The sequence below is a fragment of the Streptomyces sp. NPDC088157 genome (assembly GCF_044741545.1).
In the GTDB taxonomy this organism is placed as follows: Bacteria; Actinomycetota; Actinomycetes; order Streptomycetales; family Streptomycetaceae; genus Streptomyces.
In genome coordinates this window covers 521,280-609,315 of the sequence record NZ_JBIUSU010000007.1, presented here as the reverse complement: position 1 = coordinate 609,315, position 88,036 = coordinate 521,280, and the positions used below count along the sequence as shown (strand labels likewise).

The window sequence follows — 88,036 nt, the reverse complement described above, 5'->3', positions numbered from 1 at the left end:
GGTACTGCAGGGGGGACCCTGTGGGAGAGTAGGACACCGCCGAACAAATATTACGGGAAACCCCCGCACCTCACGGTGCGGGGGTTTTCTGCGTTTACGGACATTGTTCACAGACATTTCCGCGGCAGAGCTCAGGTACTACTGTGCTTTGCATGTACACGTATGTGGTTCGGGTTGTACGGGCAGAGGAGTGGGCCTCGGTCAAGGCGCTGCGGTTGCTTGCGCTCGAGGATCCGGCGGCGCCGCTCGCCTTCCTGGAGACCTATGAGACGGCTGCGGAGCGGTCCGACTCCTTCTGGCAGGAGCGGGCCGCCGGAGCGGCCGAGGGGGCCGGCGGGGCGCGGCAGTACATCGCCGAGGCGGACGACGGGCAGTGGGCGGGGACGGTCACCGTGCTCGTGGAGGAGGCGGGGAGCGTCGACTGGGCCGGTTTCCCCGTGGAGCGGCGGCAGGGGCATGTCGTCGGGGTCTTCGTACGGAAGGAGTGGCGGGGAAGCGGGATGACGCAGGCACTTCTCGACGCCGCCGTGGGCTGGGCCTGGAGGGAGGGGCTCGAGCGGGTGCGGCTCATCGTGCACGAGAGGAATCTGCGGGCGCAGGGGGCCTACCGCAAGGCGGGCTTCGTGCCGACTGGGCGGACCGTGCCGTTGGGGAAGGGGGCGGAGGAGAACGAGTACGAGTTCGTCCTCGAGCGTCCCGGGGCGTCAGACGGGTAGTTCGTGGTGCGGCCAGCGGGCCTTGGCCTGTTCGCGGGAGCGGAGCAGGGCCAGGGTGGGCAGGCCGCGGTCCGTTCCGGTGGCCAGGAGGTCCGGGAGCTGGGTGATCGGGGCCACGGCCGCCACGTCGTCGAGGACCAGGGACAGTGGTGGGTCGAGGCGACCGGAGGATGACCGTTCGGCCATGCGCCGGCCGCGCTCGACCACGCTGGAGACGAGGGCCGTCAGGAGCGGCATCGCGCCGGGACTGGTCCTGGGGTCCTCGATGGATTCACCGAGCACATAGAGAGTTCCCCCTTCGTCCACGAAGGAATCCAAGGCGAGGGCGTCAGTTCGGTTCGGAGTGCAGGCCTCGCGGATGTTCACGGTGGAGAGGGCGGAGAGGGCGCGGGAGGTCAGCTCCTGGGCGATGTCCCGGCGTTCGGGGTGGGCGGTGAGAGCGGCTTCCAGTTCGCCGGCCGCGCCCGGGGCCGCCTTGGGGTTGGTGCGGAGGGTGCGGACCGCTTCCTGGATCCCGGTGCCCTGGGACCAGCGGTGGACGTGGCGGATGGTGCGTCCGTCGATGGCCGCGGCGTGCAGGTAGCTGCGCAGGAGGGTCTCGGCGGTGTCGCTGACCGCCTGGTCGAGCCGGGAGGTGGGGCGGACGGGTGTGAGGAGCGCCGCCGCGCGTGCGGTCGCGGTCTGTTTGTCCTCGCAGCCCGTGGTGGGGGACCAGTGGAGGCGGGCCGGGGTGTCGCAGAGGTGGCCGGGGTCGTAGAGATGGACCGGGCCCAGTTTGGCTCTGGCGTCCTTGGTCTCCTGCCAGAGGGCCGGGCCGGAGGTGACGACGAGGGCGGGGCCCTCGGCGTCCCGGATGGCCTGGGTCGCGGTCGCGTGGCGGGCATCGGGCGCGGCGTAGTGCACGGCGCCTTCGAAGCGGGTCGCCTCCCAGCCGGCCGCCCGTTCACCTGGGGCATCCGGGAACAGGGCAGCGGATGGTGAGGGCTGTGGCTGGGGCGGGAGTGAGGAGTGCTGCGTGGCTGTCGTCGGCCGGAGGTACTCCGTCGGCGCCGGGCCGAGCGGCTCTGTCTCCGGTGGCGGCCCGGTCCCGCCCCGCTGGATCGGCAGCTCGTGGTGTACAGGCGGCGCCGGGGTCTCCTGCAGGGGGGCCGGCGTCAGGCCCGCGCGTCTGCCCGCTCGTATCGCCCGCCAGCGGGCGAGTGTTCCCATCACGAACACCGTGAGGACCAGCAGGATCATCAGCTGGCCGATCAGCAGGCCCCAGAAGAGGCCGTAGCCCGAGAGGTCCGCCGCGTCCGCCTCCGGCCAGGCGCCGGGGATGTCGTGGGGCCGGGCGATGAGTTGGCGCATGGCCAGCGGGGTGCGGGTGAAGGTGACGCCCGCGGGCCAGGAGCCGTGGGCGAAGAGGGCCGCCAGGCCTGTCGCCGTCCAGACCAGGAGAGTCATCCCGAGCAGGAACCCGAGTATGCCGACCAGCAGCCCGTCGGGAATGCCTCCCTGACTGTGGCCGGGGTTCTCGCGCCGCTGCTCGTCTCCCGTTCTCATGACGACCCCCCTGTCCCGCGCTACGCCACCGTCGACTCGGACGAGCCGTCCAAGTCGGCCAGGTGCTGTTCCATGAAGGCCGCCGCTCGCCGTTCCTGTTCCAGTTCGGCGGCGAGCAGTGCGTCGTCGTCGGACATGGTGCGGTCGGTGGAGGATTCCGTCATCGCCCGGTCGGTGAAGACGAGTGGCCGTTCCGTCTCGGTGATCAGGTGTTTCACCACCTGTACGTTGCCGTTGACGTCCCAGACCGCGATGCCCGGGGTGAGGGTGGGGATGATTTCCACCGCCCACCTCGGCAGGCCGATGACCCGGCCCGTCGCTCTTGCCTCGTCCGCCTTCTGGGCGTAGATCGTCCGGGTCGACGCCATCTTCAGGATGGCCGCGGCCTCTTTCGCCGCCGCTCCGTCCACCACGTCGGACAGGTGGTGCACGACCGCCACGAACGACAGGCCGAGGCGGCGGCCGAACTTCAGCAGCCGCTGGAACAGTTGGGCCACGAACGGACTGTTGATGATGTGCCAGGCCTCCTCGACCAGGAAGATGCGCTTCTTCCGGTCGGGGCGGATCCAGGTGTGTTCCAGCCAGACCCCGACGATCGCCATCAGGATCGGCATGGCGATCGAGTTGCGGTCGATGTGGGACAGATCGAACACGATCAGCGGGGCGTCCAGGTCGATGCCGACCGTCGTGGGGCCGTCGAACATGCCCCTGAGGTCACCGTCGACCAGGCGGTCCAGGACCAGTGCCACGTCCAGGCCCCAGGCCCGTACGTCGTCTATGGCGACGTTCATCGCCTCCGCCGACTCCGGTTCGGGGTGGCGCAGCTGTTCGACGATGTCGGTCAGGACCGGCTGGCGTTCCACGATCGTCTCGTTGACGTAGGCGTGGGCGACCTTGAGCGCGAAGCCGGCGCGCTCGTCGAGGCCGTGGCCCATCGCCACCTCGATGATGGTGCGCAGCAGCGCGAGCTGGCCGGTCGTCGTGATCGACGGGTCCAGGGGGTTGAGGCGGATGCCGTGGTCCAGGGCGGCCGTCGGGTCCAGGCGGATGGGGGTTATTCCCAGCGCCTGCGCGATGAGGTTCCATTCGCCTACGCCGTCCTCGCCCTGCGCGTCCAGGACGACGACCTGGCGGTCGCGGAAGCGCAGCTGGCGCAGGACGTAGGTCTTCTCGAGCGCCGACTTGCCGTTTCCCGACTCGCCGAGGACCAGCCAGTGGGGGGCCGGGAGCTGCTGGCCGTACAGCTGGAAGGGGTCGTAGATGTAGCCCTTTCCGGAGTAGACCTCGCGGCCGATGATGACGCCGGAGTCGCCGAGGCCGGGGGCGGCCGTGGGCAGGTACACGGCCTGGGCCTGGCCCGTGGAGGTGCGCACCGGCAGCCGGGTCGTCTCGACCTTGCCGAAGAGGAACGAGGTGAAGGCGTCCGTGAGGACGGACAGCGGATCCCGCATCAGCTCATCAGCCCCTACCGTCGGATTCCGGTGGCGAACGGGAGCGTGTTCACGAACGCCCGGTGGTGCTCTCGGTCGCACCATTCGAGCTTGAGGTACGACTTGCCGGCCGACGCCCTTATCGTGCGCTTGTCGCGGGCGAGGGCCTCGGGATTGCGGGAGGAGACGGTGATGTAGCCGACGAGGTTCACGCCGGCCGCGCCGGACGCGAGGTCCTCGCCGCGCTGGTCCAGGCGGGAGTGGGCGGCCACGTCACGTGGGTCGACGGTGCGGTTCATCTTGGCGGCCCGGCTCGCCTCGGCGTCGTCGTTCGTCTTCTCCGTCAGCATGCGTTCGATGGCGACCTCGGTGGGTTCGAGGTCCATGGTCACGGCGACGGTGCGGATGACGTCCGGGGTGTGGACGAGGAGCGGCGCCAGGAAGTTGACGCCCACCGGGGTCATCGGCCACTCCTTCACCCAGGCCGTGGCGTGGCACCAGGGGGCCCGGGTGGACGACTCGCGGGTCTTGGCCTGGAGGTAGGTCGGCTCCATGGCGTCCAGCTCGGCCGGCCAGGCGTTGCGCTTCGTCATGGCCTGGATGTGGTCGATGGGATGGTCCGGGTCGTACATGGAGTGGACGAGGGAGGACAGCCGGCCCTGGCCCAGGGGCTGGCGGACGCGGATGTCCGCCTCCTGGAGGCGGGAGCAGATGTCCGTCAGCTCGCGGGCCATGACGACCGCCAGGCCGGCGTCGCGGTCCAGTTTGCGGCCCGACTGGGGGCGGGCGGCGCGGGCCATGGCGTGTGCCTCGGCGGACAGTTCACGGGTGTAGTGCATACAGGCGACGAGGTAGGCGCGGTGCTGCTCGCTGCTCGTGGACACCATGGACTGGAGCTGGTCGTAGGAGCGGGCCAGCCAGTCGGGGGAGCGCTCGTCCCCGCGTACGGCGACGTCCTTGGCGTGGGCGTCGGGGTCGGCGGGGAGGGTGCGGGCCAGCATCTGAAGGCGGGTGACGAAGCCGTCGCCGTTCGCCACGTGCTTGAGGAGGGTGCCGAAGCGGTCGACCAGTGCCTCCTGGTCCTCGCTGTCGCGCAGGCCGACGCCCGGGCCCTCGATCTCGATGGCGGCCGTCACCGTACGGCGGTCGGCGTGCAGGAGTACGGCGATCTCGTCGGGGCCGAAGGGGGCTGCCAGCCAGTTGATGCGGCCGATGCCCGGAGGCGGCCCGATCTCGATCTCCTGGCCGTCGATCCTGGTGCCCGCCTCCATGACGGTCGAGCGGTAGGTCGTGCCCTGACGGAGGGTGCGCTTGTAGCTGCGGTTGATCTCGAACCACTTGTAGAACGTGCGGTGCTTGTACGGCACGTAGACGGCAGCCAGCGCGATCATCGGGAAGCCGCTCAGCAGCACGATCCGCAGGGCGAGGACGGGGACGAGAAGGCCGCACATCATGCCCAGGAACGCGCCGATGACGATGAGCGCGATCTCGCCGGTCTCGCGGTTGCGGCCGACGATCGCGTTCGGCCGGGCGCGGCCGATCAGATATGTACGGCGGGGCGTGATCGCGTGGGACACATGGGACTCGGTCGTCAACGCCCTTCACCTCCCGTGCGGTTGTTGCTGCTGTTGCGGGTGTTGCTCGCGTGCGGGGTGTTGACCGGGCTGCTCGCGCGGGGGGCGGGTGCGGCGGAGGGGACAGATCCGCCGCCCCCGTTCGAGGTGCGCGAACTGTGCGCGGCGACTCCGCCGGAGGCGGGGTTGGAGGGGCGGGCGCCGGAGGACCCGGACTGGCCGCCGCCGTTGTTGTCCGTACGGGTGCTGTGCGTCTTGATGCCCTGGGCGACGAGGGTCGCCGGAGAGCTGATGACGGCCGCCGCCTTGCCCTCGGCGCCCTGCATGATGCGGTTGTTGCGGGAGCCCGCGATCTCGTCGCCGAAGCCGGGGACGAAGCGGTAGATCATCGCGCTGGCGAAGATGGCGAGCAGGATGATGGAGAGGCCGGAGACGACGGCGGAGAAGGCGTTCGGGCCGTCGGCGGAGGACAGCGCGCCGGCCAGGCCGAGCACTATCACGATGACCGGTTTGACCAGGATGACGGCGATCATGATGCCGGCCCAGCGGCGGACGTGGCTCCACAGGTTCTTGTCGACCAGGCCCGCGTAGACGACGGTGCCGAGCAGGGCGCCCACGTAGAGGAGGGCGGCCCTGATGACGAGCTCCAGCCACAGCACTCCGGCCGCGAGGATCGACACCAGGGACACGACGATCAGCATGATCGGGCCGCCGCCGATGTTCTCGCCCTTGGCGAGGGCTTCGGAGAAGGTGCCGAAGAACGTGTCGGTCTGGTTGCCGGTGGTCTTCGCGAGGACGTCGGTGATGCCGTCCGTGGCGGATACGACCGTGTAGAGGATCAGGGGGGTGAAGGCGGAGGCCAGGACGGTCAGCCAGAGGAAGCCGACGGCTTCGCCGATGGCGGTGGTGAGGGGGACTCCGCGCACCGCCCTCTTGGCGACGGCCAGCAGCCACAGCAGGAGCGTCAGGACGGTCGAGGCCGCGAAGACGACGGCGTACTGCTTGAGGAACCGCTCGTTGGTGAAGTCGACGTTCGCCGTGTCCTTCACGGCCTCACTGAGCTTGTCGACGGTCCAGGCGGCGGCGTCGGCACAGCCCTTGGCGAGGGAGGAGAGGGGGTCGAGGGTGTCGGAGACGCCGGGGTTGGTGGTGGAGGCCGGGTTTTCGCCCTTTTCGCAGTAGTCCCTGGCGGGGCCTCGGATGAGTTCGCTGCACGCGCTGTTGCTGGAGGACGTGGAGGGGGACGGCGACGGGCTGGGCGTCGGCGCGGCGAGGGCACGGGTGGCCGTCAGTACCGCGACCGTCTGAACGGCGGCCAGGGCGGCCGTCACCTTGAGGGAGAGGTGCTTAGCGCGCATACGTGAACCCTCCGTACTCCTCGACGGCCTTCGTCATGTCGTCGGCGGTGGAGGCCTGCTGATCGCGCCCGACCGGGACGGGCCCGTCCTTCTGCTGGAAGTCGGTGATCTTCCAGTCGCTGTTGACCCAGTCGAGCTGGTAGGTGGTGGTGAACCAGCTCTCGGACACCGGATTGGTCGAGGCTTCGCCCGAGAGACCGAAGAGCGACGTGTACCAGAGCTCGACGGTGGCCTTGCTGCCCGTGGAGGCGGTGACCTTTGTGCCTACAGGAATGACACGGGAGACGAAGGCCTGGCCGTCCGGTGCGGAGCCGTCCGTGTCGAGCCCGATGTTGCTCAGGAACGTCTCGCTCGAGTAAGCGGTGTCCAGCGCTGACAGTTTGTTCGCGGCGACGTCCGGTGCGTACACGGTGTTGACGATCTCGTGTCGCAGATCCGTGTTGAACATGTCCGCCGAACCCAGCGCGATGCCGTAGTTGGCAGCAGCGCTCTGCGCACCCTGCGCGTCGTGTGCGTATCCGATGGGAATCGTGCCGCTCTTCGACCGCACCGGCTTCGTGCCGGTTGCCGCCGTGCTCTTCGCGTCCGGCTTGGTGCCGGTCGAGCCGGTGGCCGAGGTCGAAGAGGAATCGTCTCCTCCACGGTTCGCGAAGGCGATCGCCGCGATGAGGACGACGACGACGCCGACCACCGGGACCAGGCTGCGCGAGGACGAGCGGCCGCTTCTGCGGGCGCCGCCGTAGGGGTCGTTCTCGGGCAGTCGGAGGCGTGTCCGGCCGTACCCCTGACCCTCGTCGGAGCGCGTGGATTCGCCGTAGTCGTGTTCGTCGCCGGGAGTCATGCCGCGTAGGCCCCCTCGCTGCTGTACCGGGACGTGTACAAGTACGACGGTAGCCGTGCTGGTTCCCGCGCGGGCGCGGTGTGGTGACTCGACATCAGGGACATCAGGGAAACGCAACCTCAGCCGGTGGGCACGACAGGTGGGTGGGGGTTGTGGGCCGGGCGTGCCCGGACGGGACTGGGGGTGGTGCGGAGGCCGCGGCTACACGGCCATGCCGTACACGATCGTGAACAGCGTCCCGAGGGAGCCGATGATGAAGACGCCCGTGAGCCCGGCGATGATGAGGCCCTTGCCCTGTTCCGCACTGAAGGTGTCCCGTAGGGCGGTCGCGCCGATGCGTTGCTTGGCCGCGCCCCAGATGGCGATGCCGAGGCAGAGGAGGATGGCGACCGCCATCACGACCTCGATCATCACCTTGGCCTCGTTGCCCAGGCTGCCGAAGGGCCCCCAGTCCGGAGCGATCCCGCCGATGATGGTGTTGATGTCGCCCTTGTCGGCCGCAAACAGCATGTAAGTCACCGCCCCTGGTGGGTAGTTCCGCAGTACCCCTGCGGGTGTGCAGAGGTCACGCCTCATTGTCGCCGACAAAAGCGCCGTCGTATGTCGACTTGGCGCCATTGTCGGGCGGGAGTCGTACGAATAGCTCGTATGGTCACTCTGTGTATCACGGCAGGTCACGCCGGGCAATGAGGCCGGAGCGGAACCTGTGGTGTGGTTCCGTCGTTAGCCCACTTCACGCCCCGCACCGTTTCTGACGGCTGGTCGGGTGAGCGTACGTTTCGATGTTCTCATGACGTGGCGCACACCGGGCATGGCGAACGGGCCGCGGCTGGATGCCGAGGCCCGTTCGCCCATTCACCACGTGTGGCCCCCACGGCCCACTGTGGCTGTTCTGTTGTGGATCGGTGTGACGGTGTGGCCGGGCAGCGGCCCTTTGTGACGGTGGATCAGCCGGTGAAGGCGTCCGTGCCCTGCGGGGTGCCGAGGCCGGTGGGGCCGTCGTAGCCCGACTTGGCGGTGCAGAGGTAGGCGGCGCTGGAGGAGCAGGTGCCGTTGCTGCCGCTGGTGACGTCGTTCAGGGCGGAGGTGTCCGCGTAGGGGTACGCGGCCGGGTAGTCGCTGCTGCCCGGGGTGCCGGCGAGGGCGTAGACCGCGGCGATGATGGGCGCGGAGGCGCTGGTGCCGCCGAAGGTGTACCAGCCGGCGGTGACCCCGTAGGAGTCGTAGACGGAGACGCCGGTCGCCGGGTCGGCCACGGCCGAGACGTCGGAGATGGTGCGCTTGGAGCAGCCGGTGTCGGTCTGCCAGGTCGGCTTGGCGTCGTAGGCGGAGCAGCCGGAGCCGGTGCCCTCGGTGGAACTGGTGTTCCAGACCTTCTCGGTCCAGCCGCGGGTCGTGGAGGACGTGGACAGGGCGGTGCCGCCGACGGAGGTCACGTACTTGGAGGCGGCCGGGTATTCGGCGCCGTAGCCCTCGTCGCCCGCGCTGACGGTGATGGCGACGCCGGCGTGCTTGAAGTACGAGGTGTCGTACGACGTGTCCGAGGAGGACTCGGAGCCGCCATAGCTGTTGGAGACGAACTTCGCGCCCAGCGTGACGGCCTCGTTCACGGCCTTGCCGAGGTTGGCCATGGACGAGGAGGTGGCCTCGACGAGCAGGATCTTGCAGTTCGGGCAGACCGCGCTGGCCATGTCGAGGTCGAGGGACTCCTCCTCGGCCCAGCCGCTGTCGGCGCTGGGCAGGGAGGTGGTGGAGCCGCTCTGGCTCACCTTCTTGAAGCAGCCGTTGGCCACCGTGCAGGCGGGGAGGCCGTAGTAGGTGCGGTACTTGGCGAGGTCGGCGGCGGCGTTCGGGTCGTCGTAGGCGTCGACGATGGCGAGGGTCTCGCCGGATCCGTTGCTCGAGGCCGCGCCGGTCAGGCCGTAGGCGTCCTGGAGGTCGGAGGGGCCGTAGCCGGTGGGGCCGGCGGCCGCGGCCTTCGGGGTGACCTTGGCGGCCTTTCCGGTCTCGGCGGCGCGTTCCTTCTGGAAGGCCGTGGTGCCGCCGGTCACGCGGAAGGAGTTACAGGTCAGGTCGCCCTTGTGCTTGGGGGTGGCGCAGGGGGTGGCCGCCCAGGTGACCTTGGCGGAGGTGGTCGGGGCGGTGGTCGCGGGTGCCGCGCTCGCGTGGGCCGCGGTGCCGAGTCCGGCGAGCACGAGGGCGGCGGTGCCGAGGGCCGAGGCGGCCGTGCGGCGCCATCTGCCCGATATGGCGGCGGAGTCGGGGGAAGTCGTCGTACGCAACGGACAGCTCCTGAAGATGGGTGACAGGGGCGGTGCGGGTGGGGGGTGATGCGTGCCACCGGTACGTGGTCCCCGGTGGCGGGCGGCGGCCCGCGGCCGACTGTTCCCTTGTTGAGTACGCGACAACAAGAGGGGTGGTGGAATCCTGACTTCCGCCTTACTGAAGGCGGTTGGGGGATTGCTGATCAATGGCGGGCGGATGGTGTGGCGATGGCCGGAACTTGACTCCGGGGGGTTCGCCGCACGGTCGGTGCCGCTCGCTCCGGGCCCGCTGTGGGGCGGAGGTAAGGTCTGCTCGCCGTGTCCCGCGCCGGACCGGGTCACGCGGCTCTGTTGTCCCCTGTGAGTGCCGGCCGGGTGACGCAATGACCAGTACGCAGGACCGGATCACCGAGCCGACCGATCCCGGCGACGACGCGCCGGTGCCGGGACCGGTCCAGGAGCGCGCCGTGCGGATACGCCGTCGACTGGAGCGGCTGATCGGCATCGCGGCGACCGAGGGCAACGCGCTCACCCCGCTGCGCAACGGTGACGAGATCTTCCCGGCGATGCTGGGGCGTATCCGGTCCGCCGAGCACACCGTGGACATGATGACGTTCGTGTACTGGAGGGGTGAGATCGCCCGCGAGTTCGCGCGGGCGCTGGCCGCCCGGGCGCAGGCGGGTGTGCGGGTGCGGCTGCTGCTGGACGGGTTCGGCAGCCGGCTGATCGAGAAGGAGCTGCTGGAGGAGATGGAGCGGGCCGGTGTGCAGGTGGCCTGGTTCCGCAGACCCCTGACCCTCTCGCCGTTCAAGCAGAACCACCGCTGCCACCGCAAGGTCCTCGTCGTGGACGAGCAGACGGCCTTCACCGGCGGGGTCGGCATCGCCGAGGAGTGGTGCGGCAACGCCCGTGACGAGCACGAGTGGCGCGACACCCATGTCGAGGTGCGCGGGCCTGCCGTGGACGGCATCGCCGCCGCCTTCGCGCAGAACTGGGCCGAGTGCCACGACGCACTCTTCGACGAGCGCGACCGGTTCGTCCCGCACCGCCCGCAGGGCGACGCGGTGGTGCAGGTGGTGCGCGGATCGGCCAGCTTCGGGTGGCAGGACATGCAGACCCTGATCCGGGTGATGCTGGAGTCGGCCGAGGAGCGCTTCCGGCTGGCCACCGCCTACTTCTCGCCGGACGCCTTCTTCATCGAACTCCTGTGCGCCACCGCCCGGCGGGGCGTGGAGGTGGAGATCCTGCTGCCCGGTCCGCACACCGACAAGCGGGTCTGCCAGCTGGCCGGTCAGCACTACTACGAGGACCTCACCGCCTGCGGGGTGAAGATCTACCAGTACCAGCCGACGATGATGCACGCCAAGGTCATCACCGTCGACGGCGTCGCCGCGCTGGTGGGCTCGACCAACTTCAACCGCCGGTCCCTCGACCACGACGAGGAGATCATGCTCGCCGTGCTGGATCAGGAGTTCACGGCCGCGCTCGACGGCCACTTCGACGACGACGTGAAGGCCGCCACGCTGATCCGCGGGGGACGCTGGAAGCGGCGCTCGGTGCTCCAGCGGGCGCGCGAGGTCGCCGTCCTGCCCATCCGCCGTTTCCTGTGACGCCGGTGTCCCGCAGGCGCGGGCACGCCGTATTCCCTGGCATTTCGAGAACATGCGTCGAAGATTTGTGGGCGTGAAGGGGATTTCGCGGGGCACTTGAATCAGCGGAGGTTGATAATCATGGTTCCCCTGCTTCTTGTTCTGCTTCTCGCCCTGATTCTTTTCGGTGCCGGCTTCGCCCTCAAGGCCCTGTGGTGGCTTGCCGTCATCGTCCTGGTGGTATGGCTGGTGGGCTTCGTGGCCCGGCCCGCCGGACACGGTGGCCGCAAGGGCCGCTGGTACCGCTGGTAAGTCGCCGGTCAGTAAAACGCGGCATGGCGAAGGGCCCCGTCGACAATGGCCGACGGGGCCCTTCGCCATACCGCCGCGTCATTCGTTCCGTTCGCTTTCCAGTGCGCCCTCGACGAAATGGTCGAATTCGCCCGCCTGCACGCCGAGTACGAACGCGTCCCACTTCCGTCGGTTCGTCGTGACGACGTTCTCCGGGTCGCTGGTCTCGCGCAGATAGACGGGAGCCTCGCCGTCGTCGCCCTCGCCGAAGGCGATCTCGATCCACGGGCCGGGGCCGGTCGCGTCCGGCGGGGCGGCTCGGGTCCAGAGGAGGTCGGAAGGGATGTCAGCCACGGGAAGTGTCCTTCGTGAAGACGGTGAGCAGGATGCGGAAGGTGGTGAGTCGCGCGGGACGACGCCGGGCACGGGCGGGGCTGAGGTCGGCGCGGGCGTGTGCGGCGGTTCGGGTGGGGTATCCGAGCTCGGTGGGAAGAGTGGAAAGGTGCCGTGGACGGAGTGCGGGTAGCGTCGTACGGGAAAGCACACGTCTGACGTTTCTCTCACCTTCGTGGGACACAGTGAACCCGATGAAGCGAAACGCCCTGCTCGGTGCGGTCGTCCTGCTGGCCGTCACCTCCGCCTCCGAAGCGGCCGCAGACGGTGGGCCCGGACCCCTGGGGGTGACGACCGTCGCGGCGGCGACGGCGCAGACCGCGCGGGTCGGCGCGCTGTTCACCGCGGACGACGCCGGCGCCGGCGGACTCGCCGGTGAGCACTTCTGCACCGCCTCCGTGGTGCACAGCCCGCACCGCGACCTCATCGCCACCGCGGCGCACTGTCTCGGCCGGGCGGACGAGCTGGTCTTCGTCCCCGGATACCGGGACGGCAAGGCCCCCTACGGGAGCTGGCGGGTCGCGCGGGTCTTCCTGCCCGACGGGTGGGCGCAGGGGCAGGACGAGGACAGCGATGTGGCGTTCGCCGTCCTCGACGAACGGGACGGGAAGGGCGTCGAGGACGTGGTCGGCGGCAACCGCTTCGTGACGCGTACCACCACGGGCGCGACCGCCGTGACAGTCACCGGCTACCCCAACGCCCTCGAAGTGCCCGTCCGCTGCACGAACCGGCCCACCGCCCACAACTCCACCCAGCAGCGCATCGACTGCCCCGACCTCACCGGGGGGACCAGCGGCAGCCCGTGGGTGAACGGCGACGGGGAGGTGGTCGGCGTCCTCGGCGGGCATGAGCAGGGCGGGGCGACGGCCGACACCTCGTACAGCGTGGTCCTCGGGTCGGAGGCCGCGGAGCTGTACCGGGACGCGGCCTCCGACCCGTAGAGCCTTCCGGCGGACGGATCAATGCCGGGCAGGCCCCAAGGGGGTTACGCGATGCGGTGGACGAGCTGCGTGGTCAGCCCGTAGCGCGCTCCGGACGGTCATCGGATCGCCCGGGCCTGGTCGAAGACCGGCTCGGGGTGCGGGCCCTTCTCGGCCTGCGCCGTCGCGGCACCCGGGAGTCCATGCGGCCGAGGACGACCGCGAACGGGTGCTGAGCTGCCGTCAGGCTCTGCCGGACGGCAAGGGTTTCGTCCGGGCGCCGCCCGCGGAAGGCGCGCCGGCGTCGGTTGTCCGCGGCCGGTTCCCGCAGCGCTTCTTCGGTCGTGCCGTGCGGTGCCGTGCTGTGCCGGGGCGGGTGGCGGTGCCGAGTGGGGACGGCTCGGGACCCGGAGTGCTCGCCGCCCACGCCGCCGTATGCCGGGACTTCGGCCACGTGCGGTTTCTCCTTGTTCGTGGTCACCCCGGAGGGCGGAGGCCGCCTCTACACTGTCGGGGGCGGACTCCTGGGCGGCGAGGGGCGGTTGACGGTGCGTAAGGCATGGATCGTGGCGACCGCTGCCGTCAGTGCCGGTGCCGCCTTCATGATGGCGCTCGTCATCGGCGTGTACCTCGTCGGCGGGAACGTCGCGGGCGGGGTGGGCGGAGCCGGCAAGGCACTGGCCAAGGGCGCCGTGCCCGCCGCCTATCAGACGCTCGTGCAGAAGTGGGGCAATCTGTGTCCCGCCATCAACCCCGCGCTGCTCGCCGCCCAGCTCTACCAGGAGAGCGGGTTCAACCCGAGGGCGCAGAGCGCCGCCGCCGCGCAGGGGATAGCGCAGTTCATCCCGGGCACCTGGGCCACGCACGGAATCGACGGCGACGGTGACGGCGATCGCGACGTCTGGGACCCGAATGACGCGATTCCGTCGGCCGCGTCGTACGACTGCCAGCTCGCCTCGTACGTGAAGGACGTCCCCGGGGACATCACGAAGAACATGCTCGCCTCGTACAACGCGGGGGCCTACGCGGTCATCAAGTACGGGGGCGTGCCGCCGTACAAGGAGACCCAGAACTACGTGAAGATCATCACGACTCTGGAGGAATCCTTCGCCGCGCCCGTCAGCCGGGTGGATCCGTCGAAGCAGGCCGCGGGAGCCATCTACTACGCCCAGAAGAAGCTCGGCACGCCCTATCTCTGGGGTGGCAACGGTACGGCTGACCAGGGCGGACGGTTCGACTGCTCCGGGTTGACCAAGGCCGCCTACGAGAGCGTCGGGATCACCCTGCCCCGGGTCGCCAACGACCAGTACAACGCGGGCCCGCATCCCCGGCGGAGCGAGTTGCTTCCCGGGGACCTGGTGTTCTTCTCCACCGACCCGAACAACTCGCGGGCCATCCACCACGTGGGTATCTACGTGGGGGGCGGATACATGATCGACGCGCCCTACACGGGGGCCGTCATCCGCTTCGACCCCATCGACACCGCTGAGTACTTCGGGGCGACCCGCGTCACCGAAGATGGCGCGAAAGCGCTCCCCACTACCGTCTGAAGGCTGCCCGCACCCGGCCCCTGAGCTGCGGGGATCTGTCTCTCTTCGATAACGTCTGGGTGATCATTCAGTGGAGAGTGGAACGTATCAACCGGGGCCGTGCGTTCCTGTTGGAGCGGGCGCATGCGAGGCGCGCCGGGCAGAACACGACGAAGGGGCCGCAGCACCATGGCTGGACTCGCCGAATCCGGGTCGAACCCCGACGTCGACCTGCTCTACGACATCAACGGGCTGGCCAAGGACGCCCCGCACTGGCTCGACCGGATCGTCGAGTTCGTGGGCGAGTACGGGCTGTTGCTCGCCATGGCGCTGCTCATCGTGTGGTGCTGGTGGGGGGTCCGGCGGCGGCCAGGCGGGTCCGAGGAGGCCGCGTCCTCCGTCGCCGCTCTGGTCTGGGCGCCGCTCGCCGCCGGAGTCGCCGTCCTGGTGAACGTCCCCATAAGGGGGTTCGTGGAACGGCCCCGGCCCTTCCTCGACCACAAGGGGCTGGAGGTGCTCGTCTCCGGCAAGACGGACTACTCCTTCGTGAGCGACCACGCCACCCTCACGATGGCCATGGCCGTCGGGCTGTTCGTCGCCAACCGCAGGTTCGGGCTCGTCGGGATAGGGATCGCCCTGCTCGAAGGGTTCTGCCGGATCTACATGGGCGTGCACTATCCGACGGACGTCGTCGGCGGGTTCGCGCTCGGGACCGCCGTCGCGCTGCTGCTGTCGCCCATCGCCTCGATGCTGCTCACCCCCGTGCTGAAGGCCGTCGACCGGTCGCCGCGGGTCGGGTGGGTCGTGCGGGGCCGGGCGGCCCGGATCGGGCAGCGGGACGGGATCATCACCGGCGAGCGGACCGACGTCGCCGCCGAGGAGCGGGACCTCGCGGCTTAGAACTCCTGACGGACTGCGCTCGGAATTCGGTGCGCGGCACGTGTCCGGAACCTCGTGAGCATGGCAGAGCCACTCGATGAACTGACCGTGGCCGCGCTCGCGTTGGCGTGCCGGTCCGCGACCTTGGGCTCAGCTCACGGTCGAGTCCTTGGTCAGCGCGTCCATGAAGAGGTCGACGAGCGGGCGGGCTTGCTCTTCGGTGCCGTGCTGCACGGAATAGGCGATGCCACCCATGAGGAGTAGGACGTTGTCGGGGACGACGTCGGTTCGCAGGCTTCCGTCCCGGGCGCCGGCCGCGAGGAGGGTGGCGACGGCGTCGGTAAGGAGTGCCCGGCTGTCGGAGTACGGATCGATGCCGGAGGCGATGACCGCGTTGAGGGCTTCGGACATTCCGCTCTTCGCCGTGGCGTAGTGGATGAAGTCTTCCATCCACATCCGGGTGGCCTCGGCGGCCGGGTGCTGGGCGAGGAGGTCGTTCACCCTCTCGCACACCTGGGTGAGCTGGCGCCGGTAGGCGGCGTCGATGAGGACTTCCCGAGTCGGGAAGTGCCGGTAGAGCGTGCCGACACCGACGCCCGCCTGTTTGGCGATGGCGGCGGGCGCGGTGTCCAGCCCCTGCTCGGCGAAGGCCTGCGCGGCGACCTCCAGCAGGCGTTCCCGGTTCTGCAGCGCGTCACTCCGGGTGCGGCGGGGCGTGGCGGGCATGCGGGTTCCTTCGGTGTCGGTCTCCAGTTGCTTTCCGGAATCCGTTCCGCTTAACTTCTAAACGGAATGAGTTCCGGTATCACTCTACTCCAGGAGACTCCCATGCCCGCTCCCTCCGACAAGGCCTCACGGCACTGGTTCGTCACCGGAGCCTCCGGTGGGCTGGGTCGCCATCTCACCGAGCACGCCCTCCGGAACGGCGACCGCGTCACGGCGACGGTCCGCCGCCCCGCAGCTCTGGAAGACCTGCGTGAGGCGCACGGCGACCGGCTGACTGTCGAGATCCTCGACCTCACACGGCCGGCCGACGTGGACGAGGTGGTCAGCAGGACTCTCCGGTCCGGGCCGGTGGACATTGTCGTCAACAACGCCGGATACGCGGTTGTGGGCGCCGCCGAGGAAATGACCGTCGAGCAGATCCGTGACCAGATCGAGGTCCTCCTGCTCGCGCCGATGGTGATCACCCGTGCCTTCCTGCAGCCGATGCGTGAGCAGGGCGGAGGCCGGGTCATCCAGATCTCCAGCGTGGGCGGACAGGTCGGTATCCCCACGCACAGCTCATATCACGCGGGCAAGTGGGGGCTGGAGGGCTTCACCGAGAGCGTCAGCCGCGAGGTCTCCGACTTCGACATTCACCTCACTCTGGTCGAGCCCGGCGCCACCCGCACCGGCTTCGCCTCAGCTCTGCGATACACCACCGAAACGACCGTCTACCGCGACAATGCCGTCGGCCAGACCCGGCGCTACCTGGAAACCGCGGACGAGAGCGTCTTCACCGGCGACCCTGCCAAGCTCGCCGCCGCCATCTACGACACCACCCGCCACCCGAGCCCGCCCCTGCGCCTGACTCTCGGCTCCGACACCTACAGCGCAATCCACTCGGCACTCACCGAACGCCTCACCGCGCTCGAAACCCAGAAGGATCTCGCCGCGTCTGTCGCCTTCGCCCACTGATCCGGCCCACCGGCACGACACGTCAGAAATCTCGCCGCCATTACGGCCGTACACATCTCCGTGACTGCGACGTCCGGGAAGTCCGGCACGTCGTCTCACCCAGCACCTCCACGCGATCCGGTCGGAGGAAGGCAGTGGTGTCTCACCAGCGGGTGAGCGTGCCAGGCCGCGCGTCGCCGGCATGATCCGCCGGACGCCCCGGGGCTCAGGTCCCGCCGGGGTTCCGGTGGTGTCTCAGAGGGCCTGGGGGTAGGTGAAGAAGCCGTTCGGGTCGTACTGCTTCTTCAGCTGGGTCAGGCGGGGGAGCGCGGCGCCGTAGTACGCCTTGCGCCAGTTGGTGAGGGTCGGGTCCGCGTAGTTCTGGTAGGCGGCGCCCGAGGCGTACGGGGCCATCGCCTTGTGGGCCGTGTTCAGCCAGGACTGGGCCGCCGTCCCCGTCGTACCCGCCCGCCACGACGCGATGTACTGCGCCAGCATGCGTGAGCGGCGGTGGACGAACGCCGTGGCCGTGGGGGACACGCGGTTCACCGCGCCGCCCAACGCCGTCAGCGCGATGCTGCCCGCGCCGCCCTGGACCGACTTCATCTGCTTCAGCAGGGTCTGGATGCCCGCAGCCGAGAGCGAGACGTCGAAGAAGTCCGAGCGGGCCGCGTAGGTCTCCCGGCCCAGCGCGCCCTGTGGGGAGCGGCCCGGCGTCGAGCCCGGCAGATGGCACTGGGCGTCGGAGGTGAAGGACGAGCAGCCGGCGTAGATCTCCATCGCCGCCTCGTACGTACGGCGGCGCAGGGAGACGTTCGTCGCGGGGGCGCCCACGCGGTCCGCCAGCCGGTCCACCGCGTTCTGGAGCTGACCGTACGTACCGATGCAGAACGCGGCGACCGAGATGGTGGGTGTGCCGCCCGTCGCGTTCGCCACATGCAGGGAGGACCAGATCTCGTCGGGCTGGGACGGGCCCCACTCCTGCCAGGCCTTCATCACCGCCGCCGCCCTCGACCAGGGCCAGGTGAGATAGCCCGTCACCGCCTGGGGCGCGGGGTGGGTCCTGAACTCCAGCTCCGTGACGACGCCGAAGTTGCCGTTGCCCGCGCCGCGCAGAGCCCAGAACAGGTCCTTGTTCGTCGTCGCGTCGGCGGTGAGCTGCTTGCCGTCCGCGGTGATGACCGTGGCCCGGGTGAGGCTGTCGCAGGTCAGGCCGTAGGCGCGGGAGACGACGCCGTGGCCGCCGCCCAGCACCAGACCGGAGACGCCGACCGTCGGGCAGGAACCCGCCGGGATCGTCACGCCCTTCGCGGCGAGCGCCCGGTAGACGTCGATCAGCTTCGCGCCCGCGCCGACCACCGCCGAGCCGCCGCTCGCCCGGACCCGGTTCAGCTTGGACACGTCGACGATCAGCCGGCCGTCGCCCGAGGACCAACCGCCGTAGGAGTGGCCGCCGTTGCGGATCGCGGCCTTGATCCTGTGGGCGCGGGCGTACGCCAGCACCGTGCGGATGTCGTCGGCGTGGGCGACATAGGCCACCGCCGCCGGCTTGAGGCTGTCGAAACGGGTGTTGTACAGCTGGCGGGCCGCGGCCCAGGAGGCCTCGCCGGGGCGGACGAGGGTGCCGTCCAGGTCGCGGGCGAGCGCGGTCCAGTTGGCGGGGGCGGCGACGCTGGTCGTGGTCAGGGGGGCCGTCGTGGCTGTCGTGGTGGCCCCGTCGGCCGAGGCGGAGGCGCCCGCACCGCCGCCGTTCGCCTTGCACGCGGTCGCCGCCGCAGCGACCGCGGCCGTGCCGCCTGCGATGAACGTACGACGTTCCATGTTCTCGCGCCTTCCCTCGACCGCCCTCGACCGCCTGTCGGCTTCATGGAGCGAGACGGGGTCATGGGACCACAGGTTCCGGCGGGTGCCAGCGGTGACGGAACGGTGACGTCAGCCGGTCAGTCGCCGACGTGGCGCTGTCCGTCCGTTCTCGCCATGCTTCTCGCTCTGCGGGCCGGGCCGCGCCAGCCGCAGGTGCAACGGGCCAGGCAGAACCTGCCCTGTTCGACGGTCGTGGTGCTGTGTTCCCCGTCGGTGCGGGGGTGGGCCGAGCCGTCCTGCTGCGTCACAAAGACAACGTTACCCAGGTTCGGCGGAAGGACCCGTACGGCGGTCGCAAGCCTTCGGCGCCAGCGTGACGGGGGCACTTACCCGTCGTTAACCGGAACGACAGGGGTCCCGTGACGGACATACCGGTTGGGGGTGCACAGGCCATGGCGGAACGGCAGCGCGGGCTGGTGGGTGCGGTGGTTCTTTCGGGGCTCGTGGCGGGGGTCTGCGCGGGTGCCGCCGGGTGTACCGCAGGCGGGGCCGCGGCGGACGACGGCCGGGCCGCCGACCCCGTCGGGATGTTGCACCGGGCGGCCGACACCCTCGTCGAGGCGGGCACCTCGAAGGCGCGTACGTCGATGGAGATGGCCACGGGCGGGACCCGGGTGACCATCCGCGGCCAGGGCGGGTACGACTACCGCAAGCAGCTCGGGGAGCTGAAGGTGCTGCTGCCGCAGGACCCGGCCGGAACCAGTGAGCACCGCCCCATCACCGAACTCCTCGCGCCCGGGGCCCTGTTCATGAAGAACCGGGACGGGGTGCCGGACGACAAGTGGGTGCGGGTGGACACGGCGGCCCTGTCCGACGGGAACCTGGTGACCGGCGGGGCCACCGATCCGTTCGCCGCCGCCGAGGTGCTGCGGGGGACGCGTACGGCGACGTACGTGGGGCGGACCGAGGTGGCCGGGACGGCGGTGCGGCACTACCGCGGGACCGCCGATCTGGCGATGGCCGCCCGGGACGCGTCGGCGGGCGGGCGGGACGCGCTGCGGGCGGCGGCGAAAGGGTTCGCCACGGCGCGGGTGCCGTTCGACGTCTACCTCGACGACGAAGGACGCATCCGTAAGGTCCGGCACCGGTTCAGCTTCGTGAACGGGCAGCGGAAGGAGGCCGTGGCGGTGGCCTCCACGACCTTGTTGTACGACTTCGGGGCGCCCGTCGAGGTGCGGCTTCCGGCCGTCGGAGACATCTACGCGGGGCGGATCGCGGAGGAGTGAGTCCGTGCCGGGCCGGTCGGAGCGCGGGGCGGGCGGGTCGGGACGAGTGTTTTCGGCCACAGGGTGGACACAAGGACTAGCCCGTCCGTGCCATGCGCTCGGTGTATAGCGCTCCCTACTCTAGGAAGCCGGTGACGGCAGAGACGAGGTGACGCGCGTGGCTCCGGGCGGCGGTACGGCAGTTCAGGACCACGTGGCCCTCGCCGAGATCGAGCTGTGCGGGGAGCTGATCATCGCCGCGTCGGCGGCCGGGGAGGAACGGCTCAGTCTCGAGAGCATCGACCTGGTACTGCGGGTGCGGGAGGAACGGGCGGCGGAGGCGGAATGAACGGGTGACCCGGGGCGCGCGGCCTGGTGCCGTCGGCGTGGGGACGCGCGTCCGGTGCGGGCCGCGGATCAGGTGCGGAGGAGGCGGCCGATGGCCTTCGTCGCCTCTTCCACCTTCGCGTCGATCTCGTCGCCGCCCCTCAGGGCCGCGTCGGCGACGCAGTGGCGCAGGTGTTCCTCCAGGAGTTGCAGCGCGAAGGACTGCAGGGCCTTGGTGGAGGCGGACACCTGGGTGAGTATGTCGATGCAGTAGGTGTCCTCGTCGACCATGCGCTGGAGGCCGCGGATCTGGCCCTCGATCCGGCGCAGGCGTTTGAGGTGCTCGTCCTTCTGCTTGTGGTAGCCGTGGACCGCCCCGGGCACGTGCTCCACGCCCGCCGTGGATTCGGCTGCGTCTTCGCCGGCCTCTGTGGTCGTCATCATGTCCTCCAGCGCTCCGGCTCCACATACATACCCCTACTGGGTATATCGTACCGAACTTCGGCGGGTATACGGCCCGAGCAGGGGTTTCGCCGGTCTTTCCGTTGCCGGTCGCCCCCCTCCCGGTCGCTCTACCCGATGGGCGACACTGGGGGACGGCCCATTAGCCGTGGCCGGATGATGCGCCTAGCATCAGCCTGACCGAAACCGATGCATCCTGAGGACCCCACGTGCGCTTTCGTCTGACCCCCAGGGAGACGAGCTTCTACGACATGTTCGCCGCATCCGCGGACAACATCGTCACGGGCTCGAAACTCCTGATGGAACTGCTCGGGGCGGACCCCGCCGGCCGGGCCGAGATCGCAGAGCGTATGCGGGCCGCGGAACACGCAGGTGACGACGCCACCCATGCGATCTTCCACCAGCTGAACTCCTCGTTCATCACGCCCTTCGACCGCGAGGACATCTACAACCTCGCGTCCTCCCTCGACGACATCATGGACTTCATGGAGGAGGCCGTCGACCTGGTCGTCCTCTACAACGTGGAGGAACTGCCCAAGGGCGTCGAGCAGCAGATCGAGGTGCTGGCACGGGCGGCGGAGCTGACGGCCGAGGCCATGCCGAACCTGCGGACCATGGAGAACCTCACCGAGTACTGGATCGAGGTCAACCGGCTCGAGAACCAGGCCGACCAGATCCACCGCAAGCTGCTCGCGCATCTCTTCAACGGCAAGTACGAGGCCATCGAGGTGCTCAAGCTGAAGCAGATCGTGGATGTGCTGGAGGAGGCCGCCGACGCCTTCGAGCACGTGGCCAACACGGTGGAGACCATCGCGGTCAAGGAGTCCTGAGCCCTTCATGGACACCTTCGCTCTGATCGTGACCATTGGCGTCGCGCTCGGATTCACTTACACGAACGGCTTTCACGACTCCGCGAACGCCATTGCCACGTCCGTTTCCACCCGCGCGCTGACGCCTCGGGCGGCGCTGGCCATGGCCGCGGTGATGAACCTCGCCGGCGCGTTCCTCGGGAGCGGGGTCGCGCACACCGTCAGCAAGGGGCTGATCGAGACGCCCGAGGGGTCGAAGGGGATGGGGATCCTCTTCGCCGCGCTGATCGGGGCGATCGTCTGGAATCTCGTCACCTGGTACTTCGGCCTGCCTTCGTCGTCCTCGCACGCGCTGTTCGGCGGCATGGTGGGCGCGGCGCTCGCCGGCGGCACGGAGGTCATCTGGTCCGGCGTCCTCGACAAGGTCGTCATTCCGATGTTCATCTCGCCGGTGGTGGGGCTCATCGTCGGTTACCTGGTGATGACGGCGATCCTGTGGATGTTCCGCCGGTCCAACCCGCACAAGGCGAAGCGGGGCTTCCGGATCGCCCAGACGGTTTCGGCCGCGGGTATGGCGCTGGGGCACGGTCTCCAGGACGCGCAGAAGACGATGGGCATCGTGGTGATGGCGCTCGTCATCGGCGATGTGCAGGGGGCCGACGATCCGATCCCGGTGTGGGTGAAGATCGCTTGCGCGGTGATGCTCTCGCTGGGCACGTATGCCGGTGGGTGGCGCATCATGCGGACTCTGGGGCGGAAGATCATCGAGCTTGATCCGCCGCAGGGGTTCGCCGCGGAGACGACCGGGGCGTCGATCATGTTCACCACGGCGTTCCTGTTCAAGGCGCCGATCTCCACGACACATGTGATCACCTCGGCGATCATGGGTGTCGGGGCGACGAAGCGGATCAATGCCGTGCGGTGGGGGGTCGCCAAGAACATCGTGCTCGGCTGGTTCATCACGATGCCGGCGGCCGGGCTTGTCGCGGCGTGCGCGTTCTGGCTCGTGGACCTGGCGTTTCTGTAGGGGCTCTGCCCACCCGCCCGTCCGGCTCGGTGGGGGGAGAGGTCCCGTCACGGGGCTCCGCCCCGGACCCTGGCGCCGGGCTTCGCTCGGACGTCGGCGGGGACTCGCCCCCGCGTCTCCGGGCTTCGCCCCAGTACCCCGGTTTCGTCCGCGTCCAACCGCCGGAGGCAACGCGTGGGCCCGCCCTCCGAGTCGGAGGGCGGGCCCTTTGCGTCCTCGCGGTGGCACCGCCATGCAGCACCGCGAGGGGTCTGGGGGAGGGGACGCGGCTCAGCCGAAGCGGCCCGAGATGTAGTCCTCCGTTGCCTGGACCGACGGGTTGGAGAAGATCCGCTCCGTGTCGTCGATCTCGATCAGCTTGCCGGGCTGGCCGACGGCGGACAGGTTGAAGAAGGCCGTGCGGTCCGAGACGCGCGCCGCCTGCTGCATGTTGTGCGTCACGATGACGATCGTGAAGAGCTCCTTGAGCTCGCCGATCAGGTCCTCGATCGCCAGGGTGGAGATGGGGTCCAGGGCCGAGCACGGCTCGTCCATCAGCAGGACCTTCGGTTCCACCGCGATGGCGCGGGCGATGCACAGCCGCTGCTGCTGGCCGCCCGAGAGGCCCGAGCCGGGCTTGTTGAGGCGGTCCTTGACCTCGTTCCAGAGGTTCGCGCCCTGGAGGGACTTCTCGACGACGTCCGCCAGCTCGCTCTTCTTGTACGAGCCGTTGAGGCGCAGGCCCGCCGCCACGTTGTCGAAGATCGACATGGTGGGGAACGGGTTCGGGCGCTGGAAGACCATGCCGACCTCGCGGCGGACCGAGACGGGGTCCACGCCCGCCGCGTACAGGTCCTCGTCGTCCAGGAGCACCTTGCCCTCGACCCGGCCGCCCGACGTCACCTCGTGCATACGGTTCAGAGTGCGCAGGAACGTCGACTTGCCGCAGCCGGAGGGGCCGATGAAGGCCGTCACCGAGCGCGGTTCCACCGTCATCGAGATGTCGTCGATCGCCTTGTGGGATCCGTAGTAGGCGGTCAGTCCGCTTACGTCGATTCGCTTCGCCATTTTTGTCTACTTCACTTCCAGTCGGTCGCTGAGGGGGGCCCGTGCGGCTTCGGCCGCGGATCGCTGCTTCAGCGACCGGTCTTCGGGGCCTTCCAGCGGGCGATGCCACGGGCCACCAGGTTCAGGATCATCACGAAGGCGATCAGCGTGAGCGACGCCGCCCAGGCGCGGTCGTAGGCCGCCGTCGAGCCCGCGCTCTGCGAGTACTGCTGGTAGATGTACAGCGGGAGCGAGGCCTGCGCGCCCTCGAAGGGGTTCGCGTTGATGAAGGGGTTACCGAAGACGAGGAGCAGGACCGGCGCCGTCTCGCCCGCGATACGGGCGATCGCCAGCATCACGCCTGTGATGATGCCTCCGATCGAGGTCGGGACTACCACCTTCAGGATCGTGCGCCACTTCGGGACGCCGAGAGCGAGCGACGCCTCGCGCAGCTCGTTCGGGACCAGCTTCAGCATTTCCTCTGTCGAGCGTACGACCACCGGCATCATCAGGATCGCCAGGGCGAGGGAGCCCGCGAAGCCGAAGGGCTGCATGTCGAACATCAGCATCAGGCTGAGGATGAACAGGCCCGCGACGATCGACGGGATGCCGGTCATGACGTCCACGAAGAACGTGACCGACTTCGCCAGGGCGCCCCGGCCGTACTCCACCAGGTAGATCGCCGTCAGGATGCCGATGGGGGCGCCGATCGCGGTCGCCAGGCCCACCTGCTCCAGGCTGCCGAGGATCGCGTGGTAGATGCCGCCGCCCGGCTCGCTGTCCGCGACCACGCCCATGGAGTGGGTGAGGAAGTAGACGTCCAGGACCTTCACACCGCGCTGGATCGTCGTCCAGAGGAGGGAGACCAGCGGGACCACGGCCAGCAGGAACGCCACCCAGACCAGACTGGTCGCCACCCGGTCCTTCGCCTGGCGGCGGCCCTCCACCTTGGCGGCGATGCCGAAGGTGCCGAGGACGAAGAGGAGACCGGCGATCACGCCCCACTGGACCTTGCTGTCCAGGCCGCCGGCCAGACCGATGACGATCGCGAGGACGAGCGAACCGCCCGCGATGGCCCAGGGGGACCACCTCGGCAGGCTGGCGGCGCGGAGCGTGCTCGGGGACTTGTCGGCTACTGCTGCTGCGTGGCTCATGCGTTGGCCCCCGAGTACTCACTGCGGCGGGCGATGATCATGCGTGCCGCGCCGTTGACCAGCAGGGTGATGACGAACAGGACCAGACCGGAGGCGATGAGCGCGTCACGGCCGAACTCCGTCGCCTCGTTGAACTTGCTGGCGATGTTCTGGGCGAAGGTGCCGCCACCGGGGTTGAGGAGGCTGGCGTGGATGTCGAAGTCGGGGGAGAGGACCGTGGCCACCGCCATCGTCTCGCCGAGTGCGCGGCCGAGGCCCAGCATCGAGGCCGAGATGACTCCGGAGCGGCCGAAGGGGAGCACCGACATGCGGATGACCTCCCAGCGGGTGGCGCCCAGCGCCAGGGCCGCCTCCTCGTGCATCTGCGGGACCTGGCGGAAGACCTCGCGGCTGACGTTGGTGATGACCGGAAGGATCATCACGGCCAGCAGGATGCCCACCGTGAGCATCGAGCGCGGGGCGCCGTCGTCCCAGGAGAAGACGCCGGTCCAGCCGAGGTAGTCGTTCAGCCAGCCGAACAGGCCGGCCATGTGCGGTACGAGGACCAGGGCGCCCCAGAGGCCGTACACGATGGACGGGACGGCGGCGAGCAGGTCGATCACGTACGCGACGGGGCCGCTCATGCGGCGCGGGGCGTAGTGGGTGATGAAGAGGGCGATGGCGACGGCGATCGGGACCGCGATGACCATCGCGATGATCGAGGAGACCACCGTGCCGAAGGCCAGGACCGCGATACCGAACTTCGGCGGGACGAGGCTGGTGTTCCACTCGAACGCGGTCAGGAAGTTGGCGTCGTCCTTGCTGATGGCAAGCGTCGCCCGGTAGGTGAGGAAGACCGCGATCGCGGCCATGATCACCAACAGGAAGATGCCCGAGCCGCGGGAGAGACCGAGGAAGATCCGGTCACCGGGTCGGGTGGCGCCGCGGGCCGCGCGCTTCTGCTCGGCGGAGACGGGCGGCGGGGTCGCGGGGCTCGCGGGGGGTGGGGTGTCGTCCGTGTCTGTGTTCTGTGTCGATATGTCCATGGAGGTCTCCGGTCTGCGGAGCCGCCTGCGGTGTGGGGGCGGCTCGGGTGGGGCCGGATTGCGGGCGGCCCCTGGCGGCGGTGCACCGGACGGGTGCGGTCCGGACCGGGTGGACCCCGGCGCCGGACCGCACCGCTCAGATCAGCTCAGGCCCTCGATGGTGGTGCGGACCTTGGAGATGATGGCGTCGGGGATCGGCGCGTAGTCGATGCCCGAGAGGATGCCCTGACCGTCCTCGCCGGCGATGTAGCGCAGGAACGCCTTGGTGGCCGGCAGGGTGGCGGCCTTGTTGCCCTTGTCGCAGGCGATCTCGTACGTGACCAGGGTGAGCGGGTAGGCGCCCTCGGCCTTGGTGTTGTAGTCCAGCTTCAGCGACAGGTCGCTGCCGGTGCCGACGACCTGCGCGGCGGCGACGGCCTTGGTGGCGCCGTCGGAGGAGGCCTTGACCGGGGCCGAGGCGCCCGTGTCGACGGCGACGGTGCCGAGACCGTCCTTGGCGTACGACAGCTCCATGTAGCCGATCGCGCCGTTGGTCTGCTTGACGCCCTGGGCGACACCGGAGGAGCCGGCCGCGGCCTGGCCGCCCTTGGCCTGCCAGGCCTTTCCGCCGGAGTACTTCCAGTTGTCCGGGGTGGCGGCGATCAGGTACTTGGTGAAGTTGTCCGTGGTGCCGGACTCGTCCGAGCGGTGGTACGGCTGGATCTTGAGGTCGGGCAGCTGCGCGCCGGGGTTGAGCTTGGCGATCGCGGCGTCGTTCCAGTTGGTGATCTTGCCGTCGAAGATCTTGGCGATCGTCGCGGCGTCGAGTACGAGGTTGTCCACGCCCGAGACGTTGAAGGCGACGGCGATCGGGCCGGCCACCATCGGCAGGTCGATGCCCTGGCCGCCGGTGCAGACCGACTTGGAGGCGGTGACGTCCTCGGGCTTCAGCGCGGAGTCCGAGCCGGCGAAGGCGACCTGGCCCTGCGTGAACGCGGTGACACCGGCGCCCGAGCCGGAGCCCTTGTAGTTGACCTGGACGCCCGAGCAGGCCTGCGTGAAGTTCTTGACCCACGCGTCGATCGCGTTCTTCTGCGCGGAGGAGCCGTCGGCCAGGAGCTGGCCCTTGGCGTCGTCACACTTGATGGATCCGGCGGCCGCGGTGGCGGAGGAGCTGCTGCCGCCGCTGGTGCCGGTGTCGTCGGAGCCGCACGCCGTGAGGGCCAGGGCGCCGGAGACGGCGAGAGCACCGAGGGAGAGAGCCCGCCGGTTCATGCGCTGAAGCTTCACTTGGGGAAGTTCCTTCCAGGAGCCGCCGTCCTGAAATCCGGCGGCGTGCGGGGTATGCAGAAGTCTGCTCGGCACGGACGCGACCCCCCGGGTCGCGCATCGCACCGCGTAAGGCCGAAATTAGGCAGATGAGGTGAAGGCGCCTACGGGCGGGAGTGAACGGGGGGTGAACCCCTGGGGACGGTGCGGTTAGGTCACGGAACGCTTACGTCGAGGACACGGAGCGATTCCGGCGACCACCGGGTTCGTCCGACCGTCATGCCAGGTGCAGGACGTGCAGCAGAGCGTCCACGAGGGTGCGGTCCCTCGGCTGGGTGAGCCGGTCGCGGGCGGCCGGCGGAGGGAGCCACAGGAGGCGGTCGACCTCGTCGTTCGGGGTGAACGCGCCGGACACGGCCTCGGCCGCCCAGTAGCGGACCTCCTTGGGCCGGCCGTTCGCCTCGTAGTCCACGGTCGGCAGCCGGGCGCCGGGCGCGGCCCGGTAGCCCGTCTCCTCCTCGACCTCGCGCAGGGCGCCCGTGAGCGGGTGCTCGCCACGTTTCAGCTTGCCCTTGGGGTGGGACCAGTCGTCGTACTTGGGACGGTGGACGAGACAGAGCTCCAGCCCGCCGTCCCCCGGGGAGCGGCGCCACAGCACACAGCCGGCCGCTTGGACGGGAGCGTCGTCGAGGGTGTCGTCAGGGGAGCCGGCGGGGGTGCCGTCGGGGTTGTCCGCGATGCTCATCCTGGTTCTCACCACCTGTTCGGTCAGGGTGCGGCGATGGTCTGCTTCTGCCACGAGCGCTGGAACGCGTACCGCGCCGCCTCCACCTCGTGCCGCTGGTCCGCGTGCAGCACGCCGAGCGCGTACGCCGTCGCGGGCGCGATACGGGGGGTGCGGGCCGCCTGGGCCGCGGCCGAGGACGCCTCCGAGGCGTCGCGGTGCCGGTCGAGGGCCTCGCCCGCCGTGAGCAGGCGGACGTCCAGGGGGGTCCCCCGGCCGTGCACGACCTCGCAGGAGTACCGGTGCAGCCGCAGCAGCAGGCGGACCTGGTGCCAGGGCGCGTCCTGCGGGTGCGGGGCGGGGTCCGGGGAGAGGCCGTGGACCAGGGCCTCCGCGTTGTACGGGCTGCCCGCGGTGACCAGCGGCAGCGCGGTGACCGCGTCGGCGAGACGTTCCGCGGCCGCCGTGGCGAGGGGCCGCAGGTCGGTGGCGGAGGCGGCGGAGGCGAGAGGGACCTCGCTGGCGAGGACGGCGACCTTGTCCGCGACGGCGTGGAAGCGGGAGGAGCCCAGCGCCTGGAGGGCGGTGGAGTGGGCCCGGGTGCGGGCGAGGGTGAGCTGCCGGTCCAGGAGGGCGCCGGCCTTCGCCGCGCCCACGGTGAGGTTGCCGCGGTCCGGGACCACCGGGTGGGCGACGGCCCGGTCGCCCGCGTTCGAGCCCGCCGGGCCGGCCAGCTGGGTGGGCACCGGCGCCGGTGTCGCGCCCGACAGCCGGTTCAGCGCCAGCAGCAGCCGTTCCAGGCGGGCCCCGTACGCGTGCTCCAGGGCCAACGTGCCGGACAACCAAGCCAGTTCGGGACGGATGCTCTCCGACCACTCGGGCTCGAGGAGCGGACGGAAGGTGTGCAGGCTGCCGCTGATGCGACGGGCCGAGCGGCGCAGGGCACGGGCGGCGTCGACACGCGCCTGCGCACTGCTCGCCGCGGCGCCTGCCGCGCCGGCCGCCGAGGCGCCCGCCGGGCCGTTCGACGTGGCGCCCCCCGTCTCCCGGTGCAGGCGCAGCGCGCGGAGGAACTCCGTGGCCTGGCCCCGGAGGTAGCCCGCGAGGGCGTTTCCGGTGGTCACGGGCCCGGCCGCGGGGTCCGTCAGGTCATGGTGTCGCTGTGCCACGCCGGCGCCTCCGGGCGTCTATGTGCATCTCCTGGACGTTGCGCAGGGGCGCGCCGTCCGCGTCGGTCGAGTGCCGGATCCACTCACCGTCCGGGCCGAGGTGCCAGGAGGCGGTCGAGTCGGACATGCCCGTCTCCAGGACCCGGTTCAAAGACGCCCGGTGGCCCGGGTCGGTGACCCTGACCAGGGCCTCGATACGGCGGTCGAGGTTGCGGTGCATCATGTCGGCGCTGCCGATCCACACCTCGGGTTCCCCGCCGTTGCCGAACCCGAAGACCCGGGAGTGCTCCAGGAAACGGCCGAGGATGGAGCGGACCCTGATGTTGTCCGACAGGCCCGGCACGCCCGGGCGCACCGCGCAGATGCCGCGCACCCACACGTCGACCGGCACGCCCGCCTGGGACGCGCGGTAGAGAGAGTCGATGAGGGCCTCGTCGACGATCGAGTTGACCTTGATGCGGACGTGCGCGGGCCGTCCGGCGCGGTGGTGCTGGATCTCCTTGTCGATGCGGGCGATCAGGCCGTCCCGCAGGGATTTGGGGGCGACGAGGAGACGGCGGTAGGTCTCGCGGCGGGAGTAGCCGGAGAGCCGGTTGAACAGGTCGGAGAGGTCCGCGCCGACCTGCGGGTCGGCGGTGAGCAGCCCGAGGTCCTCGTAGAGCCGGGCCGTCTTCGGGTGGTAGTTGCCGGTGCCGACGTGGCAGTAGCGCCTTAGCGTGTCGCCCTCCTGACGGACCACCAGCGACAGCTTGCAGTGCGTCTTCAGGCCGACGAGGCCGTAGACGACGTGGCAGCCGGCCTCCTCCAGCTTGCGCGCCCACTTGATGTTGGCGTGCTCGTCGAAGCGGGCCTTGATCTCGACCAGGACGAGGACCTGCTTGCCGGACTCGGCGGCCTCGATGAGCGCGTCGACTATCGGGGAGTCGCCCGAGGTCCGGTACAGGGTCTGCTTGATGGCGAGGACGTCCGGGTCGAGCGCCGCCTGTTCCAGGAAGGCCTGTACGGACGTCGAGAAGGAGTCGTACGGGTGGTGCAGCAGGACGTCCCGGCTGCGCAGCGCCGCGAAGATGTCCGGCGGGGACGCCGACTCGACCTCGGCGAGGTCGCGGTGGGTGCCGGCGATGAACTTCTTGTACTTCAGCTCGGGCCGGTCGAGGCCGTGGATGCGGAAGAGACCGGTGAGGTCGAGCGGACCCGGCAGCGGGTAGACCTCGGCCTCGCTGATCTTCAGCTCGCGCACCAGCAGGTCCAGCACCTCGCGGTCGATGGACTCCTCGACCTCCAGGCGCACCGGCGGCCCGAAGCGGCGCCGCATGAGCTCCTTCTCCAGGGCCTGGAGGAGGTTCTCGGCGTCGTCCTCCTCGACCTCGAGGTCCTCGTTGCGGGTGAGCCGGAAGGCGTGGTGCTCCAGTACCTCCATGCCCGGGAACAGCTCCTCCAGGTGCGCGCCGATGACGTCCTCGATGGGGACGTAGCGGCCGGGGGAGCTCTCCAGGAAGCGGGTCAGCAGCGGCGGCACCTTGACGCGCGCGAAGTGCTTGTGGCCGCTGACCGGGTTGCGCACGACGACCGCGAGGTTCAGCGAGAGGCCCGAGATGTACGGGAAGGGGTGCGCGGGGTCGACGGCGAGGGGGGTGAGCACCGGGAAGATCTGGTGCCGGAAGAGCGTGAAGAGCCGCGCCTGCTCCTTCTCCGTCAGCTCGCCCCAGCGCACCAGGTGGATGCCCTCCTCCGCGAGGGCCGGGGCGATGTCCTCGTGGTAGGTAGCGGCGTGCCGGGCCATGAGCTCGCGCGAGCGCGCCCAGATCATCTCCAGCACCTCGCGCGGCTGGAGACCGGAGGCCGAGCGGGTGGCGACCCCGGTGGCGATACGGCGCTTCAGACCGGCCACCCGGACCATGAAGAACTCGTCCAGGTTGCTGGCGAAGATGGCGAGGAAGTTGGCTCGCTCGAGGAGGGGCGTGTTCGGATCCTCGGCGAGTTCCAGAACGCGCTCGTTGAACGCGAGCCAGCTGCGTTCCCGGTCGAGGAAGCGGCCCTGCGGCAGCTGCGGTCCGTCGTACGGCGCCTCCTCGTAGGTGTCGAGGTCGGCGTCGATGTCGGGCTCGAGATCGGAGACCACTGCGGCGACGGTGTGCGGGCGGTGCGCGGCGATGGAGCCCACGGAGGGCTGCGCGTGCTGGACCTCGGCCTGGGCGTCTGACTGGCTCATGGCCCCATTCTTCCGCGCCAGGAGCGTGACCGGCGCGTCGGAACGTGCGGGCGGGATCGCTGTGGAGTCTCCTCGGGGCCGATTTCCCCCGGGAGGCTGCGAAGGCTCGGGCACGGCGGGCTTCATTCGGCGAGCGTCGCAAGGTCGTCTGAACCGATGGTTACGGAGACATGGCGTGCGGGATATCGGGGGGCGGCCCGCCGGGGTCGATGTCCTGGAGCGGGAGCGCGAGGGGTGTCGTGCGGGTCCCTGCCCGGAGGGTGGTCCGAGGTGTGCGGTCCCTCCGCCGTGGAGGGCCCGGCACCCGGACCGGGCGAGGTGTTCCGCTCCGCCGTGGAGGGCCCGGCACCCGGACCGGGCGAGGTGTGCGGTCCCTCCGCCGTGGGGGCCCGCGGACCCGGACCGTGCGCGGGATCAGGCGGCGACGGCGGTCGCCGTGCGGCGTCGCAGGATCAGGAACGCGGCGGTGGTCGCGAGGGCGGCGACGGCCAGGACGATCCCCGTCTCCACCAGGTGGATCGGCCAGTAATGCGCCTCGGGGTGGTAGGTCGTGTAGTAGCCGGTGACGCCCAGGTCGTCGAGGCAGCGCCGCGTCCGCGCGGCCGTGCCGTCGCACTGCCAGTGGTCGAAGTCCGGGGTGCGGTGCCCGTGGATCAGCGCACCGTTCTCCAGCCCCCACGCGTCGTGGGGAGGGTTGGCCCCGCTGGTCACCGAGGTGCGGGTGAGGGCGGGCCAGAAGGAGTCGCGGTACTGGGCGACCACGAAGGCGAGCAGCCCGGTCGTGGCGACGGAGACGGCCAGCGCGGGCAGTGCGCGGCGCAGCAGGAGCGCGGTGAGCGCGCCGACGGCGAGCGCGCAGAGACCGTACGCGAGGGTGGCCGGGCCGCGCGAGAGGTACGCGTCGGCGCTCGTCCACCCGTTGTCCATCAGGTTCGGGTGGGCGCCCCACGCCCAGCGGTACACCAGGACCAGCGCGGTGGCGCCGGCGGTCAGGGCTAGCGCGGGGACGGCGAGCTTGGCGGTGAGCCAGCGGGTGGGGGTGATGCCCTGGGTCCAGGCGAGGCGGGCGGTGCCGTTCTCCAGCTCGCGGCCGATCAGCGCGCCGCCCGCGAAGGCGGCCACGGCGAGGAAGAGGTAGGAGATCAGCAGGCCGGCCCAGCCGAGCGATTCGCTGTAGCCGACCCAGCCGACCGTCATGCCGCACATGTCCTGGTCCGTATCGGCGCAGGCCTCCCACTCCGCGAGCTCCTTGTCGACGGCGACTTCGCCGAGCCACACCACCCAGCCGATCAGGGCCACCACGGCGGCGGCCCAGACGAGGAGGGCGGTGCGGTGCACGCGCAGCACGGTGCGGGCCGTGCCCCAGGCGGGGGGACGGCCGTCCGCACGGCCGTCCGCGCGGTCGGCCGTGCGCCCATCAGTACAGCCGTCCGCACGGCCGTCCGCGCCGTCGCGGTGGACGGGTTCGCCGGGCGGGGTGCCCGGCTCGGCGGCCGCGCTCATACGGCGGCCTTCCCGCCCGCGCGCGGGACGGTGGCGGTCGAGCGCCTGAGCTGGACGAACGCGGCCACGGTGAGGGCGGCGACCACGGCCAGCACGAGGGCGGTCGTGGTCAGCTGGAGGGGCCAGTAGTGGGACTCGGGGTGGTAGGTGGTGTAGAAGCCGGTGGCGTCGAGATCGGCGTAGACCGCCTTGCAGATGGAGGAGGCGGAGGTCGCCCCGCAGCCGGGGTCGGCTATGTGCGCGCCGGTGGAGGTGACCAGGCCCGAGTCGACGCCGAGGCCCGAGCCCTGGTAGCCGTCGGCGAGGCTGGTGACGTGGGTGACGGTCGGCCACAGGTGCGGCATGAGCTGGTCGGCCAGGAACCGCGTGGCGGCGACGAAGCCCAGGGCCGCCATCAGCGCGGGCAGCGTGCGGCGCAGCAGCAGGGCCCCGAGGGCGCCGCTGGCCAGGCCGGTCAGGGCGAAGGCGACGGTGGTGGGGCCGTTGGTGTGCAGGGTGAGGTTGTCGTACCAGCTCTTGGCGGTGTCGATACGCCCGTCGCCCGCCGACCACATCAGGCGGTGCAGCGCGACCAGCAGGCCGGTGCCCGCGGCGACCAGGACCGTGGGCACGATCAGCTTGGTGGCCAGCCAGCGGGCCGGGGACAGGCCCTGCGTCCAGGCGAGCTGCGCGGTGCCGTGCTCCAGCTCGCGGCCGAACAGGGCGGCGCCCGCCCAGGCCGCGACGGCGAAGGGGAGCGCGGTCAGCGCGCCGGTCGTGTACATGTACACGCTCTTGTAGCGGACGATCGAATCCTGGTCGTAGTGGCAGTTGCGGTAGTCGGTGCAGTCCACCCGGTACTGGCGCCAGGCCGCCGCCGACGCGTCGGTCAGCGGACCCCACAGCCACACCAGGCCGGCGGCGAGGACGGCGACGACGCCGATCCAGACGTACAGGGCGGGCCGGTGCAGGCGGAGCAGCCAGCCCGCTCCGGGGGCGGCGGGCCTGGCGGTCTTCGGGGCGTCCGGCGACAGGGCGAGTGCGGTCATACGGCGGCCTCCTCGGGCTCGGCCGGGACGAGTGGGGCGGCCTGCGGGTTGCGCAGATAGGCGAGGACGAGTTCCTCCAGGGAGGGCGCCGAGGTGCGCCAGTCGTCGGCGAGCGGGCCCGCGGGACGCACCAGGGCGGTGAGCTGGCGGCCGGTGACCCGGGACTCGACGACCGTGTGCGGGGCCAGTTCCGGGGAGATGCCCGGCGAGCCGTCCGCGCGGGTGGGCCGGAGGGAGTCCGCCGTGGCGTTCATGGTGGTGCTCACGCGCGTGTGGGCGGCGAGCAGGTCGTCGATCTCGCCGGCGAGCCGCACCCGGCCACCGCCGACCAGCAGCAGGTGGTCGCAGGAGTCCTCGAGCTCGGCGACCACGTGCGACGACATCACGATCGTCGTGCCGTACTGCGCCGCCCGCGCCATCAGGGTGCCCATCAGTTCGTGCCGGGCCAGCGGATCCAGGTCGGCGATCGGCTCGTCGAGGAGGAGCAGTTCGGGCCGCTTGGCGAGAGCCAGGGCGAGCGCGACCCTGGTGCGCTGGCCGCCGGAGAGGGAGCGGATCTTCTTCCTGGGGTCGAGATCGCCCGCGGAAACGATCTGCTCGGCGGTCTCGGCGTCCCAGCGCCCCGGGTTGAGATCGGCGCCCACGAGCAGGGTCTCGGCGACGGACAACTGCGGGTACAGCGGCTTGTCCTGGGCGACGTAGCCGACACGCGCGCGTGCCGACGCGGGATCCGTGCCGAGGACGGTGACCCTGCCCTCGGTGGGGGCGAGCAGTCCCGCGGCGAGGGCGAGGAGCGTGGACTTGCCCGCGCCGTTGGGGCCGACCACGGCACAGACGCGCCCGGCGGGCAGGCGGAACGTGCAGTCGCGCAGCGCCCAGCCCCCTTGCCGGCCGAAGCGCTTGCCGAGCGCGGTTGCCGCCATGGCGGTGTCGGTCATGAGGGGTCTCCAGAATTCATGTCGTGCCGGTCGTGTCCGCCGTGCTGATCGTGCTGGTGGTGCTGATCGGGCCGGTCGTGCCCGCCGGGTCGGCCGTTCCGGTCCTGCCGGTCGTGCTCGCCGTTCCCGTCCTGCCGGTGGTGTCGGCCGTCGGGGTCCGGTACGGCGGAGAAGTGTTCGTCGAGTACGGCGGTGAAAAGCGCGGCCACGTCGTCGCGGTCCAGCGCGGCCTCCCTGGCCCGGACCGCCCAGGCGTCCAGTTCCGCGCGCAGGGGTGAGTCGGCCGGGGCGGTGCTCAGCCCGCGCCGCACGAAGGTGCCGAGGCCCCGCCGGGCCTCCACCAGCCCGTCGCGCTCCAGCTCGCGGTACGCCTTCAGCACGGTGTTCGGGTTGATGGCGGTCGCCTCGACCACCTCACGGGCGGTGGGCAGCTTGTCGCCGGCCTGAAGGACGCCCAGGCGCAGAGCCTGCTTCGTCTGCTGGACGATCTGGACGTAGGTGGCCACGCCGCTGTGCCGGTCGATGCGGTATTCGACCACTGGACAACCACCCTTTCACTAATTGAGTAGTGAAAGGGTGGTGCAAGGTGGTGCGCAAGTCAAGGAAAAATCGTGCGGCCAACCGTGAACCGATCGGCGGGGCCGGTCCGATGAGGGGATGTGAGCGAAACGAGAAGCGACGGGGAGCTGCTGCGGGCCATCGCGGCGGACCGGGACCGTCACGCCTTCGAGGAGCTGTACCGGCGGTACGCGCCCTGGCTGACCGCGCGCCTGCGCGGCCGCTGCGCGGACGCCGGGATAGTCGACGACGTCGTGCAGGAGACGTTTCTCGCGGTGTGGCGCGGCACCGCCCGCCACCGCGAGGAGGGCTACTCCGCCGACGCCGCAGGCTGGCTGTGGCGCATCGGCGCCCGCCGCCTGGTCGACGCCATGCGCGGCGACGGAGCGCGCGGCCGGCTGCGCCAGGCACTGTCCCGGCTGCGTCACCGCGACGAGGCCTCGGCGGAGGAACGCGTGCTCGCGGGGGTGGAGCACGGGGACCTCGCCGGGGCCCTCACCCGCCTCTCGCCGGAGCTCCGGGCGGTCCTCCAGGCGACCGTGATCGACGGACTCACCACCCGGGAGGCGGCCGTTCTGCTCGGCATCCCGCCCGGCACCGTCAAGACGCGGGCCCTGCGTGCCCGCAAGCAACTGCGGGAGGCGCTGGCATGAGGCGTTACGTGTGCGGAGTGGGCCCACGCGGACGCGTGGGCGACGGACAGTCGAGGGAGGTCGTGGCATGACGTGGCATGTGGCTGAAGAAGACCTGCGGGCGTACGCGCACGGCGAGTTGGCGCCGCCGCTGCTGTGGTCCGCCGACACCCACCTCACCGGGTGCGCACAGTGCCGGGCCCGGCTCGCGGAGACCACCGACCCGGTCGCGCTGGACGCCCGCTGGGAACGGCTGGACGCCGAGCTGGACGCGCCGCGGCCCGGCCTGATCGAGCGGCTGCTGGTGCGGCTCGGCGTGGCCGACCACACCGCGCGGCTGCTGACGGCGACACCGGTGCTGCGCCGCTCCTGGCTGCTGTCGGTGCTGTTCCTGCTGGTCATGACGGTGCTGGCGGTGCGGGTGGCGGACCAGCCCGCGCTGTTCCTCGCGCTCGCCCCGCTGCTTCCGCTCGCCGGGGTCGCCCTGTCGTACGGCCCGTCGCTCGACCCGACGTACGAGATGGCCGTCGTCGCCCCGCTGCACGGCTTCCGGCTGCTGATGATCCGTACGGTCGCGGTGCTCACCGCGGGCCTGGCGTTCAACGGCCTGGCGACGCTGGCGCTGCCGGGGTACGGGCTGGCCGCCCTGGCCTGGCTGCTGCCCGCGCTCGCCCTCACCGCGACGGGGCTCGCGCTGACCGCCCGGCTGGGCCCGGTCGTCGCACCCGCCCTGGTCGGCGGCGCCTGGGTGGCGCTGCTGGTGGTGGCGAAGAGCCAGGTGCACGCCCACGACACGCTCGCCCCGTTCACGGCGGCGGGCCAGTCGGCCGCGGCGGCCGTGGCGGCTCTCGCGGCTCTCCTGCTCTACCAGGCCCGCGACCGCTTCGACGCGCGTCCGCTGGGTGGCTTTCCGGACGGCGGTGCCGTGTGAGGCGGCCGTCCGCCCTCGTGGCCCTCTCCGCGGCCCGGCCCGGTGACCGGCGTTGCGACGCGCGTCCGCCGGGTGGCTTCCCGGACGGCGGTGCCGTGTGAGGCGGCCGCCCGCCCCCGTGGCCCTCTCCCCGGCCCCGCCCGCCAACTGGACTTTCAGGAGCTCCCTATGACCACCGCTTCCACTCCCGGGCCCGCCACCCTGACGGCCACCGACCTCTCCCTGCGCTTCGGCGGAACCCGCGCCCTCGACGGGGTCTCGCTGCGGCTGACGCCCGGTGTAACCGGGCTGCTCGGCCCCAATGGCGCCGGAAAGACCACCCTCTTGCGGGTGCTGGCCACGGCCGTGCCGCCCGACGGCGGCGCGTTCACGGCCCTCGGGCACGACCCCGGCACGGCGGCCGGCCGCCTCGCCCTGCGTCGCACGCTCGGCTATCTGCCCCAAACCCCCGGATTCCACCCGGAGTTCACGGCGTTCGAGTTCGTCGACTATGTGGCGATCCTGAAGGAGCTGACCAACCGCGGCGCCCGGCTGAGCGAGGTGCGGCGCGTGCTGGAGGCCGTCGACCTCTCGGAGGTGCGCGGCAAGCGCATCAAGCGGTTGTCCGGCGGCATGCGGCAGCGTGTCGCCCTGGCCGCCGCACTCGTCGGCGACCCCGGCTTCCTGGTGCTGGACGAGCCGACCGTCGGCCTCGACCCCGAACAGCGCATGCGATTCCGCGAGTTGATCGCCCAGGCGGGCGAGGGCCGCACGGTCCTGCTGTCCACCCACCAGACGGAGGACGTCGCGATGCTGTGCCACCGCGTGGTGGTGCTGGCCCAGGGCCGCGTCCGCTTCGAGGGCACCCCGGCCGACCTGACCGCCCGCGCGGCGGGCCGGGTCTGGAGCAGCACGGAACGCGATCCGAACGCTCTGGCCGGCTGGCGCACCGGCACCGGCAGCTTCCGCAACATCGGCGACCCGCCGACCGGCGCCGACCTCCTCGAACCCACCCTGGAGGACGGCTACCTGCTCGCCCTCGACGGTGAGAGCGCCGAGGTGGCGGCATGAGCACCACCACCCCGACGGTCACGGAACCCGCCCGCACGCTCACCGAGCCGCCGCGCGAGGGCCGCCGCACCGGAGCCGTCCTCGCACTCGCCCGCTTCGAGGCCCGCGAGCTGCTCCAGCAGATCCCGGTGCTGTTCTTCTTCGCCCTCTACGTCGTCCTCATCGCCCTGCGGCTGATGAGCAACGACGGCATGGACGACTTCCCCGTCCTCAACACGGTGGACCGCCGTACCCAGGTGGCGCCTCTGCTGTTCGCCCTCGCCATGTTTATCTGCGTCAACGCGGCCGCGCTGCGTTCGCGGAAGCACGGCACGGTGGAGCAGTTCGAGGTGCTGGCCATGGAACCCTGGCGGCGCACCCTCGCGCATGTGCTGTCCGTGCTCCCGTACGCGGGGCTCACCGCGCTCGCCGTGGCGGCCGAGTTCACCCGGGAGGCGCTGAAACCCGGCGCGATCGGCCACGGTTCCTTCGGGGAACTGGCCGTCGGACCGCTGAGCGTCCTGCTGGCCGGCATCACCGGCGTGCTGCTGGCCCGTCTGCTGCCCTCCACCTTCGTTCCCATACTGTTCGTCATCGCCCTGTACGTGCTCGGCGTCCTGTTCTCCGGACTCATCGGATCCGACCACGAGTGGGTTCACCGGCTCGACCCGATCCAGTCCTTCGCGTCCAGCGGCGGCGATCCCGTCCCCTCCGACCTGCTCGGCCGCCCGGCCGGCTGGCACGCCCTGTACGTGACGGGCCTGTGCGCCCTGCTGGCCTGCTCGGCCCTGCTGGTCGCCGGCGGCCGGACCCGAGCCGTCAGGGTGGCGACCGCTCTCGCCCTGGCGGCCACCGCGGCCGGCGTGATCGGCCAGATCCCGCGCGGCACGGCGGCCCTGGAAGCGGCGCGCAGGACGGCGGCCGACTCCCCGGAGAAGGTCCAGTCCTGCTCGACGTACGACGGCTCGACCTACTGCTCGTTCCCCGAGTGGAGCGGTGTGCGGTCCGACTGGGCCGAGGTCGTCGACCGCGTCCGGTCGGGGGCCGGCGGTACGGCGGCGGAGGCTCGGCTGACGATCCGCCAGCGGGTCTACATCAGCGGCGAGGAGGTGGAGGTCGACGGCTCCCTCGACCCCTCCACCACTCCCGGCGAGGTGACGGTCGGTACGCGCTGGGGCGGCAACCGGGTCCCCGAGTTCGCGGTCGGCGTGGCCTCGGTCCTGGTAGGGGGCTCGGAGGACGTGACGACCGAGCCGATGTGCGACGCCCGCGCGGTGACCATCATGTGGCTGGTGCTGGGCAACGACCCCACCCCGACGGCCACGTTCCGGAACGTGCGGCTCGACGACAGCACCAGCGGCTCGGGAGTGGTCCTGGCCCCGACGAACGGACTGGGTCTGTCGGGCCCGCAGACGACGGTGATCCGGGAACTGCTGGAGCGTCCGCGTGCCGAGATGACGGCCCGGGTCAAGGCCCACTGGACGGAACTGACATCCGCGAAGACGACGACCGCCCAGGCCGCCGAGCTGCTGGGAGTCGCGGTGCCGAAGGAGGCGGAAGAGTGCGGAGAGTGACCGAGTCACAGGCGAGGGGGGTCCCGGCGGACCTGCTCCGCGCCCTGGTACCGCCCGTGTGGCGCAGTCTCCCCTGGCGGGCGCTGACCACGGCCGGCGGGCTGGGCCTGCTGCTCGCCGCGACCACCCGGCTGCCGGACCAGGCCCCGGACGCCGAACTGGGGCTGCTGGTCCTGCGCCTCACCGCCCTCACCGGCGCACTGGGTCTGGCCTTCCTGCTGGACGATCCGGCCCGCAACACGACGGCGACGACACCGGTGGGCCGCCCGCGGCGGACCGTGCTGCGGCTGGCCATCGCCGCCCCCCTGGCGGCCTTCTGGTGGGTGGCGGTCCTGCTTCTGACACCCGATCCGACCCGTCCCGCACTCGGTCCGGCCACTCTGGAGGCGGCGGGGATGGCCTGTGCGGCCCTCGCCCTCGCCACGATCGCCGTCCGCTTCACACGGACGGCGGAAGTGGGCAGGAGCACGGCGATCCTGCTGGGCTCCGCGGCCGCGGTCGCGGTACTGGTGCCGAACCGGTGGGGCCTGCTGGGCACGTCCCAGGACCCCTACTGGGTGGCGACGCAGGTGAGATGGGCGGTGGTGCTGGGGGCGACGGTGGCGCTGAGCGTGCTGTGGACACCGGAGCCGCTGCGGGGACCCTGGAACCACGGGGCGGGGCGGTCCAGCCCGCCCGGGGGCATATCTGACGGGAGTGTTCCCTCCGGCGGAGCCTGAAAAGCGGCCCGGCTGCCGGGCTCACGTCTCCGTTCGGTACATCAGGTCCGTCTCATGGGTGATGAACCCCAGCCTCTCGTACACGGACACCGCCGCCTTGTTGTCGGCGTCGACGTACAGCATCGCCGTGGGCAGACCCTGCGCCGCGAGATGCCGCAGGCCGATCGTCGTGAGCGCCTTGCCGAGGCCACCCCCCTGCGCGCCGGGGGCGACACCGAGGACGTACACCTCACCGAGCTGCTCCTCGGCGTGGACCTTCGTCCAGTGGAAGCCGACGAGCCGCTCGCCGCGGAAGGCGAGGAAGAAGCCGGCGGGGTCGAACCACGGCTGGGACCTGCGGTCGTCGAGGTCGCGCTGGGTGAGGGAGCCCTGCTCGGGATGGTGGGCGAACGAGGCGGCGTTGACGGCCAGCCAGGCGGCGTCGTCCTGCCCGGGGACGAAGGCACGGACGGTGACGCCCTCGGGCAGCACCGGCTCGGGCAGCTCGAGGTCGGTCAGCGGCCGCCGCATCTGCCGCAGTTCGCGGAACAGGGCGAGCCCCAGGACCTGGGCGAGGTGCCGGGCGGCGGAGTGGCCGCCATGGGCCCACACCCGCAGCCGCTTGCCGGAGGCGGCGAGCAGGGCCGAGCCGAGCGCGCGGCCGTGCCCGTTGCCGCGGTGCGCGGGGTGGACCACCAACTCGGCGGCGGGCGCCTCGACCGGATCGGTGTCCTCCAGCTGGGCGTAGCCGACGAGGGCGTCGCCGAGGGAGAGGACCAGATGGGAGACGCCTTCGCGGGCACCTCCGCGCAGTTGCAGCCGGCCCTGTTCGGACACCGCCTGCTGGCCGTCCGACCGGGCGGCCTCCGCGAGCAGTTCGAGGACGGCCTCGGTCTGTTCGGGGGAGAGCTCGGAGTGGGTCTCGATCGATCGGGAGCCGGGGATCCGTGCGGTGTCGTCGCTGGTCATGCGTACGAGAGTAAAGGGCGGGCAGCGCAAAGTGGCGGTAAGGGGAAAGGCGGAAGGATGAGCTCCGGAAAGGCAAAGCGGGGGGTAAGCGGAGGGCAAAGGGAAACCAGGATGTAACCAAGAACCCCCTGTCGCGCTACGCGCGTTGACCCTAGGCTGCGCCGGACGGGGCCACTCCTCATACGTCTCCCGGGGCCGGGCCGGTCCGGGGACGCAGACACCACAGGCAGACACCTCAGGGGGGCGCATGCCAGCCACTTCCCAGCCGCATCCGAGCGGCAGACGCCGTACGTACCGTCTTCTCGCGGCCGCCGCGGGTCTCGCCACCGCAGGCGCCATGGCCGCCGCGCTTCCGGCGGACGCCCACGACAGCAAGCACTCCAAGCCGCTGCCGAGCCGCTACCAGGATGTGCAGCTGCTCTCCTTCAACGACCTGCACGGCAACCTCGAGCCCCCGTCCGGCTCCTCCGGCCGGGTCACGGAACTCCAGGCGGACGGCACCACGAAGACGATCGACGCGGGCGGTGTGGAGTACCTCGCCACGCACCTGCGCCAGGCGCGTGGGAGCAACAAGTACTCCATCACCGCGGCCGGCGGCGACATGGTCGGCGCCTCCCCGCTGATCTCGGGCCTGTTCCACGACGAGCCCACCATCGAGGCGCTGAACAAGCTCGACCTGGATGTCACGTCCGTCGGCAACCACGAGTTCGACGAGGGTGCCAAGGAACTGGCGCGGCTTCAGAAGGGCGGCTGCCACCCGACGGCCGGCTGCTACACGGACAAGAAGTTCAAGGGGGCCGACTTCCCGTACCTGGCGGCCAACGTCCTGAACGAGAAGACCGGCAAGCCCATCCTGAAGCCGTACTTCGTCTGGAAGAAGAAGGACGTCAAGATCGGCTTCATCGGCGTGACGCTGGAGGACACTCCCGGTGTCGTGTCCGCCGAGGGCGTCAAGGGCCTCAAGTTCGAGGACGAGGTCGAGACGATCAACAAGTACGCCAAGGAGCTGCAGAAGCAGGGCGTGAAGTCGATCGTGGCGCTGATCCACGAGGGCGGTCTGCCGGCCTCGGGGGCGTACAACTACAACTGCGACTCCCCGGGGGCGGGCGCCGGAATCTCCGGCCCGATCGTCGACATCGCGAAGAACATCACGCCCGCGGTGGACGCGCTGGTGACGGGTCACACGCACGCCGCGTACGCGTGCACGATCCCGGACCCGGCGGGCAACCCGCGCACGGTCACCTCGGCCGCGTCCTTCGGCCGTCTGTACACGGACACCACGCTGACGTACGACCGCTTCACCGGTGACATCGCGCGTACGGCGGTCAAGTCGGCGAACCACGTGGTCACCCGGACCGTCGCCAAGGCGCCCGACATGACCGAGCTGATCAGCAGGTGGAACACCCTGGCGGCCCCGGTCGGCAACCGGGCGATCGGCTACATCTCCGCGGACGTCCCCAACACGGGCACCGAGTCCCCGATGGGCGACCTGATCGCGGACGCCCAGCTCTGGTACGGCAAGAAGCTCGACGCGCAGACGGACCTCGCGCTGATGAACCCGGGCGGTGTCCGGGCCGGTCTCACCTACGCGGCCAAGGGCGGTGAGGGCGACGGCGTGGTGACCTACGCCGAGGGCTTCACCGTCCAGCCGTTCTCCAACACCGTGAACCTCCAGGACTTCACCGGCGCCCAGCTGGTCCAGGTTCTCAAGGAGCAGGTGAGCGGGACCAACGCGAGCGCGCCGAAGATCCTTCAGCCGTCCGCCAACCTGACGTACACGCTGGACCTGACGAAGAGCGGCGCCGACCGCGTCGTCACGGACTCCATCAAGCTGAACGGCACGGCGATCGACCCGGCCGCCACCTACCGCGTCTCGACGAACAGCTTCCTCGCGGGCGGCGGCGACGGCTTCACCACGCTGGGCCAGGGCACCAACGACCTCGTCGGCGCCGACGACCTGACCGCCCTGGAGCAGTACCTGCTCGCCAACTCCTCGGCCGCGGGCCCGATCGCCCCGCCGACGGCGAACCGGATCACGATCGTGCAGTAGCCCTCGCAGTAACCCGCGCCACGATTCACGAGGCGGCCCCGTCACCGACGGGGCCGCCTCTTCGTATTGGAACCTGTATTAAAACCTGTGTGAGTCCGCTGTTGGTTCCCGAACTCACCTGAAAACTCGCCTCAGGCGCAATTCATCGAGGTCTAAGCAGAATCGGCTTTTTCCGGCTCCGGCGTCCCGTACTGTTTTCCATGTCGAGAGCGAACGACGCGAAAGCGAAGAGAGCGAACGGCATCACGACCGAGAGCATCGATGACGCAAGGAGAACGCCATGAGCTTCCACAAGATCACCCCCGTCAAGAAGGCCCGCAAGACCGGTGCGGCACCGGCTCCGAAGCCCGTCGCCAAGAAGAAGCCCGCGAAGAAGGTGGCCCCGAAGCGGCGCCCGGTCTCCCATAAGGGCTGAGGTCGCAGTCGGAACTGTTGCAAACCAGCGACAAATAAGTCGCACGTAAAAACAACATAATCGGTACCTGATAAACGGAGAGGTATTTCCCATGAGCTTCCACAAGATCGCCCCGGTGAAGAAGTCCCGCAGGACCGCCGCCGCCCCGGCGCCGAAGCCCGTCGCCAAGAAGAAGCCCGCCAAGAAGGTCACCGCGAAGCGCCGTCCGGTCGCGCACAAGGGCTGACGGGACGCCACGAGGCGGGGTCGCCGGTGAGAGCCGGTGACCCCGCCTCGGCCGTGGCCGGGGATTCGTTGCACGCGGGGGGAGTCGAGGGAGTTGCTGACATGAGGGAAGCCCGCGAGGCCTTCCGCCGCTTCTGGCCGCTGACCCGCGGCGACCGCAGATGGATGCTGGTCATCGTGGCGTGCGTGGTGGTGTCCGCGCTCGCCGAGACGGCTTCCATCCTGCTGTTCGCCGAACTCACCGACAACGCCCTCCAGGCCGGCTCGCTCTCCGCCTTCTGGGGCCCGGCCGGAGCCTGGCTGGGGGTTGCCGCGCTGGGCGCGCTCGTCGGCTATCTGGGGAACTCGCTCGCGACCTGGACGGCGGAACGTTTCGTCCTGCGGCTGCGCGCGAACGTCTTCGGCCATGTCCAGGATCTCCCGCCCCACTTCTTCCAGCGGCACCGCCGGGGCGACCTGGTGGAACGGCTGACGGGAGACGTGGAGGCCATCGAACAACTCGTCGTGTCGGGCGTGGTCGGCACGATCTCCGCTGCCTTCGCGGCGGTCTTCTACGCGGCGGCGGCCCTGTGGCTCCGCTGGGACCTGGCCCTCGCCACCTTCGTCCTCGCCCCCCTCTTCCTCCTCGCCGCCCGCCGCTTCTCCGGCCGTATCAGGCAGGCCTCGCAGGACGAACGCGTCGCCGACGGCGCGATCACCTCGGTGGTGGAGGAGTCACTGGGCAACGTCGTGCTGACCCAGGCGTACAACCGCCGCCGCGACGAGGAACGACGCCTCGACAAGGAGGCCCGCGCGTGGATGCGGGCCAGCGTTCGCGGAGCGCGCCTGAGCGAGATGTACGAGCAGTTCGTCGAAGTGGTCGAGACCTTCTGCGTCCTGTCGGTGATCGGCCTGGGCGTCTGGGAGATCTCGGCCGGCCGGATGACCCTCGGCGCCCTGCTCGCGTTCGCCGCGTTCATCGGCTACCTCTATCCGCCGGTCCGCAGCCTCGGCCAACTCGGCCTGACGGTCACCGCGGCCACGGCGGGCGCGGAACGCATCGCGGAACTGCTGGACGCGCAGCCGTCGGTGAAGGACCCGGAAGTCCCCGTCCCCTCCTGGCCGGTCCGCGGCCGGGTCAGCCTGCACGGCGTCTCGTTCCGCTACCCCGACGCGGCCCGCGAGTCGCTGACGGACGTGACCTTCACCGCCGACCCCGGTGAACTCATCCTGGTCACGGGCGCGAGCGGCGCCGGCAAGTCCACGCTCTCCAAGCTCCTCACCCGTTTCTACGACCCGGACACGGGTGTCATCCGCCTGGACGGAGTCCCGCTCACGGACGTCCCGCTGGAGTTCGTCCGCGCGAACACGGCCCTGCTCCCCCAGCAGACCCTGGTCCTCAACGGCACGATCCGGGAGAACATGGAGTGCGGCCGCCCGGGCGCCACGGACCCGGAGATCGAACGAGCGGCCAGGTCGGCCGCCGCCCACGAGTTCATCGCCGCCCTGCCCGACGGGTACGACACCCACATCGCCCCCGGCACCGCCGCGCTCTCCGGCGGCCAGCTCCAGCGCATAGCCATCGCCCGCGCGATGCTCCGCGCGGCCCCGGTCCTCGTCCTCGACGAACCGACCGCCGGACTGGACTCGGTGGCCGCCCGTCAGATCGTCCAGCCTCTGCGCCGCCTCATGTCCGGCCGCACCACCATCATGATCACCCACGATCTGAGCCTCGCCCCCGACGCCGACCGCATCCTGGTCGTGGACGAGGGACGGCTGCTGGACGCGGGAACGCACGACGAGCTGATGACCCGCTGCGAGGCCTACACCAGGCTGGTCGAACCCTGGTCGGGAACGGCCCGGACGAAGACGGCGCGGGTGGACGTGTCGGGGACGAACACGGCGCGGGCGGACGTGGGGCGGGAGCGGCTCGCGGACGACACGCTGGTGCTGCGCCTGTGAGGCACCACCACAGCACGTTCCCGTCCCCGTAGCCTCCCCGTCCCGTCCCCGTCGCCTCCCCGTCCCGTGGCCGTCCCGGGTCCCGGGTCCCGTCCCCGTTCCTGGTCCGGTCCCCGCTTCGGCCCCCCCCCGCTTTCGTTCCTTCAGCGTTCGTATCGCCATTCCCACCGGCGGGGCGAGGCGAGGGGCTGTGGCGGAGCCGGCAGGGGGATGTCAGGAAGCCGTGGGCGTCCAGTCGCCCAGCCAGTCCGCGATCTCCTGTCCGGCTGCCTGGGAGTCGGTCAGCTGGGGGCGGTCGGAGCTCGCGGCGCCCGCGCCCGCGCCGGTGTTCTTGTACTCGGCGAACCTGTCGTCCTTCCAGGAGAAGCCGCTCATGTCGGACCAGGGAGTGGTCTTGATCGCCGCGCTGAGGGAGGTGTTGCGGACGGTGGCCTGCGGGTCGAGGCTCGCGTCGCCGCCCGCGTGCCAGTTGCGGCCGAGGAAGAAGCTCCGGTCGGACACGTCACCGTTGACCGTGGAGTTGGCGATCAGGATGCCCTTGCGGTTCGCGGCGGTGCTGGGGGCCGTGACATAGCCGGCCGAGGTGCCGTTCCAGCGCTTCTTCAGGGTGATGACGGACTTGTCGATCACCGCGGTGGCGCGGCCGAAGATGAAGTCGGTGTTGCCCACGACGTAGGAGTTGGTGATGTAGACGCGGCCCAGCTTGTCCTTCGACGCGGTGTCCACCAGAAGGGTGTCCTGGTCACCGCTGATGATGACGCCGTCGAGGAACACCTTGTCGGCGGAGGTGCGCAGGGCGACCGCCTGGTTGGCGATGTCCTGGTGCGCGGCCTCGTCGAAGTCGTTGGAGATGGTCAGGTTGCGGGCCTGGAAGTCGTCCGCGTCGACGGCGACGGTGGCGCTGCCGCCGGTGCCGTACGTGCCCGAGCCGTCGGGCTTCGGCGTACCGGACGCGTTGTTGTAGACGATCGTGGTGTCTTTGCGGCTGCCGCCGGTGCCCTGGATGGTGACGTGCGGCTTGTTGGACGGGACCTTGACCAGTTCGCGGTACGTGCCCGGCTTGACGGCGATGACGACGCGCGAGGCGTTGTTCGCCGGTACGGCGTTCACGGCGGCCTGCACGGTCGTGTACTGCCCGCTGCCGTCCTTGGCGACGGTGAGCGTGGTGGCGGCCGCCGCCTTCGTCGTGGCTGTCGTCGTGGCCGCCGTCGTACCGATGGAACTGCGGGGGCCCGCGCCCGACTTGAGGAGCGCCGGGACGTCGGCCGCCTTGTCGAGGGTGTACGCGTAGTACGTCTTCGGGTCCCAGGCCGCGCCCGTGCCGCCGCTCTCGTTCTTGCCGGTGGTGCCGGAGAACACGTTGCCGCGCTGCACGAGGGTGGCGGTCGCGTCCCGGACGACGGGGTTGGTCAGGCCCTGGAAGTAGGAGTTCTCCAGCACCATGTTCGTCCTGCCACGGGAGTAGTTGCCGTACGAGGACTTGATGTCCGTCCCCGCCACGTCCTCCAGGAAGTTGTTGTACAGGTGCGCGTGGGCCACGTTGTCCGTGGACGGGTTGCGCTGTTCGGTCTCGCGGACCCAGTTGTGGTGGATCGTGATGTCGGCGGTGACGTTGTCGGTCCAGCCGATGCCGAACGCCTTGTTCTCCTGGCTCAGCTTGTTCCAGGAGACGGTCAGGTAGGTCGTGTCCTTGCGGCTGTCGATGAGCCCGTCGGCCATGTGCCGGATGTCGTTGTGATCGATCCAGACGTGGTGGGCGCCGTCCATCTGGATGCCGTCGAAGTCGTGTTCCTTGTCGTTCCAGACGCCCTGGTAGGCGTCCCGGATCGTCAGGTTCCGGATGATGACGTTGTGGACGCCCTGACCGAGGAAGAAGCCGCCGCCGACGATCTGCCCGGACGTCCCCGACCCGACGATCGTCTTGTCGGACTGGACCTTGATCTCTTTTCCGACCGGGTCCATGGTGATCGTCGCGGCCACGACGATGACGTACGGCTCGGCCGCGGTCGCGTACTTCTCGAGGTCGGCGAGGGTCTTCACGGTGACGGTCTTGCCGTCCCGGCCGCCGTAAGTGCCGTTCTGCCCCAGGGCGTTGACGGAGGCGAAGCCGTCTGCGGAGGCGGTGGCCCAGGCGGGCGCGGCGGCGGGTGCGGCCGCGGCCTTCGCCTGCCCTGCCGCGCCGAAGAGGCCGAGATCCGTGCCGTAGGCGAGGGTGCCGGCGGCGGTGAGGACGAGAGGTACGCCGATCGCGAGGGCGCTTCCGCGCCTGCGGTGACGGGGCTTGGCGGTCCTACCGACCGACGCGGTCGTCCCGGGCGGTCGGGAGGTGTCGGCCGACGCGGTCGTCCCGGCCTGTCCAGGGACGTCGGCCGACGCGGTCATGTCGGCCGTCGAGGTCGTGGTGGCCGACGCGGTCGATTCGGACGACCGGGTCGACCTGCGGCGGTGCTCGCTCATGCGGCTGCCTTCCGTGCGGGGCGGGGGAGTTGATGCGCTGCTGGGTCGCCGCCCGGATCGGAAAGGTTGCCGAACTCACGGAATTCGGTGAGGAGAGAGTCGTTCGAGGGCCGCCCGCTCCCTATGCGGCGGGGACGGGATCCTCCGGCGGAGGGGTCGGCGCCCCCGGCAGCCGGACCGTCGCCACCGTACCGCCGCCGTCCGCGCGAGCCAGGGCGATCCGGCCGCCGGCCTGCTCCACGGTACGGGCGACGATCGAGAGACCGAGCCCCGAGCCCGGAAGGGCCCTCGCACTGGGGGAGCGCCAGAAGCGGTCGAAGACGTGCGGGAGTTCGTCGGCGGAGATGCCCGGGCCGTGGTCGCGTACGGTCAGCGTCCCGTCCACGAGCCGGACGTCGATCGTGCCGCCCTCGGGGCTGAACTTCACCGCGTTGTCCAGGATGTTGACCACCGCCCGCTCGAGCGCGGCCGGCTCCGCCCGGGTGTACCAGGGCTCCAGCGACGCCGTGATGGTCAGCTCCGGGCCACGCAGCCGGGCCCGGCGCAGCGCCGACTCCACGGCGTCCTCCAGCGAGACCACCTGCACGCGTTCGCCGCGCTGGCCTTCGGAACGGGACAGTTCCTGGAGGTCGCCGATGAGTGACGCCAGTTCGGTCATCTGCGCCTTGACGGAGGCGAGGAGCGCCTTCCGGTCCGCCTCGGGGATCGGGCGGCCCGTCTCCTCGCTGCGGGTGAGGAGCTCGATGTTGGTACGCAGGGAGGTGAGGGGGGTGCGGAGCTCATGCCCGGCGTCCGCGATCAGCTGCTGCTGGAGCTCGCGCGAGTTGGCGAGGGAGGCGGTCATGGAGTTGAAGGAACGGGAGAGACGGGCCACCTCGTCGTCGCTGTCGTCCTCGACGGGGATCCGGATGCTCAGGTCCTCCGTCCGGGCCACGTGTTCCACGGCCTCGGTGAGCTTGTCGACCGGCCGCAACCCGGCACGGGCCACCGCCAGACCGGCGGCGCCTGCGCCGACGACTCCGATGCCGGAGACGAGGAGGAGGATCAGGGCGAGTTCGTTGAGGGTGGACTCGGTGCCTTTGAGAGGGACCGCGAGTTGCAGGGCGACCCCCTGCGAGTCGTTCTGGTCGACGCCCAGATACATGGTCAGCACGCGTACGGCGTTGCCGTCCTCGTCGGTGCCGTTGCGGAAGAGGCCCTGACCGCCCTTCTCGCTCTTGATCACGTCTTTGTCGGAGTTGGTGACCTTGACCGCGCTCGGGGAGTTCGGGTCGACGCAGGGAGCGCCCTGCTCCTTGATCGCCTGGACGTAGTTGTTCCGGCCGGGGAAGAGCTGGGTGTTCTCCTGGGGGGTCTGCGTGCATCTCTGCAAGAGCGAGTTGACCGTGCCGGGCCTCCGCGTCATCTCCTCCAGGTCGTCGTTGACCTGCGCGTACAACTTCCCCTGCACGATGAACCAACACGTCACCGACACCGCCGCCACCGCGAAAGCCACGGCGGCGGCGACCAGCATCGACAGCCGGGCCCGGATGGGAAGGGTCCGGAACCGCCGTACGACCTTGTTCACTCCGCCCCGCCCTGTCGCAACACGTACCCGACGCCCCGCACGGTGTGCACGAGGCGCGGCTCGCCGCCCGCTTCCGTCTTGCGGCGCAGGTACATCACGTACACGTCCAGGGAGTTGGACGAGGGCTCGAAGTCGAAGCCCCAGACCGCCTTCAGGATCTGCTCACGGGTGAGGACCTGGCGCGGGTGGGCCATGAACATCTCCAGGAGGGTGAACTCCGTGCGGGTCAGTTCCACGGGGCGTCCGGCGCGGGTGACCTCGCGGGTCGCGAGGTCCATGCGCAGGTCGGCGAAGGTGAGGGCCTCGTCCTCCTCCACGGCGCCCGCTCCGGCCGCGGCCGCGTAGGAGCTGCGCCGCAGCAGGGCCCGTACCCGGGCGAACAGTTCGTCCAGTTCGAAGGGCTTGACCAGGTAGTCGTCCGCCCCGGCGTCGAGCCCCGTGACCCGGTCGCCGACCGTGTCGCGGGCCGTCAGCATCAGGATGGGTGTGGTGTCGCCAGCCCCGCGGATGCGGCGCGCGGCGGTGAGGCCGTCCATGCGCGGCATCTGGATGTCCAGCACCACCAGGTCGGGCCGGTAGGCCGTCGCCTTCTCCAGCGCGTCCGCGCCGTCCACGGCGACCTGGGTGTCGTAGCCCTCGAAGGCGAGGCTGCGCTGGAGTGCTTCGCGCACCGCCGGCTCGTCGTCGACGATCAGGATGCGCTGGGTGTCACGGTCGCCTTCGGCGGGGCTCATGGGCGTGGATTCCTCAGGTGCGGTGGGACGACGGGAGGCCTGGACCTGCTGAACGTGCTGAGTGTCCTCAGCCTCGCACGGTTCCCGGTGTGCGCGTAAAGGGTGGGTTGGGGTGGATCAGCCGCGCATCGCCGCGAGCCGGTTCAGCGGCACCTTGCGCTGGTGCGGGCGGGCCGCCGTGGTGCGCAGGCCCATCAGCTGCGGGGCCGCCACCTCCGGCGCCCGGGTCGGCGCGACCGGCGGGTGCAGCTCGTACGCCACGTCGAGGGCCAGGCCGAGGTCGGCCGCACCGAAACCGGTCACCGTGTGCGAAACCTGCTTGATCATGACGTACTCCCTGGCTCAGTGATGGTGGTCAGCTGTCGGAGCCGCCGGCCCGCAGCGTGGCGAGGTCGGCCTTGACGGTGTTGATCGGGATGGCGAAGCCGAGGCCGACGCTGCCGGCGTCGGAGGAGGACGAGTCCGCCGCGGCGGAGTACATCGCGGAGTTGATGCCGATGATGTTGCCGCCGGCGTCGATGAGCGCGCCGCCGGAGTTGCCGGGGTTCAGGGAGGCGTCCGTCTGAAGCGCCTTGTAGGTCGTCGTGGACGTACCCGTGTCGCCGTTGAACTGCTGGCCGCCGAACTGGAACGGCCAGTTGCCGCCGCCCTGACCGCCCTGGCCCTGGCTCTGGCTCTGGCTCTCGTCGGTCGAGACGGTCACGTCGCGGCTCAGCGCGGAGACGATGCCGCTGGTGACCGTGCCGGTCAGGCCCTCGGGGGAGCCGATCGCCACGACCGTGTCGCCGACCTTGACGCCGTCGGAGTTGCCGAGGGTCGCCGGCTTGAGGCCGGACGCGTTCTCCAGCTTGATGAGCGCGAGGTCCTTCTTGCTGTCCGTGCCGACGACCTTGGCGGTGTACGACTTCCCGTCGCTGGTCGACACCTTGATCGAGGTGGCGCCGGAGACGACGTGGTTGTTGGTGACGATTTCACCGGCGCTCGTGATGATCACGCCGGAGCCGGTGGACGTCCCGTTGCTGAGCGTGGCGCTGACCTCGACGACGCTCGGGCTGACCGCCGCCGCGATGGTGGCCACGTCACCCGTCTTGCTGGAGGGCACCACGCTGGTGGTGGTGGACGAGGAGACCACCTCGTCCTTGCCGGTCAGCTCCTGGATGCCGTAGGCCGTGCCGCCGCCTATCGCGGCCGCGACGATCGCCACGGCGGCGAGCAGCGCGAACGGGCCGCGGGCGCGCTTCTTCCTGGCGGCCGGTGCGGGCTCGGAGGCCAGGGGGTCGAGGAGAGCGGTTCCGCCGCCGTTGCCGCCGCCGTGACCGTCGCCGCCGGCTGCCTGGGTCTGCCACACCGCGGTGGGCTCGACGACCGGCTGCTGGAACGCGGGCTGCTGGTGCACCGACTGCTGCCGCACGGGCTGCGTGACCGGCTCGTACCCCGGCGGGGGCGGCCACTCCGGGTTCACCGGGGAGGAACCCACGGGGGAGGGGGAGGCGTGCTGCTGGGCGCCCTCGTACGGGGCCTGGTACGGGTTCTCGAAGTTCTCGTACTCGCCGCTGCGGCGGATGCTCTCGGTCATGGAAAGAAGCTTCGCGCCCGACCATGAGAGCTCCCTGAGTGCTTGCTGAGAAGCCCGCCAGAACCTCGTATGCCCGATATGAAGAGCGATCCCGAAGTCGGGCGCATGCTCTCAGACGCGTCTCACACACGGCTCGTACAGGTCCGGAACCGTCCCGTGAACGGCCCATGAACGTCCGCGATCGGCCTCAGCCAAGCCCCAGGCCCGTCCGCGATCGGCTGACCTCAGCCGCAGGCCCGCCCGCGGTCGGCTACTCGCAGCCGCAGGACCGCCGTACGACCAGCTGCGACGGGAACACCTTCAGCCGCTCGCGCCGGGACCCGGCGACCCGCAGACCGTCGTCCAGGACGAGGTCGACCGCGGCCCGGGCCATCGTCGAGCGGTCCGATGCGATCGTCGTCATGGGCGGGTCGGCGAGGGCCGCTTCCTTGATGTCGTCGAAGCCGATGACCGCCAGCTCGCCGGGCACGTCGATGCGCAGCTCGCGCGCCGCGCGCAGCAGGCCGATCGCCTGGTCGTCGGTGGAGCAGAAGACGGCCGGCGGCCGGTTCGGGCCGGCCAGCAGTTCCAGGGAGACGCGGTAGGCGTCGTAGCGGTTGTACGGCGCCTCGAAGAGACGGCCCTCCGTGCTGACACCTGCCTCGTCCATCGCGCGCCGCCAGCCCTCGACGTGGTCGGAGACCGGGTCGCCGACGGACGGGGTGTCCGCGGTGCCGCCGACACAGGCCACGTACTCGTGGCCGTGCTCCAGGAGGTGCCTCACGGCGACCTGGGCGCCGCCCAGGTCGTCGGTGACGACGGCGACGTCGTCGATGGCTTCGGGGCGTTCGTGCAGCAGGACCACCCGGGCGTCCCAGGCGTCGATCTCCGCGGCCGCCAGGTCGTTCAGGGCGTGGCTGACGAGGATGAGGCCCGAGACCCGCATCCCGAGGAACGCCCGCAGATAGTGGACCTCGCGCTCGGCGACGTAGTCGGTGTTGCCGACCAGCACCATCTTCCCGCGCTCGGAGGCGGCCTGCTCGACCGCGTGCGCCATCTCGCCGAAGAAGGGCTGGCGGGCGTCCGGGATGATCAGGCCTATGAGGTCGGTGCGCCGCGACGCCATCGCCTGGGCGACCCGGTCGGGTCGGTACCCCAGCTCCTTGATGGCGGCGAGTACACGCTCGCGCGTGGCCGGGGCGACCGGCCGGGGTCCGTTGTTGATGACATAACTGACGACGGCGGTCGAAGTTCCCGCCAGCCGCGCCACATCATCCCGAGTCACCTTGGCCACGCGCGGAGTCTACGCGGATGGACCCGCTCTGGGCAGGGCATACAGGTGCTTCCCTGTGCGCGGGCGACGCCCTTCCCGAGCGGGTGCCGGGCCTACCGGCGGGTACTACGCCTCCGCCGAGACCTCTTCGGTGTCCGCGGCGGTCGCGTTGTCCGAATCGTCCGCGTTTGCCCTCTCTGGCTGGTCCGCCTTGGCCTTCGCGTCGTCGGTCGCGCGCTCCCCCTTCTCGGGAGTAACGAATCGATAACCGACGTTCCGGACCGTTCCGATCAGCGACTCGTGCTCGGGGCCGAGCTTGGCGCGCAGGCGACGTACGTGCACGTCGACGGTACGGGTGCCGCCGAAGTAGTCGTAGCCCCAGACCTCCTGGAGCAGCTGGGCGCGCGTGAAGACGCGGCCCGGGTGCTGGGCCAGGTACTTCAGGAGCTCGAACTCCTTGAAGGTGAGGTCCAGGACCCGTCCCTTCAGTTTCGCGCTGTAGGTCGCCTCGTCGACCGACAGGTCGCCGTTGCGGATCTCCATCGGGGAGTCGTCGTTGACGATCTGCTGGCGGCCCATGGCCAACCGCAGCCGGGCCTCGACCTCGGCCGGTCCCGCGGTGTCCAGGAGCACGTCGTCGATGCCCCAGTCGGCGGTGACGGCGGCGAGGCCGCCCTCGGTGACGACGAGGATGAGCGGACAGCCGGGGCCGGTGGAGCGCAACAGCTGGCACAGGCTGCGGACCTGGGGCAGGTCACGGCGGCCGTCGATCAGGATGACGTCGGCGCCCGGGGTGTCGACGAGGGCGGGGCCTTCCGCCGGAGCCACGCGGACGTTGTGCAGCAGCAGGCCGAGGGCCGGAAGGACCTCCGTCGACGGCTGGAGAGCGTTGGTCAGGAGCAGCAGAGAACTCATACGTCTGGTTCCTCCTCGGTCCCTGCGAGGACATTGCGGCACTGCGGCTTTTGCGGCACTGCTCTGCGATCCCGGGGGCCGTACACCTTCGGTCACCTGGCGTTCTCCGCCCGGTTCCCATTTCGTATACAACGCTTCCGAAAGCACAAAAGGACCCGGGGGCTACGCTGCCCGAGTCCTCTGTCCAGCAGAATAGCCCACATGAGCAGCAGTCCGGCAGGTCATGTGGCACGTTCCACCGTTCGTCCGAATTGCGAGACGGGCACGCGCGTACCATTGCGGACGTTTCTGCCCACCGCCGACGGGATTTCCGTCGATTCCGTATACGAACCGGGTGCGGTCGTATACGACGCCTTCGAGTCATCCACACTTCACCCGGTGTTCGTCGTCGCACACGGGTTCACCGGGGACGTGGACCGCCCGCACGTGCGGCGCGTGGCGTCCGCCCTCGCCCGGTACGGCGCCGTCGTGACCTTCTCCTTCCGGGGGCACGGCCGCTCCGGTGGACACTCGACGGTCGGCGACCGCGAGGTCCTCGACCTGGCCACGGTGGTCGACTGGGCGCGCTCGCTCGGCCACGCGCGCGTGGTGACCGTCGGATTCTCGATGGGCGGCTCGGTGGTCCTGCGGCACGCGGCGCTGCACGAGGGAACGGTGGACGCCGTCGTCTCCGTGAGCGCCCCCGCCCGCTGGTACTACCGCGGCACGGCCCCCATGCGCCGGCTGCACTGGATGGTCACCCGCCCCGAGGGCCGCCTGGTCGGCCGCTACGGCTTCCGCACCCGTATCCATCGCCGCGACTGGGACCCGGTTCCGCTGTCGCCGGTCGAGGCGGTCCCGCGGATCGCGCCCACCCCGTTGCTGATCGTGCACGGCGACCGGGACGGCTACTTCCCGCTCGACCACCCGCGGATGCTGGCCGAGGCCGCCGCCGGCCACGGCGAACTCTGGGTGGAGCACGGCATGGGCCACGCCGAGCACGCGGCCGACGACGGCCTGCTGGCCCGCATCGGGGAGTGGGCCGTCGCGCGGGCGGGCTAGCCTGACCGTGTACACAGCCGATTGATTGAGGAACCTGATGCCCAAGGTCACGGTGCGCTACTGGGCGGCCGCCAAGGCCGCGGCCGGGATCGCCGAGGAGCCGCACGACGCGGCCACGCTCGCCGAGGCGCTCGACGCCGCGCGTGCGCGACACCCCGGTGAACTCGTGCGTGTCCTGCAGCGATGCTCGTTCCTCGTCGACGGCGACCCCGTGGGCACCCGCGAACATGAGACGGTACGGCTGGCCGACGGCGGCACGGTCGAGGTGCTCCCGCCGTTCGCAGGAGGGTGAGATGACCGACCAGCCGTACGACCATCAGGGCTACGAGGGTTACGACCCGTACGCCCAGCAGCAGCCCCCGCAGCCCCAGCAGGCATGGCCCGGGCAGCAGCAGGGGCAGCAGGGGTACGAGGACCCGCAGGCCCACCTCCAGAACGCCCAGCAGTGGCAGGGCCAGACCTGGGAGACGAGCATCCAGCCGCCGGTCACCCCGGCCGACCCGGCCCGGACCGCCTACCTGCCCCCGCAGACGGGCGAGGCGCCGGTCCACGGCGACCAACAGCCCGGGTACGGCGACCAGCAGTCCGGGTACGGCGACCGGCAGTCCGGGTACGGAGATCAGCAGTCCGGGTACGGCGACCGGCAGTCCGGGTACGGCGACCAGCAGCACGCCTACGGTCACGCGCAGTCGCCCTACGGTGGCGCGGCCGCGTACGACGATGCCCCGGCGTACGGCGGCCAGGCGACGGGTGCGCCACTGCCCCCGGAGAACCACGCCCAGGCCGAGAGCCACGCCCACGCGGGGAACCACGCCCAGGCGGGAAACTGGCAGAGCCAGGCGCAGAGTCACGCCGCCGAGGCGGGGAGCTGGCAGACCCCGGCTCCTCAGCAGGGACCTCACCCGTCCGCGGCGCCCGCTCCGTCCCGCGCCGCCGCTCCTGCCCCCGCGCCGGAACCAGTCGCCGGAAGCACCGGCATGACCTACGGCCCCGCCACCCTCGCCGGCAACGCCCGCGTCACCGACGCCCAGCGGGCCCGCCTGGAGGGGCGTTCACCGGTCATCGAGCCGGGCATGCAGCCCGCCGCGCTCACCGCGCTCCTCGGTCTGCTCCTGTCCGGCGCGGCGGCCGTCGGCTCGTACGCCGTGCTCGTCCCGCTCGTCGCGCTCCAGGCCGTCACCGCGGCGGGCTGGTTCCGGCTGAACGGCATGTGGCCGGCCCGGCAGGGCATCGCGCTCGCCTTCCTGGGCGCGCTGGTGTCGGACGTGGCGCTTCTCGCGGCGGGCAGGGAGAACGCGCCCGCGGCGATCTTCGGCACTCTCGGCGTCTGGGTCCTGCTCTGCCTGGTGCTCCAGCTGCGCTCGCACGCCGATCCCGACGAGCGCATGTACGGCCTGATGGCGACCGTCGCCGCCTCCGCGCTGGCCGTTCTCGCCACCGGGCACCTCGGCGCCGAGCCGGACGCGGTGACGGTCGGCGCGGCCGCGGTGGCGGTGGCCGTACTGGCCCGGGCGCTGCCGCTGCCCACCCCGGCCTCCGTCGTGGTGGCCCTGCTCGCCGCGGCGGGCGCGGGCATCGCGGTCGGCGGAATGACCGGCCTGGGCGCCAAGGGCGCGCTGCTCGGCGCGGGCGCGGCGGTCTGCGCGCTCATCGGCCACCGGGTCGCGAGCTACGACTACCCCTCCCGCTTCGTCCACTTCACGGCGGGCGTGGCCCTGCCGCTGGCCGCGGCGGCGCCGGCGGTGTACGTGCTGGGGCGGGCGCTGGCGTAGGCGGTAAGGGGTAAGGGGTATGGGGTAAAGAGCAGTGATGGTCTGTCACAGGTGATCGACAAATCGCGGGTCGCCCCGTCGTGCGGGGTTACCTTGAACCGTTGTCAATGAACCGTTCAGGCCATCCGGGTGGGGGAACTACCGCATGCGTGCGCTTCGAATACTGCTGGTCGTCGTCGTGGTCCTGGGCGGCCTGTTCGTGCTCGCGGACCGCCTCGCCGTGAACTTCGCGGAGGGCGAGGTGGCCGACAAGCTGAAGGCCAACGAGGGCCTCGCCACCACCCCGGACGTATCCATCAAGGGCTTCCCGTTCCTCACCCAGGTCGCCGGCGGCTCGCTGGACGACGTCGAGGTCGGCATGAAGGACTACGAGGCGGCGACCGGCACCAGCGGCCAGAAGATCCGCATCGACGACCTCCAGGCGGACATGAAGGGCGTCGAGTTCTCCGGCGACTACAGCTCCGCCACCGCCTCCAGCGCCACCGGCACCGCGTCCATCACCTACGCCGAGCTGCTGAAGACCGCGAAGTCCGAGCCGACGCAGGTGATGCAGGGCGTCACCGCCAACGTGGTCGGTCTCTCCGACGGCGGCAACGGCAAGGTCAAGGTCGCCGTCGAGGCCACCGTGCTCGGCACCAAGCTGCCGCAGCCCGTGTACGTCCTGAGCACGGTCACCGTCGAGGGCGACACCGTCCGGGTGCACGCCGACTCGCTGCCCAGCTTCGGCGGGGTCCGGGCCGCCGAGAGCGAGGTGCGCTCGATCACCGACTTCGAGCAGAAGATCGACGACCTGCCCGGCGGGATCAAGCTCGACAAGGTCCAGGCGGGCAAGAACGGTGTGGACATCTCGGTGAAGGGTTCGAACGTCAGGCTGGCCGGGTAGGGCTGACCTCCGGATCCGATCGACTCCGGACCGACCTCCGGTGAACGGGGAGATCAACTCCGGACCGAACTCCGGTGGACGGTGAGTGTCCGACAGGCGAGACACCGCCGTCCGTACCGTAGAGGTGACGGCGGACACAAGCGCCCGGAAGCCGTGCGACGACGGCCCGGGCGCTCTTCGTGTCCCAATATCCGGACGATCGCATCTCACCATTCGGCATGCTGGTGACATGCCCGCCTGTCCGTCCCTACGATCGTCGACATGATGCAGCGACAGGCGGATCTCACGAAGCGGCGGGCAGTAGACCTGTGCCGCGTCGCCGCCATGCTCTGTCGCACCTTCTGAGCGGAAGCGCCGCCGGCCTTCCGCGCCTCCCGGCGCCCTCGTCCGAGGGCATCCGTGCGCCGGCCGCCGGCGAGACCCGGCCGCGCACCCTCTTTCTTGCACACCCCTGCCGCAACTGCCCCGGAGGAGAACGAGCATGAGCCGCAGTGACGTCCTGGTCGACGCCGACTGGGTCGAGGCCAACCTCGACAACGCCGACATCGCCATCGTCGAGGTCGACGAGGACACGTCCGCGTACGAGAAGAACCACATCCGCAACGCGATCCGGATCGACTGGACCAAGGACCTCCAGGACCCGGTCCGCCGTGACTTCGTCGACGAGGAGGGCTTCGAGAAGCTCCTGTCGGCCAAGGGCATCGCCAACGACACGCTGGTGATCCTCTACGGCGGTAACAACAACTGGTTCGCGTCCTACGCCTACTGGTACTTCAAGCTGTACGGCCACGACAACGTCAAGCTTCTCGACGGTGGCCGCAAGAAGTGGGAGCTCGACGCCCGCGAGCTGGTCGAAGAGGTGCCCGAGCGCCCCGAGACGTCCTACCAGGCCAAGCCGCAGAACAAGTCCATCCGCGCCTTCCGGGACGACGTGGTGGCGGCCATCGGTTCGCAGAACCTGGTCGACGTCCGCTCGCCCGACGAGTTCAGCGGCAAGCTGCTCGCTCCCGCGCATCTCCCGCAGGAGCAGTCGCAGCGCCCGGGCCACGTCCCCTCCGCCCGCAACATCCCGTGGTCGAAGAACGCCAACGACGACGGCACGTTCAAGTCGGACGACGAGCTCAAGGAGCTCTACGCCGACGAGCAGGTCGACCTGGCCAAGGACACCATCGCGTACTGCCGCATCGGCGAGCGCTCGGCCCTGACCTGGTTCGTGCTGCACGAGCTGCTGGGCGTGGAGAACGTCAAGAACTACGACGGCTCCTGGACCGAGTACGGCTCCCTCGTCGGCGTCCCGATCGAGCTCGGCGCCAACAAGTAATCCTCCCAAGACCGACCTGAACGACCTCTGGAGAAGCACATGTGTGGAGCGAAGGCCGGCGGCCCGGACGCCTCGACGATCAAGCCCGGTGAGACCACGATCCAGGGTCAGGTGACCCGGGACGGCGAGCCGGTGACGGGCTACGTCCGTCTGCTGGACTCGACCGGCGAGTTCACCGCGGAGGTCCCGACCTCCGCCACCGGACAGTTCCGCTTCTACGCGGCCGAGGGCACCTGGACCGTCCGCGCCCTCGTCCCCGGCGCCACCGCCGACCGCACGGTCGTCGCCCAGCAGGGCGGCCTCGCGGAGGTCGCGATCGCGGTCTGAGCCGAGGCTCCGACCACGACGACGGAAGGGCCGTGCCACGGGTCGAACACCCGGGGTACGGCCCTTCCGTCATGCGGCCCCGCGCCCATCACGGGGCGGCCCGTCTGCTCGCGGCCCCGCCCGGATCCGGGCGACCGGTTCTACCCTGGAGCTATGTACGCCCGCCGTAGGCACGCCTACTTCGCGATGATGGGGACCTGCATCGCGCTGTTCGTCCTGGCCTGGGGAGTCGTGCGGATCTGGTCGATTCCCGTGGCCGTCGGGATGTGTGTGGTGGCCATGGTCATCCCGCCGCTCGCCGCCATGGTCGCCAACCGGCGCGGCCCCGACGACCGGTGGTGGGACGACCCCTCCGGCGACCAGAAGTCCGACGAGTGGTGGGACGAGCTGGACGGCAAGAAGCGCCGTCCCTAGAACATCCCGGACACCTGAGACACCTAGTACACGAGCGCCTGGGTGTCGTCGGCCAGCACCTCCTGCACGAACACCTGCGCTCCCGCGATCCGCACGCCCTCGATGACGTCCTTCTCCGTGATGTCCCGTCGGGCCGCGCACTGGGTGCACAGCGTGAGACGGCCACCGGCCATGATCGAGTCGAGCAGGCCGGGCAGCGGGGCCGCGTGCGGAAGCTCGAACTCGGCGGCCCGGCCCGGCAGCGCGAACCAGGCGGATTCCCCGGTCAGCCACAGGGAGACGTCGACCCCGCTGGCCACGGCGACGGCCGCGACCGTGAACGCCTGAGAGCACCGCTCGGGGGAATCGGTTCCCGCCGTCACCTTGATCACGAGCTTCTTAGCCATGACTGAATCGTAATCAACTCATCTACAACTGCCGATGTTGACCATGGGTCTCCTGTGAAGCGCGAGACGGAAGTCGCGCTTCACGCTTCTGAGGGGGATGTTGTGGAAGGTCCTGAAAGGGCCGAAGAGGTAGTGGGTGAAATCGGGGTCGTCGAGGCGGACAGGGCCCCGGAGAAAGAAGCAGCCACCGAGGCAGCCGTCGCGGCAGGTGCTGCGGCCGACGCGCCTCACCCGCGGCCCCGCCGTCGCCGCGGCCGTACGACGGCGATGATCGCCGGTGCCGCCGTGCTCGGTGTCGTCGTCGGCGCCTGCGCCGGTCTCCTGGTCCAGGCCGACCGTGAGCCGACCGCGCTGCCGCCGCTCTCCCAGCCCGTGCTCGGACAGGGCAAGGGCGAGGTCGAGCCGCTGTCGGCGGCGCAGGACCGGCGGGTGCGGACGGACGGTGATCTGCGCAAGCTGCTGATCACGCGCCCCAAGGGCGCGAAGGACAGCCGGGTGCCGGTGGGCAACGACGGCTGGGCCGATCTGGCCACCTACGCGGACCAGTACGAGAAGCCGGGCGTCACGTTCAACAACCTCGTCGACGACGAGTTCCGCCGCGCGGCCGAGACCTCGTGGCGGGTGGGCGGGACGTACAACGTCCAGATCGGGCTCGTCCAGTTCCGGCAGGAGAGCAAGGCGGCCGCGTCGGAGTGGGCCGACAACGGCCACTACTGGGCCGAGAAGAAGGACGGCACCCGCAGTTGGCCCGTCCCCGGCACCGGGGACGGCAACGGGACGGCCTACGTGCACGACACACCCGAGCGGAAGCCGGGCTACCTCCCGCTGTACTCGGCCGAGGCGCACGCCTGGCGGGGCGACATCTACGTGGAGATCTACATCAGCGACAGCAAGCCGATCTCCAAGGCGAAGATCATGGACCTGGCCCAGCGGCAGGTGGGAAAGCTGTGAGCGAGAACCCCGAGAACCCCGAGGTCAGGGAGCTCGGCGAGGTCGGTGGCGCAGAGCCCCTCGTCGTCAAGCCCGCCCGCAGGGCCCTCCGCCCCGGCCGTATCGCCGCCGTGGCGGGATCCGCGCTGCTGGCCTGCGCGCTCGTCGGTGGTGTCGGCTTCACCGTCGTGACCGTCCAGGACGCCGACCGCGCCCCCGGCAAACCGACGTGGAAGTTCGCGCCGCCGGTCGCCGAGGACGACGAGAAGACCAAGCAGGACGGTGCGCACGGGGCGGCGGACGGACTGAGCGCCCTGCTCGTGCCGTTCGGCACCGATGGCTACGAGCGTGGCCCCGACCTCGGGGAGTTCGGCGCGGACGCCGAGTTCAGCGGAGCGCAGGCCACCGCCATGCGCAAGGAGTCGGTCAAGAACCTGCCCGGCAAGTCGCGGCGGCAGCTGGAGAAGCTGATCGACAAGGAGCGCATCAAGGGCGTGGCCATGCGCAGCTACGTCGTCGACCGGCCGGAGTACAACATCACGGACGCGATCACGTTCGACGTCAACCTGTCGCGGATGGAGAACCGCACGGCCGTGCGTGAGGCGGCTACGTCCGTCAACGGCTTCCTCGCCGCCATGGACGTCTTCCGCGAGGGTCCGAAGATCGCGGGCAACAAGGACGCACAGTGCTTCCTGACGCCCAAGGGCAAAGACGAGGAGCTGGGCTTCGCGCTCTGCACCGCCTACGTGGGAGACGCGCTGGTCAGCGTCAACGCGGACGCTCCCGGTGTGCTCGACGCGAAGTTCGTCGCCAAGTTCTTCACCGCACAACTCGACCGCATCGACGACCCGGGACAGGCCGTATGACCGAGCACCGGCAGACGCCGGCCACCGCCGCACCGACCGTCGAGACGGCCGTCGAACCACCTGTCGGGACGACCGACGCGGCACGCCCCGAGACGGCCGCCAAGACGGCCGCCGTCACGCGCCCCGAGACGGCCGCCGTCACACGCTCCGAGGCTGCCGCCGAGCAGGTCGCCGAGCGGATCGCCGCCGAGCCGGACACCACCGAAGGGCTCCCGGCCGCAGAAACGCCCACCACCCCGCAGCGCCCCACCACCCCGCAGCGCCCCACCACCCCGCAGCGCCCGGCCGCCCCGGAGGGCCCGGCCGCCCCGGAGGGCCCGGCCGCCCCGGAGGGCCCGGCCGCCCCGGAGGGCCAAGCCGCCCCGCAGGATTCGGCTACCCCGCAGGGCCAAGCCGCCCTGGAGGGTCAAGCCGCCCCGCAGGATCTGGCCGCCCCGCAGGATTCGGCCGTCCCGCAGGGGCCCGTCGCTCCGAAGGACCGGCGGGTCCTGCGGGCCGTCCTGCGCTGGACCGCCGTCGTCACCGTGTTCGCCGCGCTCGGGGCCGGGACGACGTACGGGATCACGCGCATGGAGCGCACGGACGTACCCGGTCTCGCCACCGAGTCGGACGGCCGCTGGGCGTACCCGGAGCTCACCAGGCCGCCGCTGCCCTCGGGCAGCCCCAGCCCGTTCGACACCAGGAACTGGGCGCAGGCCCACTACGCGGACCTGCGCGCGCTGCTGCTCCCCGCGCCCGAGGGGGCGACGGACGACAAGACGCTGCGAGGCGCCGACGGCTGGCTGCCGACGAAGGACTTCCTGACCGTGTTCGAGTCGAAGGAGGACCGGGACGACGTCGGCCAGTTGCTCACCGACCACGGGCTGCGCCACATCGCGGCCCGTGGCTGGACCACCCCGGACGGCACCGGCACCCGCGTCTACCTGCTCCAGTTCGACACGGGGACGGTGGCCGACAGCGTCTACGGCGACCTCACCACCTACGGCGCTCCCCTGCACGCCGTGCGCGGCGCCGCCGAGGCGGAGTTCGACGACAAGTACCCCACCGCCGCCGATATCGACAGCATGAGCGTCATGCGGTACGCCTACGACGAGGTGAAGCCGTACGGAGCGGAGCAGCTGCGGCAGGCCTACCTGCGCGCGGGTGACGTCGTCGCCCTGGTCCTCCAGTCCCGCAAGGGCACCGCCGCGGCAGTCCCCTTCCAGCAGACCGTCACCCTGCAGAGTCAGCTGCTGGGCTGACCCCTGTGAGGGAGTACCTCGCACGGAGGGCCGGACCCCGGCCGCGTAAGCTGGGGGCCGGCCCCGTTGTACGTACCCCGAAGCACGCTCATCCGAGGAGCACCCCGTGGAGATCTTCTTCGAAGCCCTGCTGGTCCTGGTCTGCGTCGGCGTCCTCGCCTTCGCCGGTCTGACCGTGAAGAAGCTGTACCAGGGCCAGCGCTGACCGACCAAGTCCAGGAACTGTCACTCATGATCGAGATTCCGTCCGACCTCCACAAGGACCTCGTCCCCCTCGCCTTCCTGCTGGGCACCTGGGCGGGCGCGGGCGTGCACGACTTCCCCGGTTCGGAGAAGTGCAACTTCGGGCAGGAGGTCACCTTCGGCCACGACGGCCGGGACTTCCTGGAGTACCACTCCCACACCTGGGTCCTGGACGGTGAGGGCAACAAGGTCCGGCCTCTGGAGTCGGAGTCCGGCTTCTGGCGCATCGACGCCGACCGCAAGGTCGAGGTGACCATGGTCCGCGACGACGGCGTGGTCGAGATCTGGTACGGCGAGCTCGCTGACAAGAAGCCGCAGATCGACGTCGTCACCGACGCCGTGGCCCGCACCGCCGCCTCCGGCCCGTACACCGGCGGCAAACGCCTGTACGGCTACGTCAAGAGCGACCTCATGTGGGTCGGCGAGAAGCAGACCCCCGAGGTCGAGCTGCGCCCCTACATGTCGGCGCACCTGAAGAAGGTCGTCACCCCGGAAGAGGTCGAGCGCTGGGCCAAGGCCCTCCCCGACGACATGCCGGACGACGGGATCGCCTTCTTCAAGTAGTTCTAGACTCTTCGGTGTGGTGAGCACTGAAAGCACTGACTGGAAGAGCGACCTGCGGCAGCGCGGATACCGGCTGACGCCGCAGCGCCAGCTTGTCCTCGAAGCCGTGGACACCCTGGAGCACGCGACCCCCGACGACATCCTCGTGGAAGTGAGGAAGACGGCGTCGGGGGTCAACATTTCCACCGTGTACCGGACCCTGGAGCTCTTGGAGGAGCTCGAGCTGGTCAGTCACGCGCACCTGGGGCACGGGGCGCCGACGTACCACCTCGCGGACCGGCACCACCACATCCACCTCGTCTGCCGGGACTGCGGCAACGTCATCGAGGCGGATGTGCAGGTGGCCGCGGAGTTCAGGGACAAGCTGCGTGAGACCTTCGGCTTCGACACCGACATGAAGCACTTCGCGATCTTCGGCCGCTGCAAGGACTGCACGCTCAAGGGTTCAATTACCAAGTCGTAGGCTTGGGCCCATGAAGAGCCCCTTGCTGTCCCTGCCCGGCGCCGTCCCCGCCGAGGGCGTGGACGAAGGCGTCGCCGGTCACTACGGCGACCTGTTCCGCGAGCAGCGCGCCCTCGCCGACGGCACCGGATTCGTCGATCTCTCGCACCGCGGAGTCGTCACCGTCTCCGGTGAGGACCGGCTGAGCTGGCTGCACCTTCTCCTCACCCAGCACGTCACCGATCTCCCTGTCGGCGAAGCCTCCGAGGCGCTGATCCTCTCCGCGAACGGCCACATCGAGCACGCGCTCTACCTGGTGGACGACGGTCTGACGGTCTGGGCGCACGTCGAACCCGGCGCCCAGGAGGCGCTGATCGCCTACCTGGAGTCGATGAAGTTCTTCAACCGGGTAGAGGTCGCCGACCGCACCGCCGACATCGCGGTCGTGCACCTCCCCGCGGGTTCCATCGCACCCGTCCCGCCGGGTGTCGTCGTCCGGGAGACCGCGTACGGCCGAGATCTCTTCCTGCCCCGCGCCGACCTGGAGGCGTTCGCGGGCCAGGCGGGTCCACCGGTCGGGATCCTCGCCCACGAGGCCCTCCGCGTCGAACACCACCGCCCGCGGCTCGGCTTCGAGACCGATCACCGCACCATCCCGCACGAGCTCGGCTGGATCGGTACCGCCGTGCACCTTCAGAAGGGCTGCTATCGCGGCCAGGAGACGGTGGCCCGCGTGCAGAACCTGGGCAAGCCGCCCCGCCGCCTCGTCTTCCTCCACCTCGACGGCAGCGAGGTCCACCTCCCGGCCGCCGGCACGGAACTCCGCGTCGCCGACGACGCCCCCGACGGGCGCAAGATCGGCTTCATCACCACGTCCGCACGCCACCACGAACTCGGCCCGGTGGCCCTGGCCCTGGTGAAGCGGAACGTGCCGGTGGACGCGCCGCTACTGGCCGGGACCACGGCGGCCGCCCAGGAAGTGGTCGTGGAACCCTAGATTCCCGGTAGAGCCTCGTCAGGGCTCGCGGCCCGGGCCTGACCTCGGCGAGGCTCGCAGCCCCGGCCCTGCCGCCCTCGGCGGGGCCCGCAGCCCCGGCCCTGCCGCCCTCGGCGAGGCTCGCAGCCCCGGCCCTGCCGCCCTCGTCAGGGCTCGCGGCCCTGGGCCGCGGCAGGGGCCTCAGATTTCGATCAGTACGGTGAACGGGCCGTCGTTCGTCAACGAGACGCGCATCTGCGCGCCGAAGCGGCCCGTCGCCACCGTCGCGCCCAGGGCGCGCAGCCGGGCGACGACCTCGTCGACGAGCGGCTCGGCGACATCACCCGGGGCGGCCGCGTTCCAGGTGGGGCGGCGCCCCTTGCGCGCGTCCCCGTACAGCGTGAACTGGCTGATCACCAGCAGCGGGGCGTCGATGTCGCTGCACGACTTCTCGTCGTGCAGCATGCGCACAGACCAGAGTTTGCGGGCGAGCTGAGCCGCCTTCTCCTCGGTGTCCTCGTGGGTGACCCCGACCAGGACGCACAGTCCCTCGCCGCTGATCTCCCCGACCGTCTCGCCGTCCACGACGACGCTCGCGCCGTCCACCCTCTGCACCACCGCTCGCATGCGGACCATGATGCCGGGTGCCTGGCGCGGACCCGCGAGGGACCCTTTTTTGATCCTTAAGGCCCTATCTGGGGCCGTTCGGGGGGACTCGGTAACTTCGCGGCCACTTGGGGTGGCACGATGCATGCACACGCCGGTCGAGGGGACGGTAGAAGGACATGAGCACACCGAGTACCGGGCGGCCTGCGACACATCGGCCGCCCACACAGCGCAGCGACACCTCCGTGCTGCCCGCGGAACCATCCGAGCACGACCTGACCCGGCTGAGCCTGCCCGAACTGCGCACCCTGCGCCGGGACGCCCAGCGTGACGAGGCCGACCTCAGTTACGTACGACGGCTGCTCCAGGGCCGTATCGACATCCTGCGCGCGGAGCTGGCCCGGCGCTCCCCGACGGGCGCGGCCTCCGTGGTCGAGCGGCTGTCGGAGATCCTCACCGACGCCCCGGCCCGGCACCGTTCCTCGGCCCGCCACGTCACGCTGGGCATGCCGCACAGCGAGGAGTCCCGGCGCCTGGCCGCCGACATGCTCGCCGACGTCGAACTCTCCGACCTCGACGCCCGCACCGATCCCGAACTGCACGAGGCGATGGCCCGCCTGGTCCGCTACGAACAGCAGGTCTCGAGCCGCCGCCAGCGCCTTCAGCGGACGGCCGACGAGTCGGGGGCGGAGATCACCAGGAGATACCGGGACGGGGAGGCGCAGGTGGAGGACCTGTTGGTGTGACGCCGACGAGGTCCGGTCGGGCAGGGGCGGCGGAGGCGGGAAAAAATCTTCGCGCCACCCGCCCGCCCCTGCCTACGGTGATTCCATGACCCGCCTCGCCACCCAGCACCCCGTCGACGTCCGTCCGATCACCGATGCCGAGCTGTCCGACTGGACACGGTCCGTGAACACGGGCTTTCTGCGCCCGCCCACCGTTCCCGAGCAGATGCTCGCCGACCGCCGTACCGCGTTCTCGGACTCCCGTGTCTCCGGCGCCTTCGACGCGGGCCGGTGTGTGGCGACGTTCCGCTCGTTCGACCAGGAGCTCACGGCGGTCGGCGGCGCCCCCGTCCCCGCCGACGCCATCTCCAACGTCACCGTCGCGCCCACGCACCGCCGCCGGGGGCTCCTGACGCGCCTGATGGCCGACGATCTGACGGCGGCGAGGGAACGCGGGGACGTCGTGGCCACCCTGATAGCCGCCGAGTACCGGATCTACGGCAGGTACGGCTTCGGCCCGGCCACCACGATGACCGAGTGGTCGATCGACGTACCGCGCGCCGGCCTCGACCCGAACCGGTCGGTCCCGCAGGACGGCGGCCGCATCGACTTCGCCGACGGCGAGGAGATCCGCCGGATCGGTCCCGAGCTGCATGAGCGGCTGCGCCGCGCCCAGCCCGGTGCGATCAGCCGGGACGAGCACTGGTGGGCGGCGCGCACCGGGCTGCTGTGGCTGCACGGCAGTGCGTGGACCGAGCCCTTCTTCGTGGTGTACCGCTCGGCGGACGGCGTGGTCGAGGGCATGGCCTCCTACCGGGCGGACGAAGAGTGGAGCGACGCCAAGCAGCCGCTGAACACGGCCACGGTGAACTGGCTGAGCGCGGTGACCCCGGCCGCGGAGCGTGCCCTGTGGCACTACCTCTGTTCCATCGACTGGATCACCCGGGTGAAGACGGGCTGGCGCTCACCGGACGACCTGCTGCCCCACTATCTGCCGGACCCGCGTGCGGCGAGCATCACCACGCAGGCGGACTGGCTGTGGGTGCGGATCCTGGACGTCGTACGGGCCCTGGAGGCGCGGACGTACGACGCGCCGGGCGCGTTGGTCCTCGAGGTCGTCGACGGGGCGGGCCTGGCCGGAGGCCGCTTCCTGCTGGACGCGACCCCCGACGGCGCCTCCTGTACGCCGACCACCCGCAGCGCCGACCTCACCCTGGACGTGGCCGAGTTGGCGACGCTGTGGCTGGGCGACGAGTCGGCGGGACGGCTGGCGGCGGTGGGCCGGCTCCGGGAAGAACGAGAGGGCGCCGCCCGAGGGGCCGACGCCCTGCTGCGCACGTCCGGGCGGCCTTGGTGCCCGGACATGTTCTGACGGCTCCTCTCTGCTCGTCCGTGTGCCCGTGTACCTCTGTGTCGCGGTACCTGTGGGTCTCCGTACGAGTGTGGCTGCGTGCGTGTGTGTCTGTGAATGCGGGTATCCGTAGCTGTTCAGTTGTGGCTGTGCGACCGATCTGAAGTTGTGGCTGTGCGGGCGATGTTCAGTTGTGGCTGTACGTCGGTGCCGACTGCTCGGGCTCCCGGCTCCCCTCCGGAAGGGAGCCCGACCGGCCAACCGTCTGGAAGTTTGACCATGTTGTTGAAGTTGGCAGCCAACTTCACTGTACTTATGTCCGCTTGGAAGCGTCCTATAACCATCTCTCATAGAACTGCCCAAAGATGGCGGGAAGTTGTAGTGTGCGGACGTGGAGCCGGAACATGCCTCCGTCAATGGGCGGAGGAGGGCGGAGCGGCCGCAGCGGTCACACCGCGAGGTGGCCGACGAGCTGCGCACCCGGATCAGAACCGGAGTGCTGCGGCCGGGTCAGCGCATGCCGACGCAGGCCAAGCTGGCGGACGAGTTCGGCGTCGAGCGGGGTGCCGTACGTCAGGCGCTGCGCATTCTCCAGTCGGAGCAGCTGCTTACCAACGTCTCCAAGGGGAGCCCGGCGACGGTCGCCGCGCAGCCCGCCGCGGCCGGCTTCCCGACAGGTCCCGCGGCGGCGCCGCAGCCCGCGATGGTGGCCCTTCCGCCGCGGATCACCGAGGCCTTCGCGGCCGAACACGTCGAGGTCGACGCCCTGTGCCTGACCGCGGTCTCGCTGACGGCCGCGATCGGCGAACCCCTTCGGCGGATCCACGCGGGCCAGCTGAAACCGGCCAAGATCGACGTCCGTGTCCTGTTGCCGTCCCGGAACATCGAACTCGCGTTCCCGACGCCGGTGGACGTCTCGGAGACCGGGCGGCTTCAGCGCCGCTGGCTGGACCACCGCAACGCCCAGGGTCAGGTGCTGCGGCACAACCTGCTCACCCTGCGTTCCACGCACGGGATCGATGTGCGCGTCACCTTCCGCGCACTGCCCTTCACTCCGCCCGTCAAGCTGTATCTCCTCAACGGGACGGAAGCGCTGTTCGCCTACTACACGGTCAAGAGGCGCGAGCAGACGATCGACCATGAGCAACTGGAGATGTACGACGCCGAAGGCACGCGGTCGGTGCTGTTCGCCTTCGAACAGGGCGCCGGACCGCGTGACACGACGTTCGTGGAACAGTCCCACCTGTGGTTCGACGCACTGTGGGAGACGATCAGTTCGGAGCTGGTGCTCACGAGCTGACGGCGGGCCCGGTGGCGAGGAGGGCGAGGATCACGGCGCCGACGGAGCTGATGACCGGGCTCTTCGCCTTGATTCCGACACTGAGCAGGAGCAGGCCGAGGGCGCCGGTGGCGCCGTACTTCCACTGGATGGTCTGCTCGACGCCGACGACGAAGGCGGCGCTGAGGAGGACGAGGACGGGCATGGTGGTTCCCCCCTTCGGAGACGCGAGTGGGAGGCAAACCTTCCGCCAACTCACTCAAGTTGGTTGCCAACTATGACTATGTTGTCCCCACTTGGTGGCAACTGCTAAACAACTTTCAAACAACTCCCGCCAGATGGATGTAAGTTGTAGCGTTTGGTCGTGACCCAGGAGAACGTGGCAGTGAACGGCAGCAGCAGGTTCTCACCCCGTGACATCGCCGATGTCCTGCGCGAACGCATCCGCGCCGGGGAGCTCAGGGCCGGTGACCGGCTGCCGACCCAGGCCGAGCTCGCCGACGAGTTCGGCGTGGAGCGCGGCGCGGTACGCCAGGCTCTGCGGGCACTCCAGGACGACGGACTGCTCACCAACGTGAGCAAGGGCAGCCCGCCACGCATCGCGGAGCCGCCGGCCCCGGGCCGCGGCGAGCCCCAGCCCACGATGGTGGGCCTCGCTCCACGGCTGACCGCGGCCTTCGCGGCCCCGCATGTGCGCATCGACGCGGCCTGTCTCACCGCCGAGAGCCTCATTCCCGCCCTGGGGGAGCCACTGCGGCTGATCCACGGGGGGCAGCTGAAGCCCGCCAGGATCGACGTCCGCATCCTGCTGCCGTCCCGGGACATCAGTCTCGCCTTCCCGGTCCCGGTCGAGGCGCGCAGCGCCGACGACGAGGACCCGGTCCACCAGCGCTGGCTGGCGATGCGCAACGCCCAGGGGCACGTCCTGCGTCACAACCTGCAGACCCTGCGCTCGCACGGCATCGACGTCAGCATCACCTTCCGCGCTTTGCCCTTCACCCCTCCGGTGAAGCTGTACCTCCTCAACGGCCAGGAGGCGCTGATGGCGTACTACATGGTCACGCGCCGGGAGGAGGCCACCGATCTCGGGACCCTCGACATGTACGACGTGCTCGGCACCGAGTCCCTCCTCTTCTCCTTCGACAAGGCCGCCGGTCAGCGCGACGCCGCGTTCGTGGAGGAATCCCAGAAGTGGTTCGACGCCCTCTGGGAAACCATCACGACGGACCTGACACTCTCCTAGTGACTCCTGATACGACGCAGACTGAACAGGCGGCAGCCGACACCGGAAACGAAGCGGCCGACGACACCGGAAACGAACGGGCCGACGACACGGGGAACGCAACGGGGGACGGCACGAGGAGCGGGGCCGCGGATCTGCGGGAGTTGATCACCCGCGCGAGAGTCGTCCTGTGGGACTTCGACGGGCCGATCTGCCGGCTCTTCGCCGGCCACTCGGCGGAAGGGGTGGCCGACGGTCTCGTGGAGTGGCTCGAAGGGCGGGGTCTGCACGGCCTGCTGACGGAGTCCGAGCGAGAGTCGCTGGACCCGCACGTCGTGCTGCGCGCGGTGGACCGCCGGCATCCGGGCAGCGACCTGGTCACGGAGCTGGAGGAGCGCCTCACCCAGGAGGAGCTGAAGGCCACGACCACGGCGATGCCCACGGCATGGGCAGACCCCCTGATACGCACGCTGGTCGCACTGAACCTGCGGCTGGCCATCACCACGAACAACTCCCCGCAGGTGGCGAGCACCTACCTGGCGGGCCGCGGGCTCACCTCCTGCTTCGCGCCGCACATCTACGGCCGCACCCAGGAGCTGCGCCACCTCAAGCCCGACCCGCACTGCCTGAACCGCGCCCTGCGCGCCGTGGGATCGGCGCCCGACACAGCCCTGATGATCGGCGACACCCCCTCCGACTTCCTGGCCGCCCGCGAGGCCGGCGTGCCCTTCCTGGGCTACGCGCGTAACGAGCGCAAGGAGAAGATGCTCAGGGGAGCGGGTGCCACGACGGTGGTGAACTCGCTGGAGACGGTACTGACGGCGGTCAGGCAGCCCTGAGCAGCAGGAGCACGAGCACGACGGCCGCCCCGACGGCGAGCACGTCGTGCCGGGCCCGCACGCCCACGGCCACGGTGAACAGCAGCATCATGCCCACCGCCCCCAGCTTGGCCCGCACCGTCGACCCCGCGAAGAACGCGAGGAGTTCCCAGAGTGCCGATAACAGGAGCACGACCTTCCACCTCCTTGCCATTCTCAGTGAACCATGCAAGTCCCGGTCCAATTGGCCTGGTTGACTTGAAGTGGATTTCCCCTGGCTGATTGATCCTTAATCGGCCCAGGGTGTCCTGGACTTGACGGAGATTGGTTTGTCATTGGATGGATGGCGGTACGGTCGCTGTGTGGAATCGCAAGCGAGTGGTGACAGCGGCGGCCGGGAGTTCCACCGGGTCGCCGACGATCTACGTGTCCGGATGACGAACGGGACGTATCCGCTGCGTTCGTTCCTGCCGTCCCAGCGGGACCTGGCCGAGGAGTTCGGTGTCTCCAGGGACACGGTTTCCCGTGTGATGCGGGAACTGGCCCACGAGGGCTGGATCGAGTCCCGTCAGGGCAGCGGGTCCCGGGTGGTCAAGACGCAGCGGATACAGTCCTCCACGCCGAAAGCCACCCGGCAGCTCCAGGGGGCGACACTGGGCCCGCTGCTCAGCGAGGCCTTCGAGCGGCCGGAAGTCACCCTGGACGTCTACACGTTGACGTCCGAGTCGCTGGACGCGCACATAAGGCTGCAGGCCGAACGGATCTACCGGCGCTCGATCGCCCCCCAGCACATCGGCCTGCGGATGATCCTGCCCTCCGAGGAACTGGTGTTGCCCTATCCGAGAGTCAAGGACGACAAGGACGACGACCGGCTGCGCAAGCGCCTGCACGACATCACGAACCGGCACACGGAGTCCCTGCGCGGGGTGCTGAGGGACCTGCGGACCGAGAGGCTCGTGCCGTCCCTCGACATCCAGATCCGCCACGCCCCGCTGACCCCCACGTTCAAGCTCTACCTCCTGAACGGAGCCGAGGCGCTGCACGGACCCTACGAGGTGATCCAACGGCAGATCGGCGTGGGCTCGGACGACGAGTTCGAGGAGATCACCGCCCTCGACGTGCTGGGTCTCGGTGCCACCCTCAGTCATCAGGTGAAGGACGCGGACCCGAACTCCCCGGGCACCGTCTTCGTCGACACCTGGCAGTCGTGGTTCGACTCCGTCTGGAACTTTCTCGCCGAATAGCCGGGGCGCGGTGCGCTAGCATGCCTCAATCGCGCGAGCAATCGCTCCCGCCCATACGTATGAGAAGGCGAACAAGCCGTTCTCGAACGGGCTGACGTGGGCGAGTGGCAAAACCACCGAATGGCTCAGCTGATCATCACTCCGGTCGTGCGGCGCGTTTACCGTTTGCCCTACCCTGCCCAGCGCGAGTACCGGAGCGGCCAGTGGTCGACCACCTTGTTCCCCCTCGTCACCTCGGGGAACGAGCCGCCGAGGATGTGCCCGGAGTGCTGCGGGACTTCGTCAGGGCGGCCGAATCGACCCAGGAGTCCAGTGGCCATCACAATCGCAACTACGTGCTGCCGCTGACCGAGACCGTCGCGCCTCTGGTGGACCGCGCCCCGGGGACTTCGGTCATCGTGCGCATCAGACGGTCCGAGGCCCTTCCCGTGGTGATCAGGACCTGGGAGGAGGAAGCGGCGATCCTCGACGCCGTCCGCGGCGCCCTGCCGCACGTGCCCGAGTGTCTGATCAAGACGCCGGACTACTCCATCCACAGCCATGTGGAAGGCGTACCACTCTCCACGATCTGCGGAAACGGCAAGCCTGTCGACACCCTGCTGATGAAGGCGCTGGCCGGGCTGCTGGCCCAGATGACCCGGGTGCGCCGGCAGGCACTGCCGCCGCTGCCCGCTTCCTGGCCCGCCAACCACAGCGACAGCCGGGCCTTCCTGAAGACCCTGGCCCTGTGCGCCGACGAACAGGTCCGCAAGCCCAACCGGGACGAGTTCGGCGGTCTGTTCAAGGCGCTGGGCATCTCCGACGACGCTCTGCTCCGGCTGGCCGAGCGGGTGCCCGCGATGACCCGGCGGCCGTACAGCCTGCTCCACGCGGACCTGCACCGGGACAACCTGATCGTGTCCTACGACGGTGATCCGCCCCTCGTCTGCGTCGACTGGGAACTGGCCACCTACGGTGACCCGCTGCACGACCTCGCCACCCACCTGGTGCGCATGCGGTACCCGGACCACCAGTGGGACGAGGTGATCGACGCGTGGGCGAAGGCCATGTGGGAGTGCCGTCCCAGCGCGGTCAAGGGGCTGGCCAAGGATCTGCCCCACTACATCGCGTTCGAGCGGGCGCAGTCCGTCTACCCGGACGTCATGCGGGCCGCGCGGTCGTTGCAGCAGTCGTCCATGCGCAAGAGCATGGACGAGGCCACCGCGGAGGTGCGCCGGGCCCTGGAGACCGCGGCGGAGCCCTTGCGGCTCGGTGACGTTCCCAAGAACGACGAGATCGAGCGGGCACTCTTCCGATGGCTGGCGTCGCGTCAGGACGGAGGCGCCAGCGGTCAGCACTGGGAGAAGACGGCCTCCGCCTGGCAGCCGGACAGGCGCCTTCCCGAGAACCCGAGCTTCCCGGAGTCGGCCGTGCGCGAGGCACTGCTCGCCGAGGGAGCCGCTCCGGCGGGCCGGGTGTTCAAGGGAACCGCCCACCTCAACTCCGTGGTCTGTGTGGAGGGCGTGCCCACCCCGGTGGTCGTACGGCGCAGGCTGCCCAACGTCTCGCGGCTCGAACCGAGTTACCTCAGCGAGCACACCGTCCTGCGGGCGATCCAGGAGTCAGGGGTCCTGGTGGCGGCGCCGAAGGTGCTGGCGCTGGGCGAGAGCTACCCGGACGACGCCTTCAGCATCCACACGTACGTCGGCACGCGGATCGACCAGCCACCCAGTCACCCGGTGCACGGTCTCCTCCCGCACGAGGCGGACGCGCTGGTCGACCAGCTGTGCGAACTGACCCGCGTGGACCCGTCGTCGGTCGACGCGGTCGCCGGCGTCGGCGACTTCTGCGAGTGGCTCAAGGAACAGCTGATCGGACTCGTACGGGACCTGCCGAAGGAGTCCCTGCAGCTGGCCCGCACGCTCGGGCTGCCCGACGAATGGCGGCTGCGGGAGATCCTGTCCGGGTACCGGGTGAGCGTCCGGACCCCGGCCCTGCTGCACGGCGACCTCAACCCGTGGAACCTGGTGCGCCGTAATGACGGACTGGCCCTGACCATCATCGACTGGGAGATGGCCCTGGTCGGCGACCCGCTCTACGACCTGGTCCGGCACATGCACCTGACGCCGACGCGGCCGGAGATCCGGACCCGTATGTTCCGGCGATGGGAGGCGAAGCTGCCGAAGAAGTACACGAGGGACCGGCACAAGGACTGGACCGTCTATCGCCGGATCGAGACCATCCGCTCCGCGTACATCGACCTCGTCCGCCTGACGACCAGGGCGAGCCTGGACGCCCCCAACGTCCGTCGGGCCGTCGACTCCTACGCCGAGACGCTGGCCGCGGCCACCGCCTCTCTCGGCCTTCCGACCCCCAGAACCACCAACCCCTATCTCGAAAGGGCTCTGACCCGGGGGCGGACCTGATCGCGGGGACCTGATCGCGGGGACCTGATCCCGGGCGGACCCGGCCGGGGGAACCCGACTCGGGGCTGGTGCCGGGGCGGACGGGCGGGATCGCGGCCAGGCACGCGCCCGGACGCGTGGACCCCGGCGTCGGGTCACGTCCCGAGCAGCACCTTTCCGAATCGTGGCCACGCACGCGCCCCGACACGTGGATCCCGGCGTCGGGTCACGTCCCGAGCAGCACCTTTCCGAATCGTGGCCACGCACGCGCCCCGACACGTGGACCCCGGCGTCGGGTCACGTCCCGAGCAGCACCTTTCCGATCAGCTCACGCCCCTCGATCGCCGCATGCGCCGCCGCGGCCTCCTCGAGCGGGAACCGGGCGCCGATCACCGGCCGCAGCCGCCCCGCGGCCGCCTCCGCCAGCACCTGCGCGGTCAGGCGGCGTGCCTCGGCCTGGCCGAACTGCACGTCGCCGATCCCGAACAGGGTGACGCCCCGGCGTTCCGCCTCCGCCACGTCCACCTCCGCGAAGCCGCCCGAGGGTGCGCCGTGAGCGGAGAAACGCCCGCCGACGGCCGTCAACGGGAAGGCGGCGAGGCCGAGTTCACCGCCGACGCCGTCCATTACGACATCGGCGGCGGCTTCCCGTCCGCCAGTGGCTTCGGCGGCCTCGGTGACGTCGGCGGTCAACGCCTCCCGCGCCCGCTCCACCCAGTCCTCCTCCGACACGTCCACCACCGCATGCGCCCCCAGTTCCCGCACCAGCGCCGACTTCCGGGCTCCCCGCACCGCGGCCACCACCCGGGCGCCCCGGGCGCGGGCCAGCTGGATCAGCAGGGTGCCCATGCCGCCCGAGGCGCCAAGGATCAGGACACGGTCTCCGGCGGCCACGGCGGTGCGGTCCAGCAGGCCCACGGCCGTCACCCCGTCGTGGACGAGGGCCGCGGCCGTGCTCAGGTCCAGACCGTCCGGCACCGGGGTGGGTGCGGTGACCGGGACCGACACGCGCTCGGCGTAGCTGCCGTCCACGAAGGACGTCACCCTGCGGCCCACCCACCCGGCGTCCACGCCCGCGCCGACCGCGGTCACCGTGCCGGAGACGCCGCCGCCCGGGATGTAGGGCGGCTCGACGGGGAAGTAGGCGCGGAACCGGCCCGCGCGGATCTGTGTCTCCACGTAGATCGTGTCGGCGTGCGCGACCTCGATCAGGACCTCGCCGGGGCCGGGGGCCGGGTCCGGCAGCTCCACCGTGGCCAGGACCTCCGGTCCGCCGAACGCCTTCACCTGTGCTGCTCGCATGACATACCTCCACTGCGGTGCCGTTGAATGCGCGTGCATGGAGTCTTCGGCCTCAACCGCGGTTGAGGTCAAGCGGGATCAAGTGAGGCGGAGTGAGGCGGAGCGGGGGCGGGCCGAGGAGGGCCGAGGAGGGGTGGGGAGACGAGGTCGAGGCGAGGTGAGGTCGGGGCGAGATCGGGCGGCTGCCGGCCCCGTAGGCTCGGCCCATGAGCGAGACCGGGCTGCGTGAGCGCAAGAGGCAGCGGATGTACCAGGCCGTGTCGGACATCGCCGTCCGGCTCTTCCTCGAGCGAGGCTTCGACGCGGTGTCCGTCGCCGAGGTCGCCGCGGCGGCCGAGATCTCCAAGCCGACCCTCTTCCGGTACTTCCCGGCCAAGGAGGATCTGGTCCTGCACCGGATCGCGGACCACGAGCAGGAAGCGGCCCGGGTCGTCTCGGCGGCGCGGGCCGAGGGGGTCGCGCCGCTTCCCGCCCTGCGCCGGCACTTCCTCGCCGGGCTGGCCGCCGCCGATCCCGTGACCGGCCTCAACGACCACCCGCAGGTGCGCGCCTTCTACGCCCTGCTCTACGGCACGCCCTCCCTGGTCGCCCGCCTCCACGGCTACCTGGAGCGCTCGGAGGCCGCCCTCGCCGACGCCCTCGTGAACGACCTGCCGGACGCGCTCGACGCCCGGCTGGCCGCCGGTCAGATCATCGCCGTCCGGCGGATCCTCGCCGAGGAGAACTGGCGGCGGATTTCGGCGGGGGAGCGGCTGGAAGACGTACGGGGGGACGCGGAGGCGGCGGCGGAGCGGGCTTTCGGGGTGCTCCTGGCGGGGTTGCCGCAGCTCAGCTAACTGAGGCTCGGTAAAATATGTGACTCAGTCTCATTATTCGTTACCCTTGCCGTATGACGGCACCCGAGCGCGCCTCCGAGGGCGACCCGAAGAGTCCGGCGGATCTCGGCGCCGCGCTGCGCCACGAGCGCGCCCACCACGACGCCTGCCGTGCCGCCCTCGCGGCGATGGTCGAGGGCGCCGACCTCCAGGTCGTCACCGGTGAGGACGTCTCCGCCTCCGGCGCCGACGCCGAAGTCCTCGGGTACCGGCTGCGCAGCCATGCCAAGGCCCTGCACGAACTGCCCGAAGGCCCGCTGTTCTTCGGTCGGCTGGACTTCGCGCTCGGCACGGGCGGCGAGCACGAGGGCCTCGCCCACCACATCGGCCGCCTGCGCATCAGCGAGCACCCGGCGGCCCCGCCCCTCGTCGTCGACTGGCGCGCTCCCGTCTCCCGCGCCTTCTACCAGGCGAGCGCCCGCGACCCGCAGGGAGTGGCCGTACGGCGGCGGTTCGGCTGGGCCCCCGGCAGTCGCGGCGACTCCACCGACCTCACCGGCCTGGAGGACGAGCACCTCGATGGGGGTGGGCGGGTCGACGGGGACGGGCACCTCGATGGGGGTGGGCGTGTCGACGGGGACGGGCCGGGCGGCCGCGATGAGCGGTCGGGGCGTGGCTGGCCGGGCGGCGGAGACGGGTGGTCGGGGCGTGGCGGGCCAGGCAGGTCAGGTGGGCCGGGCAGGCCAGGTGGGTCGGGAAGTCCGGGCGGCATCGTCGCCCGCGAGATCGAACGGCCCCGCGTCGGCCCCATGCGGGACATCGCCGCGACCATCCAGCCCGAGCAGGACGAACTCGTACGCGGAGAGCTCGCCGAATCCGTGTGCGTGCAGGGCGCTCCCGGCACCGGCAAGACCGCCGTGGGCCTGCACCGGGCCGCCTACCTCCTCTACACCCACCCGCGGCGCATCCAGCGCGGCGGACTGCTGATCCTCGGCCCCAACCGCACCTTCCTCTCCTACGTCGCCGAGGTGCTCCCCGCCCTGGGCGAGACCGGCGTACGGCAGTCGACCCTCCACGACGAGATCGCCCGCCACCCGGTGACCGGGACGGACCCCGACCGGACCGCCGTCGTCAAGCACGACGCCCGGATGGCCGAGGTGCTGCGGCGCGCGGTGTACGGACGGGTGGCCGCCGACCGCGCCGAGGACCTCTCCGTTCCCGACGACACCTACCGCTGGCGGATCGCGGGCGACGAGCTGACGAGGATCGTCGCCGGTGTGCTCGCCGAGGAGCCGCCGTACGAGGTCGGGCGCGAGCGGGTGCGCAGCCGGATCGTGCGCCGGATCCAGGGGCAGGTCGAACGCCGGAGCGGACCGCGCCCGGGCTCCTGGACGCGCCGCATCGAACGGGCCCGGCCGGTGAGCGCGTGCGTGGAGGCGCTGTGGCCGAAGCTGCGTCCGGAGGAGGTGCTGGCCCGACTCCTCACGGACCCGGCGGAGTTGGCGCGCGCCGCAGACGGTCTTCTGGACGCCGGGGAGCAGCGGGTCCTGCACTGGCCGCGCCCGCCCCGCTCGCCGAAGTCGGCGCGCTGGTCGTCCGCCGACCTCGTCCTCCTCGACGAGATCGCGGGCCTCCTCGACCATCCCCGGGGGTACGGCCATGTCGTCGTCGACGAGGCCCAGGACCTCTCGCCGATGGAGTGCCGGGCGGTCGCCCGCCGGGTCCCCTTCGGCTCGCTCACGGTCCTCGGCGACCTGGCACAGGGCACCACCCCCTGGGCGGCCGACTCCTGGCGGGTGCAGATGGGGCACCTGGGCAAGCCGGACGCGACCATCGTCCCGCTGACCACCGGCTTCCGCGTCCCGGCCGCCGTCCTCACGCTCGCGGGCCGTGTTCTCGACCTCCTCGACATCGACGTGCCGCGCGCCGACTCCCTGCGCGGGGACGGCGAACTGCGGGTCCGGCGAGCGGACGGCGACCTCCACCGCGCGGTCGTCGCCGCCGTGCGCGACGCGCTGCCCCGGGAGGGTTCGATCGGCGTCATCGCCGCGGACTCGCAGATCGGGGAGGTGCGCGAGGCCCTGGCCGAATCCGGCGTCCCGACCTCGGGACCGGACGATCCGGCCGCCCGGGTGACGGTGGTCCCCGCGACCCTCGTCAAGGGCCTCGAGTACGACCACGTCGTCGCAGTCGAACCGGCGGCCATCGCGGAGTCGGAGCACCGCGGCCTGAACCGGCTCTACGTGGTGCTGACCCGCGCGGTCTCACGGCTGGAGGTGGTATACGGGCGGGAGCTGCCGTGGTGAGCGCAGATCCGGGGGATCCTGTACGACGATGCTGCTCTTTCTCGACGTCGACGGGACCCTGATCCCGTTCGGGGGCACGGACCCCTACCCCGAGTTCCGGGCGCCCGGAGAACCGGCCCCCGCACACCCCCTCCTGTCCCGCCTCGACCCGGCCCTCGGCCCCCGCCTGCGAGCGCTGGGCTGCGAGCCGGTATGGGCCACGACCTGGCTCGACGACGCGAACACCGTCCTCGCGCCATGGCTCGGCCTGCCCTCGCTCGCGGTGGTGGAGTGGCCGCAGGAGGAGCCACCGGCCGGGGGCGTGCACTGGAAGACGCCGACCCTGGTCACCTGGGCCGCCGGGCGCCCGTTCGTCTGGCTCGACGACGAGATCACCCGCGCCGACCGCTCCTGGGTGGCCGCCCACCATCCCGCCCCGGCCCTCCTGCACCGGGTGGACCACCGATACGGAGTCGGGGACGCGGACTTCGCGGTGGTGGAGGAGTGGATCGCGGGGGTTCGGCCGGGTGGGCACTGCCGGACCCTCCCACGGCGAACCCCTTGAACGAATTACCTCCGTCCCACCTCTTCCGTCACTCGGATGAACCCGCCCTCACCGTGCCCACGCCCGATGACCCGGAGAACCTGACCCTCGGCCGCGCGCAGGACGCCCGTGTCGATGCCGTGCGCTTCGGAGGTGTGGACGATGTGGGCGATGGACGCGGCCGCCGAGGTGATCGGGTTGGCGTCGCCCGGGAAGGTGCCCGCGTCGGCCTCGGCCGCGGTTCTGTCGAAGATCGCCGGGAGGATCGCGGCGATGCCTTGGGCGTAGGGGGCGAGTTCGCGTGCGGTGATGCCCTCCGCCCGGGCCAGGGCCACGGCGTGTGCCCAGCCGGCCATCGCCGTCCAGAACACGTCGAGCAGCGCGAGATCGTGGGCCGCCGCCCGGCCGATCTCCTCGCCGAGGTGTGTGTGGGTGCCGCCCAGCGCCTCCAGCACCGGTCGGTGTTCCCGGTACGGCTCCGCCGGTCCGCTGTACAGGACCACCGTGGCCGGCGTGCCGATGGTGGGCGTCGGGGTCATGATCGCGCCGTCCAGGTACCGGACGCCGTGCCGGGCCGCCCAGTCGGCGGTGTCCCGGGCGCGGGCCGGGGTGTCGGCCGACAGGTTCACGACGGTACGGCCCTTGAGCGCGGCGGTGACCGGCTCCTGCCGCAGGACCGCGTCGACGGCGTCGTAGTCCCGTACGCACACCACGATCAGCCCGCTCGCGCCGACGGCTTCCTCCGCCGTGCGTGCCACCACGGCTCCCCGCCCCGCCGGCTCCTCCGCCCGGCCCGGGGTCCGGTTCCAGACAGTGGTCCGAACGCCCGCGTCCAGGAACGCGCCGGCGAGGGCACGTCCCATGGGCCCCAGTCCGAGAACGGTGACGGAATTCGATGTAGGCATGGCTCAACTCCTTTAGAGTTATGGGCAATTGCTGATAAAAGGGGTGCGAGTGACCAGTAAGCGTGCCAAGGGCCTGTACGTATGCGGACTGTCCGCCGCGCTCGCCGTCATCGACGGCAAGTGGAAGACGGGCCTGCTCTGCTACCTGGAGCTCGGCCCGCACCGGCCCGCCGAACTGCGGCGCCGGCTACCGGGGCTCAGCGAGAAGGTGCTGACCCAGGCACTGCGCGAGATGGAGGCGGACGGGCTGGTGCACCGCGAGGTGCACGACGTCCTCCCGCCGAAGACCGTCTACTCCCTGACCCCCTTCGGCCTCGAACTCGCCGAGGCGCTGGCCCCCCTCACCGGCTGGGGCGACCGCCGACTGGAACGTCTGACCGCTTCCTGATCACCTCTCGATCACCTGCGACCAGCCTCGCCGGAGGGCGGCGCGCTGCCAAGTACGTACAAAAAAGTGGGTGGCGAGGTGAGGGGCGTCGGGCGTTCCCGCGTGCCGGCCGCGATCGCCGCGTCGGCGCTCGCGGCCGGTCGGTCGGTGGCCGTGCCGGCTGAGCCTGAGCACGATAGGGGTCGTATGTGCATGACGACTGTCGTCACTGGTGTCCGGCCTCCCCGGTGCAGGTGCTCTTGGGCCCACTCCCCGAGCCGCCGTGAGGCGGCGTTGTCGGTGGGCTCTGCCAGGGTGTGCGCCGTGGATGAACTGGTGGAGCGTGTCGACGGTCGAGATCGTGCGGTGGGGGTGGTCAGCCGTCGGCAGGCCATCCGGGAGGGTTGGCTGCATCGGGTCGCCGTGACGGTGTGTCGTGATGATCGTGACCGGATCCTCGTCCACCGGCGGTCGGAGCAGCTGTCGCGCTTCCCCGGGCTCCATGAGGTCGTGGTCGGTGGCGCGGTGAATGTCGGCGAGTCCTATGAACAGGCCGCCGCGCGGGAGCTGGCCGAAGAACTGGGCATTCGTGGCATTCGTGGGCTGCCGCGCTTGCTGTTCACGTTCATCAACCGCAGCGGCCTGAGCCCTCACTGGCTCGGCGTGCACGAAGCCGTGATGCCGGCCGCCGTGGTCCCCGATCCTGATGAGGTCGCCTGGCACGGCTGGCTGACCGAGCCGGAGCTTCGCTCGGCCCTGCTGGAGTGGCGCTTCACCCCCGACAGTCACGAAGCCTTCAGCCGGTATCTCACATTCCGGACGGCGCAGTCCTGACCTGGCTCGCCCTTCGGGCTGGGGCGCCTTCTTGCGGCCAACGCGCCTTGAGAAAGCGGCTGTTGGTGATGGGGAGTACGGCTGCTTGATCGACTCGCGCTCGTTGAGCAGCTCCATGGCTTGCGGTCCGTGCTCGCCCAGAACGAGGTCCTGACCGACGTGACGACCAGGGCGGCGGCGTTGGAGCCGGAGGAGTGGCGCGACACACTATTGCAAGCAGGTGCTTGCAATAGTTAGCGGAGCTGGTGCACAGTGGAGGCATGGCATCGCTCAACGTCGGCAATCTCGGTGAGTACCTGCGCGAGCAGCGGCGCAACGCGCAGCTGTCGCTCCGGCAGCTCGCCGACGCCGCCGGGGTGTCCAATCCGTACCTGAGCCAGATCGAGCGCGGGCTGCGCAAGCCGAGCGCGGAGGTGCTTCAGCAGGTCGCCAAGGCGCTGCGGATCTCCGCCGAGACGCTGTACGTGCGGGCCGGCATCCTCGACGCGGAACGGGACGGGGAGGACTACCGACGGGACGGCGCGACCCGCGCGGTCGTCCTCGCCGACCCGACGCTGACGGAGCAGCAGAAGCAGGTGCTGCTCCAGATCTACGAGTCCTTCCGCAAGGAGAACGGATTCGTGGACGGCGGCGGTACGGCGGACCCGCAGGACCAGGAGAGCGAAGCCGATCCGCAGCAGACGGCCAGTTGACCGGACCAGGGGACCGGCCGCCCCGCTGCGGACCTGCACGACCCTCAGCCGAAAACGACGTATGTGAATCCGGGAGGACCTTCACCATGGCCATCACCGACGACCTGCGCAAGACCTTCAGCGACCCGACTCCGTTCTACTTCGCCGCAGGCACCGCCGATCTGGCCCTCCAGCAGGCGAAGAAGGTGCCGGGTCTGGTGGAGCAGCTGCGCACCGAGGCCCCGGCCCGTTTCGAGGCCGTCCGCAACACCGACCCCAAGGTGGTGCAGGAGAAGGCCGGCGCCCGCGCCAAGGAGGCGACCGCCAAGGCCAAGGAGGCGCAGGAGACCCTCCAGGCCAAGGTCACCGGCTTCATCAGCAACCTCGACGGGGACATCAAGAAGATCGGCAGCACCCTCGACGCCGATCTGAAGAAGTTCGGCGAGTCCGCCCAGGACCTCGCGCTGCGCGGTGTCGGCGTCGCCGCCGAGTACGCCGTCAAGGCCCGCGAGACGTACGAGAAGGTCGCCGAGCACGGCGAGCAGACGGTGCGCACCTGGCGCGGCGAGGCCGCCGAGGAGATCGAGGAGCTCGCCATCGCGGTCGAGCCCGGCTCCGAGCCGAAGTCCGAGCCCGCGACCGCGCCGGCCGGGACCGAGGAGCCGAAGTCCGCTCCCGCCGCGGCCCAGGCCGAGCCCACCGCGGTGAAGAAGCCTGTCGCCAAGAAGGCTCCGGTCCGTAAGCCCGTGGCGAAGAAGACGACGCCGCCGGCCAAGTGAGACCGAGAGCCGGGACGGACACGGCCGACAAGGACATACGGTCACGGGCCGGGCACTCATGGAGTGCCCGGCCCGTTGTGCGGGTAACGGGAGTGCGGTTGCGGGTACGGTGACCGCGTAAGGACGAGCGAGTCGAATCGCGTCGAGTCGGGTGGTGGACGTTGTGCTGATCCAAGGCTTCGCCGGGCTGTTGTGGCTGCTCTACCTCGCCATGCTGGTCCTCGCCGTGGTGGCGCTGGTGATGGCCGCCCTGTTCCGCGACGACGCCTACCGGGCCGCCGACAAGCAGAACAAGGGCTTCTGGCTGATCATCCTCGGCATCGCGGTGGCGGTGAACCTTCTGGTGCCGATGCTCTTCCTTCAGCTCGCGGGACTCGTCGCCACGATCGTCTTCTTCGTGGACGTACGACCCGCCCTCCGGCAGGTGGGCGGTGGCGGCGGCTGGGGCCGCAGGCGCGGCGGCAGCAGCAGCGACGGCCCGTACGGCCCCTACAACGGCGGCCGGTAGAGCCACCAGTACCTCAGTACCTCAGTACCTGAGTAGCCAGCCCGCCAGCCCGCCAGTTCACTGGCCCGGCAGGCCGCAGAGCAGAGTCCATTGGCGCCCAGCTCCGTAGCTCCGGCCCCGCCGTCTCCGTCCCGGAGAGCGCGGGGCCGCGGTCATGCGGGGTCGCGGGCATGCGGGGCCGCGCGGGGATGCGGGGCGCGGCGGGCATGGCCCCGGGCGTGCGGGGACGCCGCAAGGGTTCCGAACGGCGGTCTAGGAACCGGGGCGTGGGCACGGTGGGCCCCGTCGAAACGGCGGGCCCCAGCGAAACGGCGGGCCGGAACGGCGCGTCCGGCGCGGTGCTACGGCGCACAGGGCTGGGGCTGGGGCCGGAGCTAGGGCTGGGGAACCGGGACCGGGATCCGGTCCAGCAGCACCACGGCCACGTCGTCCGTCAGCTCGCCCCCGTTGAGCTCACGCACCTCGTTCACCGCGGCCCGCAGCAACGCCTCTCCGCGCAGCCCCTCGGAGAGCTGGCGGCGGATCATCTCCACCATGCCGTCCTGGCCCAGCCGCTCCCGGCCCTCACCGATCCGCCCCTCGATCAGGCCGTCGGTGTACAGCATCAGGCTCCACTCGGCGCCCAGCTCGACCTGCATCCGCGGCCAGCGGGCACCCGGCAGCAGACCGAGAGCGGGCCCGTTGTTGTCGTACGGCAGCAGGCGCGCGGGCCGGTCCGGGCGGGCGATCAGGGGCGCGGGGTGACCGGCCAGGCACAGGCCCGCCCGGCGGCCGTCGGGCGCGATGTCCACCGTGCACAGCGTCGCGAAGATCTCGTCGTCGTCGCGCTCGTGCTCCAGCACCTGCTGAAGCGTGTTCAGCAGTTCGTCCCCGCACAGGCCCGCCAGCGTCAGCGCCCGCCAGGCGATGCGCAGCTCCACGCCGAGCGCCGCCTCGTCCGGGCCGTGCCCGCAGACGTCGCCGATCATCGCGTGCACGGTGCCGTCGGGCGTGCGGACGGTGTCGTAGAAGTCGCCGCCGAGCAGCGCGCGCGAGCGGCCGGGGCGGTAGCGGGCGGCGAAGCGCAGCGGGGAGCCCTCCAGGAGGGGTGTGGGCAGCAGGCCGCGCTCCAGGCGGGCGTTCTCCTGCGCGCGCAGCTTGCCCTCGGCGAGTCGTCGCTCGGCCGTGTCGGAACGTTTCCTCTCCACCGCGTAGCGGATCGCGCGGCTCAGCAGCCGCCCGTCCAGCTCGTCCTTGTAGAGGTAGTCCTGGGCGCCCACGCGTACCGCCTCGGCGCCGCGCTCGGCGTCGCCGGACGCGGTGAGCGCGAGCACGGCGTGCCGGGGCGCGAGCCGCAGCACGTGCCGCAGGACCGCGAGCTCGTCGTCGGACTCGCTCGCCTTGCCGGGCGCCGGCAGCGCGAGGTCCAGCAGGATGCAGTGGACGTCGTGGGTCAGCAGCCGCTCGGCCTCGGTGAGGTTGCGGGCGGTGCGCACCCGGATCGGCCTGCCGTCGGCGTCGAGCAGGTCGTGGACGATCGGCGCGGCCGTGGGGTCGTCCTCGATCAGCAGCAGGGTGAGGGTGGTGGGGGCGGTGCCCACACCGGTGGCGCTCACGCTTGTAGTGCCCACGCCGGTGGCGTTCGGGCCGCCGGTGCTCACGCTGGTGGTGCTCACGCCATGGTGGACGCCGTCGACGGGCGTGGCGTTGAGCGCGGTGTTGTGCGCGTTGTCGCCGTGCGCGGTGTTGTTCTCGGCCCTCGTCGCCTCGTTGCGAACGGTTTCCTTCTTGGAGGGGCCGCCGACTGCGGGCGTGGCCTGCGCCTGACCGCTCTCCACGGCCGGGATCGCTCTCTGCCGCGGTACGGGTACGGGCATCGTCCTGGTTCCTTCCCTCCCCCCGAGGGCATGGCGGGGACGAGGGACCTCGACCCACCGACGGGGACCATAGCGGCAGAAGGCGCCGCAACGGAATGGTGTGAGGCAGGCAGCTTGATCTCTGGCCGCTGTCATATGCCGCGTTCTGTACCGCAATTGGGCAGGGTGGGTGTGTCGCGGGGATGACGAACGTCACGTCCGCGCGGAGTTTGGCGATGGGCGAGGTGCTGTGGATCACATGGCGGGGGCCACCAGTGGGACCACCCCGGCGACCTGCCATCCGACCGGTCATCCGAAACGGCCGTGGACCGCCGCGGGAGCGGGCAGGCCCGGCCACCGGATCGCCATCGGATCGCAGCCGGGCCGGCAGCTGAAAAGCCCGTCGGATCGGTCACCGAACAGGTCACCGGATCGGTCATCGAACAGGCCGCCGGGTCGGTCATCGAACAGGCCACCGAACAGGCCGCCGGATCGGTCACCGGGCCTCACGCGTCCGGCCGGACCACCCCGAGTATCGGCATCGTGCCCGCCCCCGCGAGCGTGACCGTACGGCCCGGGCGCGGGGCGTGGATGATCGAGCCGTCGCCGACGTACAACGCGACGTGGCTGGCGTCGTCGAAGTAGATGATGAGGTCGCCGGGGCGCATGTCCTCGATGGCGATGTGCGGCAGCTGCTTCCACTGTTCCTGCGAGGTGCGCGGTATGCCCTGACCGGCGCTCTTCCAGGCCTCGGAGGTCAGTCCGGAGCAGTCGAAGGAGTCCGGGCCCTCCGCGCCCCACACGTACGGCTTGCCGATCTGGGCGGTGGCGAACTGCACGGCCTGCTTGCCCTGTACGGACGCCGCGCTGTTGATCTCGTCGAGGACGCCGGTGCCCAGCCAGGCGGTCTGCGCCTCCCGCGCGACCTTCGCCTCCAGTTGCTCGAGGCGCTTCTTCTCCTCCTTCTCGAGCTGGGACTCGAGCTTCTCGGCCGCCGCGATCTGCTTCTCGATCTTCTTCTGGGCCGTCGCCTTCGTCTTGCGGCCCGCCTCCAGCTTCTGCCACTGGGTGGAGGCGTCCTTGGAATACTGCTCCAAGTCCTGCTGGGTGCGGGTGAGTTCGCCGATCAGGCCCTTGGTCGCGCGCTCGCCCTGGCGCACCCGGCCGGCTCCGTCGAGGAACTCCGACGGGTCGTCGCTCAGCATCAACTGCGCCTCGTCCGGCAGGCCGCCGGTGCGGTACTGGGCGCGGGCGGCGGCACCCGCGCGGTCCTTGAGGTCGTCCAGCTTCTCCTGGCCCGCGACGATCTTCTTGGCCAGCTCCACGATCTCCGCGGACTGCTTCTTCGCCGCTTCCTCGGCCGCGTTGTAGGCGTCGGTGGCGACCGCGGCGTCGTGGTACAGCGCTTCGAGCTTGGTGCGGACGGCCTCGAGGTCCTTGTTGGACGCGGTGGAGGGGAGCGGCGGGGCCGTGGAACTCGCCGTCGGCGCCGGAGTCGGGCTCGGGCTGGCGAACGCGGTGCCGGGTGCGCCCAGCACGGTGACCGCGCAGACCACCGTCACAGCCGCCGCGAGCAGGCCGCGCTTGCCCGTTCCCATACCCCGTCCCCCAACCCCTGATTAACCGTCAGTAACTTGCGGTGCCTGGGGGATCGTGCCACGTCACAGCCGAAAACGACAGAGGTGACGACGGAACGACAGGGCGGCTCAGCGACAGGAACAGTCCTTCCCCTCGTCCCCACCCCGCCATGACGATCTCCCCGCCTGTGTGACGAACGACTCACGGAGATCGTTCCCTGCGGCCCTGCGGCCCTGCGGCCCTGCGGCCCTGCGGCCTTGCGGCCTTGCGGCCTTGCGGCCTTGCGGCCTTGCGGCCTTGCGGCCTTGCGGCCTTGCGGCCTTGCGGCCTTGCGGCCTTGCGGCCTT

The 88,036-nt window shown here is 70.6% G+C and carries 87 protein-coding genes and 1 pseudogene; 49 read left to right on the top strand and 39 right to left on the bottom strand.

Annotated features, from left to right (window positions below):
- The first annotated feature begins 152 nt into the window (after positions 1 to 152).
- A complete protein-coding gene (locus ACIPFH_RS29695) occupies positions 153 to 716 on the top strand; it encodes a GNAT family N-acetyltransferase (RefSeq protein ID WP_401831116.1) in 564 nt (187 codons plus the stop codon).
- Here ACIPFH_RS29695 and ACIPFH_RS29690 read toward each other — a convergent pair.
- From ACIPFH_RS29690 to ACIPFH_RS29660, 7 genes are all read right to left on the bottom strand, one after another.
- Complete coding sequence (locus tag ACIPFH_RS29690; RefSeq protein WP_401831114.1) at positions 705 to 2,261, bottom strand: type VI secretion protein; 1,557 nt, start codon at positions 2,259 to 2,261, stop codon at positions 705 to 707. The two genes, ACIPFH_RS29695 and ACIPFH_RS29690, sit on opposite strands and share 12 nt — an antisense overlap.
- 20 nt (positions 2,262 to 2,281) lie before the next feature.
- Positions 2,282 to 3,712 carry an ATP-binding protein gene (locus ACIPFH_RS29685; protein ID WP_401831112.1) on the bottom strand — a complete coding sequence of 477 codons (1,431 nt, stop codon included), beginning with the start codon at positions 3,710 to 3,712 and terminating at the stop codon, positions 2,282 to 2,284.
- 14 nt (positions 3,713 to 3,726) lie between these two features.
- Complete coding sequence (locus ACIPFH_RS29680) at positions 3,727 to 5,286, bottom strand: SCO6880 family protein (RefSeq protein ID WP_356257960.1); 1,560 nt, start codon at positions 5,284 to 5,286, stop codon at positions 3,727 to 3,729.
- Positions 5,283 to 6,623 (bottom strand): hypothetical protein, encoded by a 1,341-nt coding sequence (locus ACIPFH_RS29675; RefSeq protein ID WP_401831109.1) that lies wholly within the window; start codon positions 6,621 to 6,623, stop codon positions 5,283 to 5,285. Before ACIPFH_RS29675 ends, ACIPFH_RS29680 begins: the two co-directional genes overlap by 4 nt.
- Positions 6,613 to 7,464 carry a hypothetical protein gene (locus tag ACIPFH_RS29670; protein WP_401831107.1) on the bottom strand — a complete coding sequence of 284 codons (852 nt, stop codon included), beginning with the start codon at positions 7,462 to 7,464 and terminating at the stop codon, positions 6,613 to 6,615. Before ACIPFH_RS29670 ends, ACIPFH_RS29675 begins: the two co-directional genes overlap by 11 nt.
- 201 nt (positions 7,465 to 7,665) lie before the next feature.
- Positions 7,666 to 7,974: a hypothetical protein gene (locus ACIPFH_RS29665; RefSeq protein ID WP_003991275.1), complete on the bottom strand. Its 309-nt coding sequence runs from the start codon at positions 7,972 to 7,974 to the stop codon at positions 7,666 to 7,668.
- A gap of 437 nt (positions 7,975 to 8,411) precedes the next feature.
- A complete protein-coding gene (locus tag ACIPFH_RS29660) occupies positions 8,412 to 9,746 on the bottom strand; it encodes a peptidase S8 (protein WP_401831105.1) in 1,335 nt (444 codons plus the stop codon).
- Between the two features lie 365 nt (positions 9,747 to 10,111).
- Here ACIPFH_RS29660 and ACIPFH_RS29655 point away from each other — a divergent pair, with 365 nt between their 5' ends.
- Together ACIPFH_RS29655 and ACIPFH_RS29650 are read left to right on the top strand one after the other, a co-directional pair.
- Positions 10,112 to 11,338 carry a phosphatidylserine/phosphatidylglycerophosphate/cardiolipin synthase family protein gene (locus ACIPFH_RS29655; RefSeq protein ID WP_401831104.1) on the top strand — a complete coding sequence of 409 codons (1,227 nt, stop codon included), beginning with the start codon at positions 10,112 to 10,114 and terminating at the stop codon, positions 11,336 to 11,338.
- A gap of 120 nt (positions 11,339 to 11,458) precedes the next feature.
- Entirely contained in the window at positions 11,459 to 11,629 is a 171-nt protein-coding gene (locus tag ACIPFH_RS29650) for a hydrophobic protein (RefSeq protein ID WP_328481100.1), read from the top strand.
- Between the two features lie 78 nt (positions 11,630 to 11,707).
- Here ACIPFH_RS29650 and ACIPFH_RS29645 read toward each other — a convergent pair whose 3' ends face one another.
- Entirely contained in the window at positions 11,708 to 11,962 is a 255-nt protein-coding gene (locus ACIPFH_RS29645) for a DUF397 domain-containing protein (protein WP_401831101.1), read from the bottom strand.
- Positions 11,963 to 12,195: 233 nt separating this feature from the next.
- Here ACIPFH_RS29645 and ACIPFH_RS29640 point away from each other — a divergent pair, with 233 nt between their 5' ends.
- The 3 genes from ACIPFH_RS29640 (at position 12,196) to ACIPFH_RS29630 (ending at position 15,350) form a co-directional block, all read left to right on the top strand.
- Positions 12,196 to 12,942, top strand: a complete 747-nt coding sequence (locus tag ACIPFH_RS29640; RefSeq protein ID WP_401831099.1) for a trypsin-like serine peptidase — start codon at positions 12,196 to 12,198, stop codon at positions 12,940 to 12,942.
- 521 nt (positions 12,943 to 13,463) lie between these two features.
- Positions 13,464 to 14,471 (top strand): NlpC/P60 family protein, encoded by a 1,008-nt coding sequence (locus ACIPFH_RS29635; protein WP_401831170.1) that lies wholly within the window; start codon positions 13,464 to 13,466, stop codon positions 14,469 to 14,471.
- Between the two features lie 168 nt (positions 14,472 to 14,639).
- Positions 14,640 to 15,350, top strand: coding sequence for a phosphatase PAP2 family protein (locus ACIPFH_RS29630; protein WP_401831096.1), 711 nt, complete (start codon positions 14,640 to 14,642; stop codon positions 15,348 to 15,350).
- A 129-nt stretch (positions 15,351 to 15,479) separates the two neighbouring features.
- On the opposite strand, the gene ACIPFH_RS29625 is transcribed toward ACIPFH_RS29630, so the two are convergent.
- Positions 15,480 to 16,055 carry a TetR/AcrR family transcriptional regulator gene (locus ACIPFH_RS29625; RefSeq protein ID WP_401831095.1) on the bottom strand — a complete coding sequence of 192 codons (576 nt, stop codon included), beginning with the start codon at positions 16,053 to 16,055 and terminating at the stop codon, positions 15,480 to 15,482.
- A gap of 102 nt (positions 16,056 to 16,157) precedes the next feature.
- On the opposite strand from ACIPFH_RS29625, the gene ACIPFH_RS29620 reads away from it, so the two are divergent.
- On the top strand, positions 16,158 to 17,009 hold the full coding sequence (locus tag ACIPFH_RS29620; protein WP_401831093.1) for an SDR family oxidoreductase: 852 nt from the start codon (positions 16,158 to 16,160) through the stop codon (positions 17,007 to 17,009).
- Positions 17,010 to 17,243: 234 nt separating this feature from the next.
- On the opposite strand, the gene ACIPFH_RS29615 is transcribed toward ACIPFH_RS29620, so the two are convergent.
- The gene (locus tag ACIPFH_RS29615; protein ID WP_401831092.1) at positions 17,244 to 18,809 is read right to left on the bottom strand and encodes an FAD-binding oxidoreductase; all 1,566 of its coding nucleotides are present in this window, start codon (positions 18,807 to 18,809) and stop codon (positions 17,244 to 17,246) included.
- A 119-nt stretch (positions 18,810 to 18,928) separates the two neighbouring features.
- Positions 18,929 to 19,099, bottom strand: coding sequence for a hypothetical protein (locus ACIPFH_RS29610; protein WP_356257934.1), 171 nt, complete (start codon positions 19,097 to 19,099; stop codon positions 18,929 to 18,931).
- A 144-nt stretch (positions 19,100 to 19,243) separates the two neighbouring features.
- On the opposite strand from ACIPFH_RS29610, the gene ACIPFH_RS29605 reads away from it, so the two are divergent.
- Both ACIPFH_RS29605 and ACIPFH_RS29600 read left to right on the top strand, forming a co-directional pair.
- Positions 19,244 to 20,077: a hypothetical protein gene (locus ACIPFH_RS29605; RefSeq protein WP_356257931.1), complete on the top strand. Its 834-nt coding sequence runs from the start codon at positions 19,244 to 19,246 to the stop codon at positions 20,075 to 20,077.
- A gap of 148 nt (positions 20,078 to 20,225) precedes the next feature.
- Positions 20,226 to 20,405, top strand: coding sequence for a hypothetical protein (locus ACIPFH_RS29600; protein ID WP_356257928.1), 180 nt, complete (start codon positions 20,226 to 20,228; stop codon positions 20,403 to 20,405).
- A 68-nt stretch (positions 20,406 to 20,473) separates the two neighbouring features.
- Here ACIPFH_RS29600 and ACIPFH_RS29595 read toward each other — a convergent pair whose 3' ends face one another.
- On the bottom strand, positions 20,474 to 20,824 hold the full coding sequence (locus tag ACIPFH_RS29595; RefSeq protein ID WP_401831168.1) for a metal-sensitive transcriptional regulator: 351 nt from the start codon (positions 20,822 to 20,824) through the stop codon (positions 20,474 to 20,476).
- A gap of 230 nt (positions 20,825 to 21,054) precedes the next feature.
- On the opposite strand from ACIPFH_RS29595, the gene ACIPFH_RS29590 reads away from it, so the two are divergent.
- Both ACIPFH_RS29590 and ACIPFH_RS29585 read left to right on the top strand, forming a co-directional pair.
- A complete protein-coding gene (locus ACIPFH_RS29590; protein ID WP_057579445.1) occupies positions 21,055 to 21,675 on the top strand; it encodes a DUF47 domain-containing protein in 621 nt (206 codons plus the stop codon).
- A 7-nt stretch (positions 21,676 to 21,682) separates the two neighbouring features.
- On the top strand, positions 21,683 to 22,681 hold the full coding sequence (locus tag ACIPFH_RS29585; RefSeq protein WP_401831091.1) for an anion permease: 999 nt from the start codon (positions 21,683 to 21,685) through the stop codon (positions 22,679 to 22,681).
- A 270-nt stretch (positions 22,682 to 22,951) separates the two neighbouring features.
- Here ACIPFH_RS29585 and pstB read toward each other — a convergent pair whose 3' ends face one another.
- The 11 genes and pseudogenes from pstB to ACIPFH_RS29530 form a co-directional block, all read right to left on the bottom strand.
- Positions 22,952 to 23,728 carry a phosphate ABC transporter ATP-binding protein PstB gene (gene pstB / locus ACIPFH_RS29580; protein ID WP_401831089.1) on the bottom strand — a complete coding sequence of 259 codons (777 nt, stop codon included), beginning with the start codon at positions 23,726 to 23,728 and terminating at the stop codon, positions 22,952 to 22,954.
- A gap of 68 nt (positions 23,729 to 23,796) precedes the next feature.
- Positions 23,797 to 24,861 (bottom strand): phosphate ABC transporter permease PstA, encoded by a 1,065-nt coding sequence (gene pstA, locus ACIPFH_RS29575; protein ID WP_401831087.1) that lies wholly within the window; start codon positions 24,859 to 24,861, stop codon positions 23,797 to 23,799.
- A complete protein-coding gene (pstC, locus tag ACIPFH_RS29570; protein WP_401831086.1) occupies positions 24,858 to 25,886 on the bottom strand; it encodes a phosphate ABC transporter permease subunit PstC in 1,029 nt (342 codons plus the stop codon). Before pstC ends, pstA begins: the two co-directional genes overlap by 4 nt.
- A 141-nt stretch (positions 25,887 to 26,027) precedes the next feature.
- A complete protein-coding gene (gene pstS, locus ACIPFH_RS29565; RefSeq protein ID WP_401831083.1) occupies positions 26,028 to 27,155 on the bottom strand; it encodes a phosphate ABC transporter substrate-binding protein PstS in 1,128 nt (375 codons plus the stop codon).
- A gap of 256 nt (positions 27,156 to 27,411) precedes the next feature.
- A complete protein-coding gene (locus tag ACIPFH_RS29560) occupies positions 27,412 to 27,879 on the bottom strand; it encodes an NUDIX hydrolase (RefSeq protein ID WP_401831081.1) in 468 nt (155 codons plus the stop codon).
- Positions 27,880 to 27,902: 23 nt separating this feature from the next.
- Complete coding sequence (locus ACIPFH_RS29555; protein ID WP_401831079.1) at positions 27,903 to 29,027, bottom strand: CHAD domain-containing protein; 1,125 nt, start codon at positions 29,025 to 29,027, stop codon at positions 27,903 to 27,905.
- Positions 29,008 to 31,365, bottom strand: coding sequence for an RNA degradosome polyphosphate kinase (locus tag ACIPFH_RS29550; protein ID WP_401831077.1), 2,358 nt, complete (start codon positions 31,363 to 31,365; stop codon positions 29,008 to 29,010). The genes ACIPFH_RS29555 and ACIPFH_RS29550 overlap by 20 nt, the downstream gene beginning before the upstream one ends.
- A 288-nt stretch (positions 31,366 to 31,653) precedes the next feature.
- Positions 31,654 to 32,742: a hypothetical protein gene (locus ACIPFH_RS29545; RefSeq protein ID WP_401831074.1), complete on the bottom strand. Its 1,089-nt coding sequence runs from the start codon at positions 32,740 to 32,742 to the stop codon at positions 31,654 to 31,656.
- A complete protein-coding gene (locus ACIPFH_RS29540; RefSeq protein ID WP_401831072.1) occupies positions 32,739 to 33,770 on the bottom strand; it encodes an ABC transporter permease in 1,032 nt (343 codons plus the stop codon). Before ACIPFH_RS29540 ends, ACIPFH_RS29545 begins: the two co-directional genes overlap by 4 nt.
- Positions 33,767 to 34,708, bottom strand: coding sequence for an ABC transporter ATP-binding protein (locus tag ACIPFH_RS29535; RefSeq protein ID WP_401831069.1), 942 nt, complete (start codon positions 34,706 to 34,708; stop codon positions 33,767 to 33,769). Before ACIPFH_RS29535 ends, ACIPFH_RS29540 begins: the two co-directional genes overlap by 4 nt.
- Positions 34,709 to 34,878: 170 nt before the next feature.
- Positions 34,879 to 35,247, bottom strand: a pseudogene (locus tag ACIPFH_RS29530) (GntR family transcriptional regulator); the annotation flags it as partial.
- 120 nt (positions 35,248 to 35,367) lie between these two features.
- On the opposite strand from ACIPFH_RS29530, the gene ACIPFH_RS29525 reads away from it, so the two are divergent.
- The 5 genes from ACIPFH_RS29525 to ACIPFH_RS29505 all read left to right on the top strand — a co-directional run bounded on the left by ACIPFH_RS29525 (position 35,368) and on the right by ACIPFH_RS29505 (position 40,151).
- Positions 35,368 to 35,919: an RNA polymerase sigma factor gene (locus ACIPFH_RS29525; RefSeq protein ID WP_356258427.1), complete on the top strand. Its 552-nt coding sequence runs from the start codon at positions 35,368 to 35,370 to the stop codon at positions 35,917 to 35,919.
- Between the two features lie 67 nt (positions 35,920 to 35,986).
- Entirely contained in the window at positions 35,987 to 36,829 is an 843-nt protein-coding gene (locus tag ACIPFH_RS29520; protein ID WP_356258430.1) for a zf-HC2 domain-containing protein, read from the top strand.
- A 168-nt stretch (positions 36,830 to 36,997) separates the two neighbouring features.
- Complete coding sequence (locus ACIPFH_RS29515; RefSeq protein WP_401831065.1) at positions 36,998 to 37,879, top strand: ABC transporter ATP-binding protein; 882 nt, start codon at positions 36,998 to 37,000, stop codon at positions 37,877 to 37,879.
- On the top strand, positions 37,876 to 39,432 hold the full coding sequence (locus ACIPFH_RS29510; RefSeq protein WP_401831063.1) for an ABC transporter permease: 1,557 nt from the start codon (positions 37,876 to 37,878) through the stop codon (positions 39,430 to 39,432). Before ACIPFH_RS29515 ends, ACIPFH_RS29510 begins: the two co-directional genes overlap by 4 nt.
- Entirely contained in the window at positions 39,429 to 40,151 is a 723-nt protein-coding gene (locus tag ACIPFH_RS29505) for an ABC transporter (RefSeq protein ID WP_401831061.1), read from the top strand. The genes ACIPFH_RS29510 and ACIPFH_RS29505 overlap by 4 nt, the downstream gene beginning before the upstream one ends.
- Positions 40,152 to 40,172: 21 nt before the next feature.
- On the opposite strand, the gene mshD is transcribed toward ACIPFH_RS29505, so the two are convergent.
- On the bottom strand, positions 40,173 to 41,099 hold the full coding sequence (mshD, locus tag ACIPFH_RS29500) for a mycothiol synthase (RefSeq protein ID WP_401831059.1): 927 nt from the start codon (positions 41,097 to 41,099) through the stop codon (positions 40,173 to 40,175).
- 247 nt (positions 41,100 to 41,346) lie between these two features.
- On the opposite strand from mshD, the gene ACIPFH_RS29495 reads away from it, so the two are divergent.
- The 4 genes from ACIPFH_RS29495 to ACIPFH_RS29480 all read left to right on the top strand — a co-directional run bounded on the left by ACIPFH_RS29495 (position 41,347) and on the right by ACIPFH_RS29480 (position 45,730).
- On the top strand, positions 41,347 to 43,149 hold the full coding sequence (locus ACIPFH_RS29495) for a bifunctional metallophosphatase/5'-nucleotidase (RefSeq protein ID WP_401831057.1): 1,803 nt from the start codon (positions 41,347 to 41,349) through the stop codon (positions 43,147 to 43,149).
- 280 nt (positions 43,150 to 43,429) lie between these two features.
- Entirely contained in the window at positions 43,430 to 43,564 is a 135-nt protein-coding gene (locus tag ACIPFH_RS29490) for a hypothetical protein (RefSeq protein WP_401831055.1), read from the top strand.
- A 91-nt stretch (positions 43,565 to 43,655) separates the two neighbouring features.
- Positions 43,656 to 43,790, top strand: coding sequence for a hypothetical protein (locus ACIPFH_RS29485; RefSeq protein WP_401831053.1), 135 nt, complete (start codon positions 43,656 to 43,658; stop codon positions 43,788 to 43,790).
- A 101-nt stretch (positions 43,791 to 43,891) separates the two neighbouring features.
- A complete protein-coding gene (locus ACIPFH_RS29480; RefSeq protein ID WP_401831051.1) occupies positions 43,892 to 45,730 on the top strand; it encodes an ABC transporter ATP-binding protein in 1,839 nt (612 codons plus the stop codon).
- Positions 45,731 to 45,943: 213 nt separating this feature from the next.
- On the opposite strand, the gene ACIPFH_RS29475 is transcribed toward ACIPFH_RS29480, so the two are convergent.
- The 7 genes from ACIPFH_RS29475 to ACIPFH_RS29445 form a co-directional block, all read right to left on the bottom strand.
- Complete coding sequence (locus ACIPFH_RS29475; RefSeq protein WP_401831049.1) at positions 45,944 to 48,187, bottom strand: pectinesterase family protein; 2,244 nt, start codon at positions 48,185 to 48,187, stop codon at positions 45,944 to 45,946.
- A 121-nt stretch (positions 48,188 to 48,308) separates the two neighbouring features.
- Positions 48,309 to 49,754 carry an ATP-binding protein gene (locus ACIPFH_RS29470; RefSeq protein WP_401831047.1) on the bottom strand — a complete coding sequence of 482 codons (1,446 nt, stop codon included), beginning with the start codon at positions 49,752 to 49,754 and terminating at the stop codon, positions 48,309 to 48,311.
- On the bottom strand, positions 49,751 to 50,488 hold the full coding sequence (locus ACIPFH_RS29465; RefSeq protein WP_401831044.1) for a response regulator transcription factor: 738 nt from the start codon (positions 50,486 to 50,488) through the stop codon (positions 49,751 to 49,753). The genes ACIPFH_RS29470 and ACIPFH_RS29465 overlap by 4 nt, the downstream gene beginning before the upstream one ends.
- A 117-nt stretch (positions 50,489 to 50,605) precedes the next feature.
- The gene (locus tag ACIPFH_RS29460) at positions 50,606 to 50,815 is read right to left on the bottom strand and encodes a hypothetical protein (RefSeq protein WP_054243831.1); all 210 of its coding nucleotides are present in this window, start codon (positions 50,813 to 50,815) and stop codon (positions 50,606 to 50,608) included.
- A 28-nt stretch (positions 50,816 to 50,843) separates the two neighbouring features.
- Positions 50,844 to 52,064 (bottom strand): S1C family serine protease, encoded by a 1,221-nt coding sequence (locus ACIPFH_RS29455; protein WP_401831041.1) that lies wholly within the window; start codon positions 52,062 to 52,064, stop codon positions 50,844 to 50,846.
- A gap of 250 nt (positions 52,065 to 52,314) precedes the next feature.
- On the bottom strand, positions 52,315 to 53,337 hold the full coding sequence (locus tag ACIPFH_RS29450; RefSeq protein ID WP_356251160.1) for a LacI family DNA-binding transcriptional regulator: 1,023 nt from the start codon (positions 53,335 to 53,337) through the stop codon (positions 52,315 to 52,317).
- A gap of 105 nt (positions 53,338 to 53,442) precedes the next feature.
- Positions 53,443 to 54,231, bottom strand: a complete 789-nt coding sequence (locus ACIPFH_RS29445; RefSeq protein ID WP_359127619.1) for a response regulator transcription factor — start codon at positions 54,229 to 54,231, stop codon at positions 53,443 to 53,445.
- A 201-nt stretch (positions 54,232 to 54,432) separates the two neighbouring features.
- Between ACIPFH_RS29445 and ACIPFH_RS29440 the strand changes: the two genes are divergently transcribed.
- The 8 genes from ACIPFH_RS29440 to ACIPFH_RS29405 all read left to right on the top strand — a co-directional run bounded on the left by ACIPFH_RS29440 (position 54,433) and on the right by ACIPFH_RS29405 (position 59,989).
- Positions 54,433 to 55,272, top strand: coding sequence for an alpha/beta hydrolase (locus ACIPFH_RS29440; RefSeq protein ID WP_401831038.1), 840 nt, complete (start codon positions 54,433 to 54,435; stop codon positions 55,270 to 55,272).
- A gap of 37 nt (positions 55,273 to 55,309) precedes the next feature.
- Positions 55,310 to 55,564 (top strand): MoaD/ThiS family protein, encoded by a 255-nt coding sequence (locus tag ACIPFH_RS29435; protein WP_356251152.1) that lies wholly within the window; start codon positions 55,310 to 55,312, stop codon positions 55,562 to 55,564.
- A 1-nt stretch (position 55,565) separates the two neighbouring features.
- Positions 55,566 to 57,044, top strand: coding sequence for a hypothetical protein (locus ACIPFH_RS29430; RefSeq protein WP_401831037.1), 1,479 nt, complete (start codon positions 55,566 to 55,568; stop codon positions 57,042 to 57,044).
- Positions 57,045 to 57,189: 145 nt separating this feature from the next.
- Complete coding sequence (locus tag ACIPFH_RS29425) at positions 57,190 to 57,927, top strand: DUF2993 domain-containing protein (protein ID WP_401831035.1); 738 nt, start codon at positions 57,190 to 57,192, stop codon at positions 57,925 to 57,927.
- A gap of 261 nt (positions 57,928 to 58,188) precedes the next feature.
- Positions 58,189 to 58,272, top strand: a complete 84-nt coding sequence (locus ACIPFH_RS29420; RefSeq protein ID WP_351766844.1) for a putative leader peptide — start codon at positions 58,189 to 58,191, stop codon at positions 58,270 to 58,272.
- 136 nt (positions 58,273 to 58,408) lie between these two features.
- A complete protein-coding gene (locus tag ACIPFH_RS29415; protein ID WP_383475945.1) occupies positions 58,409 to 59,248 on the top strand; it encodes a sulfurtransferase in 840 nt (279 codons plus the stop codon).
- A 39-nt stretch (positions 59,249 to 59,287) separates the two neighbouring features.
- Positions 59,288 to 59,575 (top strand): DUF1416 domain-containing protein, encoded by a 288-nt coding sequence (locus ACIPFH_RS29410; protein WP_010351646.1) that lies wholly within the window; start codon positions 59,288 to 59,290, stop codon positions 59,573 to 59,575.
- 153 nt (positions 59,576 to 59,728) lie between these two features.
- Positions 59,729 to 59,989: a DUF3099 domain-containing protein gene (locus tag ACIPFH_RS29405; protein WP_356251142.1), complete on the top strand. Its 261-nt coding sequence runs from the start codon at positions 59,729 to 59,731 to the stop codon at positions 59,987 to 59,989.
- 23 nt (positions 59,990 to 60,012) lie between these two features.
- Here ACIPFH_RS29405 and ACIPFH_RS29400 read toward each other — a convergent pair whose 3' ends face one another.
- Positions 60,013 to 60,375 carry a DsrE family protein gene (locus tag ACIPFH_RS29400; RefSeq protein WP_401831033.1) on the bottom strand — a complete coding sequence of 121 codons (363 nt, stop codon included), beginning with the start codon at positions 60,373 to 60,375 and terminating at the stop codon, positions 60,013 to 60,015.
- 132 nt (positions 60,376 to 60,507) lie between these two features.
- Between ACIPFH_RS29400 and ACIPFH_RS29395 the strand changes: the two genes are divergently transcribed.
- The 6 genes from ACIPFH_RS29395 (at position 60,508) to ACIPFH_RS29370 (ending at position 65,658) form a co-directional block, all read left to right on the top strand.
- The gene (locus tag ACIPFH_RS29395) at positions 60,508 to 61,326 is read left to right on the top strand and encodes a hypothetical protein (protein ID WP_401831032.1); all 819 of its coding nucleotides are present in this window, start codon (positions 60,508 to 60,510) and stop codon (positions 61,324 to 61,326) included.
- Entirely contained in the window at positions 61,323 to 62,171 is an 849-nt protein-coding gene (locus ACIPFH_RS29390) for a hypothetical protein (RefSeq protein ID WP_401831030.1), read from the top strand. The genes ACIPFH_RS29395 and ACIPFH_RS29390 overlap by 4 nt, the downstream gene beginning before the upstream one ends.
- A gap of 398 nt (positions 62,172 to 62,569) precedes the next feature.
- The gene (locus ACIPFH_RS29385) at positions 62,570 to 63,412 is read left to right on the top strand and encodes a hypothetical protein (RefSeq protein ID WP_401831167.1); all 843 of its coding nucleotides are present in this window, start codon (positions 62,570 to 62,572) and stop codon (positions 63,410 to 63,412) included.
- 231 nt (positions 63,413 to 63,643) lie between these two features.
- Positions 63,644 to 64,219 (top strand): FABP family protein, encoded by a 576-nt coding sequence (locus ACIPFH_RS29380; RefSeq protein WP_359127629.1) that lies wholly within the window; start codon positions 63,644 to 63,646, stop codon positions 64,217 to 64,219.
- A 16-nt stretch (positions 64,220 to 64,235) separates the two neighbouring features.
- Positions 64,236 to 64,682: a Fur family transcriptional regulator gene (locus tag ACIPFH_RS29375; protein WP_020130354.1), complete on the top strand. Its 447-nt coding sequence runs from the start codon at positions 64,236 to 64,238 to the stop codon at positions 64,680 to 64,682.
- A gap of 10 nt (positions 64,683 to 64,692) precedes the next feature.
- Positions 64,693 to 65,658 (top strand): YgfZ/GcvT domain-containing protein, encoded by a 966-nt coding sequence (locus ACIPFH_RS29370; RefSeq protein WP_401831027.1) that lies wholly within the window; start codon positions 64,693 to 64,695, stop codon positions 65,656 to 65,658.
- A 180-nt stretch (positions 65,659 to 65,838) separates the two neighbouring features.
- Here ACIPFH_RS29370 and dtd read toward each other — a convergent pair whose 3' ends face one another.
- Positions 65,839 to 66,264: a D-aminoacyl-tRNA deacylase gene (gene dtd / locus ACIPFH_RS29365; protein ID WP_356251125.1), complete on the bottom strand. Its 426-nt coding sequence runs from the start codon at positions 66,262 to 66,264 to the stop codon at positions 65,839 to 65,841.
- 158 nt (positions 66,265 to 66,422) lie between these two features.
- On the opposite strand from dtd, the gene ACIPFH_RS29360 reads away from it, so the two are divergent.
- From ACIPFH_RS29360 to ACIPFH_RS29350, 3 genes are all read left to right on the top strand, one after another.
- A complete protein-coding gene (locus tag ACIPFH_RS29360; RefSeq protein WP_401831025.1) occupies positions 66,423 to 66,989 on the top strand; it encodes an aerial mycelium formation protein in 567 nt (188 codons plus the stop codon).
- Positions 66,990 to 67,074: 85 nt separating this feature from the next.
- The gene (locus ACIPFH_RS29355; protein WP_401831022.1) at positions 67,075 to 68,340 is read left to right on the top strand and encodes a GNAT family N-acetyltransferase; all 1,266 of its coding nucleotides are present in this window, start codon (positions 67,075 to 67,077) and stop codon (positions 68,338 to 68,340) included.
- 370 nt (positions 68,341 to 68,710) lie between these two features.
- Positions 68,711 to 69,619, top strand: a complete 909-nt coding sequence (locus ACIPFH_RS29350) for a winged helix-turn-helix domain-containing protein (RefSeq protein ID WP_359127637.1) — start codon at positions 68,711 to 68,713, stop codon at positions 69,617 to 69,619.
- Here the strand turns inward: ACIPFH_RS29350 and ACIPFH_RS29345 are convergent.
- Positions 69,609 to 69,803 (bottom strand): hypothetical protein, encoded by a 195-nt coding sequence (locus ACIPFH_RS29345; protein WP_401831020.1) that lies wholly within the window; start codon positions 69,801 to 69,803, stop codon positions 69,609 to 69,611. The two genes, ACIPFH_RS29350 and ACIPFH_RS29345, sit on opposite strands and share 11 nt — an antisense overlap.
- A gap of 153 nt (positions 69,804 to 69,956) precedes the next feature.
- Here ACIPFH_RS29345 and ACIPFH_RS29340 point away from each other — a divergent pair, with 153 nt between their 5' ends.
- A complete protein-coding gene (locus tag ACIPFH_RS29340; RefSeq protein ID WP_401831018.1) occupies positions 69,957 to 70,841 on the top strand; it encodes a GntR family transcriptional regulator in 885 nt (294 codons plus the stop codon).
- The gene (locus tag ACIPFH_RS29335) at positions 70,790 to 71,659 is read left to right on the top strand and encodes an HAD family hydrolase (RefSeq protein WP_401831015.1); all 870 of its coding nucleotides are present in this window, start codon (positions 70,790 to 70,792) and stop codon (positions 71,657 to 71,659) included. Before ACIPFH_RS29340 ends, ACIPFH_RS29335 begins: the two co-directional genes overlap by 52 nt.
- On the opposite strand, the gene ACIPFH_RS29330 is transcribed toward ACIPFH_RS29335, so the two are convergent.
- Entirely contained in the window at positions 71,646 to 71,831 is a 186-nt protein-coding gene (locus ACIPFH_RS29330) for a hypothetical protein (RefSeq protein WP_356251107.1), read from the bottom strand. The genes ACIPFH_RS29335 and ACIPFH_RS29330 overlap by 14 nt on opposite strands.
- A 169-nt stretch (positions 71,832 to 72,000) precedes the next feature.
- On the opposite strand from ACIPFH_RS29330, the gene ACIPFH_RS29325 reads away from it, so the two are divergent.
- Both ACIPFH_RS29325 and ACIPFH_RS29320 read left to right on the top strand, forming a co-directional pair.
- Entirely contained in the window at positions 72,001 to 72,882 is an 882-nt protein-coding gene (locus tag ACIPFH_RS29325) for a winged helix-turn-helix domain-containing protein (protein ID WP_356251104.1), read from the top strand.
- 257 nt (positions 72,883 to 73,139) lie between these two features.
- Positions 73,140 to 75,287, top strand: a complete 2,148-nt coding sequence (locus tag ACIPFH_RS29320; RefSeq protein WP_401831011.1) for a phosphotransferase — start codon at positions 73,140 to 73,142, stop codon at positions 75,285 to 75,287.
- 276 nt (positions 75,288 to 75,563) lie between these two features.
- On the opposite strand, the gene ACIPFH_RS29315 is transcribed toward ACIPFH_RS29320, so the two are convergent.
- A complete protein-coding gene (locus ACIPFH_RS29315) occupies positions 75,564 to 76,568 on the bottom strand; it encodes a zinc-binding dehydrogenase (protein ID WP_401831008.1) in 1,005 nt (334 codons plus the stop codon).
- A 206-nt stretch (positions 76,569 to 76,774) separates the two neighbouring features.
- Between ACIPFH_RS29315 and ACIPFH_RS29310 the strand changes: the two genes are divergently transcribed.
- From ACIPFH_RS29310 to ACIPFH_RS29300, 3 genes are read left to right on the top strand one after another with little or no spacing between them, the layout of a single operon-like run.
- Positions 76,775 to 77,404: a TetR/AcrR family transcriptional regulator gene (locus ACIPFH_RS29310; RefSeq protein WP_401831007.1), complete on the top strand. Its 630-nt coding sequence runs from the start codon at positions 76,775 to 76,777 to the stop codon at positions 77,402 to 77,404.
- A 53-nt stretch (positions 77,405 to 77,457) separates the two neighbouring features.
- Entirely contained in the window at positions 77,458 to 79,689 is a 2,232-nt protein-coding gene (locus ACIPFH_RS29305) for a HelD family protein (protein WP_401831006.1), read from the top strand.
- 28 nt (positions 79,690 to 79,717) lie between these two features.
- Complete coding sequence (locus ACIPFH_RS29300; RefSeq protein ID WP_401831004.1) at positions 79,718 to 80,233, top strand: hypothetical protein; 516 nt, start codon at positions 79,718 to 79,720, stop codon at positions 80,231 to 80,233.
- A 5-nt stretch (positions 80,234 to 80,238) separates the two neighbouring features.
- Here ACIPFH_RS29300 and ACIPFH_RS29295 read toward each other — a convergent pair whose 3' ends face one another.
- The gene (locus tag ACIPFH_RS29295; RefSeq protein WP_401831002.1) at positions 80,239 to 81,117 is read right to left on the bottom strand and encodes an NAD(P)-dependent oxidoreductase; all 879 of its coding nucleotides are present in this window, start codon (positions 81,115 to 81,117) and stop codon (positions 80,239 to 80,241) included.
- A gap of 49 nt (positions 81,118 to 81,166) precedes the next feature.
- Here ACIPFH_RS29295 and ACIPFH_RS29290 point away from each other — a divergent pair, with 49 nt between their 5' ends.
- The 5 genes from ACIPFH_RS29290 (at position 81,167) to ACIPFH_RS29270 (ending at position 84,276) form a co-directional block, all read left to right on the top strand.
- Positions 81,167 to 81,505, top strand: a complete 339-nt coding sequence (locus ACIPFH_RS29290; RefSeq protein ID WP_401831000.1) for a winged helix-turn-helix transcriptional regulator — start codon at positions 81,167 to 81,169, stop codon at positions 81,503 to 81,505.
- A 294-nt stretch (positions 81,506 to 81,799) separates the two neighbouring features.
- A complete protein-coding gene (locus ACIPFH_RS29285) occupies positions 81,800 to 82,318 on the top strand; it encodes an NUDIX domain-containing protein (protein WP_401831165.1) in 519 nt (172 codons plus the stop codon).
- Between the two features lie 260 nt (positions 82,319 to 82,578).
- A complete protein-coding gene (locus ACIPFH_RS29280) occupies positions 82,579 to 83,010 on the top strand; it encodes a helix-turn-helix domain-containing protein (protein WP_401830998.1) in 432 nt (143 codons plus the stop codon).
- 86 nt (positions 83,011 to 83,096) lie between these two features.
- Positions 83,097 to 83,768: a hypothetical protein gene (locus tag ACIPFH_RS29275; protein ID WP_356251078.1), complete on the top strand. Its 672-nt coding sequence runs from the start codon at positions 83,097 to 83,099 to the stop codon at positions 83,766 to 83,768.
- Positions 83,769 to 83,931: 163 nt separating this feature from the next.
- Entirely contained in the window at positions 83,932 to 84,276 is a 345-nt protein-coding gene (locus tag ACIPFH_RS29270) for a DUF2516 family protein (RefSeq protein WP_328484594.1), read from the top strand.
- Between the two features lie 374 nt (positions 84,277 to 84,650).
- Here ACIPFH_RS29270 and ACIPFH_RS29265 read toward each other — a convergent pair whose 3' ends face one another.
- Positions 84,651 to 86,132 (bottom strand): fused response regulator/phosphatase, encoded by a 1,482-nt coding sequence (locus tag ACIPFH_RS29265; protein ID WP_356251075.1) that lies wholly within the window; start codon positions 86,130 to 86,132, stop codon positions 84,651 to 84,653.
- Between the two features lie 485 nt (positions 86,133 to 86,617).
- Entirely contained in the window at positions 86,618 to 87,709 is a 1,092-nt protein-coding gene (locus ACIPFH_RS29260) for an NlpC/P60 family protein (protein WP_401830995.1), read from the bottom strand.
- Positions 87,710 to 88,036: the final 327 nt, after the last annotated feature.

Bases quoted from the DNA above. Each gene is read 5' to 3' on its own strand.
- ACIPFH_RS29695 (WP_401831116.1), top strand. From the start codon at position 153: ATGTACACGTATGTGGTTCGGGTTGTACGGGCAGAGGAGTGGGCCTCG.
- ACIPFH_RS29690 (WP_401831114.1), bottom strand. From the start codon at position 2,261: ATGAGAACGGGAGACGAGCAGCGGCGCGAGAACCCCGGCCACAGTCAG.
- ACIPFH_RS29685 (WP_401831112.1), bottom strand. From the start codon at position 3,712: ATGCGGGATCCGCTGTCCGTCCTCACGGACGCCTTCACCTCGTTCCTC.
- ACIPFH_RS29675 (WP_401831109.1), bottom strand. From the start codon at position 6,623: ATGCGCGCTAAGCACCTCTCCCTCAAGGTGACGGCCGCCCTGGCCGCC.
- ACIPFH_RS29670 (WP_401831107.1), bottom strand. From the start codon at position 7,464: ATGACTCCCGGCGACGAACACGACTACGGCGAATCCACGCGCTCCGAC.
- ACIPFH_RS29665 (WP_003991275.1), bottom strand. From the start codon at position 7,974: ATGCTGTTTGCGGCCGACAAGGGCGACATCAACACCATCATCGGCGGG.
- ACIPFH_RS29655 (WP_401831104.1), top strand. From the start codon at position 10,112: ATGACCAGTACGCAGGACCGGATCACCGAGCCGACCGATCCCGGCGAC.
- ACIPFH_RS29650 (WP_328481100.1), top strand. From the start codon at position 11,459: ATGGTTCCCCTGCTTCTTGTTCTGCTTCTCGCCCTGATTCTTTTCGGT.
- ACIPFH_RS29640 (WP_401831099.1), top strand. From the start codon at position 12,196: ATGAAGCGAAACGCCCTGCTCGGTGCGGTCGTCCTGCTGGCCGTCACC.
- ACIPFH_RS29630 (WP_401831096.1), top strand. From the start codon at position 14,640: ATGGCTGGACTCGCCGAATCCGGGTCGAACCCCGACGTCGACCTGCTC.
- ACIPFH_RS29625 (WP_401831095.1), bottom strand. From the start codon at position 16,055: ATGCCCGCCACGCCCCGCCGCACCCGGAGTGACGCGCTGCAGAACCGG.
- ACIPFH_RS29620 (WP_401831093.1), top strand. From the start codon at position 16,158: ATGCCCGCTCCCTCCGACAAGGCCTCACGGCACTGGTTCGTCACCGGA.
- ACIPFH_RS29615 (WP_401831092.1), bottom strand. From the start codon at position 18,809: ATGGAACGTCGTACGTTCATCGCAGGCGGCACGGCCGCGGTCGCTGCG.
- ACIPFH_RS29605 (WP_356257931.1), top strand. From the start codon at position 19,244: ATGGCGGAACGGCAGCGCGGGCTGGTGGGTGCGGTGGTTCTTTCGGGG.
- ACIPFH_RS29595 (WP_401831168.1), bottom strand. From the start codon at position 20,824: ATGACGACCACAGAGGCCGGCGAAGACGCAGCCGAATCCACGGCGGGC.
- ACIPFH_RS29585 (WP_401831091.1), top strand. From the start codon at position 21,683: ATGGACACCTTCGCTCTGATCGTGACCATTGGCGTCGCGCTCGGATTC.
- pstB (WP_401831089.1), bottom strand. From the start codon at position 23,728: ATGGCGAAGCGAATCGACGTAAGCGGACTGACCGCCTACTACGGATCC.
- pstA (WP_401831087.1), bottom strand. From the start codon at position 24,861: ATGAGCCACGCAGCAGCAGTAGCCGACAAGTCCCCGAGCACGCTCCGC.
- pstC (WP_401831086.1), bottom strand. From the start codon at position 25,886: ATGGACATATCGACACAGAACACAGACACGGACGACACCCCACCCCCC.
- ACIPFH_RS29560 (WP_401831081.1), bottom strand. From the start codon at position 27,879: ATGAGCATCGCGGACAACCCCGACGGCACCCCCGCCGGCTCCCCTGAC.
- ACIPFH_RS29550 (WP_401831077.1), bottom strand. From the start codon at position 31,365: ATGAAGCCCGCCGTGCCCGAGCCTTCGCAGCCTCCCGGGGGAAATCGG.
- ACIPFH_RS29545 (WP_401831074.1), bottom strand. From the start codon at position 32,742: ATGAGCGCGGCCGCCGAGCCGGGCACCCCGCCCGGCGAACCCGTCCAC.
- ACIPFH_RS29540 (WP_401831072.1), bottom strand. From the start codon at position 33,770: ATGACCGCACTCGCCCTGTCGCCGGACGCCCCGAAGACCGCCAGGCCC.
- ACIPFH_RS29535 (WP_401831069.1), bottom strand. From the start codon at position 34,708: ATGACCGACACCGCCATGGCGGCAACCGCGCTCGGCAAGCGCTTCGGC.
- ACIPFH_RS29520 (WP_356258430.1), top strand. From the start codon at position 35,987: ATGACGTGGCATGTGGCTGAAGAAGACCTGCGGGCGTACGCGCACGGC.
- ACIPFH_RS29515 (WP_401831065.1), top strand. From the start codon at position 36,998: ATGACCACCGCTTCCACTCCCGGGCCCGCCACCCTGACGGCCACCGAC.
- ACIPFH_RS29510 (WP_401831063.1), top strand. From the start codon at position 37,876: ATGAGCACCACCACCCCGACGGTCACGGAACCCGCCCGCACGCTCACC.
- mshD (WP_401831059.1), bottom strand. From the start codon at position 41,099: ATGACCAGCGACGACACCGCACGGATCCCCGGCTCCCGATCGATCGAG.
- ACIPFH_RS29495 (WP_401831057.1), top strand. From the start codon at position 41,347: ATGCCAGCCACTTCCCAGCCGCATCCGAGCGGCAGACGCCGTACGTAC.
- ACIPFH_RS29490 (WP_401831055.1), top strand. From the start codon at position 43,430: ATGAGCTTCCACAAGATCACCCCCGTCAAGAAGGCCCGCAAGACCGGT.
- ACIPFH_RS29485 (WP_401831053.1), top strand. From the start codon at position 43,656: ATGAGCTTCCACAAGATCGCCCCGGTGAAGAAGTCCCGCAGGACCGCC.
- ACIPFH_RS29480 (WP_401831051.1), top strand. From the start codon at position 43,892: ATGAGGGAAGCCCGCGAGGCCTTCCGCCGCTTCTGGCCGCTGACCCGC.
- ACIPFH_RS29475 (WP_401831049.1), bottom strand. From the start codon at position 48,187: ATGAGCGAGCACCGCCGCAGGTCGACCCGGTCGTCCGAATCGACCGCG.
- ACIPFH_RS29465 (WP_401831044.1), bottom strand. From the start codon at position 50,488: ATGAGCCCCGCCGAAGGCGACCGTGACACCCAGCGCATCCTGATCGTC.
- ACIPFH_RS29460 (WP_054243831.1), bottom strand. From the start codon at position 50,815: ATGATCAAGCAGGTTTCGCACACGGTGACCGGTTTCGGTGCGGCCGAC.
- ACIPFH_RS29455 (WP_401831041.1), bottom strand. From the start codon at position 52,064: ATGACCGAGAGCATCCGCCGCAGCGGCGAGTACGAGAACTTCGAGAAC.
- ACIPFH_RS29445 (WP_359127619.1), bottom strand. From the start codon at position 54,231: ATGAGTTCTCTGCTGCTCCTGACCAACGCTCTCCAGCCGTCGACGGAG.
- ACIPFH_RS29440 (WP_401831038.1), top strand. From the start codon at position 54,433: ATGAGCAGCAGTCCGGCAGGTCATGTGGCACGTTCCACCGTTCGTCCG.
- ACIPFH_RS29435 (WP_356251152.1), top strand. From the start codon at position 55,310: ATGCCCAAGGTCACGGTGCGCTACTGGGCGGCCGCCAAGGCCGCGGCC.
- ACIPFH_RS29430 (WP_401831037.1), top strand. From the start codon at position 55,566: ATGACCGACCAGCCGTACGACCATCAGGGCTACGAGGGTTACGACCCG.
- ACIPFH_RS29425 (WP_401831035.1), top strand. From the start codon at position 57,190: ATGCGTGCGCTTCGAATACTGCTGGTCGTCGTCGTGGTCCTGGGCGGC.
- ACIPFH_RS29420 (WP_351766844.1), top strand. From the start codon at position 58,189: ATGATGCAGCGACAGGCGGATCTCACGAAGCGGCGGGCAGTAGACCTG.
- ACIPFH_RS29415 (WP_383475945.1), top strand. From the start codon at position 58,409: ATGAGCCGCAGTGACGTCCTGGTCGACGCCGACTGGGTCGAGGCCAAC.
- ACIPFH_RS29410 (WP_010351646.1), top strand. From the start codon at position 59,288: ATGTGTGGAGCGAAGGCCGGCGGCCCGGACGCCTCGACGATCAAGCCC.
- ACIPFH_RS29405 (WP_356251142.1), top strand. From the start codon at position 59,729: ATGTACGCCCGCCGTAGGCACGCCTACTTCGCGATGATGGGGACCTGC.
- ACIPFH_RS29400 (WP_401831033.1), bottom strand. From the start codon at position 60,375: ATGGCTAAGAAGCTCGTGATCAAGGTGACGGCGGGAACCGATTCCCCC.
- ACIPFH_RS29380 (WP_359127629.1), top strand. From the start codon at position 63,644: ATGATCGAGATTCCGTCCGACCTCCACAAGGACCTCGTCCCCCTCGCC.
- ACIPFH_RS29370 (WP_401831027.1), top strand. From the start codon at position 64,693: ATGAAGAGCCCCTTGCTGTCCCTGCCCGGCGCCGTCCCCGCCGAGGGC.
- dtd (WP_356251125.1), bottom strand. From the start codon at position 66,264: ATGCGAGCGGTGGTGCAGAGGGTGGACGGCGCGAGCGTCGTCGTGGAC.
- ACIPFH_RS29360 (WP_401831025.1), top strand. From the start codon at position 66,423: ATGAGCACACCGAGTACCGGGCGGCCTGCGACACATCGGCCGCCCACA.
- ACIPFH_RS29355 (WP_401831022.1), top strand. From the start codon at position 67,075: ATGACCCGCCTCGCCACCCAGCACCCCGTCGACGTCCGTCCGATCACC.
- ACIPFH_RS29345 (WP_401831020.1), bottom strand. From the start codon at position 69,803: ATGCCCGTCCTCGTCCTCCTCAGCGCCGCCTTCGTCGTCGGCGTCGAG.
- ACIPFH_RS29315 (WP_401831008.1), bottom strand. From the start codon at position 76,568: ATGCGAGCAGCACAGGTGAAGGCGTTCGGCGGACCGGAGGTCCTGGCC.
- ACIPFH_RS29310 (WP_401831007.1), top strand. From the start codon at position 76,775: ATGAGCGAGACCGGGCTGCGTGAGCGCAAGAGGCAGCGGATGTACCAG.
- ACIPFH_RS29305 (WP_401831006.1), top strand. From the start codon at position 77,458: ATGACGGCACCCGAGCGCGCCTCCGAGGGCGACCCGAAGAGTCCGGCG.
- ACIPFH_RS29300 (WP_401831004.1), top strand. From the start codon at position 79,718: ATGCTGCTCTTTCTCGACGTCGACGGGACCCTGATCCCGTTCGGGGGC.
- ACIPFH_RS29295 (WP_401831002.1), bottom strand. From the start codon at position 81,117: ATGCCTACATCGAATTCCGTCACCGTTCTCGGACTGGGGCCCATGGGA.
- ACIPFH_RS29280 (WP_401830998.1), top strand. From the start codon at position 82,579: ATGGCATCGCTCAACGTCGGCAATCTCGGTGAGTACCTGCGCGAGCAG.
- ACIPFH_RS29275 (WP_356251078.1), top strand. From the start codon at position 83,097: ATGGCCATCACCGACGACCTGCGCAAGACCTTCAGCGACCCGACTCCG.
- ACIPFH_RS29265 (WP_356251075.1), bottom strand. From the start codon at position 86,132: ATGCCCGTACCCGTACCGCGGCAGAGAGCGATCCCGGCCGTGGAGAGC.
- ACIPFH_RS29260 (WP_401830995.1), bottom strand. From the start codon at position 87,709: ATGGGAACGGGCAAGCGCGGCCTGCTCGCGGCGGCTGTGACGGTGGTC.